General features: G+C 70.9%; 104 protein-coding genes, 3 rRNA genes and 2 pseudogenes (2 of these 109 cut by a window edge). 71 read left to right on the forward strand and 38 right to left on the reverse strand.

Going from position 1 to position 113904, the window contains the following annotated elements; translation table 11 throughout:
- The 3 genes from J8N05_RS17510 to J8N05_RS17520 all read left to right on the forward strand — a co-directional run.
- A protein-coding gene (locus tag J8N05_RS17510) for a class II aldolase/adducin family protein (RefSeq protein ID WP_210883854.1) crosses the window boundary here: on the forward strand, window positions 1-682 show its 3' portion. It extends 26 nt beyond the left edge of the window; only the last 682 of its 708 coding nucleotides appear in the window; its start codon lies beyond the left edge, outside the window; it ends in the stop codon at window positions 680-682.
- Window positions 683-764: 82 nt separating this feature from the next.
- Entirely contained in the window at window positions 765-1901 is a 1137-nt protein-coding gene (locus J8N05_RS17515) for an alpha/beta hydrolase (RefSeq protein WP_210883855.1), read from the forward strand.
- 157 nt (window positions 1902-2058) lie between these two features.
- On the forward strand, window positions 2059-3504 hold the full coding sequence (locus tag J8N05_RS17520; RefSeq protein WP_210883856.1) for a hypothetical protein: 1446 nt from the start codon (window positions 2059-2061) through the stop codon (window positions 3502-3504).
- A 96-nt stretch (window positions 3505-3600) separates the two neighbouring features.
- Here the strand turns inward: J8N05_RS17520 and J8N05_RS17525 are convergent, their stop codons facing one another.
- Window positions 3601-4014, reverse strand: coding sequence for a VOC family protein (locus tag J8N05_RS17525; RefSeq protein WP_210883857.1), 414 nt, complete (start codon window positions 4012-4014; stop codon window positions 3601-3603).
- 144 nt (window positions 4015-4158) lie between these two features.
- Window positions 4159-5049 carry a KPN_02809 family neutral zinc metallopeptidase gene (gene ypfJ / locus J8N05_RS17530; RefSeq protein WP_210883858.1) on the reverse strand — a complete coding sequence of 297 codons (891 nt, stop codon included), beginning with the start codon at window positions 5047-5049 and terminating at the stop codon, window positions 4159-4161.
- Window positions 5050-5311: 262 nt separating this feature from the next.
- Between ypfJ and J8N05_RS17535 the strand changes: the two genes are divergently transcribed.
- The 3 genes from J8N05_RS17535 (at window position 5312) to J8N05_RS17545 (ending at window position 8422) form a co-directional block, all read left to right on the forward strand.
- A complete protein-coding gene (locus J8N05_RS17535) occupies window positions 5312-6910 on the forward strand; it encodes an ABC-F family ATP-binding cassette domain-containing protein (RefSeq protein WP_210883859.1) in 1599 nt (532 codons plus the stop codon).
- Between the two features lie 365 nt (window positions 6911-7275).
- A complete protein-coding gene (locus J8N05_RS17540) occupies window positions 7276-7497 on the forward strand; it encodes a helix-turn-helix domain-containing protein (protein WP_006143370.1) in 222 nt (73 codons plus the stop codon).
- 133 nt (window positions 7498-7630) lie between these two features.
- Window positions 7631-8422 (forward strand): enoyl-CoA hydratase/isomerase family protein, encoded by a 792-nt coding sequence (locus tag J8N05_RS17545; RefSeq protein WP_210883860.1) that lies wholly within the window; start codon window positions 7631-7633, stop codon window positions 8420-8422.
- Window positions 8423-8580: 158 nt separating this feature from the next.
- Here the strand turns inward: J8N05_RS17545 and J8N05_RS17550 are convergent, their stop codons facing one another.
- Entirely contained in the window at window positions 8581-9300 is a 720-nt protein-coding gene (locus J8N05_RS17550) for a nucleopolyhedrovirus P10 family protein (protein WP_210883861.1), read from the reverse strand.
- Between the two features lie 87 nt (window positions 9301-9387).
- Between J8N05_RS17550 and J8N05_RS17555 the strand changes: the two genes are divergently transcribed.
- The 5 genes from J8N05_RS17555 to amaP are packed head-to-tail and all read left to right on the forward strand — an operon-like array spanning window position 9388 to window position 11722.
- Window positions 9388-9882 carry an Asp23/Gls24 family envelope stress response protein gene (locus J8N05_RS17555; RefSeq protein ID WP_210883863.1) on the forward strand — a complete coding sequence of 165 codons (495 nt, stop codon included), beginning with the start codon at window positions 9388-9390 and terminating at the stop codon, window positions 9880-9882.
- Between the two features lie 22 nt (window positions 9883-9904).
- Complete coding sequence (locus J8N05_RS17560; protein WP_107017754.1) at window positions 9905-10099, forward strand: hypothetical protein; 195 nt, start codon at window positions 9905-9907, stop codon at window positions 10097-10099.
- Between the two features lie 5 nt (window positions 10100-10104).
- Window positions 10105-10449 carry an Asp23/Gls24 family envelope stress response protein gene (locus J8N05_RS17565; protein ID WP_210883864.1) on the forward strand — a complete coding sequence of 115 codons (345 nt, stop codon included), beginning with the start codon at window positions 10105-10107 and terminating at the stop codon, window positions 10447-10449.
- Window positions 10446-11138, forward strand: coding sequence for a DUF6286 domain-containing protein (locus J8N05_RS17570; RefSeq protein ID WP_210883865.1), 693 nt, complete (start codon window positions 10446-10448; stop codon window positions 11136-11138). Before J8N05_RS17565 ends, J8N05_RS17570 begins: the two co-directional genes overlap by 4 nt.
- A gap of 5 nt (window positions 11139-11143) precedes the next feature.
- Window positions 11144-11722 carry an alkaline shock response membrane anchor protein AmaP gene (gene amaP, locus J8N05_RS17575; RefSeq protein WP_210883866.1) on the forward strand — a complete coding sequence of 193 codons (579 nt, stop codon included), beginning with the start codon at window positions 11144-11146 and terminating at the stop codon, window positions 11720-11722.
- Between the two features lie 192 nt (window positions 11723-11914).
- Here the strand turns inward: amaP and J8N05_RS17580 are convergent, their stop codons facing one another.
- From J8N05_RS17580 to J8N05_RS17600, 5 genes are all read right to left on the reverse strand, one after another.
- A complete protein-coding gene (locus tag J8N05_RS17580; protein WP_210883867.1) occupies window positions 11915-12670 on the reverse strand; it encodes an SDR family oxidoreductase in 756 nt (251 codons plus the stop codon).
- A 5-nt stretch (window positions 12671-12675) separates the two neighbouring features.
- The gene (locus J8N05_RS17585; RefSeq protein WP_210883868.1) at window positions 12676-14547 is read right to left on the reverse strand and encodes a glycoside hydrolase family 15 protein; all 1872 of its coding nucleotides are present in this window, start codon (window positions 14545-14547) and stop codon (window positions 12676-12678) included.
- Between the two features lie 274 nt (window positions 14548-14821).
- Window positions 14822-15616 (reverse strand): SURF1 family cytochrome oxidase biogenesis protein, encoded by a 795-nt coding sequence (locus J8N05_RS17590; protein ID WP_210883869.1) that lies wholly within the window; start codon window positions 15614-15616, stop codon window positions 14822-14824.
- Window positions 15617-15681: 65 nt separating this feature from the next.
- Window positions 15682-15915, reverse strand: coding sequence for a hypothetical protein (locus tag J8N05_RS17595; RefSeq protein WP_149512948.1), 234 nt, complete (start codon window positions 15913-15915; stop codon window positions 15682-15684).
- 103 nt (window positions 15916-16018) lie between these two features.
- The gene (locus J8N05_RS17600; protein WP_210883870.1) at window positions 16019-17029 is read right to left on the reverse strand and encodes a DEDDh family exonuclease; all 1011 of its coding nucleotides are present in this window, start codon (window positions 17027-17029) and stop codon (window positions 16019-16021) included.
- Window positions 17030-17298: 269 nt separating this feature from the next.
- Here J8N05_RS17600 and J8N05_RS17605 point away from each other — a divergent pair, with 269 nt between their 5' ends.
- The 8 genes from J8N05_RS17605 (at window position 17299) to J8N05_RS17640 (ending at window position 25301) form a co-directional block, all read left to right on the forward strand.
- On the forward strand, window positions 17299-18108 hold the full coding sequence (locus J8N05_RS17605; RefSeq protein WP_210883872.1) for an acetoacetate decarboxylase family protein: 810 nt from the start codon (window positions 17299-17301) through the stop codon (window positions 18106-18108).
- Window positions 18108-18992 (forward strand): SDR family NAD(P)-dependent oxidoreductase, encoded by an 885-nt coding sequence (locus J8N05_RS17610; protein ID WP_210883874.1) that lies wholly within the window; start codon window positions 18108-18110, stop codon window positions 18990-18992. The genes J8N05_RS17605 and J8N05_RS17610 overlap by 1 nt, the downstream gene beginning before the upstream one ends.
- A 21-nt stretch (window positions 18993-19013) precedes the next feature.
- Window positions 19014-20300 (forward strand): amidohydrolase family protein, encoded by a 1287-nt coding sequence (locus J8N05_RS17615; RefSeq protein ID WP_210883876.1) that lies wholly within the window; start codon window positions 19014-19016, stop codon window positions 20298-20300.
- Entirely contained in the window at window positions 20297-21544 is a 1248-nt protein-coding gene (locus J8N05_RS17620) for an amidohydrolase family protein (protein WP_210883877.1), read from the forward strand. Before J8N05_RS17615 ends, J8N05_RS17620 begins: the two co-directional genes overlap by 4 nt.
- Before the next feature lie 66 nt (window positions 21545-21610).
- Window positions 21611-22357 carry a VIT1/CCC1 transporter family protein gene (locus tag J8N05_RS17625; protein WP_210883879.1) on the forward strand — a complete coding sequence of 249 codons (747 nt, stop codon included), beginning with the start codon at window positions 21611-21613 and terminating at the stop codon, window positions 22355-22357.
- Between the two features lie 148 nt (window positions 22358-22505).
- The gene (locus tag J8N05_RS17630; RefSeq protein WP_210883880.1) at window positions 22506-23459 is read left to right on the forward strand and encodes a sterol desaturase family protein; all 954 of its coding nucleotides are present in this window, start codon (window positions 22506-22508) and stop codon (window positions 23457-23459) included.
- A complete protein-coding gene (locus tag J8N05_RS17635; RefSeq protein WP_210883884.1) occupies window positions 23456-24160 on the forward strand; it encodes a lysoplasmalogenase in 705 nt (234 codons plus the stop codon). The genes J8N05_RS17630 and J8N05_RS17635 overlap by 4 nt, the downstream gene beginning before the upstream one ends.
- A gap of 97 nt (window positions 24161-24257) precedes the next feature.
- A complete protein-coding gene (locus J8N05_RS17640; RefSeq protein WP_210883886.1) occupies window positions 24258-25301 on the forward strand; it encodes a zinc-dependent alcohol dehydrogenase family protein in 1044 nt (347 codons plus the stop codon).
- A 35-nt stretch (window positions 25302-25336) separates the two neighbouring features.
- On the opposite strand, the gene J8N05_RS17645 is transcribed toward J8N05_RS17640, so the two are convergent.
- From J8N05_RS17645 to J8N05_RS17655, 3 genes are all read right to left on the reverse strand, one after another.
- Window positions 25337-26359 carry a CopD family protein gene (locus J8N05_RS17645; protein WP_407699913.1) on the reverse strand — a complete coding sequence of 341 codons (1023 nt, stop codon included), beginning with the start codon at window positions 26357-26359 and terminating at the stop codon, window positions 25337-25339.
- Between the two features lie 267 nt (window positions 26360-26626).
- Window positions 26627-28180, reverse strand: coding sequence for a S8 family peptidase (locus tag J8N05_RS17650; RefSeq protein WP_210883887.1), 1554 nt, complete (start codon window positions 28178-28180; stop codon window positions 26627-26629).
- 133 nt (window positions 28181-28313) lie between these two features.
- Window positions 28314-29840, reverse strand: coding sequence for a S8 family peptidase (locus J8N05_RS17655; protein WP_210883890.1), 1527 nt, complete (start codon window positions 29838-29840; stop codon window positions 28314-28316).
- Between the two features lie 418 nt (window positions 29841-30258).
- On the opposite strand from J8N05_RS17655, the gene J8N05_RS17660 reads away from it, so the two are divergent.
- The 3 genes from J8N05_RS17660 to moaA all read left to right on the forward strand — a co-directional run bounded on the left by J8N05_RS17660 (window position 30259) and on the right by moaA (window position 33454).
- A complete protein-coding gene (locus J8N05_RS17660; RefSeq protein ID WP_210883892.1) occupies window positions 30259-30615 on the forward strand; it encodes a DUF485 domain-containing protein in 357 nt (118 codons plus the stop codon).
- Window positions 30612-32255, forward strand: coding sequence for a solute symporter family protein (locus tag J8N05_RS17665; protein WP_210883894.1), 1644 nt, complete (start codon window positions 30612-30614; stop codon window positions 32253-32255). The genes J8N05_RS17660 and J8N05_RS17665 overlap by 4 nt, the downstream gene beginning before the upstream one ends.
- 209 nt (window positions 32256-32464) lie before the next feature.
- Window positions 32465-33454, forward strand: a complete 990-nt coding sequence (moaA, locus tag J8N05_RS17670; protein ID WP_247706308.1) for a GTP 3',8-cyclase MoaA — start codon at window positions 32465-32467, stop codon at window positions 33452-33454.
- A 16-nt stretch (window positions 33455-33470) separates the two neighbouring features.
- Here the strand turns inward: moaA and J8N05_RS17675 are convergent, their stop codons facing one another.
- Window positions 33471-33728, reverse strand: coding sequence for a hypothetical protein (locus J8N05_RS17675; RefSeq protein ID WP_210883895.1), 258 nt, complete (start codon window positions 33726-33728; stop codon window positions 33471-33473).
- A gap of 244 nt (window positions 33729-33972) precedes the next feature.
- On the reverse strand, window positions 33973-34359 hold the full coding sequence (locus tag J8N05_RS17680; RefSeq protein ID WP_210883896.1) for a DUF3099 domain-containing protein: 387 nt from the start codon (window positions 34357-34359) through the stop codon (window positions 33973-33975).
- 212 nt (window positions 34360-34571) lie between these two features.
- Between J8N05_RS17680 and J8N05_RS17685 the strand changes: the two genes are divergently transcribed.
- Window positions 34572-34847 (forward strand): GlsB/YeaQ/YmgE family stress response membrane protein, encoded by a 276-nt coding sequence (locus J8N05_RS17685; RefSeq protein ID WP_210883898.1) that lies wholly within the window; start codon window positions 34572-34574, stop codon window positions 34845-34847.
- 138 nt (window positions 34848-34985) lie between these two features.
- On the opposite strand, the gene tyrS is transcribed toward J8N05_RS17685, so the two are convergent.
- The 3 genes from tyrS to J8N05_RS17700 form a co-directional block, all read right to left on the reverse strand.
- On the reverse strand, window positions 34986-36251 hold the full coding sequence (gene tyrS / locus J8N05_RS17690; protein WP_210883900.1) for a tyrosine--tRNA ligase: 1266 nt from the start codon (window positions 36249-36251) through the stop codon (window positions 34986-34988).
- Between the two features lie 78 nt (window positions 36252-36329).
- The gene (locus tag J8N05_RS17695; protein ID WP_210883902.1) at window positions 36330-37724 is read right to left on the reverse strand and encodes a metallopeptidase TldD-related protein; all 1395 of its coding nucleotides are present in this window, start codon (window positions 37722-37724) and stop codon (window positions 36330-36332) included.
- Window positions 37721-39244 carry a TldD/PmbA family protein gene (locus J8N05_RS17700; protein WP_210883904.1) on the reverse strand — a complete coding sequence of 508 codons (1524 nt, stop codon included), beginning with the start codon at window positions 39242-39244 and terminating at the stop codon, window positions 37721-37723. Before J8N05_RS17700 ends, J8N05_RS17695 begins: the two co-directional genes overlap by 4 nt.
- Window positions 39245-39428: 184 nt before the next feature.
- On the opposite strand from J8N05_RS17700, the gene fabG reads away from it, so the two are divergent.
- The 3 genes from fabG to J8N05_RS17715 all read left to right on the forward strand — a co-directional run bounded on the left by fabG (window position 39429) and on the right by J8N05_RS17715 (window position 41569).
- Complete coding sequence (gene fabG / locus J8N05_RS17705) at window positions 39429-40148, forward strand: 3-oxoacyl-[acyl-carrier-protein] reductase (protein ID WP_210883907.1); 720 nt, start codon at window positions 39429-39431, stop codon at window positions 40146-40148.
- 5 nt (window positions 40149-40153) lie between these two features.
- A complete protein-coding gene (fabI, locus tag J8N05_RS17710) occupies window positions 40154-40924 on the forward strand; it encodes an enoyl-ACP reductase FabI (RefSeq protein ID WP_210883908.1) in 771 nt (256 codons plus the stop codon).
- 309 nt (window positions 40925-41233) lie between these two features.
- Window positions 41234-41569, forward strand: a complete 336-nt coding sequence (locus tag J8N05_RS17715) for a hypothetical protein (protein ID WP_383947467.1) — start codon at window positions 41234-41236, stop codon at window positions 41567-41569.
- On the opposite strand, the gene J8N05_RS17720 is transcribed toward J8N05_RS17715, so the two are convergent.
- Window positions 41553-42278: a FadR/GntR family transcriptional regulator gene (locus tag J8N05_RS17720; RefSeq protein WP_210883909.1), complete on the reverse strand. Its 726-nt coding sequence runs from the start codon at window positions 42276-42278 to the stop codon at window positions 41553-41555. The genes J8N05_RS17715 and J8N05_RS17720 overlap by 17 nt on opposite strands.
- Window positions 42279-42339: 61 nt before the next feature.
- Here J8N05_RS17720 and J8N05_RS17725 point away from each other — a divergent pair, with 61 nt between their 5' ends.
- The 4 genes from J8N05_RS17725 (at window position 42340) to J8N05_RS17735 (ending at window position 45045) form a co-directional block, all read left to right on the forward strand.
- Window positions 42340-43677, forward strand: coding sequence for a CynX/NimT family MFS transporter (locus J8N05_RS17725; RefSeq protein ID WP_407699914.1), 1338 nt, complete (start codon window positions 42340-42342; stop codon window positions 43675-43677).
- Between the two features lie 214 nt (window positions 43678-43891).
- Entirely contained in the window at window positions 43892-44008 is a 117-nt protein-coding gene (locus tag J8N05_RS47895) for an SGM_5486 family transporter-associated protein (RefSeq protein WP_107017780.1), read from the forward strand.
- Window positions 44009-44189: 181 nt separating this feature from the next.
- Entirely contained in the window at window positions 44190-44405 is a 216-nt protein-coding gene (locus tag J8N05_RS17730; protein WP_210883915.1) for a hypothetical protein, read from the forward strand.
- A gap of 124 nt (window positions 44406-44529) precedes the next feature.
- On the forward strand, window positions 44530-45045 hold the full coding sequence (locus J8N05_RS17735; RefSeq protein WP_210883916.1) for a SixA phosphatase family protein: 516 nt from the start codon (window positions 44530-44532) through the stop codon (window positions 45043-45045).
- A gap of 103 nt (window positions 45046-45148) precedes the next feature.
- Here J8N05_RS17735 and serB read toward each other — a convergent pair whose 3' ends face one another.
- Window positions 45149-46366, reverse strand: a complete 1218-nt coding sequence (serB, locus tag J8N05_RS17740; protein WP_210883917.1) for a phosphoserine phosphatase SerB — start codon at window positions 46364-46366, stop codon at window positions 45149-45151.
- Between the two features lie 130 nt (window positions 46367-46496).
- On the reverse strand, window positions 46497-48452 hold the full coding sequence (locus J8N05_RS17745) for a streptophobe family protein (RefSeq protein WP_210883918.1): 1956 nt from the start codon (window positions 48450-48452) through the stop codon (window positions 46497-46499).
- A gap of 242 nt (window positions 48453-48694) precedes the next feature.
- Here J8N05_RS17745 and J8N05_RS17750 point away from each other — a divergent pair, with 242 nt between their 5' ends.
- The gene (locus J8N05_RS17750) at window positions 48695-51202 is read left to right on the forward strand and encodes an ABC transporter ATP-binding protein/permease (RefSeq protein ID WP_210883921.1); all 2508 of its coding nucleotides are present in this window, start codon (window positions 48695-48697) and stop codon (window positions 51200-51202) included.
- A gap of 85 nt (window positions 51203-51287) precedes the next feature.
- On the opposite strand, the gene J8N05_RS17755 is transcribed toward J8N05_RS17750, so the two are convergent.
- From J8N05_RS17755 to J8N05_RS17765, 3 genes are all read right to left on the reverse strand, one after another.
- Window positions 51288-51995: a transglycosylase SLT domain-containing protein gene (locus J8N05_RS17755; RefSeq protein ID WP_210883927.1), complete on the reverse strand. Its 708-nt coding sequence runs from the start codon at window positions 51993-51995 to the stop codon at window positions 51288-51290.
- A 300-nt stretch (window positions 51996-52295) separates the two neighbouring features.
- Entirely contained in the window at window positions 52296-53444 is a 1149-nt protein-coding gene (locus tag J8N05_RS17760) for an S-adenosylmethionine:tRNA ribosyltransferase-isomerase (RefSeq protein ID WP_210883928.1), read from the reverse strand.
- Window positions 53441-54139, reverse strand: coding sequence for an SDR family NAD(P)-dependent oxidoreductase (locus tag J8N05_RS17765; protein WP_210883929.1), 699 nt, complete (start codon window positions 54137-54139; stop codon window positions 53441-53443). Before J8N05_RS17765 ends, J8N05_RS17760 begins: the two co-directional genes overlap by 4 nt.
- A gap of 184 nt (window positions 54140-54323) precedes the next feature.
- Here J8N05_RS17765 and J8N05_RS17770 point away from each other — a divergent pair, with 184 nt between their 5' ends.
- The 4 genes from J8N05_RS17770 to J8N05_RS17785 all read left to right on the forward strand — a co-directional run bounded on the left by J8N05_RS17770 (window position 54324) and on the right by J8N05_RS17785 (window position 56976).
- On the forward strand, window positions 54324-55469 hold the full coding sequence (locus J8N05_RS17770) for a GAF domain-containing sensor histidine kinase (protein ID WP_210883930.1): 1146 nt from the start codon (window positions 54324-54326) through the stop codon (window positions 55467-55469).
- The gene (locus J8N05_RS17775) at window positions 55462-56103 is read left to right on the forward strand and encodes a response regulator (RefSeq protein ID WP_107017789.1); all 642 of its coding nucleotides are present in this window, start codon (window positions 55462-55464) and stop codon (window positions 56101-56103) included. The genes J8N05_RS17770 and J8N05_RS17775 overlap by 8 nt, the downstream gene beginning before the upstream one ends.
- A gap of 194 nt (window positions 56104-56297) precedes the next feature.
- A complete protein-coding gene (chpE, locus tag J8N05_RS17780; protein ID WP_107017790.1) occupies window positions 56298-56543 on the forward strand; it encodes a chaplin ChpE in 246 nt (81 codons plus the stop codon).
- Window positions 56544-56736: 193 nt separating this feature from the next.
- A complete protein-coding gene (locus J8N05_RS17785) occupies window positions 56737-56976 on the forward strand; it encodes a chaplin (RefSeq protein ID WP_189770468.1) in 240 nt (79 codons plus the stop codon).
- Window positions 56977-57110: 134 nt separating this feature from the next.
- On the opposite strand, the gene J8N05_RS17790 is transcribed toward J8N05_RS17785, so the two are convergent.
- On the reverse strand, window positions 57111-57899 hold the full coding sequence (locus J8N05_RS17790; protein ID WP_210883931.1) for a hypothetical protein: 789 nt from the start codon (window positions 57897-57899) through the stop codon (window positions 57111-57113).
- A gap of 134 nt (window positions 57900-58033) precedes the next feature.
- Between J8N05_RS17790 and J8N05_RS17795 the strand changes: the two genes are divergently transcribed.
- From J8N05_RS17795 to J8N05_RS17805, 3 genes are all read left to right on the forward strand, one after another.
- A complete protein-coding gene (locus J8N05_RS17795; protein WP_210883933.1) occupies window positions 58034-58825 on the forward strand; it encodes an ABC transporter ATP-binding protein in 792 nt (263 codons plus the stop codon).
- 95 nt (window positions 58826-58920) lie between these two features.
- On the forward strand, window positions 58921-59352 hold the full coding sequence (locus J8N05_RS17800) for an NfeD family protein (RefSeq protein ID WP_210883942.1): 432 nt from the start codon (window positions 58921-58923) through the stop codon (window positions 59350-59352).
- Between the two features lie 168 nt (window positions 59353-59520).
- Window positions 59521-60465, forward strand: a complete 945-nt coding sequence (locus J8N05_RS17805; protein WP_210883944.1) for an SPFH domain-containing protein — start codon at window positions 59521-59523, stop codon at window positions 60463-60465.
- 234 nt (window positions 60466-60699) lie between these two features.
- Here J8N05_RS17805 and J8N05_RS17810 read toward each other — a convergent pair whose 3' ends face one another.
- From J8N05_RS17810 to J8N05_RS17820, 3 genes are all read right to left on the reverse strand, one after another.
- Window positions 60700-61203, reverse strand: a complete 504-nt coding sequence (locus J8N05_RS17810) for an HNH endonuclease (protein ID WP_210883946.1) — start codon at window positions 61201-61203, stop codon at window positions 60700-60702.
- Window positions 61204-61347: 144 nt separating this feature from the next.
- A complete protein-coding gene (locus J8N05_RS17815) occupies window positions 61348-61887 on the reverse strand; it encodes a YbhB/YbcL family Raf kinase inhibitor-like protein (RefSeq protein WP_210883948.1) in 540 nt (179 codons plus the stop codon).
- 75 nt (window positions 61888-61962) lie between these two features.
- Window positions 61963-62748, reverse strand: a complete 786-nt coding sequence (locus J8N05_RS17820) for a sporulation protein (protein ID WP_210883950.1) — start codon at window positions 62746-62748, stop codon at window positions 61963-61965.
- Window positions 62749-62917: 169 nt separating this feature from the next.
- Between J8N05_RS17820 and J8N05_RS17825 the strand changes: the two genes are divergently transcribed.
- From J8N05_RS17825 to J8N05_RS17850, 6 genes and pseudogenes are all read left to right on the forward strand, one after another.
- Entirely contained in the window at window positions 62918-63568 is a 651-nt protein-coding gene (locus J8N05_RS17825; RefSeq protein ID WP_210883952.1) for a DNA-3-methyladenine glycosylase, read from the forward strand.
- 650 nt (window positions 63569-64218) lie between these two features.
- Window positions 64219-65744: ribosomal RNA gene (locus tag J8N05_RS17830) — 16S ribosomal RNA — on the forward strand.
- Window positions 65745-66057: 313 nt separating this feature from the next.
- A 23S ribosomal RNA gene (locus J8N05_RS17835) occupies window positions 66058-69181 on the forward strand.
- A 136-nt stretch (window positions 69182-69317) separates the two neighbouring features.
- Window positions 69318-69434, forward strand: a 5S ribosomal RNA gene (gene rrf, locus J8N05_RS17840).
- The 16S, 23S and 5S rRNA genes sit together here, the layout of an rRNA operon.
- Before the next feature lie 484 nt (window positions 69435-69918).
- Window positions 69919-70527 (forward strand): annotated as a pseudogene (locus J8N05_RS48310) (tetratricopeptide repeat protein); the annotation flags it as partial.
- Window positions 70528-70956: 429 nt separating this feature from the next.
- Entirely contained in the window at window positions 70957-71754 is a 798-nt protein-coding gene (locus J8N05_RS17850; protein WP_247706724.1) for a tetratricopeptide repeat protein, read from the forward strand.
- A 75-nt stretch (window positions 71755-71829) separates the two neighbouring features.
- Here the strand turns inward: J8N05_RS17850 and J8N05_RS17855 are convergent, their stop codons facing one another.
- Window positions 71830-73113 carry a DUF1015 domain-containing protein gene (locus J8N05_RS17855; RefSeq protein ID WP_210883954.1) on the reverse strand — a complete coding sequence of 428 codons (1284 nt, stop codon included), beginning with the start codon at window positions 73111-73113 and terminating at the stop codon, window positions 71830-71832.
- A 72-nt stretch (window positions 73114-73185) separates the two neighbouring features.
- Between J8N05_RS17855 and J8N05_RS17860 the strand changes: the two genes are divergently transcribed.
- The 4 genes from J8N05_RS17860 (at window position 73186) to J8N05_RS17875 (ending at window position 77434) form a co-directional block, all read left to right on the forward strand.
- Window positions 73186-74214 carry an HAD hydrolase-like protein gene (locus J8N05_RS17860; protein WP_210883956.1) on the forward strand — a complete coding sequence of 343 codons (1029 nt, stop codon included), beginning with the start codon at window positions 73186-73188 and terminating at the stop codon, window positions 74212-74214.
- 81 nt (window positions 74215-74295) lie between these two features.
- Window positions 74296-75339, forward strand: a complete 1044-nt coding sequence (locus tag J8N05_RS17865) for a FecCD family ABC transporter permease (RefSeq protein WP_210883957.1) — start codon at window positions 74296-74298, stop codon at window positions 75337-75339.
- Between the two features lie 83 nt (window positions 75340-75422).
- Window positions 75423-76424: a FecCD family ABC transporter permease gene (locus tag J8N05_RS17870; protein WP_247706725.1), complete on the forward strand. Its 1002-nt coding sequence runs from the start codon at window positions 75423-75425 to the stop codon at window positions 76422-76424.
- 86 nt (window positions 76425-76510) lie between these two features.
- Window positions 76511-77434 (forward strand): ABC transporter ATP-binding protein, encoded by a 924-nt coding sequence (locus J8N05_RS17875; protein ID WP_247706309.1) that lies wholly within the window; start codon window positions 76511-76513, stop codon window positions 77432-77434.
- A 21-nt stretch (window positions 77435-77455) separates the two neighbouring features.
- Here the strand turns inward: J8N05_RS17875 and J8N05_RS17880 are convergent, their stop codons facing one another.
- Window positions 77456-77803: a sterol-binding protein gene (locus tag J8N05_RS17880; RefSeq protein WP_210883964.1), complete on the reverse strand. Its 348-nt coding sequence runs from the start codon at window positions 77801-77803 to the stop codon at window positions 77456-77458.
- 54 nt (window positions 77804-77857) lie between these two features.
- Here J8N05_RS17880 and J8N05_RS47320 point away from each other — a divergent pair, with 54 nt between their 5' ends.
- The 5 genes from J8N05_RS47320 to J8N05_RS17905 all read left to right on the forward strand — a co-directional run bounded on the left by J8N05_RS47320 (window position 77858) and on the right by J8N05_RS17905 (window position 83365).
- The gene (locus J8N05_RS47320) at window positions 77858-78292 is read left to right on the forward strand and encodes a hypothetical protein (RefSeq protein ID WP_407699971.1); all 435 of its coding nucleotides are present in this window, start codon (window positions 77858-77860) and stop codon (window positions 78290-78292) included.
- 7 nt (window positions 78293-78299) lie between these two features.
- Entirely contained in the window at window positions 78300-79115 is an 816-nt protein-coding gene (locus J8N05_RS17890) for a TlyA family RNA methyltransferase (protein WP_210883966.1), read from the forward strand.
- Window positions 79112-80017, forward strand: coding sequence for an NAD kinase (locus J8N05_RS17895; protein ID WP_210883968.1), 906 nt, complete (start codon window positions 79112-79114; stop codon window positions 80015-80017). Before J8N05_RS17890 ends, J8N05_RS17895 begins: the two co-directional genes overlap by 4 nt.
- Before the next feature lie 180 nt (window positions 80018-80197).
- Window positions 80198-81940, forward strand: a complete 1743-nt coding sequence (gene recN, locus J8N05_RS17900; protein WP_210883969.1) for a DNA repair protein RecN — start codon at window positions 80198-80200, stop codon at window positions 81938-81940.
- Between the two features lie 285 nt (window positions 81941-82225).
- Window positions 82226-83365 (forward strand): glycosyltransferase family 4 protein, encoded by a 1140-nt coding sequence (locus J8N05_RS17905; RefSeq protein WP_210883970.1) that lies wholly within the window; start codon window positions 82226-82228, stop codon window positions 83363-83365.
- A 52-nt stretch (window positions 83366-83417) separates the two neighbouring features.
- Here the strand turns inward: J8N05_RS17905 and J8N05_RS17910 are convergent, their stop codons facing one another.
- Window positions 83418-85094 carry a PucR family transcriptional regulator gene (locus tag J8N05_RS17910; RefSeq protein ID WP_210883971.1) on the reverse strand — a complete coding sequence of 559 codons (1677 nt, stop codon included), beginning with the start codon at window positions 85092-85094 and terminating at the stop codon, window positions 83418-83420.
- Between the two features lie 62 nt (window positions 85095-85156).
- A complete protein-coding gene (locus J8N05_RS17915) occupies window positions 85157-86983 on the reverse strand; it encodes a glycoside hydrolase family 15 protein (RefSeq protein ID WP_247706311.1) in 1827 nt (608 codons plus the stop codon).
- Window positions 86984-87452: 469 nt separating this feature from the next.
- Between J8N05_RS17915 and J8N05_RS17920 the strand changes: the two genes are divergently transcribed.
- From J8N05_RS17920 to J8N05_RS17970, 11 genes are all read left to right on the forward strand, one after another.
- A complete protein-coding gene (locus J8N05_RS17920; protein ID WP_210883972.1) occupies window positions 87453-89120 on the forward strand; it encodes a CTP synthase in 1668 nt (555 codons plus the stop codon).
- Window positions 89121-89252: 132 nt separating this feature from the next.
- The gene (locus tag J8N05_RS17925) at window positions 89253-89879 is read left to right on the forward strand and encodes an NUDIX domain-containing protein (protein ID WP_210883973.1); all 627 of its coding nucleotides are present in this window, start codon (window positions 89253-89255) and stop codon (window positions 89877-89879) included.
- Window positions 89880-90051: 172 nt separating this feature from the next.
- Window positions 90052-92133, forward strand: a complete 2082-nt coding sequence (locus tag J8N05_RS17930) for a tetratricopeptide repeat protein (RefSeq protein WP_210883979.1) — start codon at window positions 90052-90054, stop codon at window positions 92131-92133.
- Window positions 92134-92299: 166 nt separating this feature from the next.
- Entirely contained in the window at window positions 92300-93424 is a 1125-nt protein-coding gene (gene ald / locus J8N05_RS17935) for an alanine dehydrogenase (protein ID WP_210883981.1), read from the forward strand.
- Between the two features lie 447 nt (window positions 93425-93871).
- Window positions 93872-94999 (forward strand): ParA family protein, encoded by a 1128-nt coding sequence (locus J8N05_RS17940; RefSeq protein WP_210883983.1) that lies wholly within the window; start codon window positions 93872-93874, stop codon window positions 94997-94999.
- The gene (locus tag J8N05_RS17945; protein WP_210883985.1) at window positions 94984-95559 is read left to right on the forward strand and encodes a hypothetical protein; all 576 of its coding nucleotides are present in this window, start codon (window positions 94984-94986) and stop codon (window positions 95557-95559) included. Before J8N05_RS17940 ends, J8N05_RS17945 begins: the two co-directional genes overlap by 16 nt.
- A gap of 18 nt (window positions 95560-95577) precedes the next feature.
- On the forward strand, window positions 95578-96615 hold the full coding sequence (locus J8N05_RS17950; RefSeq protein ID WP_210883990.1) for a segregation and condensation protein A: 1038 nt from the start codon (window positions 95578-95580) through the stop codon (window positions 96613-96615).
- 4 nt (window positions 96616-96619) lie between these two features.
- The gene (scpB, locus tag J8N05_RS17955) at window positions 96620-97276 is read left to right on the forward strand and encodes an SMC-Scp complex subunit ScpB (RefSeq protein WP_210883995.1); all 657 of its coding nucleotides are present in this window, start codon (window positions 96620-96622) and stop codon (window positions 97274-97276) included.
- Entirely contained in the window at window positions 97276-98502 is a 1227-nt protein-coding gene (locus J8N05_RS17960) for a pseudouridine synthase (protein ID WP_210883996.1), read from the forward strand. Before scpB ends, J8N05_RS17960 begins: the two co-directional genes overlap by 1 nt.
- A gap of 261 nt (window positions 98503-98763) precedes the next feature.
- Window positions 98764-99573 (forward strand): NUDIX hydrolase, encoded by an 810-nt coding sequence (locus J8N05_RS17965; protein ID WP_210883997.1) that lies wholly within the window; start codon window positions 98764-98766, stop codon window positions 99571-99573.
- Window positions 99570-100589: an ADP-ribosylglycohydrolase family protein gene (locus J8N05_RS17970; RefSeq protein ID WP_210883998.1), complete on the forward strand. Its 1020-nt coding sequence runs from the start codon at window positions 99570-99572 to the stop codon at window positions 100587-100589. Before J8N05_RS17965 ends, J8N05_RS17970 begins: the two co-directional genes overlap by 4 nt.
- Before the next feature lie 70 nt (window positions 100590-100659).
- On the opposite strand, the gene J8N05_RS17975 is transcribed toward J8N05_RS17970, so the two are convergent.
- The 3 genes from J8N05_RS17975 to J8N05_RS17985 form a co-directional block, all read right to left on the reverse strand.
- A complete protein-coding gene (locus J8N05_RS17975; protein WP_210884000.1) occupies window positions 100660-101106 on the reverse strand; it encodes a Rieske (2Fe-2S) protein in 447 nt (148 codons plus the stop codon).
- A complete protein-coding gene (locus tag J8N05_RS17980; RefSeq protein ID WP_210884002.1) occupies window positions 101103-101687 on the reverse strand; it encodes a DUF6529 family protein in 585 nt (194 codons plus the stop codon). The genes J8N05_RS17975 and J8N05_RS17980 overlap by 4 nt, the downstream gene beginning before the upstream one ends.
- A 120-nt stretch (window positions 101688-101807) precedes the next feature.
- Window positions 101808-102500, reverse strand: coding sequence for a hypothetical protein (locus J8N05_RS17985; RefSeq protein ID WP_210884004.1), 693 nt, complete (start codon window positions 102498-102500; stop codon window positions 101808-101810).
- Between the two features lie 219 nt (window positions 102501-102719).
- On the opposite strand from J8N05_RS17985, the gene aroH reads away from it, so the two are divergent.
- The 5 genes from aroH to der all read left to right on the forward strand — a co-directional run bounded on the left by aroH (window position 102720) and on the right by der (window position 107278).
- Complete coding sequence (aroH, locus tag J8N05_RS17990; protein WP_107021188.1) at window positions 102720-103082, forward strand: chorismate mutase; 363 nt, start codon at window positions 102720-102722, stop codon at window positions 103080-103082.
- Entirely contained in the window at window positions 103079-104164 is a 1086-nt protein-coding gene (locus J8N05_RS17995; RefSeq protein ID WP_210884005.1) for a prephenate dehydrogenase, read from the forward strand. Before aroH ends, J8N05_RS17995 begins: the two co-directional genes overlap by 4 nt.
- Window positions 104165-104351: 187 nt before the next feature.
- Window positions 104352-105047, forward strand: a complete 696-nt coding sequence (cmk, locus tag J8N05_RS18000; protein ID WP_210884007.1) for a (d)CMP kinase — start codon at window positions 104352-104354, stop codon at window positions 105045-105047.
- Window positions 105005-105727 (forward strand): lysophospholipid acyltransferase family protein, encoded by a 723-nt coding sequence (locus J8N05_RS18005; protein ID WP_210884009.1) that lies wholly within the window; start codon window positions 105005-105007, stop codon window positions 105725-105727. Before cmk ends, J8N05_RS18005 begins: the two co-directional genes overlap by 43 nt.
- Before the next feature lie 81 nt (window positions 105728-105808).
- Window positions 105809-107278 (forward strand): ribosome biogenesis GTPase Der, encoded by a 1470-nt coding sequence (gene der / locus J8N05_RS18010; protein ID WP_210884011.1) that lies wholly within the window; start codon window positions 105809-105811, stop codon window positions 107276-107278.
- An 86-nt stretch (window positions 107279-107364) separates the two neighbouring features.
- Here the strand turns inward: der and J8N05_RS18015 are convergent, their stop codons facing one another.
- Together J8N05_RS18015 and J8N05_RS18020 are read right to left on the reverse strand one after the other, a co-directional pair.
- A complete protein-coding gene (locus J8N05_RS18015) occupies window positions 107365-107706 on the reverse strand; it encodes a hypothetical protein (protein WP_308286803.1) in 342 nt (113 codons plus the stop codon).
- Between the two features lie 203 nt (window positions 107707-107909).
- Window positions 107910-108686 (reverse strand): hypothetical protein, encoded by a 777-nt coding sequence (locus J8N05_RS18020; RefSeq protein ID WP_107021177.1) that lies wholly within the window; start codon window positions 108684-108686, stop codon window positions 107910-107912.
- 553 nt (window positions 108687-109239) lie between these two features.
- Here J8N05_RS18020 and J8N05_RS18025 point away from each other — a divergent pair.
- Window positions 109240-109884, forward strand: coding sequence for a LysM peptidoglycan-binding domain-containing protein (locus tag J8N05_RS18025; protein ID WP_210884015.1), 645 nt, complete (start codon window positions 109240-109242; stop codon window positions 109882-109884).
- Between the two features lie 236 nt (window positions 109885-110120).
- The gene (locus J8N05_RS47325) at window positions 110121-110933 is read left to right on the forward strand and encodes a transglycosylase family protein (RefSeq protein ID WP_210884017.1); all 813 of its coding nucleotides are present in this window, start codon (window positions 110121-110123) and stop codon (window positions 110931-110933) included.
- Here J8N05_RS47325 and J8N05_RS18035 read toward each other — a convergent pair.
- From J8N05_RS18035 to J8N05_RS18045, 3 genes and pseudogenes are all read right to left on the reverse strand, one after another.
- Complete coding sequence (locus J8N05_RS18035; RefSeq protein ID WP_210884019.1) at window positions 110857-111558, reverse strand: ATP-binding cassette domain-containing protein; 702 nt, start codon at window positions 111556-111558, stop codon at window positions 110857-110859. The genes J8N05_RS47325 and J8N05_RS18035 overlap by 77 nt on opposite strands.
- On the reverse strand, window positions 111555-112388 hold the full coding sequence (locus J8N05_RS18040; RefSeq protein WP_210884020.1) for an ABC transporter ATP-binding protein: 834 nt from the start codon (window positions 112386-112388) through the stop codon (window positions 111555-111557). The genes J8N05_RS18035 and J8N05_RS18040 overlap by 4 nt, the downstream gene beginning before the upstream one ends.
- 563 nt (window positions 112389-112951) lie before the next feature.
- A pseudogene (locus J8N05_RS18045) lies at window positions 112952-113904 on the reverse strand (branched-chain amino acid ABC transporter permease); its annotated part runs 895 nt beyond the window's last position; the annotation flags it as partial.

The following is a 113904-nucleotide window of genomic DNA, read 5'->3' on the forward strand; positions in this document are numbered from 1 at the left end:
AGACGGACGAGACGCGGGGGAGACGGGCGCGTCCCGGCCCGGGGAGGCGCTGGAGCGGGCGTGGGGCGACCTCGTGGCCACGGCCCGCCGAACGGTGTCCGACGGCCTGGTCGTCGGCACCTCGGGCAACGTGTCCGTGCGCGTGGGCGACACCGTCCTGGTCACGCCGACCGGGGTGCCGTACGACCGGCTGACGCCCGAGGACGTCTGCGGGGTGACGCTGGACGGCCGGCGCGTGCTCGGTTCACTCGTTCCGACCAGCGAACTGCCCATGCATCTCGCCGTCTACCGCTCCACCCACGCGCGTGCCGTCGTCCACACCCACGCCGTGCACGCCACGGCCGTCTCCACCCTCGTCACCGAGCTGCCGCTCGTCCACTACATGTCCGCCGCCCTCGGCGGGCCCGTCCGCGTCGCGCCGTACGCCACCTACGGCACGGAGAAGTTGGCCGAGAACATGCTCGGGGCCCTGCGGGACCGCACCGCCTGCCTCCTGCAGAACCACGGCACCCTCGCCCACGGCGCCACCCTCGACCAGGCCTACGACCGCACCGCCCAGCTCGAATGGATGTGCCGCGTCTGGCTCACCGCGTCCTCCGTCCCGGGCCTCACCCCCACCCTGCTGACCGAGGACCAGGTGGCCCGGGCGGGCGAGCGTCTGAAGGGGTACGGCCAGCCCTGACGTGCCCCGCCCCGCCGATACGGGACTCACCCGTGTCGCCCGTCCACTGGCCGACAACGGGCTCGATCAGGAGACTGGACCCGTGCGCACCGTGAAGCCGACGACGGCAGCCCTGACCACCGCCCTCACCGTGGCCGTGGCCGGCGCGGCCGGTATCGCCGCCGGCCGCTTCGCCAGCGACGCCGCCCTGAAGGCGGCGCCGGGCCGCCCACTGCCCACCGAACCCCGGCTGACCGTGCACGCCACGGCCGCGGGCCAGATCGCCCTGACCCGCGCGCTGGCCTCCCGGCGCCCGGGCGTGTACGGCCTGACCGGCCACGACAGCCACGCCGTCGTCGGCCCGCTCCTGACCGGGGCCGCGCACACCGCCGACACGGTGGTACGCCGTCTGGAGCGCGTCACCCACGGCACGCTGGAACCCGGCGACAAGGTGCGGTTCACCCCCGGCGTGCACGTCGGCGACCCGGGCACCGCCCTCGGCCTGCCCTTCACCGACGTGGACGTCCCCGGCGAGCTGGGCACCCTGCCCGCCTGGTTCGTGCCCGCCGCCCGTGACACCTGGGTGATCACCGTGCACGGCCTCGGCGCCACCCGCGAACACCCCATGAACGTCATGGATTTCCTGCACCGCCAGCAGTTTCCCGTCCTCGGCCTCGCCTACCGCGGGGACGCCGGCGCACCGCGGCCCCCGGACGGCCTGAACCACCTCGGCGAGACCGAGTGGCGCGACCTCGACGCCGCCATCCGCTTCGCCGTGCGCTACGGCGCCGAACGGGTCGTCCTGCACGGCTGGTCGACCGGCGCCACCATGGCGCTGCGCGCCGCCGAGCACTCCGCGCTGCGCGAGCGGATCTCCGGGCTCGTCCTGGACTCGCCGGTCCTCGACTGGGAGGCCACCCTGCGCGCCCTCGCCACGGCCCGCCGCACCCCCGGCGCCCTGCTGCCGCTGGCCGTCCGCGCCGCCCAGGGCCGCACGGGCCTGGGCAGCGGCCGCGTCGAGAGCGCCGCCGACCCCGTACTGCTCAAGGTGCCCGCCCTCGTCCTGCACGGCCCCGACGACACCGTCGCCCCCTGGGGGCTCTCGCGCCGCCTCGCCGACCGCCGCCCCGACCTCGTCACCCTCCACACGGTCCACGACGCCCCGCACGGCGCCATGTGGAACGCCGACCCGGCCGGTTACGAAGAGGCCCTCCGCCGCTTCCTCACCCCCCTGATGTAGCCGCCCCCCGGCCCCGGCCGTGAAGCTTCCGTTTAACCGTCTACCAGTGGCCGAAATCCGCTCGCACCCCCTGCCGGGACCGGTGCGGGGACCGCCTCTGTGGCCTCCTGTGGCATTCCGTTTGGGTTTTCGGACCGTCAACCGGAAGACTGCCCCCGTGACGTCCCGTATCCCGCGCGACTCCAGGCTCCGACTCGTCCGCCCGCGAACCCTGGCCGCCGCCCCCCGAGCGATGACCCAGAGGCCCGCCCGCCGACCGGCCCCCCGCCCACCGGAGGGCACACCGGCACCGGCGGAACTCGCCCGCATGGCGCGCGCCGTGCTCGCCGGCGCGGCCCGGGTCGCCCACTGGGCCGACGCCACCCTGGGCCCCGCCCCCGGCCCCCGCCGGGACCGCGACGGCACGGCCTCCGACAGCGGCTCCGCGCAGAACGGCGGTTCCGGAGGGAAAGGCACACTCTCCGACGCGATCGCGCAACAAGCCGCCACCAGTCTGTCCCTGACCCCCGATCAAGTACGGGCCGACTGGGACATCGCACGGCTCGCCGGCCTGATCGAGGTGCACGGCGACACCGCGCGCCCCGGCTGGCGCCTGCGCGCCTGGAACCGCGACGACAGCGCCGTACTGCGCGGCTGGGTCGCCTTCTTCGACGCCTGGTCGATCGCCCACCCCGGCCCCGACGGACACGAGCCCTCCACCGTCGCCGAGGTCGTCTCCGCGATGCCCCAGGTCCTCTCCTTCCTCCAGCTGTCCGCCGGCCCCGTCCCCGTCCCGCAACTCCTCGACCTGCTGGAGCAGCGCGTCACGGAACTGCGCACGGAACGCTGCGAGATCCCCTACGGCCCGCAGCCCGAGCCCATGGAGAGCCCGGCCGAGGACATCCCGCTCGCCCCCTTTCTCGACTGGGCGCTGCACGCCCTCGCCGCCGTCGGCGCCCTCACCTGCGCCGACGGCCAGGCCACGCTCACCCCGCTCGGCAGCTGGGCCGTGTGGGTCAAGCTGGAGCAGATCTGCGTGGCCGCGCAGAGCCCCGCCGGGAACATCGAGCAGGGCGCCGAGGACATGCTCCGCGGCTGCGCCCAGCTCAGACCCAACGCGGCCCGCGCCGAGTACCGCGCCTGGCTCGCCGCCCGTCCCGTCGGCAGCGCCGTCACCGAACTCCTCGCCGCCGCCCGCGGTGAGGACGCCCTGTCGCGCGGGCTGGCCTTCGAGGCCCTGCGCGTGGTCGGCGCCCCCGCCGAGCCGGACGTCCGCGCGGTGGCGGACGAGACCCCTCTGCGTCCGTACGCCCTGCTGTGGCTCGCCGAGCACGACGGACACGACCCCGAGGACGCCCACCTGGTGCTCACCCGCGAGGAGGCCACCTGGCTGTGGGTCGACACCGCCGCGGCCGTCGCCGACCACGGCGAGGCCCCGCTCCTCGTACGGCACCTGGAGTCCGCGGTGCAGCCGACGGTGCCGGCGCTCCTTGCCGAGGTGCGCGCCGTCGGGCATCCCCGCACCGTGCAGGTGCTGGTCGCGCTCGCGGCCGCGCACCCTGACCCCGCGCTGGCGAAGGCCGTGCGCCGTGCGGCCTTCCAGGTGCACACCGGGGAGCACTAGGCGCCCCGCTGGGGGCGGTTAGTTGTCTGCGGGTGAGTGGGGGCCGGGCGCGCAGTTCCCCGCGCCCCTGCAGGGCGCAGGGCGCCGGGGGCCGGGTCAGACCCTGGTCTCCGGGGCGTACGTGCCGAAGCTCCAGATGTTGCCCTCGACGTCCCGGGCCATGTAGTCCCGTGAGCCGTAGTCCTGGTCCGTCGGGGGCATCAGGATCTCCGCCCCGTGGTCCACGGCCCGCTGGTGGTGAGCGTCCACGTCGTCCACGACGACGTACACCCCGGTGGGGCCCGCGCTCTTCATGGCCTCGTCGAAGCGGCTGCCGGTGCCCTTGGAGCCCAGCATCACCGCGCCGTTGCCCTGCACCAGCTCGGCGTGCACCACCTTGCCCTCCTCGTCCTCGTACACCGAAGCCTCGGTGAAGCCGAAGGCCTCCGAGAGCTGCCTGATCGCGGACTTCGCGTCCGCGTACAGCAGCGTCGGGTAGATGCTCGGGCGTCCGCTGTCCGTACCGGCCATGCCGATCACTCCTTCCGGTCCCCGCTGTCCTGCCCCACCGCTGGGACAGCACCTGAATGTGACCTGCCCCACAGTCTGGCACCCGGCACTGACAACGCCCCGCGAACGCTCGGCGAACGTCCGGGAACGCTCCCCCCGGAGCGCTCAGCGGAAGGTGTCGCAGCGGCCCATGTCCCCGGTGCGGTAGCCCTGGCGGAACCACTGCTGCCGCTGAGCGGCCGACCCGTGCGTCCAGGACTCCGGTGTCACCCGGCCCTGGAACCGCTCCTGGATCCGGTCGTCGCCCACGGCCGCCGCCGCGTCCAGCCCGTCGCGGATGTCGGCCTCCGTGACGCTGGTGATCAGCGGCCGGCCCGTCGACTCGTCCTTCGTGGTCGTCGCGTGATGCGCCCACACCCCCGCGTAGCAGTCGGCCTGCAGCTCGACCCGTACCGCGTTGCTGTTCGCGCCGGTCCGCCCGTCCTGGGAGCGGCCCAGGGTCCCCATCAGGTCCTGCACATGGTGCCCGTACTCGTGCGCCACCACGTACGCCTGCGCGAACGGACCGCCGCTGGAGCCGAACTTGGTCCGCAGCTCGTCGAAGAAGCCCAGGTCCAGATAGACCTTCCGGTCACCCGGGCAGTAGAAGGGCCCGACCGCCGACGTCGCCGACCCGCAGGCCGTACCGACCCGGTCGCTGAAGAAGACGGTCGGCGACCGTGTGTACGTACCGCCGCGGCGCTCGAACTCCTGGGCCCAGAAGTCCTGCACGCTGTTGACCACCGCCACGATGCGGCAGTCGTCCTTGGCGTTCGCGTCCCGCCCGGTACGGCAGGTCTGCTGCACCTGGGCCAGGGACGAGGCGCTCGCCCCGGGTTCCTCGTCCCCGGAGGAGAGGCCCAGCTGGTCGGGCCCGACACCGAGGAAGAGAGCCAGCAGGAGGGCGATCAGACCGGCGACGCCACCGCCCACCGTGGCCTTCCCGCCGGGGATCCGACTGCCGCGCACATCCTGCACCTCCGAGGTGTCCAGGCCGGCGTCGTCGTCGAACTGCATGGGCGCTCCACCCTCCGCGGATGTCGTCCCCCTGGCGCCATCCTCGCCCGCTCCCCGGAGCGCGGCGCCGGGCGGCGGGCCGAACGGGGGACGAACGGCCCGCCACGGGGCAACGAGCGTCACACCCCCGAACACCCGCACACAGAAAAAGTGGTTGCATCGCCCCGTTAGACTTGGCCCATGGCCATTCTCCTCGTGCATTAGACGGCGTGAACGCCCTCAGCCGCCCGCCCCGTCAACCACCCTGCCCAGGAGTCTGTCCGTGATTTCCGCTTCCGGTATCGAACTGCGTGCCGGCGCCCGCATGCTCATCGAGTCCGCCACCTTCCGCATCACCAAGGGCGACCGCATCGGCCTGGTCGGCCGCAACGGCGCGGGCAAGACGACGCTCACCAAGGTCCTCGCAGGTGAGGGCACCCCCGCCGCGGGCACCGTCGCCCGCTCCGGAGAGGTCGGCTACCTCCCGCAGGACCCGCGCACCGGCGACCTCGACATGCTGGCCGGCGACCGCGTCCTGTCCGCGCGCGGCCTGGACACCCTGATCCGCAAGATGCGCGAGAACGAACAGCGCATCGCGAACGGCTCGGGCGCCACCCGCGAGAAGGCCATGCGGCAGTACGAGCGCCAGGAGACGGAGTTCCTCACCAAGGGCGGGTACGCCGCCGAGGCGGAGGCCGCCACCATCGCCGCCGCGCTCAACCTCCCCGACCGGGTGCTCGGCCAGCCCCTCCATACGCTCTCCGGCGGTCAGCGCCGCCGTATCGAGCTGGCCCGCATCCTCTTCTCGGACGCGGACACCCTGCTCCTCGACGAGCCCACGAACCACCTCGACGCCGACTCCATCGTCTGGCTGCGCGACTACCTGAAGACGTACCGCGGCGGCTTCATCGTGATCTCCCACGACGTCGACCTGGTCGAGACGGTCGTCAACAAGGTCTTCTACCTGGACGCCAACCGCGCCCAGATCGACGTCTACAACATGGGCTGGAAGCTCTACCAGCAGCAGCGCGAGGCCGACGAGAAGCGCCGCAAGCGCGAGCGGCAGAACGCCGAGAAGAAGGCCACCGCCCTGCACTCGCAGGCCGACAAGATGCGCGCCAAGGCCACCAAGACCGTCGCCGCGCAGAACATGGCCAAGCGGGCCGACAAGCTCCTCGCGGGCCTGGAGGCCGAGCGGAAGTCCGACAAGGTCGCCAAGCTGCGCTTCCCCGACCCGTCGCCCTGCGGCAAGACCCCGCTGATGGCGGAGGGCCTGTCCAAGTCGTACGGCTCCCTGGAGATCTTCACCGACGTCAACCTCGCCATCGACAAGGGCTCCCGCGTCGTCATCCTCGGCCTGAACGGCGCGGGCAAGACGACCCTGCTGCGCCTCCTCGGCGGCGCGGAGAAGCCCGACACCGGCGAGATCATCGAGGGACACGGCCTCAAGCTCGGCTACTACGCGCAGGAGCACGAGACCCTCGACCCGCAGCGCACGGTCCTGGAGAACATGCGCTCCGCGGCCCCCGACCTCGACCTCGTCCAGGTCCGCAAGACGCTCGGCTCGTTCCTGTTCTCCGGGGACGACGTCGACAAGCCGGCCTCCGTCCTCTCCGGCGGCGAGAAGACCCGTCTCGCGCTCGCCACCCTCGTGGTGTCGTCCGCGAACGTCCTGCTCCTCGACGAGCCGACGAACAACCTCGACCCGGCCAGCCGCGAGGAGATCCTCGGCGCGCTGCGCACCTACAAGGGCGCCGTCGTCCTCGTCACCCACGACGAGGGAGCCGTCCAGGCGCTCCAGCCGGAGCGGATCATCCTGCTGCCCGACGGCGTCGAGGACCTGTGGGGTGCCGATTACGCGGACCTGGTGGCCCTCGCCTGAGCGGTCCGAGGTATTTGATCGTTTGACTGATCCACTCGCTGATCCACTTCGTATGGATCATTCGGCCGAGCCGTGATCCATCATCTGAGTGAGATCTCCTCGTACCGAGGTGTGTCCTACACGCATTTCCCGGCCGGGCCCTTCCTTCCCGAAGGCCCGGCCGTCGCGCGTCGCTGACCTGGACCTTCGTCCGTGAATTCATTCGGCGGCCCGGACGGGAAGTCGATGGAATGCGGAATTCCGCTCATGGTGACGGGCTTCCACGGCGCAAGCTCGTCCCATCGACCTTGCCGAATGGGTGGCCAGGACGCTCATGAGGGGTGATCATGAGAAGTCCAGAGCGCACTTCCGCTGAGGAGGCACGGGTGGCCGAGACTCTGAAGAAGGGCAGCCGGGTAACCGGCGCCGCGCGCGACAAGCTCGCGGCAGACCTGAAGAAGAAGTACGACTCCGGTGCGAGCATTCGGGCACTGGCCGAGGAGACCGGCCGCTCGTATGGCTTCGTGCACCGGATGCTCAGTGAGTCGGGCGTCACGCTCCGTGGGCGTGGCGGAGCGACGCGAGGCAAGAAGTCCGCGTCGGCCTGACGCCGGACGGCTCCTCGTTCTCCGATGGTGGCCACCCGGTCGGTCCCATGACCGCCCGGGTGGTTACTGTGCAGTCACTTAAGGGTGTGCCCGTACGGCATCCCCGCTGACCGCACTCATCGGAGGCGCCCTCATGGCTTCGTTCGACTCGCTGCTCGACAAGGACGGCGTACGGCTCACCGTCGACGACGCGATCGCCACGGTGACGCTGACCAACCCGGCCAAGCGCAACGCGCAGAGCCCCGCTCTGTGGCGGGCACTGGCCGAGGCCGGTCGGCTGCTGCCGGGCACCGTCCGGGTCGTCGTGCTGCGCGGCGAAGGCAAGTCCTTCTCCGCGGGGCTCGACCGGCAGGCGTTCACGCCCGAGGGCTTCGACGGCGAGCCGTCCTTCATCGATCTCGCACGCGGTTCCGACGCCGAACTCGACGCGGCCATCGCCGAGTACCAGGAAGGTTTCACCTGGTGGCGGCGGAGCGACATCGTGTCCATCGCGGCCGTGCAGGGACACGCCATCGGCGCGGGCTTCCAGCTCGCGCTCGCCTGTGATCTGCGCGTCGTCGCCGACGACGTGCAGTTCGCCATGCGCGAGACCGGTCTCGGCCTCGTCCCCGACCTCACGGGTACGCATCCGCTGGTGGGGCTCGTCGGCTACGCCCGTGCGCTGGAGATCTGTGCGACGGGGCGGTTCGTGCAGGCGGAGGAGGCGCAGCGGACCGGGCTCGCGAACATCGCCGTGCCCGTCGATCGGCTCGACGCCGCGGTGGGTGAGCTGGCCGCCGCGCTGTTGGCTGCGCCGCGGGATGCCCTTGTCGAGACCAAGACGCTCCTTCAGGGGGCGGCTGGGCGTACGTATGAGGAGCAGCGGGTTGCCGAGCGGGGGGCTCAGGGGCGGCGGCTGCGGGATCTTGCCGGTCTTGGCGACTGACGTCGCTGGCTGTTCGAGTGCGGGTGCGTGGGGGCTTGTCGCGCCGTTCCCCGCGCCCCTTAAGGGGCTGGGGCCGCGGGTTGGGGGCGTGTGCGGGTTCGGTGGGGGCCGGTCGCGCAGTTCCCCGCGCCCCTTACGGGGCCCTCAGGGGGCCGGGGTCACTGGGGCACCGGGGTCACCGCTGTCACCAGTACCGCTGTCGTCGGGTGGTCCGGGAGTGCGTCGGTGACAGTCGCTCGGACCGCTCTGGCCGTGTCCAGGGTGCGCGCGGTCGTGTCCACCGCGATCTCCAGCTGGACGTGGCGGCGGGGGAGCGCCGTGTCGCTGTGGAGCTCCGTGATGCGTGCCTTGCTCGGCAGGGCCGTCACCGCCGGGACGGCGAGAGCGGCGGTGGCCACCCGGGACTCGTCCGTACCGGGCGAGGGGTGCGGCCCGGCGCTGGGCGCGGGAGCGGAGCCGGCGGGCTCCGGCGGGCCCCCGCCCTCCTCCAGCAGGCCCGTCACCCGCAGGTCCACCTCCGTGACCGTCAGGCCGAGCGCGTCCACCGCCGTCGCGGTGAGGGCCGCGCGCAGCCGGGACGCGGCCGCCGGCAGCGGCTCGGACGGCGTGGCCGCGAACTCCGCGTCGATACGCAGCGGCCCCGGTGGCAGCGCGCTCGGCGGCGGGAGCACGGCCGGTTCGGACGCGCTGTCCGCGTCGACGAGGGCGAGCCGCAGGGAACCGAGGCGTACGCCCGGCACCGGGCGCACCGCCCGGCGCAGTACGGCGACGGCCGCCGCCTCCGTGATCCACACGCCGTCACCCGGGCCGCCCAACGGCAGCAGCCTGCCCAGGCCGAGCTGTTGCCGTACTGCTTGCGTCCATCGGTCCGCAGTCATGGTTCCAGCGTGCCGTATCTCTGGCGCGCGACCCGGCAACCCGTCTTAATGTGGGCGAAGAGGCCCACCGAAAGGGGATGCACGGCGATGAGCGACACGACTCAGCGCAATCGGCCGGAGAGCCCGGAGGCCGAACAGCCGGACCAGCAGCAGTTCAGGAAGACCGCTGTGACCAAGCGTGGCGGCGGTGACCCGGCGACCCGGGGACGTACCACCATCGCCGACGGGGTCGTCGAGAAGATCGCCGGACTCGCCGCCCGGGACGTCCTCGGCGTGCACGCCATGGGCAGCGGGATCTCGCGGACCTTCGGAGCCGTACGCGACCGGGTGCCCGGCGGAAGCGCGAAGTCCGTCACACGCGGTGTGAAGGCCGAGGTCGGCGAGGTGCAGACCGCCCTCGACCTGGAGATCGTCGTCGACTACGGCGTGTCCATCGCCGATGTCGCCCGTGATGTACGGGAGAACGTAATCGCGGCCGTCGAGCGCATGACGGGGCTTGAGGTCGTCGAGGTCAACATCGCGGTCAGCGACGTCAAGCTGCCGGAGGACGAGGACGAGGAACCGGAGAACCGGCTCCAGTGACCGATCTGCTGAGGAGCGCTTCATGAGCATGGCCGTGATCGGCATGATCGCCGGAATGGCGCTGGGATTCGCCGGGTACTTCGGCGGGTTCGGCGCGTTCCTCCTGGTGGCCGCACTGGGCGCCATCGGCTTTGTCGTGGGCCGCTTCCTGGAGGGGGACCTGGACCCTGGTGACTTCTTCCGGTCCCGCGGCACCCGCGACGACCGCCGGCGGTGACGCGCGTGTCCGAAACCGTCGCGCCGGGCGAGCGGGGCGCCACGAAGATCGCCGACCGGGTCGTCGCGAAGATCGCCGCGCAGGCGGCCCGGGAGGCGCTCGACGTGCTGCCTCCCGGCGCGGTGCCCCCGCACGCCGCGGTCGTCGTCCACCAGGACGTCGCCCGCGTCAGTGTCAGCCTCGAACTCGGCTACCCCTGTGACATCGGCGGCCGGTGCGGTGCCGTGCGTCGTCGAGTGACGCAGCGGGTAGAGGCGTTGGCGGGAATGAAAGTTCCCGAGGTCGCCGTCCAGGTGGAGCGACTGCACTCCGCGCAGACGCGTGGCGCGGTACAGGGGAGGACGCAATGAGCGAGCCCCAGGGCTCCGAGAGCACCCGACAGCTGCCCGTCATCGAGAAGACCGCCGAGAACGAGAAGACCGCCGGGAACGAACTGGGCCAGTCCGCCTCCGCCGCCGAGTACACACCGCTGCCGACCCTCGACGACGGCGAGGACGGAAACGGCCGGTTCTGGTCGGCCCGCCGCATCCCGGCGGCCGTCCTCGCGCTACTGGTCCTGGCCGCCGCGGGGCTGCTGCTGTACGACGTCGTCGCCGTCCGCGCCGACCGGCCGGCCATGCACTGGCGCAGGTCCCTGGCCCGCGAACTCGCCGAGAGGCCCCTGGACGACACCTGGGTGCTCGTCGGCGCCGGGGTCGCGACGGCGCTGGGCCTGTGGCTGTTCGTCCTCGCCACGACCCCGGGACTGCGCGACATCCTGACGATGCGGCGCGCCCACTCCGACGTACGGGCCGGACTGCACCGCAACGCCGCCGCGACGGTGCTGCGCGACCGGGCCATGGAGGTGTCCGGCGTGCAGTCGGTCCGGGTCCGTATGAAGCGGCGGAAGGCCGACGTCCGCGCGGTCTCGCACTTCCGTGAACTCGACGACGTACGCGCCGACCTGGACGCCACGCTCGCCGACGGCGTCAGGGGGCTCGGCCTCGTCCGGCGGCCCGCGCTGTCGGTGCGTGTCGCCCGGCCGGGCCGGAAGGGGTGAACGGCATGCAGAGGATCGCGAACCGGGTCCTGCTGGGCCTCGCGGGTCTGCTCCTGGTCGTGCTCGGCGGCTCCGTGCTCGCCATCGGCCTCGGCGTGGAGCCGCCCTCGTGGTGGATCCACGACGGCCGGCACGACGTACTGCTGAGCGACGCCGACCGGGCGCGGTGGCGGGCCGACGGCTGGTGGTGGCCGGCCGTCATCGCCGCGCTGGCGGTGGCCGTGCTGCTCGCCCTGTGGTGGCTGACGGCCGTCCTGCGCCGCCGCCGACTGGCCGAGGTGCTGGTCGACACCGGCGACGGAGAGGGCGCGCTGCTGCGGGGCCGGGCCCTGGAGGGCGTACTGACCGCCGAGGCGGGCGCGTTGGACGGGGTACGGGGTGCGCAGGCGTCGCTCATCGGCCGCCGCAGCACCCCCGAGGCGCGGGTCCGCCTCCTCCTGGAACCGCACGCGGCCCCCGCCGAGACCCTGACCGGCCTGACGGCGGAAGCACTGGCCCACGCCAAGGACTCAGCCGGCCTCACCTCACTCCCGGCGGAGGTACACCTACGCGCCGCAAAACACGCAGCAGAACGAGTCAACTGACCCGCTTTTGTCCTTGAGGGGCGCGGGGAACGGCGCGACGAGCCCCCACGCTCCCGCAGCCGTACGACTTACCCGCAGCGGTGTCTTTCAGGGGCGCGGGGAACGGCGCAATCGGTCAGGGCCACCCCCACCGGGCCCGCAGCGACGACACACCCCGCCGCCGCAGGCGTACCGCCGGGTTCGGAACAAGGTTCAGAACCCGCTCCGCGCCCCACCATCCACCGGCACCATGATCCCCGTCAGATAAGACGCCGCAGGCGACAGAAGAAACGCGGCGGTCCGCCCGAACTCCTCCGGCCTCCCGTACCGCCGCAACGGAATCCGCGCCTCATGGGCGGCCCGAGTGGCCTCGGGATCAGCCGAGTACCCGTCCAGCTCGCGCACGCGATCCGTGTCGATCCGCGCAGGCAGCACCCCCACCACCCGGATCCCCCGCGGCCCCAGCTCGTCGGAGAGGGACTTGGCGAACCCGGCGAGCCCGGGCCGCAGCCCGTTGGAGATGGTCAGCCCCGCGATCGGCTCGTGCACCGACCCGGACAGCACGAACCCGATGACCCCGCCCTCGCCCAGCTCGGCGGCGGCCGCCCGCGCCAGCCGCACCGCCCCGAGGAAGACGGACTCGAACCCCGCCTGCCACTGCTCGTCCGTGTTGTCGGCGACGAAGCCGGGCGGCGGCCCGCCGACGCTGATCAGGATGCCGTCGAAGCCGCCGAACCGCTCACGGGCGGCCGCGATCAGGGCCGACGGCGCGGAGGGATCGGCGTTGTCCACGGCCACCCCGTGGGCGTTCGGCCCGAGCGCCGTCGCCGCCTCGGCCACCGTCTTCCCGTCGCGCCCGCTGACGACCACCTTCGCGCCGTCGGCGACGAGTTCGCGCGCGGAGGCGTGACCCAGGCCGCGCGTTGCTCCGGTGACGACGTAGACACGGTCCTTCAGTCCAAGATCCATGGCTCCTATCCTGCCTCGTCCGCTCCTGTCCCGTCCCCCTCGGGCACCCCCGTCTTCCCCTCGTCGTCGAACAGCGCGAGGGCGGTGCCCACCAGACCGATGTGGCTGAACGCCTGCGGAAAGTTGCCGAGCTGGTGTCCGGCCACGGGGTCGTACTCCTCCGCCAGCAGCCCCACGTCGTTGCGGAGCGCGATCAGCCGCTCGAACAGGTCGTGGGCCTCCTTCGTACGCCCCGTCAGATGCAGCGCGTCCGCCAGCCAGAACGAGCAGACGAGGAACGAACCCTCGCCGCCGGGCAGCCCGTCGACATCCTTGAGGTCCGACCCGGACGGCTCCGAGCCGTGCGGGCCGGAGCCGTCGAGGGACGCGTCGTAGCGGTGCACGAAGCCGTCGCGGGCGAGTTCCGAGCGCACCGCGTCGACCGTGCCGACCACCCGCGGATCGTCCGGCGGCAGGAAGCCGAGGCGGGGGATGAGCAGCAGCGCGGCGTCCAGTTCACGCGAGCCGTAGGACTGCGTGAACGTGTTCCGCTCGGGGTCGAAGCCCCGCTCGCACACCTCCCGGTGCACCTCGTCCCGCATCGCGCGCCATTTGTCGGCGTCGCCGTCCAGCCCGGGGTTCTCCTCCAGAGTGCGTACCGTGCGGTCGGCGGCGACCCACGCCATCACCTTCGAGTGCACGAAGTGGCGGCGCGGCCCGCGCACCTCCCACAGCCCCTCGTCGGGCTTGCGCCACGCCGTGTGCAGGAACTCCATCAGGGCCTGGTGCAGCCGCCACATGTCGGGTTCGGCGGGCAGCCCCGCGTGCTGCGCCAGCGTGAGGGAGTCGATCACCTCCCCGTACACGTCGAGCTGCAGCTGCCGTACGGCGTCGTTGCCGATGCGCACCGGCGCCGAGCCGTGGAATCCGGGCAGCCACGCCAGTTCGTACTCGGGGATCCGCCGCTCGCCCGCCAGCCCGTACATGATCTGCAGGTCCGCCGGATCGCCCGCGACCGCGCGCAGCAGCCAGTTGCGCCACGCCTCCGCCTCCTCCTGGTAGCCGCACGCGAGGAGCGCGCCCAGGGTGAGCGTGGAGTCCCGCAGCCAGCAGTAGCGGTAGTCCCAGTTGCGGACGCCGCCGATCTCCTCGGGCAGCGAGGTCGTGGGCGCCGCGACGATGCCGCCGCTCGGCGCGTACGTGAGGGCCTTGAGGGTGATCAGGGAGCGGACGACCGCGTCGCGGTGCGGTCCGTCGTAGCGGCAGCGGGCCGCCCAGGCCCGCCAGTCGTCGACGCTGTGCTCCAGCGCCTCGAACGGGTCGACCAGGTCGGGGCGCGGCTCGTGCGAGGGGTGCCAGGTCAGGACGAAGGCGACCTTCTCGCCCTCGGCGACCGTGAACTCCGAGTGCGTACCGAAGTCCTCGCCCCAGGTGTGCACCTCGGGTTCGCTGCGCAGCCACACCGAGTCCGGGCCGGCCACGGCGACCCGGTGGCCGTCGGACCTGCGGACCCAGGGGACGACCGAGCCGTAGTCGAAGCGCAGGCGCAGGGTGCTGCGTACGGTGACGCGGCCCTTGAGGCCCTCGACGATCCGTACGACGTCGGGGGCGCGGTCGCGCTGCGGCATCAGGTCCGTGACGCGTACCGAGCCGTCCTCGGTGTCCCACTCGGTGTCGAGCACGAGGGTGTCGGGCCGGTAGGCCCGCCTCGTGCAGGTGTCCGCCCCCTTCGGCGCGAGCCGCCAGTGGCCGTTGTCGTCGTCGCCGAGCAGTTTCGCGAAGCAGGCGGCCGAGTCGAACCGGGGGAGGCAGAGCCAGTCGACGGAGCCGTCCCGGGCTACCAGGGCGGCGGTCTGGTGGTCGCCGATGAGCGCGTAGTCCTCGATGGAAGGGTGCACGTTGTGCGGGTTCCCTGGGGATCCCGCGATCAACCTCGGCGGTTGGCCTGCCGGGTCCCCGTGCCGGGGGTGCGTTGTCGTCTGCGGGCCCGGTGGGGGCTGGCCGCGCAGTTCCCCGCGCCCCTGAAGGCGCGCGAGTGCCCCGGCGTTTTCAGGGGCGCGGGGAACGGCGCAGTCTTTTCGCCTGAAGGCGGGCGGTGCCGGGCGTCTTTAGGGGCGCGGGGAACTGCGCAGTCTTTTCGCCTTGAGTGGGGCCGACCGCGTGCCGCGGTGGTCAGACGGTGGCCGGCTCCGTCGCCGGGGAGGACTCCGCCTCGGCCGCCGCCTCCTCGCGGTCGCGGCGCTCACGGCGGACCAGGACCACGAAGCCCACCGGAACCCCCGCGGCGAAGAGCCACCACTGGACCGCGTACGCCATGTGGGGTCCGATGTCGCTGTGGTTCGGGGCCCCGATCAGTTCGGGGACGTCACCCTTCGGCTCGGGCGCGGTCAGGTCGATGTACCCGCCGAGGACCTGCTTGCCGAGCGCCTTCGCCTGCTGCTCGCTGTTGATCAGCATGACCATGCGGTCGGGCAGTCCGCTGACGTCCTTGATGCCGCTGCCGCCGGACGTCTCGTCGGCCATCAGCCGGCCGGTGACCGTGGTCTCGCCCCGCGCCGGCGCGGGCACCTTCGGGAACTCGGTCTGCGCGCCGTCCGCGGGGATCCAGCCGCGGTTGACCATGAGGACCCGGCCGTCGTCCAGGACGAACGGTGTCAGTACGTGGAAGCCGACCTCTTCGTCCGAGTTGGTGCGGCGCCGGACCACGACCTCGTCGGCGGTGTCGAACGTGCCCTTCGCCGTCACCCGGCGGTACAGGTCGTCGCGCTCGACCGCCTGCCCCGGCGCGGTCAGCGACTCGGCGGGGACCGGCTTCGCGGACAGCGAGTCCGAGATCACCTGGTTCAGCGCGACCTTGTGCTCGTGCCGGTGCAGTTGCCAGAATCCCAGCTCGATCATCGTCGGGATGAGCGCGAGCATGATGAGGGTGAGGATCACCCACTGCCGGGACAACAGGAAGCGGTACACCCCACGACCGTACAACCGGGTCGTGGGGCGCGTTCGGTCGGGTACCGGGTCGCCCGCGTATCCGGTCACACCCTGTCGACGATCCCCACCTTTCCCTCCGCGCGGGCGCAGTGGGCACCGCAGTACCAGTGGCCCTCGACCTCGACGCCCTGCCCGATGATCTGGACCCGGCAGTGCTCGCACACGGGTGCCATGCGGTGGATCGCGCAGGAGAAGCAGTCGAAGACGTGCACCGCTCCCTGTGCGTGGACCTCGAAGGTCATTCCGTAGCTGTTGCCGCAAACCTCACATGTCGCCATGCGCCACAGGGTGGGCCGTTCCCACGGTCCGGGCGAGCGGTCCGTGGGCGAGTCGCACGGCAATCACCCGTCCGTACGGTCACGTCCGCGCTCACGCCTGCGCTCACTTCTGCGCCGCTGGTCCCTCAGCCGGTTCCACGTTCCCGAGGAGCTGGCCGAACGCCGCCTCGTCGACGACCGGGGTGCCGAACTGGCGCGCCTTGACCACCTTGGACGTACCGGACTCCGGGTCGTTCGTGACGAGCAGGCTGGTCAGCCGGGACAGGCTCGTCGCGACATGCAGTCCGGCCTCGACGGCACGGTCCTCCAGGAGGTCGCGCTCGACCGAGGTGTCCCCGGAGAACGCGATCCGCATGCCCTGTTTGAGCTGCTTGCCCGGTTCGTACCGGCCCGGGTTCGGATACGGGCAGGCGGGCCGCTTGCGCGAGGGACGCCAACTCGCGGGCGGCCCCGACGAGTAGCCCCCGGAGCTCCCGGACTGCCGTCCGATGAGCGGGGCCGCCCGGTCCGTCCACTCCGTCAGCGGCCGGCACTCCAGGAGCGGCAGCCGTACGCCGTCGCGCGCCGCGGTGTGCAGACTCGGCCGGAACGCCTCGGCCAGCACGCGCGCGTCGTCCAGCGCGTGGTGCGCGCGCTGCTGCACGACGCCGAAGTGCGCGGCCAGCGACTCCAGCTTGTGGTTGGCCAGCGGCAGCCGCAGTTCCTTGGACAGCGCGATGGTGCACAGGCGCTGACGGACCGGCGCCTCGCGCTCGGCGCGCGCGTACTCCCGGGCGATCATCGACCAGTCGAAGACCGCGTTGTGCGCGACGAGCACCCTGCCCTCAAGGCGGGTCGCGAACTCCTCGGCGATCTCCGGGAACAGGGGCGCCCCTTCGAGGACCTCGCTGGTCAGGCCGTGGATCCACACCGGGCCGGGGTCGCGCTCCGGGTTGACCAGCGTGTACCAGTGGTCCTCGACCTCGCCGCGCGCGTCCAGCCGGTAGACCGCGGCCGACACTATGCGGTCGTCGCGGGCCAGCCCTGTGGTCTCGACGTCGACGACCGCGTACCCCTGGGGATACGCGGCCGGCCACGGGGTGGCGGACGGTGCGGTCTGACGGTCTTCGAGCATGGTCACTGAGGATAAGGGGCGCGACTGACACTCCTGCCCCCGGAGTCCGAACCCGGGGCGGATTCAGCCCTCTTCGACGACATTCCGGCGATTTCCCGCGGGCTCGTGCCTGCACGGCTATGGACCATTGCCGCGCCCGGTGCGACCGTGCTGCGCGCCTGGACCGAACGGGTGGCACGCGCGAGCGGAACGCACGGGTGACCCGGACGAGCGGAATGCGCCACTGACACGCACGAGCGGAACGCATACGACGCGAAGGGCGGTACGGCATGGCACGCGTACGGTACGGCGCGCGGACCGGGGCGGAGATCGCCGCCGCGCGCACCGCGGGTTCCCGGCTCCCCGACATCTGGTCCACCGGGGTGGTGGCCGTCTGGGAGAGCGACCCGGACGCGGTCGCGGCGGTCCTGCCGCCTCCGCTGAAACCCACCGCACGACCCCTCGTGAGGGTGAACATCAGCAAGGTGGACCTGCCCGGATACCCGCTGGGCGCCGGTTCGTTCGCGGTCGCCGCCGCGCACGACGGCGTCGAGGGCTGGTATCCGCTCGTCATGCCGATGACCCACGAACGGGCCCTGATCGGCGGCCGTGAGGTCTTCGGCGAACCCAAGAAACTGGGCGAGGTGACGGTCGAACGCGAGGGCCTCGTCGTACGCGCCGCCCTCGCCCGGCACGGCATCGAGTTCGTGGAGGTGCGCGGCGCCGTGAGCGGGCCGCTGCCCCTGCCGGAACCGACCCGGAAGACCGACTTCTACTTCAAGTTCCTGCCCGCGGTGGACGGTTCGGGCGACGGTTCCGGTTTCGACGCCGGTCCCGTCCTCGTGCACTGCGTACGCAACGAGAAGGTGCGGAAGCTCGAACGGATCTCCGGCGACGTCGTCCTGCGGGAGTCGATGTACGACCCCGTGGCCGATCTCCCGGTCCGCGAACTCGTCGGGATCACCGTCGGCGAGAAGACCACGGACCAGAAGGGCACGGTCGTCGAACGCGTCGACGCGCAGGCGCTGTTGCCGTACATCCACCAGCGGTACGACGACCCGCAGCAGATCCTCGACGGGCCGCCCCCGGGGAGTGCCTGATGGAACTGGCCGAGGGGCAGGTGGCCGTCGTCACGGGCGCGGCGAGCGGGGTCGGACTGGCCCTGGCACGGCGGTTCGCGGCGGACGGGCTGAAGGTCGTCCTCGCGGACGTGGAGGAGGGCGCCCTGGAGAAGGCCGCCGCCGCGCTGCGCGAGGACGGAGCCGTGGTGCACGCGCGCGTGGTGGACGTCGGCGAGCGCGAGGAGGTCGTCGCGCTCGCCGAGGAGACGTACGACAGGTTCGGTGCCGTGCACGTCCTGTGCAACAACGCGGGTGTCGGCTCGGGCGCCGAGGGCCGGATGTGGGAGCACGACCCGAACGACTGGAAATGGGCGTTCGCGGTCAACGTGTGGGGTGTCTTCCACGGCATCCAGGCCTTCGTCCCGAGGATGCTGGCCGGCGGCGAACCGGGCCACGTCGTCAACACCTCGTCCGGCGACGGCGGCATCGCGCCGCTGCCCACCGCGTCGGTGTACGCCGTCACCAAGTCCGCCGTCGTGACGATGACCGAGTCCCTGTACGCGCACCTGCGAGCGGAGCACGCGCGCGTGGGGGCCTCCGTGCTCTTCCCCGGGCCCCACATGCTCCGTACGGGCCTGTGGGAGTCGCACCGCAACCGGCCGGCCCGGTACGCCAAGCAGCGGCCCCGCAGGACCCCGTACCGCAGCCTCGGCCAGTGGGAGGCCGCGATGAAGGAGGCGGGCAAGGAGGTGCGGTTCACGCCGGTCGAGGAGGTCGCCGACTTCGTGGCGGACGGCATCCGCGCGGACCGCTTCTGGCTGCTGCCCGAGAGCGAACACAGCGACGCGCAGATCCGCGCGCGGTCGCGCTCGATGCTCGACCGCGCCGATCCGGCGTACCTGGAGAACTTCATCCTGGACTGAGAGCCGAACCGAGGAGCCGTCATGTCCTCTGCACCGGAGCCCTATCTGATCATCTCCTCCGACTGCCACGCCGGACTGCCCACAGAGGAGTACCGGCCCTACCTGGAGGCCCGCTTCCACCGGGACTTCGACGAGTTCCTCGCGGGGCAGGGCCGCCGCCGCGAGGAGATGACACGGCTGGGCATCCGCAACGAGTCCTTCGCCGACAAGTGGTTCCACGACAACGAGGAGGGCCTGCGCGGCGGCTGGGACTCCGCACAGCGCCTCAAGGAGCTGGACGGCGACGGGGTGGCGGGCGAGGTGGTCTTCCCGGACGCCGACGCCGTGGACAGCCGTACGGCCGCGCCCTTCGGCGTGGGCCTCGGCCTCTCCGGGGACCACGACCCGGACCTCGGCATGGCGGGCGCGCGGGCCCACAACAGGTGGCTGGCCGAGTTCGTCGGCGAGCACCCCGAACGGCACTGCGGAGTCGCCCTGTTGCCCGTCACGGCCCCCACCGGACAGGTCGTCGCCGAGATCCACCGCGCCAGGGAGTCGGGACTCGGCGCGCTGATGATCCCCTCCATGTGGGTCGACAAGGAGCCCTACCACGACCGCCGTTACGACCCCGTGTGGGCGGCGGCGGCCGAGTGCGGGATGCCGGTGATGACCCACTCCGGAGCGGCGCCGCGCCACGAGTACGGCGACCACCTCGGCATCTATGTGAGCGAGGTGACCTGGTGGCCCGCGCGCCCCCTGTGGTTCCTGCTCTGGTCCGGTGTCTTCGAACGCCATCCCGGGCTGAGGTTCGGTGTGGCCGAGTCCGGCTGCTGGTGGCTGCCGAACCTGCTGTGGTTCATGGACCGGCTCTACCTGGGCGCGCACGGCGGCAAGAAGCTGTCCCCCTTCGCGGAACTGCGGCGTCCGCCGCACGAGTACCTCGACCGCCAGGTCTTCATCTGCGCGACCAACACCAAACGCCGTGAACTGGCCCAGCGGTACGAGATCGGCGTCGACAACATCCTCTGGGGCAGCGACTTCCCGCACCCGGAGGGCACCTGGCCCGACACGCGCGCGTGGCTGTCGCGGACCTTCCACGACATCCCGGTGGCGGAGACCCGCCGCATGCTGGGCCTCGCGGCGGCGGAGGTCTTCGGCTTCGACACCGAACGGCTCGCCCCGCTCGCGCGCCGCATCGGCCCGACCCCTTCCGACCTCGGCCAGTCCGAGGACCAGCCGGCGGTGGAGGCGTCCTGGGCGCGCTCGCGCGAGGTGGGCCGCCACTGGCTGACGGACCACGACTTCCCCGTCCTGGGGGTGACCCCGTGAGCACGGAACGTACGAGCGGCTCGGACCGCTACACGGTCGTCTCGGCGGACTGCCACGCCGGGGCCGACCTGCTGGACTACCGGCCGTACCTGGCGAAGGCGTACCACGACGAGTTCGACGCCTGGGCGGCCACGTACGTCAATCCGTACGAGGACCTGATGGCCGACACGGCCGACAAGAACTGGAACTCGGAGCGCCGGCTCGCGGAGCTGGAACAGGACGGCATAGTCGCCGAGGTGGTGTTCCCGAACACCATCCCGCCGTTCTTCCCGTCCGGGTCGCTGATGGCGCCGGCGCCGACGGCGGAGGAGTTCGAACGGCGCTGGGCGGGCCTGCGCGCCCACAACCGCTGGCTGGCGGACTTCTGTTCGGCCGCCCCGGGCCGCCGGGCGGGCGTCTTCCAGATCCTCCTGAACGACGTGGAGGAGGCGGTGAAGGAGATCAGGTGGGCCGTCGGGGCGGGCCTCAAGGGCGGCCTCCTGCTGCCCGGCACCCCGCCGGGCTCCGGACTCCCCGAGCTGTACTCGTCGGCGTACGACCCCATCTGGACGGTGTGCGAGGAGCTGGACGTCCCCGTGAACCACCACGCGGGCTCGGCCTCGCCGCCGCTCGGGGAGGAGCCGGCGGCCCGGGCGGTCTTCATGGTGGAGACGACCTGGTTCTCGCACCGGGCGCTCTGGCACCTGATCTTCGGCGGCGCCTTCCGCCGCCACCCGGGCCTGAAGCTGGTGCTGACCGAGCAGGGTTCGGGCTGGATCCCCGGGGTGCTCGACATGCTGGACTACTACCACGGCCGCCTGGTGGCCGCGGCGACGAGGGCGGCCACCGCCGAGTCCAAGTTCGGCGCGGGACTGGCCGACTCGATGGGCAAGGGTCCTTCCCAGGTATGGCGCGACAACTGCTTCGTAGGAGCGAGTTTCATGCGCCCCCACGAGGTGCCGCTGCGGGACCGCATCGGCCTCGACAAGATCATGTGGGGCAGCGACTACCCGCACGACGAGGGCACCTACCCGTACAGCAGGGAGGGCCTGCGGATCGCGTACGCGGGCCTGCCGCGCGAGGAGGTCACGGCGATGGCGGGCGGGAACGCGGCCCGCGTGTACGGCTTCGACCTGACCCTCCTCGACCCCCTCGCGGCGAAGATCGGCCCGACGGTGGAGGAGATCGCCGAGCCGCTGGGCGACCCACCGCCGGACGCGACGAGCCCGGCGTTCGCCCGGGGAGGATCGGTACGGGTCTGGTGACGGCCGGGCCGCTCTCGTGACGGGTCGGTCCGGCCCGCGGGGCGCGCCCGGTGCGATCCTCGCCCTGTGACCGAACCGATCCCCGACGAGACGCGTGGCGAGACCCACGACGAGACCCACGACGAGGCGCACGGCGGTGCGCTGGCCTCGCGGCTGAACTGGCTGCGGGCCGCGGTACTGGGCGCCAACGACGGCATCGTGTCCACGGCGGGACTCGTGGTCGGCGTCGCCGGGGCCACGGACGACCGCTCCACACTGCTCACGGCCGGACTCGCCGGGCTCCTCTCCGGCTCGATGTCCATGGCGGCGGGGGAGTACGTCTCCGTCTCCACCCAGCGGGACTCCGAGAAGGCCGCCCTGGCCCTGGAACGCCGAGAACTGCGCGAACAGCCACAGGCCGAACTGGAGGAACTCACCGAACTGCTGGAGGAACGGGGGCTCTCGCGGGAGGTGGCCCGGGAGGCGGCGCAGCAGCTCACCGAACGGGACGCGCTGCGGGCCCACGCGCGCGTGGAGCTCGGCATCGACCCGGACGAGCTGACGAACCCGTGGCACGCGGCCTGGGCGAGCTTCTTCGCGTTCACGGTCGGGGCGCTGCTCCCGCTGCTGGCCATCGTCCTGCCGGCCGTCGCCTGGCGACTCCCGGTCACCGTGGTCTCGGTCCTCGCGGCCCTGGTCGCCACCGGCTGGGGCAGCGCCCGCCTGGGAGCGGCGCGCCCGGCCCCGGCGGTACTGCGCAACGTGGCGGGCGGGGCACTCGCGATGGCGGTGACCTATGGGGCGGGGGTGTTGCTGGGGGCGGTGGGGGTGTGACGGTCGGGGACGGCGACCTGCGGTCGAGGTTGCGGACGGCGGCCTGCGGTCATTGGCGGAGATCACCAAGAAACAAGCGCGTACCGTCGGTAATACTTGTGGGTAACAACGTCTAGCCGCGGCCGACCGGCCGTCCTACGGTGCAGTAATGCCGAACCTGCCCGATGTCGTGCTGTGGTCGATACCCGCCTTCGTGCTGCTCACCGTGGTGGAGATGGTGAGTGTCCGCATCCATCCGGACGAGGACGCCGCGGGCTACGAGACGAAGGACGCCGCCACCAGTGTCGGCATGGGCCTGGGGAGCCTGGCCTTCGACTTCCTGTGGAAGATCCCGATCCTCGCCGTCTACACCGCCATATATGAGCTGACACCACTACGCGTGCCCGTCCTGTGGTGGACCGTGCCACTGCTTCTGCTGGCGCAGGACTTCTTCTACTACTGGTCCCACCGCGGGCACCATGTGATCCGCATCCTGTGGGCCTGCCACGTGGTGCATCACAGCAGCGAGAAGTTCAACCTCACCACCGCGCTGCGGCAGCCCTGGACGAGCTGGACGGTGTGGCCGTTCTACGTGCCGCTCATCGCCCTCGGCGTCCATCCGGCCGCGCTCGCGTTCTGCTCGTCCGCGAACCTCGTGTACCAGTTCTGGATCCACACCGAGCGCATCGACAAGCTGCCCCGGGCCTTCGAGTTCGTCTTCAACACGCCCTCCCACCACCGGGTCCACCACGCCTCCCAGGGCGGCTATCTGGACCGCAACTTCGGCGGGATCCTGATCGTCTGGGACCGGCTCTTCGGGTCGTTCGTCCCGGAGACGGACCGGCCGGTGTACGGGCTGACCAAGAACATCCACACCTACAACCCGATCCGGGTCGCCACGCACGAGTACGCCGCCATCGCCAGGGACCTGCGGACGGCGGGGAGCTGGCGCGAGCGGGCCGGGCGGGTGTTCGGCGGGCCGGGCTGGCAGCCCCGCCCGTCGGAGCCCGCGCCCGTCTCGGAGCCCGCGCCCGCCTCGGCATCCGCGCCCGTCTCGTCCTCCGCCTCCTCTCCGGTGCGGGCCGCCTCCACGGAGACCCCCGTCCCGGAATCCGCCGCGTGAGTCCGCGCCGCGCGCGCGTGCCGCTCGTCGCCCTCGGCGTCTCCTTCGCCCTGGTGAGCGCCGCGGACCTCGTCTCCCTGGCCGTCGGCCTCGACACCGGTCACGCCGTGGCCAAGCCGCTACTGATGCCCCTGCTCGCCGCCTGGGCGCATCTGCGCGGCGGACCCCGGCTCCTCGTCGCCGCCCTGATGTTCGGGTGGGGAGGCGACGTCCTGCTCCTCCTCGACGCCGAACCGGCGTTCCTCGCCGGGATGGCCTCCTTCGCGGCGGGCCATGTCTGCTACCTGCTGCTCTTCGCGAAGTTCGGCGGATCGGCCGCCCGGGGCACACGATCGGGCCGCCTCACGGCAGCCGCGTACGCCCTCGCCCTCCTCGCCACCGTCACCCTCCTGTGGCCGGGCCTTCCCGCCGACCTCCGGGTGCCCGTCGCCGGCTACAGCCTGCTGCTGACCGCGATGGCGTACGGCGCCACACGGCTCGGACCCCTCGCGGCGGCCGGGGGCGCCCTGTTCATGCTGTCGGACACCCTCATCGCGACCGGCGTCGCCGAATGGCCGCAGCCGCCACGGCCCGACCTGTGGATCATGCTGACCTATATCGCGGCGCAGTACCTGCTGGTCAGCGGCGTACTCGGGGCTCCCGGCGCGCGCCCCGGACCCTCTGCGACGTACCGTGGGAACCGGACCGTCACCACCTCATGACCGTCCACCTCACGACCGTCCGACCGAAGACGGTCACCACCTGAAGACGGTCACCACCTGAGCACCGTCACCACCTGAGCCGGAAGCAGGACCCCGCATGCGCGCCACCACCATCCACGCCCCGTTCGACCTGCGCGTGGAGGACGTCCCCGACCCGGTGGTGCGGCAGCCGGGCGACGCCGTCGTACGGGTCCTGCGCTCCTGCGTCTGCGGCAGCGACCTGTGGGCGTACCGGGGCGAGTCCGCGCGGACACCCGGGCAGCGCATCGGGCACGAGTTCCTCGGGATCGTCGAGGAGACCGGCGCGGAGGTGGGCTCCGTCCGCAGGGGCGATCTCGTCGTCGCGCCCTTCATGTGGTCCGACGGTGTGTGCGACTACTGCCGCGAAGGGCTCACCACCTCCTGCGAACACGGCGGATTCTGGGGTTCCGTGGGGTCCGACGGCGGACAGGGCGAGGCCGTGCGCGTCCCGTACGCCGACGGCACGCTCGTCGCGCTGCCCGCCGAGGCCGCCTCCGACGACCGTCTGCTGGCCGCCCTGCTCACCCTCTCCGACGTCCTGGGGACCGGCCATCACGCCGCCCTCGGCGCGGGCGCCCGCCCCGGCGCCACGGTCGCCGTCGTCGGCGACGGAGCGGTCGGCCTGTGCGCCGTGCTCGCCGCCAGGCATCTCGGCGCCGAGCGGATCATCGCGCTGGGCCGCCATGAGACGCGTACGGACCTCGCACGCCGTTTCGGAGCCACCGACGTCGTCGCCGAACGCGGGGACGCGGCCGTCGAGGCGGTCCGTGCGCTCACCCGCGGCCAGGGCGCCCACGCCGTCGTCGAGGCCGTCGGCACCGAGCAGTCGATGAGCACGGCCGTGAACATCACCCGCGACGGCGGCGCCATCGGCTTCGTCGGCGTGCCGCACGGCAGCGGCACCGGCCTCGACCTGAGCGTCATGTTCGACCGGAACATCGCCCTGCGGGGCGGGGTCGCGCCCGTCCGCGCGTACATCCCGGAGCTGCTGCCCGACGTGCTGGACGGGACCGTCGACCCGTCGCCCGTCTTCGACCTGACGGTTCCTCTGGAGGGCGTACCGGACGGTTACAAGGCGATGGACGGGCGCACCGCGCTCAAGGTGATGGTCACCTACTGACCCGGGTCGCCTACTGACTCCGGCGGGCCGGACCGTCACCAGCGGATCGGCACCGGCACCGCCGTCAGCAGGGCCGAGACCGCCACCACCAGACCCAGCACCACGACCTCCGCGCGCGCGGGGGAGTAGGCGGTGAGCGGATCGGCCGCCCGGCGCAGCCGGCGCCGGGCCCACAGCGCGAGGACGGCGACGACGACCACGAGGAGCACCTTCGCGAGCAGCGTGCGCCCGTACGCCGTCGTCGTCAGCTGGTCCAGTACCGTGCCGGGCGGCATCCGGCGCAGCGTGCTGCACACGCCCGTCGCGGTGATCGCGGCGAGCAGGACGGCCGCCACGCGCGCGTAGAGGCCCAACAACGCGGCGCCCTCCCCGGGGGCGCTGCTGCGCCACCGGAGCAGCGTGCGCAGGACGTACAGCAGCCCGCCCGCCCACAGGGCCGCACAGGTCACGTGAACGAGCGTCAGGCCCGAACCGATCAGCGGGCTCTGTTCGGTCGTCGGATGGGCGCGCAGGGCCTCCGCGACGGCCACCGCGGCCAGCGGCCACACCTGGGTGCCCGGACGGCGCGACAGGGCGCACAGGCCCAGTACGACGAACGCGTTGACCTCCAGGAGCGCGAGCGCCCCGTCCCGCGACTGGTAGAGCCCGCCGATGTCCATGTCGGAGAGCCGGCGCGGCACCAGGTTCCCCGTGGCCACCACCGACGCGAGACCGAGCGCGGCGACGAAACCGGCGGCGGCCGACACCGGGGCCCAACTGCGCGGGGTGTCCTGCCACGGGGCGCCGGGCACCCGACGCGCCAGCCGGGTGACGAACAGCTCGCCGGCCGGCACGCACACCGCCGCGAACAGGACCGTCCGCAGGAACGCGATCCCGCCCACCCCGGGCGCGGCGGCCTCGCCCGTGCCGTCCAGCGCGAGGGACGGCCCGAGCAGGGGGATCAGCGCGGCCAGCGCCACCAGGGCGAGGACGGTCACGGAACGCTGGAGGGAGGCCGCGCTCACCCGGGGAGCGCCCGCCTCGCCCCCGGCGTCGGCAGTCGGTCGTATCGAACTCACCCCAAGATCTTCACCAGTCGTCCCAGACCGGGGCAAGTCCTGGAAAACAACTGGCGGAACGGCATTCCACCCGCCCCACGGGCATTCCGCCCATTCATACGCGCCCGGCGGTCCCGCGACTCAGCCGGGGACGCAGGGAATCCGCACCCGTCGACAGCGTGCCTGCGAACACGAAGGGGCCGGACAGCACACGGCTGCCCGGCCCCTCACCCACCCGATGACCTCGGACCGCGCGGGCCCTGCTCGGTCACCGCTGCTCGGTCACGGCTACTTGGTCACCGCGTCCAGCGCGTCCGCGGTGCCCCAGCCGTAGAAGCTGTTGCGGTTCTTCGAGCCCTCGCAGACCGCGTCGACCTTGCCGTCGCCGTCGATGTCGTACGGGTCCGTGCACGGCGTGGCGTCGGCCTCCGCGTACAGCAGGGCCTTGACCAGGGCGGCCGAGGCGTGCGGGTGCGTCGACTTGATCAGGGCCGCGACGCCCGCGACGTGCGGGGACGCCATCGACGTACCGGCCATGTAGCCCCACGAGCCGCCCGGCAGCGGGCCGAGGATCAGGCCGCTGGTGGCGGGCGGGGCGGGGGTCTGGTAGCGCGTCGAGTCGCCGCCGGGGGCCGCGATGTCGATGACGCCCAGGCCGTGGTTGGAGAAGGACGACTTGATGCCCTTGGCGCCGGTCGACGCGACCGTGACGACACCCGGCAGCTGGGTCGGGATGTCGAGGCACTCGGACGGGTCGATGACGCGGTCCGAGGGGGTCGAGTCGTTCGGCGAGGTCGGGTCGGTGATCTCGTCGGCGGCGAGGTCGTAGTTCTCGTTGCCGGCCGCCGCGACGTTGACCGTGCCCTTCTTCTCCGCGTACTTCGTGGCCCGGGTGAGGGCCTCGACGAGCGCCTTCTGGTCCGGGTCGTTCTTGCAGTTGAAGTACCACGGGTCGGTGTAATAGCTGTTGTTCGTGACGTCCACGCCGTGCTCGGCCGCCCACATGAAGCCGCAGACGACGGCCTCCGTGTAGAAGAAGCCGGCCGTGGTGGAGACCTTGATGCCGGAGACCTTCACGCCGGGCGCGACACCGGTGACGCCGACGCCGTTCTTGGCGGCGGCGATCTCGCCGGCCACGTGCGTGCCGTGCGGGCTCTCGGCGGCGCTCGGCCGCCAGGCGCCGTCGGTCGTGTCCGGCTTGCCCGACACGCAGTTGACCGACGCCTCGCGGTCGAAGTTCGGCGCGATGTCGGGGTGCGTGTCGTCGACGCCGGTGTCGATCACGGCGACGGTGACCTTCTTGCTGCCGAGCGTCTTCTCGTGCGCCTTGTCCGCCTTGATGGCGGGCAGGTCCCACTGCAGGGGCTCCAGCGGGTCCTGTCCGGCGGCGGCGTCGACGTCGGCGATCTCCTCCGCGGTGAGGGCCTTCGGGGTGCCGACGTCGGTCGTGGACTGCGCGGGCAGCGGGGCCGTACGCGTCGAGCCCGCCGACTCGACTCCGCGCACCTTGCGGATCGTCTTGGCGAAGTCGGCGTTCGACGAGTGGACGACGATCACACCGATCCGGTCGTACGACGTCACGACGGTGCCGCCGGCCTTGGCGATGGCCTTCTTCACGTGCGACGAAGTGCCGTGCCCGGAACGGACGTTGACGACGTAGCTCAGCGGGGTGGCCTCCGCGGAGATCTTCCCGGCCACGTCGGCCGCCGTGGTCGCCCCGGCCGTGCCGGCCGCCGGAGCGGCGGACGCGTTGACGTTCGGCAGGAAGGCGAGAGCCGTGGCCATGGCCATTCCCAGCGGGATGGCTATGAAGCGACGCGAGCGCGTAGTAGGCGCGGTCATGCTGTCTCCAGTTCGTTTTCGCGAGTTCGAGCGGGCCGTGCGGGTGGTACGGGAAGTGCCGGTCGTGCGGGCGGGTGCGGGCCGTGCGGGAAGTCCTCTGGCGGAAACCGGCCCGAACCGGCGGAGTGCAGGCCTACTTGACAGCCTTCAGCGCGTTGACGATGCCGAAGCCGTAGAAGCCGTTCACGCGCCTGCCGCCCTCACAGGTGGCGTCCTGCGTGCCGTTGCCGTCCTGGTCGTACGAGTCCGGGCAGCCCGGGTTGTCCGCCTGGGCCTTCAGCAGCGCCTGCAGCTGGGCGGGACTCGCCCACGGGTGCTCGGACTTCAGCAGCGCGGCGACCCCCGCGGCGTGCGGCGACGCCATCGACGTCCCCTGGAGGAAGCCGTACTGGTTGTTCGGCATCGTGGAGAGGATGCGGCCGTTCTTCGACGGGGTGTCCGGGATCTGGTAGAGCCGGTCACCACCGGGAGCGGCGATGTCGATGACACCCTTGCCGTACGTCGAGTAGTACGACTTGAGGTTCTGAACGCCGGTCGCGCTCACCGTCACGACACCCGGCAGCTGGGTCGGTACGTCGAAGCACTCGTGCGGGTCGATCGTGCGGGTGACCGGCGTCGAGTCGTCGGGGCTCGACTCGTCCACGATGGCGTCCGAGGCCAGGTCGTGGTTGGAGTTTCCGGCCGACGCGAGGTGCAGGGTGCCCTTCTTCGTGGCGTACTGCTGGGCCCGGTTGACCGCGTCGACGATCGCCTTCTGGTCCGGGTCGTCCATGCAGTTGTAGAGCCACGGGTCCACGTAGTAGCTGTTGTTCGTGATCTCCACGCCGTGGTCGGCGGCGAACACGAAGGCGCAGACGACGCTCTCCGGGTAGAAGAGTCCGTTGTCCGGGTCGCTGACCTTGATGCCGGAGACCTTCACACCGGGCGCGACACCGGCGACGCCGATGCCGTTGCGGGCGGCGGCGATCTCACCGGCGACATGCGTGCCGTGGTAGTCGTCGGCGGTGTACGGACGCCAGGCGCCCGCGCTCGTGTCGGCGACGCCGCCCACGCAGTTGGCGGACTGCTGGGCGGAGAAGTTGGGGGCCAGGTCCGGGTGCGTGTCGTCGACACCCGTGTCGATCACGGCGACCGTGACCTTCCTGCTGCCCGGGTTGATCTTCGCGGCCTTGTCGGCGCCTATCGCGCGCAGGTCCCACTGGTCGGCCTCAAGGGGCTCGCTCTCCGGGGTGGCCGCGGCCTTCACCTTGGCGGCCTCGGCGGCCGACAGATAGTCGGCGGCGCCCTCGTCCGTCGTACCCGCGGCGGTCAGCGGGGTCGTACGCGTGGCACCGGCGGACTGGACGCCGCGCACCGCGCGGATCTGCGATCCGAACTCGGGACTGGCCGAGTGGGCGACTATGACGCCGATCTTCTCGTACGTGACGACGACGGTGCCGCCGGCCTCGACGATCGCCTTCTTCACCGACGTGAGCGTGCGGTGGTCGGTCTTCGTGTTGACCACGTACGCGAGGTTCGGTCCGTCGGCCGCGGTGGCGACGGGAGCGGACCGCTGCGGCGCGGCCGAAGCGGCACCCGGCAGGAAACCGAGCGTGGCGGTGAGCGACAGCACGACGGGCACGGCGAGAGCGAGGCGGCGTCTGGAGCGCAGATGAGCCATGGGGTCTCCACATCATCCGGAAAAGGAACCGGCCCGAACACAGGTGGTGCTCGGGCAGGTACATGACTGGGTGGTGCAGGGCGAAGCTATCTCCCGGCATCCCTGGCCAGCAATGACTTACGGGGATGTCTTGTGGGACGCCGGAACCGAGTTCCGAAAGAAGTGCCCGGTGTTGAACCGCTCCCCGTGCCGCGCCGTGACGTTGAGCAGGGAGCACGAGCACCGTCGAGCCCCCTGTTGGATCACGCCCGGGGGACCTAGCATCGCCACCCGGCCCACGTGATCCACGTCACCGTGAGGTCAGAGATCAGCCATGCCCGAAGCCAGCCCGCCCGCCGATCCGGACAGACCCCCGTCCGGTACCGGACCCGCACCCGACCCCGCCTCAGAACCCGCACCCGCAACGCGAGGAGACTCCGTGGCCACCGACGCACCACCCCCCTCGAAAGCCGAACCTCATCTCCCGACCACAGCGGAGTTCGTCGAGGTGCAGGAGAGCGCCGAGTTCGGTGAGCTGCGCCGCGCCCACCGCTCCTTCGCCTTCCCGCTGACCATCGGCTTCATCAGCTGGTACCTGCTGTACGTCCTGCTGTCGATCTACGCGGACGACTTCATGGGCACCAAGCTGTTCGGCAACTTCAACGTCGCCTTCGTGCTGGGCCTCGCCCAGTTCCTCACCACGTTCCTCATCGCCTGGTGGTACGAGCGTCACTCCTCGTCCAAGCTCGACCCCAAGGCCGAGGCGATCAAGTCCCGGATGGAGGGCGGCGCATGAGCCCCGCGATCGGTCAGGTACAGCTCGCACAGGCGCAGCTCGCGGCGGGGGAGGCCAGCGAGCACCGGCCGCTGATCATCTCCCTGTTCGCGGTCTTCGTCGTCGCGACCCTCGTCATCACCGTCTGGGCGGGCCGGCAGACCAAGGACGCCTCCGACTTCTACGCCGGCGGCCGTTCCTTCAGCGCCTTCCAGAACGGGCTCGCCGTCTCCGGCGACTACATGTCCGCGGCCTCGTTCCTCGGCATCGCGGGCGCCATCGCCCTCTTCGGCTACGACGGCTTCCTGTACTCCATCGGCTTCCTCGTCGCCTGGCTGGTGGCACTGCTCCTGGTCGCCGAACCGCTGCGCAACTCCGGCCGCTACACGATGGGCGACGTGCTCGCCTACCGCATGCGCCAGCGCCCGGTCCGTACCGCCGCGGGCACCTCCACGATCGTCGTCTCGATCTTCTATCTGCTCGCGCAGATGGCGGGCGCGGGCGTCCTCGTCTCGCTGCTCCTCGGCATCACCAGCGACGCGGGCAAGGTCGGCATCGTCGCCCTGGTCGGCGTCCTGATGATCGTGTACGTCACCATCGGCGGCATGAAGGGCACCACCTGGGTCCAGATGGTCAAGGCCGTGCTGCTCATCGGCGGCACCCTGCTCATCACCTTCCTGGTGCTGCTCAAGTTCGACTTCAACGTCTCGGAGCTGCTGGGCAAGGCCGCCTCGAACAGCGGCGGCGGCGCGGCGTTCCTGGAGCCCGGCCTGAAGTACGGGCTCACGACCACCTCCAGCATCGACTTCATCTCGCTGGGCATCGCCCTGGTGCTGGGCACCGCCGGTCTGCCGCACATCCTGATCCGCTTCTACACCGTGCCCAACGCCAAGGCCGCGCGTAAGTCCGTGAACTGGGCGATCGGCATCATCGGCGGCTTCTACCTGATGACCATCGCGCTCGGCTTCGGCGCGGCGGCCCTCATCTCGAAGGAGGAGATCGTCGAGTCGAACCCGGCGGGCAACACGGCGGCCCCTCTGCTCGCCCTGCATCTGGGCGGCGTCGACTCGGCCTGGGGCGCGATCCTGCTCGCCACGATCTCCGCGGTGGCCTTCGCCACGATCCTCGCGGTGGTCGCCGGTCTGACCCTCGCGTCGTCCTCGTCGTTCGCCCACGACATCTACGCGAACGTCATCAGGAAGGGCAAGGCCACCGAGAAGGAGGAGCTCAACGCGGCCCGTTACGCCACCATCGGCATCGGTGTCGTCTCCATCGGCCTCGGCGCCCTGGCCCGTGACCTCAACGTCGCCGGCCTGGTGGCCCTCGCCTTCGCGGTCGCCGCCTCCGCCAACCTCCCGACGATCCTCTACAGCCTCTTCTGGAAGCGGTTCACCACCCAGGGCGCGCTGTGGTCGATCTACGGAGGACTCGCCACGGCGGTCGGCCTGGTGCTCTTCTCGCCGGTCGTCTCCGGCAAGGCCACCTCGATGTTCCCGGACGTCGACTTCCACTGGTTCCCGCTGGAGAACCCGGGCATCATCTCGATCCCCGTCGGCTTCCTGCTGGGCTTCCTCGGCACCCTCCTGTCCAAGGAGAAGGCGGACGCTGGCAAGTACGCCGAGCTGGAGGTCCGCTCCCTCACCGGAACCGGAGCGCACTGACCTCCGGCCACCGACCGTCAGGTACTGCGTCAGGTACCGCGTCAGGTACTGACTGTCACGCACCGCGGCCGCGTCGTAGATCCCTACGACGCGGCCGCGGTGCGTCTCGTGGGATCGGGCCACCCGTGTTGTCGGTCCCGTCACGTAGGCTCGTTGATATCGGATCGACTGATCGTTCGAAGCCCGCAGTACCGAGGGAGGGGGCCCACGTGCTCATCGACACCTACGGCCGGGTGGCCACCGACCTGCGCGTCTCACTGACCGACCGGTGCAACCTCAGATGTACGTACTGCATGCCCGAGGAGGGCCTGCAGTGGCTGGCCAAGCCGGACCTGCTCACGGACGACGAGATCGTCCGCCTCATCGACCTGGCGGTGACCCGGCTCGGCATCACCGAGGTCCGCTTCACCGGCGGCGAGCCCCTGCTGCGCCCCGGTCTGGTCGGCATTGTGGAGCGTGTGGCGGCCCTCGAACCCCGCCCCCAGATGTCCCTGACGACGAACGGCATCGGCCTCAAGCGCACCGCGACCGCCCTCAAGGCGGCGGGCCTCGACCGGGTCAACGTCTCGCTGGACACCCTGCGCCCGGACGTCTTCAAGACTCTCACCCGCCGTGACCGCCACAAGGACGTCATCGAGGGCCTCGAAGCGGCCCGCGCCGCGGGACTGACGCCGGTCAAGGTCAATTCCGTACTGATGCCCGGACTGAACGAGAACGAGGCGCCGGACCTGCTCGCCTGGGCCGTGGAGAACGACTACGAACTGCGGTTCATCGAGCAGATGCCGCTGGACGCGCAGCACGGCTGGAAGCGCGACGGCATGGTCACCGCCGGTGACATCCTCGCCTCGCTGCGCACGCGCTTCGAGCTGACGGAGGAGGGGGCCGACGAGCGTGGCTCGGCACCCGCCGAGCGCTGGGTGGTGGACGGCGGCCCGCACCGGGTCGGCGTGATCGCCTCGGTCACCCGCCCGTTCTGCTCGGCCTGCGACCGTACGCGGCTCACCGCGGACGGGCAGGTCCGCACCTGCCTCTTCGCCCGGGAGGAGACCGATCTGCGGGCGGCGCTCCGCTCGGACGCGCCGGACGAGGAGATCGCCCGGATCTGGCGGCTGTCGATGTGGGGGAAGAAGGCCGGGGCAGGACTGGACGACCCCACGTTCGTCCAGCCGGACCGCCCGATGTCGGCGATCGGCGGCTGACCGCCCGGCTCGCCCCTCACTGGCCGGGCTGCTGCTCCGCGGGTTCCCATTCCGCCAGGAGGACCACGTCCTTCAGGAACCCGCGGACGCCCAGGAACTTCGACAGATGGTCGCGGTGCTCCTCGCACGCGAGCCACGTCTTGCGGCGCTCCGGCGTGTGCAGTTTCGGGTTGTTCCAGGCGAGCACCCACACGGCGTCGGCCCGGCAGGCCTTGGCGGAGCAGATGGGGGAGGACGGGGAGGACGGCTCGGAACCGGGAACGTTCAGGATCACGTCCTCGACAGTAGTCGAGTCCCGACGGGTTCCCACGGGTGCCGGCGGGTCCGGAAAAGGCGACGCCGAGCAGCCACGGGGGGAGCTGCCCGGCGTCGGTCTGTCACTCCGACGGGGGATGCGGAGTGCGTACCAAGTATGTCACGGCTAACCCATCGCCCGGCAACGGAACAACATGATTGATCTGAGCTTTTCTTGAGCTTGGCAGAGGTTTCGGATTCCGCTTTTTCCGGATCCCCGGTGCTCAGGCCCGTTCGTGCGGCTCGTCCCGCAGCCGTGTGCCGGGGTCGGCCGTCAGGTCTTCCGCGACGGGTTCCGCGGCCCCGCCGGCGCTCGGACCCGCAAGCATCGGACGGGTCGGGGCGGTCACGAAAGTGGACGGCAGCGAGGGCGCGTTCTCGCGTCCCGCGTTGGCGATCACGACGGAGATGTAGGGGAGCAGCACGCCGAGCACCAGCGCAACGACGGCGACATGGCGCTCCACGTTCCAGAGCGTGGCCGCGAGGACGACGGAAACGGTACGGACGGACATCGAGATGATGTAGCGGCGCTGCCTGCCCCGTACGTCGTCGGCGAGCCCCTGCCTGGCCCCGGTGATCCGGAAGACCTCGGTCTCGCTCTGCTTCCGCATCACGTTCCACCACCCCGCCTGCGTCGGACGCTCCCTGGCCCGTACGGGCAACAACGTTACGCCGCGGCCGTGCCGCCCACGAGGCCGGGTCGGCTCCGGCGTGGCTGGGGACGTCTGCGCCGTACCGCGTATGGCCGTGCCCGACATGCGCCGTACGGCACCCGGGCCGACACTGGGCGTAATGCTCGCGTAGAGCCGTATAGGAGGCAGCCATGGGCTGGTTGTGGGCGATCATCGTGGGATTCGTACTGGGCTTGCTGGCCAAGGCGATCATTCCTGGCAAGCAGCACAGTCCGCTCTGGCTCACCACGATCTTCGGAATCATCGGCGCGATCGTGGGCAACGCGATCGCCCGCGGTATCGGCATCGGCGAGACCAGCGGCATCGACTGGGGCCGTCACGCCCTCCAACTGGTGGCCGCGGTCGTCATCGTCTTCCTGGGAGACATGCTCTACACGGCAATGAGGGGCAACAAACAAAGAGCCTGAGCGAAGGCGAAAAGATTGCGCAGTTCCCCGCGCCCCTGGAAAGGGGCGCGGGGAACTGCGCAATCTTTTCGCCTTTAGGGGCGCGGGGAACGGCGCGACCAGCCACAGCGCACCCGCACCCGCACCCGAAGAACGCTCCTAACCCCCGACCTCCACGGCCGCAAGCGACTTCTTCCCCCGCCGCAGCACCAGCCACCGCCCGTGCAACAGATCGTCCGCGGAGACAACCGCGTCCTCGGACGCGACCTTCACATTGTTCACGTACGCGCCCCCCTCCTTCACGGCCCGCCGCGCAGCGGACTTGCTGGGCACGAGCCCGACCTCGGCGAACAGGTCGACCACGGACCCCGGCTCGGCCACCCGCACCCGGGGCAGCTCGGACAGCGCGGCACTGAGCGTCGCCGCGTCGAGCTCGGCCAGCTCCCCCTGTCCGAACAGCGCCCGCGAGGCGGCGATCACGGCGGCGGTCTGCCCGGCCCCGTGCACCAGCGTCGTCAGCTCCTCGGCCAGCGCACGCTGCGCCGCGCGGGCCTGCGGACGCTCCTCGGTCAGCTTCTCCAACTCCTCCAGCTCCGCCTGGGACTTGAAGGACAGGATCCGCATGTACGTCGAGACGTCACGATCGTCCACGTTCAGCCAGAACTGGTAGAACGCGTACGGCGTCGTCATCTCCGGGTCGAGCCAGACGGCCCCGCCCTCGGTCTTGCCGAACTTGGTGCCGTCCGCCTTGACCATCAGCGGTGTCGCGATGCAGTGCGCCTGGGCGTCCGGCTCCAGGCGGTGGATCAGGTCCAGGCCCGCCGTGAGGTTGCCCCACTGGTCGCTGCCGCCCTGCTGGAGGGTGCAGCCGTACCTCCGGTACAGCTCAAGGAAGTCCATGCCCTGGAGCAGCTGGTAGCTGAACTCCGTGTAGCTGATGCCCTCCTGGGACTCCAGGCGCCGGGCGACCGAGTCCTTGGTGAGCATCTTGTTGACGCGGAAGTGCTTGCCGATGTCCCGCAGGAACTCGATGGCCGACAGGCCGGCCGTCCAGTCCAGGTTGTTCACCATCACCGCGGCGTTCTCGCCCTCGAAGGACAGGAACGGCTCGATCTGGGAGCGCAGCCGGCCGACCCAGGCCGCGACCGTCTCCGGGTCGTTCAGCGTGCGCTCCGCCGTCGGGCGCGGGTCGCCGATCTGGCCGGTCGCCCCGCCCACCAGGGCCAGCGGACGCAGGCCCGCCTGCTGGAGCCGGCGCATGGTGAGGACCTGCACCAGGTGTCCGACGTGCAGGGAGGCCGCGGTGGGGTCGAAGCCGCAATAGAACGTGACGGGACCGTCCGCGAGCGCCTTGCGCAATGCGTTCTCGTCGGTGGACAGGGCGAACAGCCCGCGCCACTTCAGCTCGTCGACGATGTCCGTCACGGTTCTCGTGTCTCCTTGCATGATCTTCGTGCAGCCGGAAGGACAGCCCTGGGGCAGCCGACTGCGAGGCTACCGAGGTTATACGCCCTGACTGACAGAGCTCATATTGAAATCCGGCACCCGCAGCGCCGGCATCGCGGCCCTGGTGAACCAGTCGCTCCACTCGCGCGGCAGCGTCTTCTCCGTCCGCCCCGCCTCGGTCGCCCGCCCCAGCAGGCCCACCGGGGACTCGTTGAACCGGAAGTTGTTCACCTCGCCGGTGACCTCCCCGTTCTCCACGAGGTAGACGCCGTCCCGGGTCAGCCCGGTCAGCAGCAGCGTCGCCGGGTCGACCTCGCGGATGTACCAGAGGCAGGTCAGCAGCAGTCCGCGTCCGGTCGCGGCGACCATCTCCTCCAGCGAGGTGTCGTCGCCGCCGTCGAGGACGAGGTTGCCGATGCCCGGAGCCACCGGCAGTCCCGTCAGGGCCGCGCTGTGCCGGGTGCTCGTCAGACGCTTCAGCTCGCCCTCACGGATCCACTCCGTGGCCTTGAGGGGCAGTCCGTTGTCGAAGACGGAGGCGTCGTCGCCGGAGGAGTGGGTGAGGACGAAGGGGGCGCTTTCGAGCCCGGCCTCGTTCGGGTCGCTGCGCAGGGTGAGCGGCAGCCCGGTGAGCCGGTCGCCGACGCGTGTGCCGCCGCCCGGCTTGCTGAACACCGTCCGGCCCTCGGCCGCGTCCCGGGCCGCCGCCGACCACAGCTGGTAGATCAGCAGGTCCGCGACGGCGGTCGGCGGCAGCAGCGTCTCGTACCGCCCGGCGGGCAGGTCGATCCGCCGCTCGGCCCAGCCCAGCCGGACGGCCAGCTCGGCGTCGAGCGCCGCCGGGTCGACGTCCTTGAAGTCCCGCGTGGAGCGGCCGGCCCACGCCGAGCGCGTACGGTCCGGGGACTTGGCGTTCAGCTCCAGCGTCCCGTTCGGCTGGTCGTGACGCAGGCGCAGCCCCGTGGACGTCCCCAGGTAGCTCGTGACGAGCTCGTGGTTGGCGAAGCCGTACAGCTCCCGGCCGCCCGCACGCGCGCGTGCGAACGATTCACCGAGCGCCGGGGCGAAGTCGGTGAACACCGCCGACGAGGTCTCGGCGGGCGCGTCCGTGAAGTCGGGGGAGGCGGGTACGCCCTCCACGAGCGGCTGGGCGTCCTCGGCGGGGCCCGCCCCGCGCGCCGCGGCCTCGGCGGCCCGTACCAGCGGCTCCAGCTCGTCGGCGGTCACCGCGGAGCGCGAGACGACCCCGGAGGCGGTGCCCTCGCGGCCGTCGACCGTGGCGACGACGGTCAGGGTGCGCCCGCGCGTGACACCGTTGGTGGTCAGCGCGTTGCCCGCCCAGCGCAGGTTCGCGGTCGACTGCTCGTCGGCGATGACGACACACCCGTCCGCCCGGGACAGGGCGAGGGCCCGCTCGACGATCTCGTGCGGCTTGTTCGTACGAGGACTCATCGCCCGGCCTCCTGCGTGGTGTTCAGAATGTTGACGCCCTTGAAGAGGGCGGAGGGGCAGCCGTGCGAGACCGCCGCGACCTGGCCCGGCTGGGCCTTGCCGCAGTTGAAGGCGCCGCCCAGGACATATGTCTGCGGGCCGCCGACGGCCGCCATCGAGCCCCAGAAGTCCGTGGTCGTCGCCTGGTAGGCGACATCCCGCAGCTGGCCCGTGATCTGCCCGTTCTCGATCTTGAAGAACCGCTGGCCGGTGAACTGGAAGTTGTAGCGCTGCATGTCGATCGACCAGGACCGGTCGCCGACGACATAGATCCCGCGGTCGACGCTGCCGATGAGGTCGTCCGTGGACATCCCCGCCGGATCGGGCTGCAGCGACACGTTCGCCATGCGCTGTACGGGCACATGGCCGGGCGAGTCGGCGTACGCGCAGCCGTTGGACCGCTCGAAGCCGGTCAGCTTCGCGATCCTGCGGTCCAGCTGGTAGCCGACGAGCGTGCCGTCCTTCACAAGGTCCCAGGACTGCCCGGCCACGCCCTCGTCGTCGTACCCGATGGTCGCGAGGCCGTGCTCGGCGGTGCGGTCGCCCGTCACGTTCATCAGCTCGGAGCCGTACCGCAACTTGCCCAGCTGGTCGAAGGTGGCGAACGAGGTCCCCGCGTACGCGGCCTCGTAGCCGAGCGCGCGGTCCAGCTCGGTCGCGTGGCCGATGGACTCGTGGATGGTCAGCCACAGGTTGGACGGGTCCACGACCAGGTCGTACACCCCGGCCGTGACGCTCGGCGCCCGCATCTTCTCCGCCAGCAGCTCCGGGATCCGCCCCAGCTCCGCCTCCCAGTCCCAGCCGGTGCCGGTGAGGTACTCCCAGCCGCGTCCGACGGGCGGCGCGATCGTGCGCATCGAGTCGAACTCGCCGCTCGACTCGTCGACGGCCACGGCGGTCAGCTGCGGGTGCAGCCGGACCCGCTGCTGGGTGGTCACCGTGCCCGCGGTGTCCGCGTAGAACTTGTTCTCGTGCACGGTCATCAGCGAGGCGTCGACATGGCTGACACCGGCCGCCCCGAGCAGCCGCGCACTCCACTCCGCCAGCAGCCCGGACTTCTCCTCGTCCGGTACGGAGAAGGGGTCGATCTCGTACGAGGAGATCCACGTCCGCTCGGCGTGCACGGGCTCGTCGGCCAGCTCCACCCGCTCGTCCGAGCCCGCCGCCTTGATCACCTTCGCCGACAGCTTGGCCATGGCCACGGCCTGCGACGCCACCTTCGCGGCGGCGTCCATCGTCAGATCGACCCCGGAGGCGAACCCCCAGGTACCGCCGTGCACGACCCGTACCGCGTACCCGAGGTCGGTCGTGTCCGACGATCCCGCCGGCTTCGCGTCCCGCAGCCGCCAGGACGCGCTGCGCACCCGCTCGAACCGGAAGTCCGCATGGTCGGCGCCCAGCGCCCGGGCCCGCGCGAGCGCCGCGTCGGCCAGGGCCCGTAGCGGCAGTGCCGTGAAGGCTTCGTCGATGGAATGGGGCACGGAGGTCTCCCTTGTTGTCGCCTGTCGGTCCGATCATGTCGCGCGGGCGGGCCCGACGGCCAGGCTTTTCTGTAGGGACCCGACAGCGAGTCCCCCGAGCCACTGTCGGTGCCCGATTCTCCGCGGGGCCGACCGTACCGATAGGTTTTCGAGGTACCAGACCGGCTATCGAAAGGGTGATCCGTTGAGCCGCTCGGTTCTCGTCACCGGAGGAAACCGGGGCATCGGCCTCGCCATCGCCCGCACGTTCGCCGACGCGGGCGACAAGGTCGCGATCACATACCGTTCGGGCGAGCCCCCGGCCGCCCTCACCGAACTGGGCTGCCTCGCGGTCAAGTGCGACATCACCGACACCGAGCAGGTGGAGCAGGCCTACAAGGAGATCGAGGCCGCGCACGGCCCGGTCGAGGTGCTCGTCGCCAACGCCGGTGTCACCAAGGACCAGTTGCTGATGCGGATGTCCGAGGAGGACTTCACGTCCGTCCTGGACACCAACCTGACGGGCACCTTCCGGGTCGTGAAGCGCGCCAACCGCGGCATGCTGCGCGCCAGGAAGGGCCGCGTCGTCCTCCTCTCCTCGGTGGTCGGCCTCCTCGGCTCGGCGGGCCAGGCGAACTACGCGGCCTCCAAGGCCGGCCTGGTCGGGTTCGCGCGGTCGCTCGCCCGTGAGCTGGGCTCGCGCAACCTCACCTTCAACGTCGTCGCACCCGGCTTCGTGGACACGGACATGACCAAGGCGCTCACCGACGAGCAGCGCGAGGCCATCGTGAAGCAGGTGCCGCTCGGCCGTTACGCGCAGCCCGAGGAGATCGCCGCAACGGTGCGGTTCCTCGCCTCGGAAGAGGCCTCGTACATCACTGGAGCCGTCATCCCCGTAGACGGCGGACTGGGAATGGGTCACTGATCACCATGAGTGGAATTCTTGAGGGCAAGCGGGTCCTGATCACCGGTGTGCTGATGGAGTCGTCCATCGCCTTCCACACCGCGAAGCTGGCCCAGGAGCAGGGCGCCGAGATCATCCTGACCGCGTTCCCGCGGCCCACGCTGACCGAGCGCATCGCCAAGAAGCTCCCCAAGCCCACCAAGGTCATCGAGCTCGACGTGACCAACGACGAGCACCTCGGGCGGCTCGCCGAGGTCGTGGGCGCGGAGCTGGGCAGCCTCGACGGCGTCGTGCACTCCATCGGCTTCGCCCCGCAGGACGCCCTCGGCGGCAACTTCCTGAACACGCCGTTCGAGTCGGTCGCCACGGCCATGCACGTCTCCGCCTTCTCCCTGAAGTCGCTGACCATGGCCTGCCTGCCGCTGATGCAGAACGGCGGCGGCTCGGTCGTCGGCCTCACCTTCGACGCCCAGTACGCGTGGCCGCAGTACGACTGGATGGGCCCGGCCAAGGCCGCCCTGGAGGCCACCAACCGCTACCTCGCCCGCGACCTGGGCAAGCAGAACGTGCGCTCCAACCTCATCTCGGCCGGTCCGATCGGCTCGATGGCCGCCAAGTCCATCCCGGGCTTCGGCGAGCTGGCCGCCGTCTGGGACGACCGCGCGCCCCTGGAGTGGGACCTCAAGGACCCCGAGCCGGCCGGCCGCGGTGTCGTCGCCCTGCTCAGCGACTGGTTCCCGAAGACCACCGGCGAGATCATCCACGTCGACGGCGGGCTGCACGCGATCGGCGCGTAGTCGCTGCCGCGCAGGTACGTCCACGGTGTCGGCGCCCCGTTCCCCGCAGTGCGCGGGGAGCGGGGCGTCACCCGTTCGGCCCCACCGGCCGGGCGGCCACGAGGGGTAACGGCCCACTCTGGAGTAGGAGTTCTTCCTGAAGTCTTCGAGGTCTTCGAGGTCTTCGAGGTCTTCGGAGTCTTCGAAGCAGGAGTACTTCTCCCGAGACGCCCTCCAGAGCCCGGCCGAGGAGGTCCCCTTGTGCGCCTGTCCCAGGCCCGATGCACGCATCGGCTCCCCAGGAACGCTTTCGCGGCGGCCCCCGCCGCGCTGTTCGCCGCACTGACCCTGCTGCTCGCGGCGCCTTCCGACGCCGCCTCGCACTCCGCGTACACCGCGGGAACGACGCCCCACGCGCGCGTGCCCGCCGAGAAACGACCCTTCGGAGCGGCGTGCCGGACGGTCGTCGAGGGTTCACATGTGACGGCGTACTGCCGCAACCCGTATCCGGAGTCCGACCATGTCGGCCTGCACATAGAGTGCGACCGCTGGTGGGACATCGACGCCGACGGGGCGAGGGTCGAGGCGGGCCCCGCGCAGAACGTCCGGCTGACCGGCCGCTGCTGGAAGGAAGTCCGCTCGGCGTGGGTCAGCCACGAGAAGTGACGTTCCCCGGCTGTCCCGCAGGGCCCGCGGGCCCTGGCCGCCCCGGGCGGCACAGGAGGAACGGATAGCCGGCCGCCTCCGAGGCCGCCGTCTGCGCGTCGCCCGCACGGATCGCGTCCACCAGGCGGGTGTGGTCCATGTGCGTCTCGGGCGTCAGCTCCTCGCCGACGTCCTCGCGCAGCCAGTCGCGCACGACCTCGCCCAGGTCCGCGTACATCGCCGTCATGACGTCGTTGTGGGACGCGGCGACCACGGCCAGGTGGAAGGTCGTGTCGGCGGTCACGAAGGCCTCCGTGTCGCCCGACTCCCAGGCCTCCTCCCTGCGTACGAGGAGGGCGTCCAGCTGTTTGAGATCGCGCTCGGTGCGGCGCTCGGCGGCCAGCCTCGCCGCGCTCGACTCCAGCGTCGAGCGCAGCTCGGCGATGTGCCGCGGGTCGGCGTCCGCGAACCGGCGGTGCATCACACCGGCCAGCTCGCTGGTCGCCAGCACATAGGTGCCCGAGCCCTGCCGGATGTCGAGCAGGCCGTTGTGCGCGAGGGCCCGCACGGCCTCCCGGACCGTGTTGCGGGCCACCCCCAGTTGCTCGACCAGCTCGGGCTCGGTGGGGATGCGGGAGCCCACCGGCCACTCGCCCGAGGCGATCTCGTTCCGCAGCGCGGCGATGACCTGCTCGGACAGGGCCGAACGACGAGGGTGACTCAGGGGCATGACGGTCCTTCGCGCCAGGGGGTTGGACAACCAATCATCCCATGATTCTATGATGGGGTTCATGACAGGCGAGGAAACCAGGACGACCGTGTCCCCATCGATACCGACCCAGACACCGATACGCAGCTCCGCACACGACGTGGATCTGGACACGCCGCCCACGCGCGCGTGGATGACGCGTCTGGTGATCGCCGGCATCGTCCTGACCGCCCTCAACCTGCGCCCCGCCATCACCAGCCTGGGCGCCCTCCTGGAAGAGGTGCGCGACGGCCTCGGCATGAGCGGCAGCGTCGCCGGGCTCCTCACCTCAGTACCGCCGCTGTGCTTCGCCGTCTTCGGTGTCATGGCACCGCGCCTCGCCCGGCGCTTCGGACCCGCCGCGGTGGTCTGCGCGGGCATGCTGGCGATCGGCACGGGCCTGGTGCTGCGGCCCTTCGTCGGGGGCACGGCCGGTTTCCTCGTCGCCAGCGCCCTCGCGCTCATGGGCATCGCCGTCAGCAACGTCCTCATGCCGGTGATCGTCAAGCGCTGGTTCCCGGACCGGGTCGGCACCATGACCGGCCTCTACTCCATGGCCCTCGCCCTCGGCACCGCCGTCGCGGCCGCCGTCACGGTGCCCATGACCCGGGCCCTGGGCGGGAACTGGCAGTCGGGCCTCGCCGTCTGGGCCCTGCTCGCCGCCGTCGCCGTCCTGCCCTGGATCCCGCTCGTACGGGCCAAGGGCACGCCCCTGTCCGCCGACGCGGCTCCTGGGGGCGCCGCCCCGGTCACGGCCCCGAGCCCGTCCTCCGGAGCGCGTCAGGAGGCCGCCCCGCTGCGGATCACCCGCAGCCGTACCGCCTGGGCGCTCGCGGTCTTCTTCGGGCTGCAGGCCACCGCCGCCTACATCACGATGGGCTGGATGGCGCAGATCTTCCGGGACGCCGGTGTCCCGGCGGGCACCGCCGGGCTGCTGCTCGCGGTCACGATGGTGATGGGCGTGCCCCTGGCCTTCGTCATACCGCGGCTGGCCACCCGGCTGCCCCACCAGGGGCCCATCGTGGTCGCCCTCGGCCTCTGCGGGTTCGCCGGCTACGCGGGGCTCTATCTCGCCCCGGCCACCGGCGCCTGGGCGTGGGCCCTGCTGCTCGGTATCGCCAACTGCGCGTTCCCGCTGGCCCTCACCATGGTCGGCATGCGGGCCAGGACCGGCGCGGGGGTCGTGCAGCTCTCGGCCTTCGCGCAGAGCACCGGCTACCTCATCTCGATCCCCGGCCCGCTGCTGGTGGGCGTGCTCTACCAGCACAGCGGCGGCTGGGGGCTGCCGATCACGCTCATGGCGGGCCTGATGGTCCCGCAGATCGTGGTGGGCGTCCTCGCGGGCCGCGACCGCACGGTGGAGGACGAGGCCGCGCGCTGACGGCCGTCCCTGGACCACGTGCTGACCGCCGCTCCCTGACCGTGCGGCGCCCGCCTGCTTCCGGAGCGCGCGGCGACTGCCCGCTCGCGTCCCGTACGGCGACCACCCGCCCCCGTCCTGCGCGGCGCCCGGCTCCTCCCACCCCGCGCGTCGACCGCCCCCCGACGCCGACCCCACCCGTGAGGAGCCGGGCGAAGAGTGCGAGACTGGGCGTATGCCCGTGCTCGATCCGAATCCCAAGAACGGCCAGAAGAAGATGCTCCTCGTCTTCGGCGCGTTCCTCCTCATCTTCGTGGTCATCGGCGTCATCGCATCCATCGCCTCACCCTGACCACGCTCCGCCGGGCCCCCGGGGGAGCGGATGGTGGGGTTATCCCCCCGTCCCCTAGGGGGTGAGTGTCAGGGTCAAGTGGGTGGATCACCGGATGGGTTGAGGGTTCCCGAGTCCGTACCTTCGAGATGTGACCGCGAGGACGCGGACCACGGACCACTCGGAGCCCCACGGAGGCGGCATGTCGGCCCCAACGCACACCCCGCCCCACCCGGCGACCGGGCGCGGCGTCGATACGCGACTGCCCTGGTGGGCGGTCCTTCTCCCCGCGCTCGCCTTCGCGGCGCTCCTGCTGCTGATACTGAACCCCGCGGACGCCCACGCGGCGGGCACCGATCCGGCGGTCGGCAGCCTCTTCGAGCGGATCCAGCAGCTGGTACTGCACCAGGGTTCGTGAGCCGCCCGCGCCCCGGCTCCCGGGATCGTGCCGGGCCAGGGCTCGTGAGCTCCCCGTGCCCCGTGGTGGGGCAGCGCATCAACTCCCTGCGCCCCGTGGCGTGTTTCATGCGAAGCTGGGACCCATGAGCGTCGCAGAACCCCGCAGGATTGTCCTTTTCCGGCATGCGAAGGCCGACTGGCCCGAGGTGCCCGACCACGAGCGTCCGCTGGCCGAGCGGGGCCGCAAGGACGCCGCCGTCGCCGGACGCAAGCTGGCCGACACCGGCATCCCCTTCGATCTGGCCCTCTGCTCCACCGCGACCCGGACCCGCGAGACCTGGAAGCTCGCCGTCCAGGAACTGCCGCACCGGCCGAAAACGGTCTACGAGGAGCGGCTCTACGAAGCCTCCCCGGGCGAGCTGATCGCCGTACTGAACGAAACCCCGGACGACGCGCAGAACGCCCTCCTGATCGGGCACAACCCCGGAGTGCAGGGCCTCGCCGACATCCTGGCCGGGCGGTCCGCGGCCGACGCGCAGGAAGGGGTGAGCCGCGAGTTCCACCCCGCCGCGTTCGCCGTTCTCTCCTTCACCGGCTCATGGAAGAGCCTGGAGCCCGGCGCGGCCACCCTGCTCGACTACTGGGACCCGTCCGAGTGACCACACCGTGAGCACGGACGGGGCCCGGCACCGATCGCGGTGCCGGGCCCCGTCCCTGTCGCGGGAGACCCGAGGTGTTCGCGGAAGCGCACACCCAGGGATGTCAGTCCACGTGCATGTCCGCCGCCTCGACCTCTTCGCGCGTGACGCCCAGCAGGTAGAGGACCGTGTCCAGGAAGGGGAAGTTCACCGCGGTGTGCGCCGCCTGGCGCACCACCGGCTTGGCGTTGAACGCGACCCCGAGACCGGCCGCGTTCAGCATGTCCAGGTCGTTGGCCCCGTCACCGATCGCCACCGTCTGGGAGATCGGAACGCCCGCCTCCGCGGCGAACCGGCGCAGCAGCCGCGCCTTGCCCGCCCGGTCCACGATCTCGCCGATGACCCGGCCCGTCAGCTTCCCGTCGACGATCTCCAGCGTGTTGGCCTGCGCGAAGTCCAGCCCGAGCCGCTCCCGCAGATCGTCCGTCACCTGGGTGAACCCGCCGGAGACGACACCGACCTGGAAGCCGAGCCGCTTCAGCGTGCGGATGAGCGTGCGCGCCCCCGGCGTCAGCCGCACCTCGCTGCGCACCTTGTCCACGACGGAGCCGTCGAGCCCCTTGAGGAGCTGCACGCGCGCGTGCAGGGACTGCTCGAAGTCCAGCTCGCCGCGCATCGCGGCCGCCGTCACCTCGGCGACCTCTGCCTCGCAGCCGGCGTGCGCCGCGAACAGCTCGATGACCTCGTCCTGGATGAGCGTGGAGTCCACGTCCATCACGACCAGGCGCTGGGCCCGCCGGTGCAGCCCGGCCGCGACCACCGCGATGTCGACGCCGAGCGCGGCGGCCTCGGTCACCAGCGCGGTCCGCAGCGCCTCGGGCTCCGTACCGGACACCGCGAACTCGACCGCGGTCACGGGGTACTTGGCCAGCCGGAAGATACGGTCGATGTTGCCGCCGGCCCCGGTGATCCGGGCGGCGATGGCGGCCGTGGACTCCGCGGTGAGCGGATGGCCGAGAACCGTCACATGCGACCTGCCGTGCCCGCGGGGCCGGTTGTCGCCGTGACCGGAGATGATCTCGGTCTGCAGCCGCATCGAGTCCGCCCAGCTGTGCACGGTGGCGCGCAGATCGCCCTCCAGACCGGCCGGCGGATGCGTCACGAGCGCGCACAGCACGATCCGGCCACGGGTGACGACCTGCTCGATGTCGACCACGTCGACCGAGTAGGCGGCGAGGGTGTCGAAGAGCCCGGCGGTGATACCTGGACGGTCCTTGCCGAAGATCTTGACGAGGAGAGTCGGGACATCAGTGGGAACATCAGGGGTGTGTGATGCGCTCATGGTGCTCACACGGTATCCGGCACTCCGTGCCGAATGCCCCCGAGGTCCGCCTGACGGACAGGGAACAGTACATGTCGCCCGGGTGTCCCCGGCCTTCACGGGCCGTGTCGGACCCGCGCCCGCTCTCCGGTCAGCGGCGTCCGCCCGGCTTGCGGGGCGGCGGCGGGGGAGGCAGCTCGTCCGGCGGGGTGGGCGGCCCGTCCTGCGACGAACGGGACCGGCGCCGGGGTCCGGACCCCGGCTGCCCCGGACGGGGCGTCGGCGGGAAGGGGCCGATCATCGTCTGCGCCCCGTACACGTCGTCCGGCACGTCGTCCGGCGGACGCGCACCGGGCGGCGGCTGCCCACCACCGCCGGGAGGCTGTCCACCGGGCCCTGAGGGCCCACCAGGGGGCCGCGGCCGGCCGCCGGGAGGCTGCGGTTGCCCACCGGGGGGCCGTGGCTGAGCGCCGGGAGGCCCTGCTTGTCCGCCTGGGTCGCGCCGCTGCCCGCCGGGGGGCCGGGAGCCGCCGGGGGACCGGGGGCCGGAGCGCCGACCGGGCCCTGACTCCCGTAACTCGTCGGGGATCCGCAGATAGGGGTTCGTCTCCGGGTTCGTCGGCCGGAACGGCGTACCGGGGCGGTAGGGACCGGCCTCCCCGGCCGGCTGCCCCGCCGTTCGTCCGGCCACCTCCGCGTACGAGGCGACGGCTTCCGGCGAGGACCCGTCCACCTCACCCCGTGCCAGCGGCGCCGCCTGCCGGCCGGCCGCACCCGACGCGCACGCGAGCAGCGCGCCCACCGCGCCCGCGACCGCGCCCCACAGCGCACCGAGCAGCAGCGCCATGCCGAGCTGCCCGCGCAACTCGATCCCGGAGTCGAACGCGTCGATGCCGAGCACGGACAGCGAGGCGTCCACGGACACCTCCGTCAGCCAGACCAGCAGCGGCAGCACCAGCGCCGTCACGATCGCCAGCCGCAGCGCGCAGCGAGCCGCGAAACCGAGGACGCCCCGCTCCCGTACGAACGGGGTGCGGGCCGCGGTCAGGACGCCCGCGAACAGCATCATCAGGGCCGCCGCGACGCCCAGCAGCCAGACCCGGCCGTCCAGTTCGGCCAGCCTGGCCAGGGTCACGGGGTCGTCGGAGAACTTCAGGAGGTCGTCCATGGGGTCCGGCAGGAACTGCAGGAACGGACCCTTGGCCGTCCCGTCCCACGGCACGAGGAGCCCGATCGGGATGCCGAGCCACACGCCGTTGGGCGCCCCGAGCAGGGCGGCGCCGGCGATCCGTTTCGGGTTGTCGTCGCCGATCGCCGCGTACGCCGCCGCCGCGAAGCCCGCCAGGACCGCCACCAGCAACACCGTGACCAGCGCGGACACCGCGGGCCGCACCACGCGGTGCACGGCCGTCCAGCCGCCCGGCAGCGGGGTCCTGCGCGAGGCCAGCAGCGCGATCAGCAGGACGCCGAGGACCCAGCCGAGGCCCCCGAGGAGCGTCGGCACGGTGTCGACGGTGAAGCCCACCTTGGCGTTCGCGTCCGCGAGGTCCCCGAGCCGGTCCGGCAGCAGCCCGCCGATGTTGCCGAGCCCGGGCACCTCCACGTCGTCGGGGACCCCGCCGCCCGGCAGCTTGTCGAGCCCGAGCGCACCGCCGTCGATCGTGATGATGTCGTGTCCCGCCCAGGCCAGACCCCCCAGCAGCGCCACGAAGAGAGCGGCCACCGTGCCCGCCCGCGCCACCAGTTCGGCGGGCGAGATCACCGCGCCCGCCCCGCGCAGCGAGCGCAGGAAGAACCAGGACAGCAGCAGCGCGCCCACCAGGCTCACCCCCAGTGGCGTGATCTGGAGGGCGGTGTCCGCCTGGGCGCCTTCCAGCCCGAACGCCGACATATCGCCCGAGGGCGTCACCGAACCACCCGCCCCGAGCGCCACGAGCGCCGCGGTCATCGGCCCGAGCGAGGCCGTCTCGTCGGCATCGAGCAGATGCAGCCCCAGCGCGGCCACCCCCACCATGCCGATCAACGCCCAGCTCACGGCGGCGATCGAGGACAGCAGCACATCGCCCACCGGTACGCGCCTGCCGTGCCCCACGGACCCGTCGCTCATCGTCAGCCCCCCGACTCCGCACCCGCGACACCTCCGCCGCGGTGTCCCCCTCGCGTGGGATTACCACTCTCCGGTCCGGTTTCAACCCCGTCAACGGAAACGGACAAGACGCCCGTACTCGGTCTTCGCGAGGCCCGACTTTCGGTCAGGGGCCTCCTACTGAAATAGTTCCCCACGATGTTCGACATCCCTAGACTCCCTGTGTTGGGGGTACATCGGGGGACAACACAGTGGGGCATGGAGTGCCGGAACTCGTACTGGAATTGAACGGACGGACCTGGACGCTCGAAGCGTCCAGGCCATACACCCTCGGACGCGATCCGCAGGGGGACATCGTGCTCGACGACGCCAGGGTGTCCTGGCGTCACGCCACGATCAGCTGGGGCGGCCGCAGTTGGGTCATCGAGGACCACGGCAGCACCAACGGCACATTCGTGCAGGGGCAGCGGATCCATCAGATGGAGATCGGCCCCGGCTCGGCCGTGCACCTCGGCAACGCGACCGACGGACCACGCCTGAGCATGACGGGCGCCGCGGCCGCGACACCGCAGGCACAGCCCCAGCAGCAGCCGTACGCCGCTCAGGGCGCCCCGGCGGCCGGCTGGGCCCAGCAGACGCCGCAGGCGCCCGAGCAGAGCTGGCAGCAGTCGCAGCAGCAGGGTCAGCAGGGCGGGCACATCCCGCAGCAGCAGGGCTCCGGCGGCGCCGCGGGGGCGCCGCCGGTCTACGGCGACCGCAGCCCGACCACGTTCCACCAGATGTCGCTGGGCCGCGTGATGCGGATCGGCCGTGCGCTGGAGAACGAGCTGGTCGTCTCCGACCTGCAGGTCTCGCGGAACCACGCCGAGTTCCACGCGACGCCCGACGGGCGTTACGAGATCCGTGACCTCGGCTCGCACAACGGCACGTTCGTCAACGGTATGCCGATCGCCAAGGGCGGCTCCGCGCTGCTCGGCGCGAACGACATCGTCGGCGTCGGCCACTCGACGTTCCGCCTGGTGGGCGACCGCCTCGAAGAGTTCGTCGACACCGGTGAGGTCTCGTTCTCGGCCCGCCATCTGACCGTCACGGTCGACGGCGGCAAGCAGATCCTCAAGGACGTCTCCTTCGGTGTGCCGGAGAAGTCGCTCATCGCGGTCATCGGCCCCTCCGGTTCCGGCAAGTCGACGCTCCTCAAGGCGCTCACGGGCTACCGCCCCGCCAACGAGGGCGACGTCCTCTACGACAACCGAAACCTCTACAAGCAGTTCGCCGAGCTGCGTCAGCGCATCGGTCTGGTCCCGCAGGACGACATCCTGCACAAGGAGCTGACCGTCAAGAAGGCCCTCAAGTACGCGGCCAAGCTGCGCTTCCCCGCGGACACCACGACCCAGGAGCGCGACTCCCGGATCGACGAGGTGCTGCGCGAGCTCAAGCTCGACATCCACAAGGAGAAGAAGGTCACCTCCCTCTCCGGTGGCCAGCGCAAGCGCGTCTCGGTGGCCCTGGAGCTGCTGACCAAGCCGTCGCTGATCTTCCTGGACGAGCCGACCTCCGGTCTCGACCCGGGCATGGACCGCGATGTCATGCAGCTGCTGCGCGGCCTCGCCGACGACGGCCGCACGGTCCTCGTCGTCACGCACTCCGTGGCGGAACTGGCCATCTGCGACAAACTTCTGGTCATGGCGCCCGGCGGTTCCGTGGCCTATTTCGGTCCGCCCGAGGAGGCACTGAACTTCTTCGGCTACGACACCTGGGCCGATGTCTTCTCCGCCTTCGAGAACTACCGCGACTACGACTGGGCGGGCCGCTGGAAGGGCTCGCAGCACTACCAGATGTACGCCGCGGACATCGACGCGGTCGCCCCGCAGTCCGTACACATGCCGCCGCCGCAGGCGATGCGCCCGCCGAAGCCGCAGGGCTGGATGTCCCAGCTGGCCACCCTGGTCCGGCGGTACGTCTCGGTCATCGCGTCCGACAAGGGCTTCCTGGCGCTGACGGTGATCCTGCCGGCGGTCCTCGGCGCGGTCAGCCTGCTCATCGAGCCGGACAAGACGCTGCTGGTGAACACGAAACTGCAGCCCAACGGTCTGCCCATCCCGAACAGCACGGCCGCGACGGTGCTGCTGATCCTCGCGGTGGGCGCCTGTTTCGCGGGCGCCGCGAACTCGGTCCGTGAGCTGATCAAGGAACGGGTCATCTACGAGCGCGAACGCGCGACCGGCCTGTCACGCTCCGCGTATCTGATGTCCAAGGTGATCGTCCTCGGCGTCATCACGATGTTCCAGGGCGCGCTGGTCGGCGCGATCGGTTTCATGAGCCGGACCATCCCCGACGAGGGACTGATCCTCGGCGGCGCGGTCGCGCTGGAACTCTCCCTGCCGATCATGGCGCTGGGCTTCACCTCGATGATGTTCGGCCTGGTCATCTCCTCGCTGGTGAAGACCGCCGAGAAGACCATGCCGCTGCTGGTGATGTTCGCGATCATCCAGGTCGTCTTCACCGGCTGCCTGTTCCCGCTGAACGGCGCCGTGGGCGTCAACCAGATCTCGTATCTGATGCCGTCGCGCTGGGCGGTCGGCGCCTCCGGGGCCACGCTCGACTTCAACAAGATCAACCCGCACAACACGGCCGAGACCGATCCCCTGTGGGATCACACGGCGCTGACCTGGGTCCTCGACATGACGGCCCTGTTCGCCCTCGCCGCGGTCTGCGCCTTCCTGGTGGCCCGCTTCCTGCGCCGCCACGAGCCGGAGGTCATGCGCAAGTAGGACGCCGCGAGCGGCACGCGCGAAGGGCGGCACCCCGATCGGGGTGCCGCCCTTTCCGGCGTACGGGCAGAGGTCCGCGCAGACCTCAGTACGCGCTGTTGACGTTGTCGATCGAGCCGTACCGGTCCGCCGCGTAGTTGGCGGCGGCGGTGATGTTGGCGACCGGGTTGTACTGGCTCCAGGCGGTGCCGGCGACGTGGTACGCGTCGAAGGTCGGCTTGATGACCTGCAGCAGACCGATGGACGGGACGCCGTTGATGGCGTTGATGTCCCAGCCGTTGATCGCGTTCGGGTTGCCCGAGGACTCCCGGATGATGTTGCGGTGCAGCCCGTCGTACGTGCCCGGGATGCCGTGCTTCTTCATGATGTCCAGCGACTGGCGTATCCAGCCGTCCAGGTTGTTCGCGTAGGTCTTCGCGGCGACCGGCTTGACCGCGGCGCGCTGGGCGGACCGGCTCGCGGCCTCCTTGGCCTTGCGGGCGTCCGCGGCCTTCTTCGCCGCGGCGGCCTCTGCGGCCTTCTTCGCGGCGGCGGCGTCGGCCGCCTTCTTCTTCGCGGCGGCGGCCTGGGCGTCGGCCAGCTGGCCGCTGAGGCCGACGGTCTTGACCTTCAGCTGCTGCGACGAGAGCGCGACCGGGGCGGCGGAGACCGAGTCGGCGCTCGCCTTCGTGTCGGCGGGGGCCAGCGAGAACGCGAGGGCGGCGGCGCCGAGCGTGGCGACACCGGCGAACGAGAGCTTGTGGGCCTTGGTCATGGCGGGGATGCGACCAGGAATGCTGTGCTGCTTGGGCATGGCTGGAGGACCTCTTCGAATAGCGCGGAGGCCGCTCTCGATCCGATGGGGACAAAGGGTGTTTCCGGATCTGACGCCGTGGGTAAGCACCTGCGGCATCGAGCGACGGGAGCCATTGTTAGCGGCCCGAATTTTCGATGGCAAAGGTGTGACGTACGACCTCGGGTAGTGGACCCCCAAAGGGCAAATCGGGACAGACCAATACGTCTGCCCCGCTCACCAGGAGTCCAGTTGTCTCCTATGCCCGTTCGTACGTGATGTGCGCCCTATGTGAGGGCTCACATCGGATACGGCTCGGACTCACCGGCAGTTGCTGTGGCAATCCTCTGTGTGAGGGTTCTCCACCGAGAGGGCCGCCGGGGACTCCTCCGGGAGGATGAGGTGCACGTCGCCGAACTCGTGCCACAGGTAGCGCCCGCGCAGCGCCTGCTCGTACCCGCGGTCGACGGCCTTCCCGCCCGCGATCGCCTCCAGCATCAGCAGATGCGAGGCCTGCGGCTCGTGCAGCCCGGTGAGCAGCCCGTCGACGACCCGCACCCCGCGCTCCGGGGTCACCACCAGACCGGTCCAGCCCCGCGCGGCACGCACCACCCCGTCGGGACCGGCCGCCGACTCCACGGCGCGTACGGCGGTGGTGCCGACCCCGATCACCCTGCCGTCACCGGCCCTCGCCGCGTTGATCAGCCGCGCCGAGGTCTCCGGCACCGTGAAGCGCTCCGGGTACGGCGGCTCGTGCGCCTCCGCCGAGGCGACCCCCGTGTGCAGGGTGACGGGCGCGAACTGCACACCCCGGCTCACCAGCTCCGCCACCAGCCGCGCGGTGAAGGGCCGCGCCGCGCTCGGCATCTCCGCACTCCCCGCCCCGTCGGCGGACGGCAGCGCGAACACGGTCTGGTACGCGGACAGCGGCTGGTCCCGGTCCGTGTAGGAGTAGCGGATGGGCCTCCCGTGCCGCCGCAGCAGCCCCGGCACGTCGGCGTCGGAGACCCGCCCCCACCACAGCCGCGCACTCCGGTCGGCGAGCGGCTCCTCCAGGACCAGCCGTACGTCCCCCGGCAGCCCTACCTCCGTCCCCGCCGGCCCGCCCCCGCGTGCGCGCGTGGTGCCCCTTCCGTCGGGCTCGCGCAGCTCCACCGCCCACCGCCCGTCGTCGCCCCGGGTGGAGAAATGCACCACCACGCGCGCGTGCCCCACTCTCCCGTCCACCGCGGCCGCCAGCGTCATGGACGTGTTCACGACGAGCAGGTCCCCGGCCCGCAGCAGGCCCGGCAGCTCCACGAACGCGTGGTGCGACACCCGGGTCCCCCGGGAGACGAGCAGACGGACGGCGTCGCGGTCGAGCCCGGTGCCCCGCTGTTCGGCAGGCACCCGCGCCGACAGCTCCTCGGGGAGCGTCCACCTGCCCGCCCGGCCGCCGTCGAGCGGGGGCACCCCCATGGCCGTCGTCATCGCTGCTCCAGCAGGGCGGGCGCCCCGTAGCGCCCGCTCGCCGGACGCCCGTCGAGCAGCCTCAGGAAGGCCGGCACGACACTCGCCGGGTCGGGCCGCGGATCGTCGTCGTCCGGAACGGCCGCCGCGTACAGGTCCGTGCCCATGTCCCCCGGGTCGACCGCCCAGACCCGCAGCCTGGGCTCCTCCTCGCCGAGCACCGCGGAGAGCTGGTCGAGCGCCGCCTTCGAGGCCCCGTAACCGCCCCAGGTCTCGTACGCCTCCGCCGCCGCGTCCGAGCTGACGTCGATCACCGCGCCCGCCGGCGACTCCCGCAGCAGCGGCAGCGCCTCCTGGACCAGCCCCAGCGCCGCGACCACATTGACCTCCAGCGCCCGCCGGAGCCCGTCCAGGGCCAGCGATTCGAGCCGTACGAGCGGTTCGGCGCCCAGCGCGCTCGCGTTGTTCACCAGGAGATCGACGCCGCCGAGCTCCCGGGCCGCCGCCACCAGCCGGGAGCGGTGCGCCCCGTCCGTGACGTCCCCGGGCAGCGCCCGTACCTGCGTCCCGTACTTACCGAGGACGGCCACCGCCGTCTCCTGGAGGGGCCGCGCGGTTCTGGCGTCGAGCACCAGATCCCAGCCGCGCTCCGCCAGCGCCTCGGCGAGCGCGCGCCCCAGCCCCTTGGAAGCCCCCGTGATGATCGCTACCGGCATGATCCGTCCCCTCGTCCTCGACCGCCGCTCCGGGCGGCTGCCCTCAACGTAGGAACCCGAGGTCCCGCGCCGCCTCAGGCGGGGGCCGCACGTGCGGGGGCCCTTCGCCCTAGGTCCAGCGGACCGGGACGGGGCCGCCACAGGTCGGATACGCGCTGTCACACCCCGCCGGTACCGTGAGGTCATGAGCCATGGACCCCGGTCGGGCCTGCTCGCGGTGAGCACCGCGCTGCTGGCCATGAGCAGGCACCTGGAGGTGCGCGACGTCCTCAAGACGATCGTCGCCTCCGCCCGCGAACTGCTCGACGCGCAGTACGCGGCTCTCGGGGTCCCCGACGACCACGGGGGCTTCGCCCAGTTCGTCGTCGACGGGGTCAGCGACGCCCAGTGGAAGGCCATCGGCCCGCTCCCGCGCCAGCACGGCATCCTCGCCGCGATGCTGCACCAGGCCCGCCCGGAGCGCCTCGCCGACGTCCGCGAGGACCCGCGCTTCGAGGGCTGGCCCGCCGCCCACCCCGACATGTCCGACTTCCTGGGCCTGCCCATCCGCGACGGCGACGAGATCATCGGCGCCCTCTTCCTCGCCAACAAGAACTGCGTGAAACCGCAGGGCGGTTGCGGCTTCACCGAGGACGACGAGGAACTGCTCGGGATCCTCGCGCAGCACGCCGCGATCGCCCTCACGAACGCCCGCCTGTACGAGCGCAGCCGTGAGCTGACCATCGCCGAGGAGCGCTCCCGCCTCGCCCACGAACTGCACGACGCCGTCAGCCAGAAGCTGTTCTCCCTGCGCCTGACCGCCCAGGCCGCCGCCGCCCTGGTGGACCGCGACCCGGACCGCGCCAAGGGCGAACTCCAGCAGGTGGCCGCCCTCGCCGCCGAGGCCGCCGACGAACTGCGCGCCGCCGTCGTCGAGTTGCGCCCCGCCGCCCTCGACGAGGACGGCCTGGTCGCCACGTTGCGCACCCAGATCCAGGTCCTCGACCGGGCCCACTCCGCACGCGTGACCTTCGACAGCTGCGGCGTCCGCGCGCTGCCCGCCGCCCAGGAGGAGGCCATGCTGCGGGTCGCCCAGGAGGCGCTGCACAACGCGCTGCGGCACTCGGGCGCGGCCCGCGTCGACGTCACCGTGGAGAAGCGCGGCCCGGGCGCCGTCCTGCGCGTCACGGACGACGGCAGCGGCTTCGAACCCCGGGCGACCCGCCGCGCGGGACGCCACCTCGGCCTGGTCTCCATGCGCGACCGGACCAACGGCGTCGGCGGCGAGCTCACCGTCGAATCGGCGCCCGGCAAGGGCACCACGATCGAGATGGAGGTCCCTGGTGGCTGACGCAATCAAGGTGCTGCTCGTCGACGACCACCAGGTCGTCCGCCGGGGGCTGCGCACCTTCCTGGAGGTGCAGGACGACATCGAGGTCGTGGGGGAGGCGTCCGACGGCGCCGAAGGAGTCGCCCGCGCCGAGGAGTTGAAGCCCGACGTCGTCCTCATGGACCTCAAGATGCCGGGCATGGACGGCGTGGAGGCCCTGCGCAGGCTCCGCGAACTGGACAACCCCGCGCGCGTGCTCATCGTGACCAGTTTCACCGAGCAGCGCACGGTGATCCCGGCCCTGCGCGCGGGCGCCGCCGGCTACGTCTACAAGGACGTGGACCCGGACGCCCTCGCCGGAGCCATCCGCTCGGTCCACGCCGGGCACATCCTGCTGCAGCCCGAGGTGGCCGGCGCACTGCTGTCCCAGGAGGGCACCAACTACGGCCAGGGGAGAGGCGGTTCGCTCACGGAGCGGGAGCGCGAGGTGCTCGGCCTGATCGCCGACGGCCGCTCCAACCGCGAGATAGCCCGCGCCCTCGTCCTCTCCGAGAAGACCGTCAAGACGCACGTCTCGAACATCCTGATGAAGCTCGACCTCTCCGACCGCACCCAGGCCGCGCTGTGGGCCGTACGCCACGGTGTGACGGGCTGATGACCTGCTGATGACCTGCTGGTCCGCGCAACGGCCGGTCTTCCGGACGGCAATTCGGAGCGTCGCCCTCCGGGCTGAGATTCATACCGTCGTGGGAATGTCCCCCGGATGGCGCATCCTTCTGCGATCTCCGCCGTTCTTCAGTGCGTGCTGCGGCGCTTTGCCGCAGTGGTTCGCAAGGAGAGGGCTCAGAAGTGAAGAACCTGAAGAAGGCCGCTGCCGTCACGATGGTGGCCGGTGGCCTCGTTGCCGCCGGTGCCGGTTTCGCCTCCGCCACCGACGGTGCGCACGCGGCCGGTCAGGCCGTGGGCTCGCCGGGTGTCGCCTCGGGCAACCTCGTCCAGGTCCCGGTCGCCATCCCCGTGAACGCGGTCGGCAACACCGTGAACGTCATCGGCATCCTGAACCCGGCGTTCGGCAACGACGGCTTCAACGGCTGACGTACGCCCCGGGTCACATGACCACCGGCCTCCCAGGTCCACCTGGGAGGCCGGTCCGTTTTTCGGCTCGTCGGACCACTGGCCCGAACGGGCAGAACGCGCTCCTCCGCCGTGCCGTCCACGCTCCTCGGGCGTTGCTCAGGCTACGGCCCGCGGCAGGGCCGGATACGCAATCGCAGGAGGAACGCTTTTCATGAACATCGCCAAGAAGGCCGCCCTGGCCGTCACCGTCGCCGGTATCGCAGCGGGCGCCTCGGCCGGTGCGGCTGTCGCCGACTCGGACGCCGACGCCGCTGCCGTGAAGTCCCCGGGCGTCGCCTCGGGCAACGCGGTCCAGGCGCCGATCCACGTCCCCGTCAACGTCGTCGGTGACAGCATCAACGTGATCGGGCTCCTGAACCCGACCTTCGGCAACGAGGCCGTCAACGACTGACGTCCCGCCCGGCCGAGGGCCCCGCGGACCACACGGTCCGCGGGGCCCTCGTGCGTGCCGGGCCCTCGGCGACCGCCGCGTCAGCCCTGGGCGACGGCCGCGTCCGCCCTGGCCTCCGGCGACCGCCGCGCTCTTCAGCGCACCCCGCGCTCCCGCTCCTCCACGAACGCGTTGTACGCCGCCACCTGAGCCCTCCTGGCCGTCCGTTCGACCGGGCGCAGCGCCTCGGAGCGCGCGGCCATCTCCGACGCGCTCACGGCCCCGCCGGGCCCGTTGCCGTACGCCACCGAGACCAGCAGCCCGACCCGCCGGGACAGCGCCAACACCCGCACCGCCCTGGGCGGATAGCCGGGAGCGAGCACCTCGCCGTCCCGCTCGGCCCGTGCCCGGTACGCGTCGATCGCCGCCTCGGCGGCCGGTCCCGAGCCCGCCACATCGAGCCGCGACAGCACCTCGGTCGCGTCACGCAACGCCTCCGCGAGCTCCCGTTCCGCCTCCCCGAGGGACGGCACGTCGGCGGGCGGCGCCTCGCGCACCGGCAGACAGTGCCAGACGACCTCCACATGCACATCGCCGGCGGGCCCGGCCTCGTACACCTCGGGTACGAGGCCGAGACCGACCCCGTGACAGACGACGGCCTCCTCGGCCTCCAGGGCGCGCGCGTTGAAATCCGGCGGGCCGCTCAGCCCGAGCGGATGCCCGGGCGCGGGCAGCGCGACCCGCAGACCGGTCGCCCCGAGCGTGCGCAGCCGCCCCAGCGCGAGCGAGAGCCCGACCGGCCCCGTCTCACCGGGCAGCCCCGTGACCCGGTGCACGGCGTCCTCACCGACGATGGCGACGACCGCGTCATCCGGTGAGACAAATCCGGCCAACAGTGCGTTTCCCCATGCCGCCAACCGTCCTGAACGTGGTTCCGAAAGCATGCCTCCCACTTTAAGGAACCGCTTAAGGACCGGCCGATGGATTGGACGGGTCGACCGGTGGCGTAGGTTTTCCCTGGGGGCTGCGTCCACAGACGTCAGCGACGGCCGAGACTGCAATGGGAGACAGCGCGCTCATGAGCGATGTTCTGGAGCTTGAGGACGTATCCGTGGTCCGAGAGGGCCGGGCTCTGGTGGACCAGGTCTCCTGGTCGGTCAAGGAAGGCGAGCGCTGGGTCATCCTCGGACCCAACGGCGCCGGGAAGACGACCCTCCTCAACCTCGCCTCCAGCTACCTCTTCCCCAGCCAGGGCACCGCCACCATCCTCGGCGAGACCCTCGGCAAGGTCGACGTCTTCGAGCTGCGCCCGCGGATCGGCGTGGCCGGTATCGCCATGGCCGAGAAGCTCCCCAAGCGCCAGACCGTCCTGCAGACGGTGCTGACCGCCGCGTACGGCATGACGGCCGGCTGGCACGAGGACTACGAGGACGTCGACGAGCAGCGCGCCCGCGCCTTCCTCGACCGCCTCGGCATGACCGAGTTCGTGGACCGCAGGTTCGGCACCCTCTCCGAGGGCGAGCGCAAGCGCACCCTCATCGCCCGCGCGCTGATGACCGACCCCGAGCTGCTGCTCCTCGACGAGCCCGCCGCCGGTCTCGACCTCGGCGGCCGCGAGGACCTGGTACGCCGTCTCGGCCGCCTGGCCCGTGACCCGATCGCCCCCTCCATGATCATGGTCACGCACCATGTGGAGGAGATCGCCCCGGGCTTCACCCACGTCCTGATGATCCGCCAGGGCAAGGTCCTCGCGGCCGGGCCCCTGGAACTGGAACTCACCTCGCGCAACCTCTCGTTGTGCTTCGGCCTCCCGCTCGTCGTCAGCCAGGCCGGCGACCGCTGGACCGCCCAGGGCCTCCCGCTGTCCTGACCGACCCGTCCGACCTGTCCTGACAACCGGGAACACTCGCCCCAACCGGAAGTGCGCCCTGTCGGGGACGGGACCTGCGGACCTACCATGACCATGTGAACGACATCGACGCATGGGTGTGGTGGCTGATCGGCGCGGCCGGGCTCGGAATCCCGTTGGTCGTGACCGCGATGCCGGAATTCGGAATGCTCGCCGTCGGCGCCGTCGCGGGCGCCGTGACCGCGGGGCTCGGAGGAGGTGTCGTCCTCCAGGTCGTCGTCTTCGCCGCCGTCTCGGTCGCGCTCATCGCGGTGGTACGGCCCGTCGCGGCCCGACATCGCGCCCAACGGCCCCAACTGGCCACGGGCATCGACGCGTTGAAGGGCAAACAGGCCGTCGTCCTGGAGAGAGTGGACGGTTCGGGAGGCCGGATCAAGCTCGCGGGCGAGATCTGGTCCGCACGATCGCTCGACGCCTCACTCACCTACGAGGTGGGCCGAGAGGTGGATGTGGTCGAGATCGAGGGAGCCACGGCGATCGTCGTGTGACCTCTCGGAGCGTCCAGTGAACGGAACGTCGCACGTGGCGAGTTGTGGTCTGACACACTCGTCCAGCAAGATCTTCGACAGCTGCGAGTACCTCGGCGGTCACGAGACTCACGGCGGTCACGAGATTTTCCGGAAGCACCGAGGCGGAGAAGGGTACGGGGAGCCACGATGGAACCGATCATCATCGTCCTGATCATTCTGGTGGTGTTGGTCTTCATCGCGTTGATCAAGACCATCCAAGTCATTCCCCAGGCGAGCGCCGCCATCGTCGAGCGCTTCGGCCGCTACACGCGGACGCTGAACGCGGGCCTGAACATCGTGGTCCCGTTCATCGACTCGATCCGCAACCGCATCGACCTCCGCGAGCAGGTCGTGCCGTTCCCGCCCCAGCCGGTGATCACCCAGGACAACCTGGTCGTGAACATCGACACCGTCATCTACTACCAGGTGACCGACGCCCGCGCCGCGACCTACGAGGTCGCCAGCTACATCCAGGCGATCGAGCAGCTCACCGTCACCACGCTCCGCAACATCATCGGCGGCATGGACCTGGAGCGGACCCTGACCTCCCGCGAGGAGATCAACGCGGCCCTGCGCGGCGTCCTCGACGAGGCCACCGGCAAGTGGGGCATCCGCGTCAACCGCGTCGAGCTGAAGGCGATCGAGCCGCCCACCTCCATCCAGGACTCGATGGAGAAGCAGATGCGCGCGGACCGTGACAAGCGCGCCGCGATCCTCACCGCGGAAGGTATCCGCCAGTCGCAGATCCTCACCGCCGAGGGTGAGAAGCAGTCGGCCATCCTCCGCGCCGAGGGTGAGGCCCGCGCCGCCGCGCTGCGCGCCGAGGGTGAGGCCCAGGCGATCCGTACGGTCTTCGAGTCCATCCACGCCGGTGACGCGGACCAGAAGCTGCTCGCCTACCAGTACCTCCAGATGCTGCCGAAGATCGCCGAGGGCGACGCGAACAAGCTCTGGATCGTGCCCAGCGAGATCGGTGACGCCCTCAAGGGGCTGAGCGGCGCTATGGGCAACTTCGGGCCGATGGGTGGCGTGGGCGGCGGGAACCAGGGTGGCGGCGGCACGGAACGCCGGGAAAAGCCGTCAGTGGACTGACCTCACCTCGGGTAGGGGCGGCGGGGCGGAATTCTCGCCCCCGCCGCCCCTACCCGTTCCCGTCACCGTCTCAGGGGCTCCGCCCCCGAACCCCCGCTCCTCAAACGACGGAGGGGCTGGAAAGCCCCCTAGGGGCGCGGGGAACGGCGCAATCTTTTGCCTTTAGGGGCGCGGGGAACTGCGCGATCAGCCACAGCGCACCCGCACCCGACAACGCATCCCCCAGCGGAGCGACTACGCCGGCTGCGCAAGCCACTCCGGCAGAGCCTCAAGATCGTCCCGCCCCAGCGCCAGCAACATCGCATCCGCCGGCGTCGGCTCGAACGGCCGCCGCAGCAACGGCATCCCCGCCTGATCAGGCGTCCGAGCGGCCTTGCGGTGATTGTCCTCCGCACACGAGGCCACCGTGTTCAGCCACGAGTCCTGACCCCCCTGAGCCCGTGGCACCACGTGATCCACCGTGGTCGCCCGCCGACCGCAGTACGCGCACCTGTGCCGGTCGCGGACCAGCACACCCCGCCGCGACCACGGTGCTTGTCTTCGGAAGGGCACCCGTACATAGCGGCAGAGCCTGATCACCCGGGGCGCGGGTATGTCCAGCGCGGCTCCGCGCATACGCAGTTCGGGGTGGGCCTGCTCGACGACAGCCTTGTCCTGCAGCACCAGAACGACGGCTCGGTTCAACGTCACCGTCGACAGCGGCTCGAAGCTCGCGTTCAGCACCAGCGTGTCCCGCATCCAGCCCACCTCCCATGTGCACCGGCCCACCACCTGGCGGGCGTGGATCAACTCTGGCCGGGCACGCCGAGATGGACAACGCAATAAAAATGCCCGCCCCTGATCAATTCCAAGACCAGAGGCGGGCAAACACTCGGTGAAAGGTCAGCTCTCCGCGGGAGCCGCGTACTCGGCGACGAGTTGCGCCCTCGCGAGCGTGTGGAACCGGAGATTGAAGCCCACCACGGCCGGTGAGACGTCCGAGTCCGGACCGAGTTTCTCCTGGTCCACCGCGTACACGGTGAACACGTACCGGTGCGCCGGATCACCCGCCGGAGGAGCGGCGCCCCCGAAGTCCTTCGACCCGTAGTCGTTGCGCACCTGGACCGCACCCTCGGGCAGCCCTTCGAACTTCCCCGTGCCCGCGCCCGCCGGCAATTCCGTCGCCGAGACCGGAATGTCGAACACGACCCAGTGCCAGAAGCCGCTCCCCGTGGGGGCGTCCGGGTCGAAACACGTCACGGCGAAACTCTTGGTCTCCGCCGGGAAACCCTCCCAGCGAACCTGCGGCGAGGTGTTCCCGGCCGCGTGGACCTGAGCGTCCTTCAGCGTCCCACCCGCCTCGACGTCCTCACTCGTGACAGTGAAGGACGGCACGACGGGATGGAAGTCATGGGGAAGCGGCGGCCTCGTGGACTCCGTCACCTCGGCACCTCCTGATCGGTTCATGCTCCGGAAAAGTCTCGCCCCGAGCTTAGGACCGGCCAGGTCCCAAAAGCCCTAGAACCAGTTGCGGCGGCTGCCCACCTCGGACAGCCACTGGTTGAGGTACGCGGTCCAGTCCGTGCCCTGGAAGTCGTTGAGTCCGACCTGGAAGGAGCGGAAGGAGTCGCTGCCCTCGCTGAACAGGCCCGGCTTCTTGTCCATCTCCAGGACGACGTCCATCTCACGGTCGTCCGCGATGAAGGTCAGCTCGACCTGGTTGAGGCCGCGATACTGCTGCGGCGGGAAGAACTCGATCTCCTGATAGAACGGCAGCTTCTGGCGCGTACCCCGGATGTGCCCCTTCTCCAGGTCCGCGCTCTTGAAGCGGAAGCCCAGCTGGATGAAGGCGTCCAGCAGTGCCTGCTGCGCCGGCAGCGGGTGCACGTTGATCGGGTCCAGGTCACCGGAGTCCACCGCGCGCGCGATGGCCAGCTCCGTGGTCACACCGATGTTCATCCCGCGCAGCGACTGACCGGCGATGTTCGTGATCGGCGTCTCCCACGGGATCTCCAGACCGAACGGCACCGCGTGCACGCCGTTGGCCTGGAGCTCGAAGGCACCGCCGAGCTGGAGCTTCGTGAACTCGATGTTCTGCTTGTACTCCTGGTCGTCGTGGCCCTCGACCTCGACCTTGGCCTGCAGCCCGACCGACAGTCCCTCGATCGCCTGGTTCACGGATCCGCCCTGGATCCGCACCTCACCCTGGACGACACCACCGGGAACGACGTTGACCTCGGTCAGCTCCGTCTCGACCGAAGCCCCACCGGCACCCAGGCTCGCAAGCAGCCGCTTGAACCCCATCGTCTTCTCCTCTTTCGGGCAACGCCCCGTAGTTGTTCGGTCCGGATCGGATCCTTGATCCATACATACGCGATCCAGCCGGGTCCGGTTCCGCGCCTTCACCCTGGCAAGACGGGCGCTCCCTGACCACCCCGCACGCACTCGGACGTGTGAAGTACGCTCGGAAGCCATGATCGCGGCCTCTGACCGTACGCCCCTCGCCCGGGACTTCTTCGACCGACCTGTACTTGAGGTCGCCCCGGATCTGCTGGGGCGCGTGCTCGTGCGCAGGGACCCGGACGGTTCGGCCGACCCGATCGAGCTGCGCATCACGGAGGTCGAGGCCTACGACGGCCCGAACGATCCCGGCTCCCACGCTTTCCGCGGCCCCACGGCCCGTAACGCGGTGATGTTCGGTCCGCCCGGTCACGTGTACGTCTACTTCACGTACGGCATGTGGCACTGCATGAACCTGGTCTGTGGCCCGGAGGGCAGGGCGAGCGCGGTCCTGCTCCGCGCGGGAGAGATCACCGAAGGCGTCGAAGTGGCGCGCAAACGTCGACTTTCGGCCCGACGCGACCGAGAACTGGCCAAAGGCCCGGCCCGTCTGGCCACGGCACTGGGGGTCGACAGATCCCTCGACGGTACGGACGCATGCGCCTCGAAGAGTTCACCGCTGAGCCTCCTGCACGGCACCCCGGTGACCTCCGACCAGGTACTCAGCGGGCCGCGCACCGGAGTGTCCGGCGACGGAGGCGTCCACCCGTGGCGCTACTGGATCACCAACGACCCGACGGTGAGCCCCTATCGGGCCCACACCCCTCGCCGCCGCCGAACTTGACTCTCTCTTGGGCGATACGTAACGTAGCCCGAGCCGCTTGACCCGGGTACTGCGTTCAGCCAGCAGCCGGAAGTGGCCAACCCACTACCTACGACTTCCTCTCAGCGAGGGTCCATTCAGCATGTCCGCATGCCTGAATTCGAACTCGCGGAACTCGATTATGAGTTGCCGAGGGGATCGGCTAACGTAGTGAATGTCGAAAGGCCGCAAGGCCAAAAGGCAAATCCCACCGACTGGGAATCGGGCCTGAAAGGGTCTGGTAGGGTCGGACTCGCAGGAAAGGGAAACGCGAAAGCGAAAACCTGGAAAGCACCGAGGAAATCGGAACCAAAAACGGTCTGATAGAGTCGGAAACGCAAAACAGCGAGACAAGAACACAGCAAGACCGAAGGGAAGCGCCCGGAGGAAAGCCCGAGAGGGTGAGTACAAAGGAAGCGTCCGTTCCTTGAGAACTCAACAGCGTGCCAAAAATCAACGCCAGATATGTTGATACCCCGTCCATCACCGCATGGTGGTGGGTGGAGGTTCCTTTGAAAAAGTCCTGCCGGGGTCATACCTGGTAGGCGCATCAGCGAGGACGCTGTGAACGGCCTTCCTTATTCCGGTTGGTCGTTCCGCTCTCATGATGTGGTCCCGATTACGGGAAAACATTCACGGAGAGTTTGATCCTGGCTCAGGACGAACGCTGGCGGCGTGCTTAACACATGCAAGTCGAACGATGAACCACTTCGGTGGGGATTAGTGGCGAACGGGTGAGTAACACGTGGGCAATCTGCCCTTCACTCTGGGACAAGCCCTGGAAACGGGGTCTAATACCGGATGACACTCCTACTCGCATGGGTGGGGGTTGAAAGCTCCGGCGGTGAAGGATGAGCCCGCGGCCTATCAGCTTGTTGGTGAGGTAGTGGCTCACCAAGGCGACGACGGGTAGCCGGCCTGAGAGGGCGACCGGCCACACTGGGACTGAGACACGGCCCAGACTCCTACGGGAGGCAGCAGTGGGGAATATTGCACAATGGGCGAAAGCCTGATGCAGCGACGCCGCGTGAGGGATGACGGCCTTCGGGTTGTAAACCTCTTTCAGCAGGGAAGAAGCGAAAGTGACGGTACCTGCAGAAGAAGCGCCGGCTAACTACGTGCCAGCAGCCGCGGTAATACGTAGGGCGCAAGCGTTGTCCGGAATTATTGGGCGTAAAGAGCTCGTAGGCGGTCTGTCGCGTCGGATGTGAAAGCCCGGGGCTTAACCCCGGGTCTGCATTCGATACGGGCAGACTAGAGTGTGGTAGGGGAGATCGGAATTCCTGGTGTAGCGGTGAAATGCGCAGATATCAGGAGGAACACCGGTGGCGAAGGCGGATCTCTGGGCCATTACTGACGCTGAGGAGCGAAAGCGTGGGGAGCGAACAGGATTAGATACCCTGGTAGTCCACGCCGTAAACGGTGGGAACTAGGTGTTGGCGACATTCCACGTCGTCGGTGCCGCAGCTAACGCATTAAGTTCCCCGCCTGGGGAGTACGGCCGCAAGGCTAAAACTCAAAGGAATTGACGGGGGCCCGCACAAGCAGCGGAGCATGTGGCTTAATTCGACGCAACGCGAAGAACCTTACCAAGGCTTGACATCGCCCGGAAAGCATCAGAGATGGTGCCCCCCTTGTGGTCGGGTGACAGGTGGTGCATGGCTGTCGTCAGCTCGTGTCGTGAGATGTTGGGTTAAGTCCCGCAACGAGCGCAACCCTTGTTCTGTGTTGCCAGCATGCCCTTCGGGGTGATGGGGACTCACAGGAGACTGCCGGGGTCAACTCGGAGGAAGGTGGGGACGACGTCAAGTCATCATGCCCCTTATGTCTTGGGCTGCACACGTGCTACAATGGCAGGTACAATGAGCTGCGATACCGCAAGGTGGAGCGAATCTCAAAAAGCCTGTCTCAGTTCGGATTGGGGTCTGCAACTCGACCCCATGAAGTCGGAGTTGCTAGTAATCGCAGATCAGCATTGCTGCGGTGAATACGTTCCCGGGCCTTGTACACACCGCCCGTCACGTCACGAAAGTCGGTAACACCCGAAGCCGGTGGCCCAACCCCTTGTGGGAGGGAGCTGTCGAAGGTGGGACTGGCGATTGGGACGAAGTCGTAACAAGGTAGCCGTACCGGAAGGTGCGGCTGGATCACCTCCTTTCTAAGGAGCATCTAGGCCGCCAAGCTTGCTTGGTGGTCCAGGGCCATTACGTCGGCACACGTTCGACGGTGGTTGCTCAAGGGTGGAACGTTGATTATTCGGCACACTCGGCCTTCTACAGGCTGCAAGTACTGTCCTTCGGGGCGTGGAAAGCAGACCTTAGGGGCGAGGGTGTCGGGCACGCTGTTGGGTGTCTGAGGGTACGGCCGTCAAGGTCGCCTTCAGTGCCGGCCCCGGTGAAGCATCGCGTGAGTGGTGTGTGACGGGTGGTTGGTCGTTGTTTGAGAACTGCACAGTGGACGCGAGCATCTGTGGCCAAGTTTTTAAGGGCGCACGGTGGATGCCTTGGTACCAGGAACCGATGAAGGACGTGGGAGGCCACGATAGTCCCCGGGGAGCCGTCAACCAGGCTTTGATCCGGGGGTTTCCGAATGGGGAAACCCGGCAGTCGTCATGGGCTGTCACCCACATCTGAACACATAGGGTGTGTGGAGGGAACGCGGGGAAGTGAAACATCTCAGTACCCGCAGGAAGAGAAAACAACCGTGATTCCGGGAGTAGTGGCGAGCGAAACCGGATGAGGCCAAACCGTATGTGTGTGAGACCCGGCAGGGGTTGCGCATGCGGGGTTGTGGGATCTCTCTTTCACAGTCTGCCGGCTGTGAGACGAGTCAGAAACCGTTGGTGTAGGCGAAGGACATGCGAAAGGTCCGGCGTAGAGGGTAAGACCCCCGTAGTCGAAACATCAACGGCTCGTTTGAGAGACACCCAAGTAGCACGGGGCCCGAGAAATCCCGTGTGAATCTGGCGGGACCACCCGCTAAGCCTAAATATTCCCTGGTGACCGATAGCGGATAGTACCGTGAGGGAATGGTGAAAAGTACCGCGGGAGCGGAGTGAAATAGTACCTGAAACCGTGTGCCTACAAGCCGTGGGAGCGTCGCTGTATGTGCTTGCACATACAGTCGTGACTGCGTGCCTTTTGAAGAATGAGCCTGCGAGTTTGCGGTGTGTTGCGAGGTTAACCCGTGTGGGGAAGCCGTAGCGAAAGCGAGTCCGAATAGGGCGGTATAGTAGCGCGCTCAAGACCCGAAGCGGAGTGATCTAGCCATGGGCAGGTTGAAGCGGCTGTAAGAGGTCGTGGAGGACCGAACCCACCAGGGTTGAAAACCTGGGGGATGACCTGTGGTTAGGGGTGAAAGGCCAATCAAACTCCGTGATAGCTGGTTCTCCCCGAAATGCATTTAGGTGCAGCGTCGTGTGTTTCTTGCCGGAGGTAGAGCACTGGATAGGCGATGGGCCCTACCGGGTTACTGACCTTAGCCAAACTCCGAATGCCGGTAAGTGAGAGCGCGGCAGTGAGACTGTGGGGGATAAGCTCCATGGTCGAGAGGGAAACAGCCCAGAGCATCGACTAAGGCCCCTAAGCGTACGCTAAGTGGGAAAGGATGTGGAGTCGCACAGACAACCAGGAGGTTGGCTTAGAAGCAGCCACCCTTGAAAGAGTGCGTAATAGCTCACTGGTCTAGTGATTCCGCGCCGACAATGTAGCGGGGCTCAAGCGTACCGCCGAAGTCGTGTCATTCCAGCATGTACCCCCAACGGGGGCTGGGATGGGTAGGGGAGCGTCGTGTGCCGGGTGAAGCCGCGCCGGAAGGCAGTGGTGGACGGTTCACGAGTGAGAATGCAGGCATGAGTAGCGATACACACGTGAGAAACGTGTGCGCCGATTGACTAAGGGTTCCTGGGTCAAGCTGATCTGCCCAGGGTAAGTCGGGACCTAAGGCGAGGCCGACAGGCGTAGTCGATGGATAACCGGTTGATATTCCGGTACCCGCTGTGAAGCGTCAAACATCGAACCAGGCGATGCTAAGTCCGTGAAGCCGTTCCGGACCCTTCGGGGAATGGAAAGTGGTGGAGCCGACGGACCAGACCTGTAGTAGGTGAGTGATGGGGTGACGCAGGAAGGTAGTCCAGCCCGGGCGGTGGTTGTCCCGGGGTAAGGGTGTAGCCCGTTGTGTAGGTAAATCCGCACAACATTAAGGGTGAGACCTGATGCCGAGCCGATTGTGGTGAAGTGGATGATCCTATGCTGTCGAGAAAAGCCTCTAGCGAGTTTCATGGCGGCCCGTACCCTAAACCGACTCAGGTGGTCAGGTAGAGAATACCGAGGCGTTCGGGTGAACTATGGTTAAGGAACTCGGCAAAATGCCCCCGTAACTTCGGGAGAAGGGGGGCCATCACCGGTGATAGCACTTGCTGCTTGAGCTGGGGGTGGCCGCAGAGACCAGCGAGAAGCGACTGTTTACTAAAAACACAGGTCCGTGCGAAGCCGTAAGGCGATGTATACGGACTGACGCCTGCCCGGTGCTGGAACGTTAAGGGGACCGGTTAGTCAGATTTCGGTCTGGCGAAGCTGAGAACTTAAGCGCCAGTAAACGGCGGTGGTAACTATAACCATCCTAAGGTAGCGAAATTCCTTGTCGGGTAAGTTCCGACCTGCACGAATGGCGTAACGACTTCTCGACTGTCTCAACCATAGGCCCGGTGAAATTGCACTACGAGTAAAGATGCTCGTTTCGCGCAGCAGGACGGAAAGACCCCGGGACCTTTACTATAGTTTGATATTGGTGTTCGGTTCGGCTTGTGTAGGATAGCTGGGAGACTGTGAAGCTTGAGCGCCAGCTCGGGTGGAGTCGTCGTTGAAATACCAGTCTGGTCGTGCTGGATGTCTAACCTGGGTCCGTGATCCGGATCAGGGACAGTGTCTGATGGGTAGTTTAACTGGGGCGGTTGCCTCCTAAAGAGTAACGGAGGCGCCCAAAGGTTCCCTCAGCCTGGTTGGCAATCAGGTGTTGAGTGTAAGTGCACAAGGGAGCTTGACTGTGAGACCGACGGGTCGAGCAGGGACGAAAGTCGGGACTAGTGATCCGGCGGTGGCTTGTGGAAGCGCCGTCGCTCAACGGATAAAAGGTACCCCGGGGATAACAGGCTGATCTTCCCCAAGAGTCCATATCGACGGGATGGTTTGGCACCTCGATGTCGGCTCGTCGCATCCTGGGGCTGGAGTCGGTCCCAAGGGTTGGGCTGTTCGCCCATTAAAGCGGTACGCGAGCTGGGTTTAGAACGTCGTGAGACAGTTCGGTCCCTATCCGCTGTGCGCGTAGGAGTCTTGAGAAGGGCTGTCCCTAGTACGAGAGGACCGGGACGGACGAACCTCTGGTGTGCCAGTTGTCCTGCCAAGGGCATGGCTGGTTGGCTACGTTCGGGAGGGATAACCGCTGAAAGCATCTAAGCGGGAAGCCTGCTTCGAGATGAGGACTCCCACCAACTTGATTGGTTAAGGCTCCCAGTAGACGACTGGGTTGATAGGCCGGATGTGGAAGCCCTGTAAGGGGTGGAGCTGACCGGTACTAATAGGCCGAGGGCTTGTCCTCAGTTGCTCGCGTCCACTGTGTAGTTCCCAGACAACGAACGGTTGTGCTGGCTGAACAGTTCCACTAGTCAATTAAATAGTGTGCTTGTTCGCTGCCCGTTCACAGCTCTGCCCTATGGCGGAGTGTCTGAAAGGGTTTCGGTGGTCATAGCGTGAGGGAAACGCCCGGTTACATTCCGAACCCGGAAGCTAAGCCTTACAGCGCCGATGGTACTGCAGGGGGGACCCTGTGGGAGAGTAGGACGCCGCCGAACAATCTTTGAGGACCTTTGGTCCCAGCGACTCGCTGGGACCAAAGGTCCTTTTTTGTTTTCCCGAAGCGCGCCGGGTACCCGGCTGCGCGAGAATGACTTGCGGTACCGATGACAGGAGTCACCCATGTCCACCAACTCTCCCGACGAGCGACCGGAGCGCGATCAGCGACGCCGGGACAGTGGTGACCGCGGCGGCTACCGCGGAGGTCCGAGCCGCGACAGCGATCGCGGTGGGGCCGGCAGGCGTGACGACAACCGCGGCGGCTCCCGTCCGCCGTTCCGTCGTGACGACGAGCGTGGTGCCCCGCGCCGTGACAACGACCGTCCGCCCTTCCGTCGCGACGACCGCCGTGACGACAACCGCGGTGGCGGTGACCGTGGGGGATTCCGCCGCGATGACCGTCGTGACGACAACCGTGGCGGTGGCGACCGTGGTGGTTTCCGGCGTGACGACAACCGCGGCGGCGGGAGCCGTCCGCCGTTCCGGCGTGACGACCGGCCCAGTGGGCCCGGCCGTGACGACCGTGACCGTGGTGCCCCGCGCCGTGACAACGACCGTCCGGCTTTCCGCCGCGATGACCGTCGTGACGACAACCGTGGCGGTGGCGACCGTGGCGGCTTCCGCCGTGATGACAACCGTGGTGGCGGCGACCGTCCCCCGTTCCGTCGTGACGACCGTCGTGATGACAACCGCGGTGGCGGTGACCGTGGTGGCTTCCGTCGCGACGACAACCGTGGCGGTGGCGACCGCGGTGGGTTCCGTGGGCGCGACGACCGAGGCGGGCGCGACGACCGCGGCGGTTTCCGGCGTGACGACAACCGCGGGGCTCCGCGGCGCGACAACGACCGTCCGGCCTTCCGCCGTGATGACAACCGCGGTGGCGGCGACCGTGGCGGCTTCCGCCGTGATGACAACCGTGGTGGCGGCGAGCGTCCGCCGTTCCGCCGCGATTACCGTCGTGATGACAACCGCGGTGGCGGTGACCGTGGCGGTTTCCGCCGCGACGACAACCGTGGCGGCGACCGTCCGTCCTTCCGCCGTGACGACGACCGTGGCGGATTCCGTGGGCGCGACGACCGCCGTGACGACCGTGATCGTGGTGCCCCGGGCCGTGACAACGACCGCCCGGCCTTCCGCCGCGATGACCGCCGCGATGACCGCCGCGATGACCGTCGTGACGACAACCGTGGCGGTGGCGACCGTGGCGGTTTCCGCCGCGATGACAACCGTGGTGGCGGTGACCGTCCGTCCTTCCGTCGTGACGACGACCGTGGCGGATTCCGTGGGCGCGACGACCGTGGCGGACGCGACGACCGTGGCCGTGGCGGACCCCGCCGCGACGACAGCCGTGGCCGCCCCGGCGGTGGCTTCCGTGGACGCGACGACCGTGGCGGCGACCGCAACGGTGGCGGTGGCCGCTTCCGCGACGAGCGGGACCGCGACCGCGAGCCGATCAAGCGGCTGCCGATCCCGGACGACGTCACGGGCGAGGAGATCGACAAGGACGTACGCCAGGAGCTCATGAGCCTGCCGAAGGGACTTGCCGAGGACGTCTCCAGGAACCTGGTCATGGTGGCCCGGCTCATCGACGAGGACCCCGAGGGCGCGTACGGCTACTCCAGGGTCGCGCTGCGGCTCGCCTCGCGCGTCGCAGCCGTGCGGGAGGCGGCCGGCTTCGCCGCGTACGCGAACCAGAAGTACAGCGAAGCGCTCGCCGAGTTCCGGGCCGCGCGGCGTATGACCGGCAACGTCGACCTGTGGCCCGTCATGGCGGACTGCGAGCGTGGCCTGGGACGCCCCGAGAAGGCGCTCGACATGGCCGGCGCCCCCGAGGTGCAGAAGCTCGACAAGGCCGGCCAGGTCGAGATGCGGCTCGTGGCGGCCGGTGCGCGACGGGACATGGACCAGCTCGAAGCGGCCATCGTCACGCTGCAGAGCCCCGAGCTGGCCTCCAACTCCGTCCAGCCCTGGACCGCGCGGCTGCGTTACGCGTACGCCGACGCGCTCCTCGCCGCCGGACGTGAGGGCGAGGCCCGTGAATGGTTCGCCAAGGCCGTCGAGTCCGACAAGGACGGCAGCACGGACGCCTCGGACCGTCTCGCGGAACTCGACGGCGTCGAGTTCGTGGACGCACTCGCCGACGACGACAACGACGCAGAGACCGCAGTCGCAGTCGAAGACGCGGAAGCGCAGGAGCCCGACAGCGACGGTGACATCGACGGTGACAGCGATGACGATGACGCTCCGGAGGTCGTGATCTCCGACGTCGACGACACCCCGGACGCGGGCGCCAAGGTCAAGGGCGACCAGCAGGACTGAGGTCGGCGCGTACTGACACGAACGGGCGGGATTCCCTCAGGGGAGTCCCGCCCGTTCGTGTTTTCGCAAGTCGTGTCAGAGCAGTGCGCGCAGTACCAGGCCCGACGCCGGCTTCGGGCCGAAGGACGTCGACTTGCGGGGCATCGTGACGCCCTGGCTCGCCAGATCGCGTACGACCTCCTCGCGGACCGGGTGCATCAGGACCGCCGTGCCGCCGTCGCGTTCCGCCTTGGCGACCGTGGTGGCCGTGTCGTGGATGTACGCGATGTGCTCCGGGACGTCCGGGATCCGCCAGACATGGTCGAGGAGCGTGGCGTGCAGGACCGTCGCGTCGAGGGTGCGCCAGGCCTCCGGGGGGTCCGGCGGGATCGTACGGGCCAGGAGGTCGGGGGAGGGGCGGTCGACCAGGTGGAAGGTGCCGTCGCCCGCAAGGAGGAAGGCGTTTCCCTCGGCGGTCGCTACGGAGAGGGCCGACAGCGCCTCGGAGAGGGGGCCGTCGACCTGGCGTACGCGGAAGGAGCCGTCCAGGGCCGCCAGGGCTTCCGGCACCGGGAGGCGGTGCAGGAGACGGTGGATCGCGCGGACGCGCAAGGGATGGCGGGCGGTGTCCACCAGCAGTACGAGGCCGTAGTCCCAGGGACTGGGGGAAGGGTGTTCCCCGCGGACCCGCAGGTAGGTCGCCCAGCGGTGGTGGCCGTCCGCGATGAGTGCCTGGCGGTGGGCCAGGTCCGCGCGGATCTCGGCGAGGTCGGCCGGATCGGTGACGGCCCACAGGCGATGGCTGAAGCCGTCCTCCGTGGTGGTGGACAGCAGGGGCGGATGTTTCGCGGTGCGTTCGATGACGGCCGTCGTACCGGACGTACCGTCGCCCCGGTAGGTCAGCAGCAGGGGTTCGAGGTTCGCGGAGGTGGCCCGCATGAGGGCCGCGCGGTCCGCGACCACGTGCGGCATGACGTCCTCGTGCGGCAGCACCACGCCCTCCGACGGTTCCGACAGCCGCAGGGCGCCGATGACGCCCCGCTGGAACATGCCCTCGTCGTCCCGCTGCTCGTAGACGTACAGGCCCGGGCGGGCGTCGGCTCTCAGGACGCCCTCGGACACCCACCGGTGCAGGGTGTCGGCCGCCTGTTCGTTGCGGATGCCGGGCGTGGGGGCCTGCGGCAGGATCAGACGGACGATGTTGTGCGGGTCCGCCGACTCCAGATGGTGCAGGCCGTCGGGCCGTACGACCACGTCGTACGGCGGGGATGTGACGGCGGACAGGCTGCCGACCCGGTCGGGGTCGTAGCGCAGGCCCCGGAACGGGGTGAGGTCAAGGCCCATGCGTGCCGGTACGTCCGCAGTACCTGCCGTGTTCATTGATGCATCGTAAGTGTGTCAGTGCCATGAGCGATGATCGGGGGAAAGAGACCGAACGAGGAGCGATGCGTAATGAGCCAGACCGCGAGGACGCGGCCCGAGGGCAGTGACACGGCCCTGAGCGAGGCGTACGACACGGCGCTGCTCGACCTGGACGGCGTGGTGTACGCGGGCGGCAACGCCATCGCGCACGCGGTCGAGTCGCTCGGCACGGCCCACACGGGCGGGATGCGCCTCGCGTACGTCACGAACAACGCGCTGCGCACGCCCGACTCCGTCGCGGAGCACCTCACGGAGCTGGGGATAGCGACCGAGGCGTCGGACGTCATCACCTCGGCGCAGGCCGTGGCCCGGCTGATCAGCGAGCAGCTGCCCCAGGGCGCGCGCGTGCTGGTGATCGGCGGGGAGGGCCTGCGGGTTGCGCTGCGCGAGCGCGGGCTTGAGCCGGTCGAGTCGGCCGACGACGACCCGGCGGCCGTCGTGCAGGGGTTCGGCGGTCCCGACCTGCCGTGGGGGCGCTTCGCGGAGGCCTGTTACGCCATCGCGCGGGGGGTGCCGTGGTTCGCGTCCAACACCGATCTGACGATCCCCGGCGCGCGGGGCATCGCTCCGGGCAACGGGGCGGCCGTGGAGGTCGTACGGATCGCCACGGGCGCCGAGCCGCAGGTGGCGGGCAAGCCGCTGCCCCCGATGCACCGCGAGACGATCCTGCGGACCGGGGCCAAGCGGCCGCTGGTCGTCGGGGACCGGCTCGACACGGACATCGAGGGCGCGTTCAACGGCGAGGTGGACTCGTTGCTCGTACTCACCGGAGTGACCGACGGCGCGCAGCTCCTCGCCGCGCCGCCGCAGCACCGGCCGACCTATGTCGACGCCGATCTGCGGGGGATGCTGACCGGTCAGCCCGAGGTGGTCGAGGCGGGTGACGGCTTCCGGTGCGGGGGTTACACGGCGACGGCCGGCGGCGAGAGGCTGGAACTGGACGGTGACGGCGAGCCCATGGACGGGCTGAGGGCGCTGTGCGCCGCCGCCTGGACGGCGGGCGGCGACGCGGCCTGCGAGCTGGACGCCGGCAAGGCGCTGGCCCGGCTGGGGCTCTGAGGGCGGCTCAAGGCCCTCAACGGGCCCGGTCACCGGGGACACCGATCGAAGCACTGTGCAAGTTAGGCTAACCTAACTGCCGTGTTGGTCGACAGTCCCCCCGAACAGAGCGCGCAGACCGCCCCCGCGCCCCCCAGGCGCCGGGCGGTCCGGGCCGCAGGGCTCCTCCTGTCCCTCGCCGTGCTGGTGCTCGTAGCCCTGGCGAGCATCGCCATCGGCGCGAAAGAGCTGTCCCTGGAGCAGGTCTGGCACGGCCTGTTCCAGGACTCCGGCACGTACGGCGACGTCGTGGTGGCGGAGCGGCTGTCGCGTACGGTCCTCGGGCTGCTCGTCGGCGCCGCGCTCGGCCTCGCCGGGGCCGTGCTCCAGGCGCTCACCCGCAACCCGCTCGCCGATCCCGGGCTGCTCGGCATCAACGCGGGCGCGTCCGCCGCGGTCGTCACGGCGATCACCTTCTTCGGCGTCACCTCGCTGAACGGCTATGTGTGGTTCGCCTTCGCGGGCGCGGCCGTGGTCGGGGTGCTCGTGTTCATCCTCGGCGGCAGCCGGGGCGCCACGCCGGTGCGGCTCGCCCTCGCCGGCACCGCGATCAGTGCCGCGCTCTACGGCTATCTCCAGGCCGTGATGATCACGGACGAGGCGGCGCTCGGCAAGATGCGCTTCTGGACGGTCGGTTCGCTGGCCTCGGCCACCGACGACATCATCTGGCAGGTGCTGCCGTTCCTCGCCGCCGGTACGGTCCTCGCGCTGGCCCTCGCCCGGCCGCTGAACGCCATGGCCATGGGCGACGACACAGCCCGTGCGCTGGGCGCGCACCTGAACCGCACCCGGGCGCTGTCCATGCTCGCGGCCACCGTGCTGTGCGGGGCCGCGACCGCCGCCTGCGGGCCGATCGTCTTCGTGGGGCTGATGGTCCCGCACGTCGTACGGTCCTTCACCGGGCCCGACCTGCGCTGGATCCTGCCGTACGCCACCGTGCTGTCGCCGGTGCTGCTGCTCGGCGCCGACGTGATCGGCCGGATCGTGGCGCGGCCCGCGGAACTCCAGGTCGGCATCGTCACCGCGATCCTCGGCGGCCCGGTCTTCATCTTTCTCGTACGACGGCGGAGGACGGCACAGCTGTGAAGGCCCCACGCAACCAGGCCGAAGCCCCGCAGGCGGCGCCCGCCCGGGTTTCCCGCGGCCGTACGGTCCGTACCGTCGGCGGGCTGTCGGTCCGGGTCGACGTCCGCGCGTTCACGGTCGTCGCCCTGCTGCTGGTGGCGGCGCTCACCGCGAGCGTCGTGCTCATCGGCACCGGCGACTTCCCGATATCCCCCGGCGACGTCGTCCGCACGCTGCTCGGCGACGGGAACGCGGGCCAGGAGTTCATCGTCAACGACCTGCGGCTGCCGCGGGTCCTGGTGGGGCTCCTGGTCGGCGCCTCGCTCGGACTCGGCGGCGCGCTCTTCCAGGCCATCTCCCGCAATCCGCTGGGCAGTCCTGACGTGCTCGGCCTCGGGCAGGGCTCGACGGCCGGCGCGCTCGTGATGATCGTGCTGTTCTCCGGTACCGCCAGGCAGGTCACCCTCGGGGCGCTGATCGGCGGGCTGGTGACCGGCCTCGCCATCTATCTGCTCGCCTGGAAGCGGGGCGTGCACGGATACCGGCTGGTCCTGGTCGGTATCGGCGTCTCCGCGATCGTCACGGCCGTCAACGGCTATCTGATCACCAAGGCCGACCTCGTCGACGCGACCCGCGCGGTCGTCTGGATGACCGGCTCCCTCAACGGCCGCGACTGGGAGCAGGTCTGGCCCCTGCTCGCCCTGTGGGCCGTACTCGTACCGCTGGTCCTCGGCAACGCGCGCGCCCTGCGGATGCTGGAGATGGGCGACGACGTGGCGTACGCGCTCGGTGTGCGCGTGGAGCGGACGCGGCTGCTGCTGATGGTCGCCGCCGTGCTGCTCACCGCGTCGGCCACCGCCGCCGCGGGCCCGGTCGGCTTCGTCGCGCTCACCGCGCCGCAGCTCGCCCGGCGTCTGACCCGCTCGCCGGGACCCAATCTGGTGCCGGCGATGTGCATGGGCGCCACCCTCCTGGTGGTCGCCGACTGGTCCTCGCAGCGGGTCTTCGGCGCCGACCAGCTGCCCGTCGGCGTCGTGACCGGGATCCTCGGCGGCGTCTATCTGCTGTGGCTCCTGGTCACCGAGCGCAAGGCGGGCCGCATATGAACAGGCCGCGTACGAACAGGCCGCGTACGAACAGGCCGCGTACGAACAGGCCGCGTACGAACAGGCCGCGTACGAACGGTCCGCATATGGACGGGCCGCATTCGGACCCCGGTCCCGCCTCCCACCCCGACGGCCCCGCCCACGCCGACAGCCACCCCCGAAGGAGCACCGTGAACCGCCTGTCCGCCGAGGACGTCACCCTCGCCTATGACCAGCGCGTCATCGCCGAGCGGTTGTCGGTCGAGATACCGGACAACTCGTTCACCGTGATCGTCGGCCCCAACGCCTGCGGCAAGTCCACCCTGCTGCGCGCCCTGTCCCGCATGCTGAAGCCGCGCCAGGGCCGGGTCCTCCTCGACGGCCACGCCATCCAGTCGATGCCCGCGAAGAAGGTGGCGAGGACGCTCGGACTGCTGCCCCAGTCGTCGATCGCGCCGGACGGGATCACCGTCGGCGACCTCGTGGGGCGCGGCCGCTACCCGCACCAGGGGCTGCTGCGCCAGTGGTCCACCGACGACGAGCGGATCGTACGGGAGTCCATGGACTCCACCGGGGTCGCCGAACTGGCCGACCGGTATGTCGACGAGCTCTCCGGAGGGCAGCGCCAGCGCGTGTGGATCGCCATGGCGCTCGCCCAGCAGACCCCGCTGCTGCTGCTCGACGAGCCGACCACCTTCCTCGACATCCAGCACCAGATCGACGTGCTCGACCTGTGCGCCGAGCTCCACGAGGAGCAGGGCCGCACCCTGGTGGCCGTACTGCACGACCTCAATCACGCCGCCCGCTACGCCACCCATCTGATCGCCCTGCGCGACGGCGCGGTGATCGCGGAGGGCGCCCCGGCGGACATCGTCACGGCCGAGCTGGTCGAGGAGGTCTTCGGGCTGCGCTGCCAGGTCATCGACGACCCGGAGACCGGCACGCCCCTGGTGGTGCCAGCGGCGCGCAAGGCCCGTACGGCCGCCGTCAAGTCCGTCGCCGTCCCGTCCGCCGGCGTCGGCAAGGGCTGAGCAGGGCCGGCCGGGTGGAGGTCAGAGCAGCTTTCTGAGCCGGATCAGGTCGCGCAGGCCCGCTTCGAGCTTGACGCGGCCCGAGCCCCAGGCCTTCGCGAAATGGAGCTCGCCGTCGACCATCGCGACCAGGTCGTCGCCGGTCATCGCGAGCCGGATCTCGGCCTTTTCGGGCGGCGGGCCCTCGACCGTGTCGAGCACCACGATCCGGCTGTCCCGCAGACGGCCCACGAAGGTGATGTCCAGGTCGGTGATCCGGCAGCTCAGGGAGCGGTCCAACGCGACCGCGCTCCGTACGTCACCGTTCGCGCCGGCCATGTTGTCCGAGAGTTTGTCGAGTGCGCTGCGGCACTCCTCGATCGTCGCCATCGTGATCGACGGTACCTCAGCGCTTCGCGGTAGCGTCGGGGCATGAGCGAGTCCATGACCGGCCCGGAGACCGAGAGCTCCGGTACGGATCCCTTCGGTACGGGTCCTTCGGATACGGATCCTTCGGGTACGGGTCCTTCGGGTTCGGAGCCCTTCGGTACGGAACCGGAGCCGGAGCCGCGCGCCGAGTCCGGGTCGGACGGCGGTCCCGACGCCCGGCCCGAGTACGACCCCGCCGCCCCCGCCCCGCTGTACGTGCCGCGCACACCGACCGGTGACGCCGAGGTCGACGCCCTGCTCGACCGGCTGGCCGACGCGGACCACCTCGACACGGACGGCCACGTGGAGGTGTACGAGGATGTGCACCGGGGGCTGCGCGACGCGCTCACCGCGCTCGACGCCCGCCCGGGACCCCCGGCGCCCCCGGCGCCGAACGGCAACAGTACGTACAGCGCTGGCAACAGCTACAGCAACAGCAACAGGAGCTGAACCGAACGTGGCAGGAGTGGCACGACGCCGCCTCGACGCCGAGCTGGTCCGACGCAAGCTCGCCCGCTCGCGCGAGCACGCCGGACAGCTGATCGCCGCCGGACGCGTCACCGTCGGCAAGAACCTCGCGACCAAACCCGCCACCCAGGTGGAGACCGCGGCCCCCATCCTGGTCAGCCAGGACGACGACGACCCGGACTACGTCTCGCGCGGCGGCCACAAGCTCGCCGGGGCCCTGGAGGCCTTCGTACCGCTGGGCCTGGAGGTCGCGGGCAGGCGGGCGCTGGACGCCGGAGCCTCGACCGGCGGGTTCACCGATGTGCTGCTGCGCGCGGGCGTCTCGCACGTCCTCGCCGTGGACGTCGGCTACGGGCAGTTGGCGTGGTCTCTCCGAAGTGATGAACGCGTCACCGTCAAGGACCGTACGAACGTACGCGAGTTGACGTTGGAGGCGATCGATGGGGAGCCGGTGGATCTTGTAGTCGGTGATTTGTCCTTCATCCCGCTCGGCCTGGTGCTGCCCGCCCTTGTGCGGTGCGCGGCGCCCGATGCCGACCTGGTGATGATGGTCAAGCCGCAGTTCGAGGTGGGCAGGGAACGGCTCGGGAGCGGCGGCGTCGTCCGCAGCCCCGAGCTGCGGGCGGACGCCGTGCGCGGTGTGGCCCGCCAGGCGGGGGAACTGGGACTCGGGGTGAAGGGTGTGACGGCCAGTCCGCTGCCCGGACCCTCGGGGAATGTCGAGTACTTTCTGTGGCTGCGTGCCGGGGCACCCGCACTGGACCCGGCCGACGTTGACCGTGCAGTGGCGGAGGGGCCGCGTTGACCGACACCCGATCTCGTACCGTTTTCCTGCTCGCCCACACCGGACGGCCCGCGGCCATCCGCAGTGCCGAGCTCGTCGTCGAGGGGCTGCTGCGCTCCGGACTCGGCGTACGCGTCCTGGAGGCGGAGGCGGCCGATCTGCCGCTGCCGCCGACCGTGGAGCTCGTCAAGGAGGCGACTCCGGAGTGCCTCGACGGATGCGAGCTGCTGATCGTCCTCGGGGGTGACGGCACACTGCTGCGCGGCGCCGAGTTCGCCCGCGCGTCCGGCGTGCCGATGCTCGGCGTCAACCTGGGGCGCGTCGGCTTCCTCGCGGAGGCCGAGCGCGACGACCTCGACAAGGTCGTCGACCGGGTGGTGACGAAGGCGTACGAGGTCGAGGAGCGGATGACCGTCGACGTCGTCGTGCACAGCAACGGCGACGTCGTGCACACGGACTGGGCGCTCAACGAGGCCGCCGTGCAGAAGGCGGGCGCCGAGAAGCTGCTCGAAGTGGTCCTGGAGATCGACGGGCGGCCGGTGACCGGCTTCGGCTGCGACGGGATCGTCCTGTCGACGCCGACGGGGTCCACGGCGTACGCGTTCTCCGCGGGCGGGCCCGTGGTGTGGCCGGAGGTCGAGGCGCTGCTCATGGTGCCGATCAGCGCGCACGCGCTGTTCGCGAAGCCGCTGGTGACCTCGCCGAACTCGGTGCTCGCCGTGGAGATCCTGCCGCACATTCCGCCGGGGGTGCTGTGGTGCGACGGGCGGCGGACGATCGAGCTGCCGCCGGGGGCTCGTGTGGAGGTTCGGCGTGGGGCCGTTCCGGTGCGGCTGGCTCGGTTGCACCATGCGTCGTTCACGGACCGGCTGGTGGCCAAGTTCGCGTTGCCCGTCGCGGGTTGGCGGGGCGCGCCTCACTAGGCGCCCCACTGGGCGCTCCGCTGCCGGGAGGGTGATGGACCCGCGGGTGCGTGGGGGCTGGTCGCGCAGTTCCCCGCGCCCCTCAAAAGCGGGGCTGCGCCCCAGCTTTTGCCCCTTGGCCAGACCTGGACGTTTGTGCAGGGAATGGGGCGGCGTCGCGCCGGGTGGGGGAAACCTCGTATGGTCATGTCCGTGTTGGAGGAGATGCGGATACGGTCGCTCGGAGTCATCGACGACGCGGTGGTCGAGCTGTCGCCCGGCTTCACCGCGGTCACCGGTGAGACCGGCGCGGGCAAGACGATGGTGGTCACCAGCCTGGGCCTGCTGATGGGCGGACGCGCCGACGCCGCCCTGGTGCGGATCGGGGCCAAGAGCGCGGTCGTGGAGGGGCGGATCACCGTCCCCGACGGCGCCTCTGCGGTCGTACGGGCCGAGGAGGCCGGCGCGGAACTCGACGACGGCACGTTGCTCATCAGCCGTACCGTTTCCGCCGAGGGCCGCTCACGCGCGCATCTCGGCGGGCGTTCGGTGCCGGTGGGGCTGCTCGCCGAACTCGCCGACGACCTGGTGGCCGTGCACGGGCAGACCGATCAGCAGGGGCTGCTCAAGCTGTCCCGGCAGCGGCAGGCCCTCGACCGGTACGCGGGCGACGCGGTCGCCGTACCGCTCGACAAGTACACGGGCGCCTACCGGCGGCTGCGTGCCATCACCACCGAACTGGACCAGATCACCACGCGCGCCCGTGAACGCGCCCAGGAAGCCGACATGCTGCGCTTCGGGCTCGACGAGATCGCCGGGGTGGAACCCAGGGCGGGCGAGGACGTGGAGCTCGCCGCCGAGGCCGAGCGGCTCGGGCACGCGGAGGCGCTCGCGTCGGCCGCCGCGGTCGCGCACGCCGCCCTCGCGGGCAATCCGGAGGACCCGGAGGGCATCGACGCCACGACGCTCGTCGCGGGCGCCCACCGGGCCTTGGAGGCCGTACGGTCCCACGACGCGGCCCTGGGCGCCCTCGCGGGCCGGATCGGCGAGATCGGCATCCTGCTGGGCGACGTGGCGGGGGAGCTGGCGGGCTACGCCGACGACCTCGACGCGGATCCGCTGCGGCTCGCGGCGGTCGAGGAGCGGCGCGCCGCGCTCACCGCGCTGACCCGCAAGTACGGCGAGGACGTGGACGCCGTGCTGACCTACGCCGAGCGGAGCGCCGCGCGGCTGCTGGAGCTGGACGGCGACGACGACCGGATCGGTGAGCTGACCGCCGAGCGGGACGCGCTGCGGGCCGAGCTGGGCGGACTGGCGCAGGCCCTCACCGACGCCCGCACGGAGGCCGCGGAGCGCTTCGCCGCCGCCGTGACCGCCGAACTGGCCTCGCTCGCCATGCCGCACGCGCGCGTGTCGTTCGAGATCCGGCAGACCGAGGACCCGGAGGGCGTGGAGGTCGGCGGACGTCCCGTCGCGTACGGGCCCGCCGGGTGCGACGAGGTCGAACTGCTCCTCGCCCCGCACCCGGGGGCGCCGCCGCGGCCCATCGCCAAGGGCGCGTCCGGCGGTGAACTGTCGCGCGTCATGCTCGCGGTCGAGGTCGTCTTCGCGGGTACGGACCCGGTGCCCACGTATCTCTTCGACGAGGTCGACGCCGGTGTCGGCGGCAAGGCGGCCGTCGAGATCGGCAGGCGCCTCGCGAAGCTCGCCAGGAGCGCGCAGGTCGTCGTCGTCACCCACCTTCCGCAGGTGGCCGCGTTCGCCGACCGGCAGCTGCTGGTCGAGAAGACCAACGACGGCTCGGTGACCCGCTCCGGCGTGAAGGTCCTGGAGGGCGAGGAGCGCATCCGTGAGCTCTCCCGGATGCTGGCGGGCCAGGAGGACTCGGAGACGGCACGGGCCCACGCGGAGGAACTGCTGGCGACGGCCCGGGCGGACGGATAGGGGCACCGGCAGGGGCGCGAAGGGGGTGTGAACCGGGGCTCGTCAGGGGCGACGTCCGCCCCTGACTGTCTTCGGACATCGCCCGGCGCTCACTCGTGTGAGTGAGCGCCCGCGTCCCGGCCACACCCCCTGCCCCGCACCGGCCGTGCGGCGGCCGTGCGGTGGTCGGCAACTCGCCCCCGTCCTGGCATCCTTAGGAGCAGGACGAGCGGTACACCCCCGTCGCCCGTTCCTTCGGTACTTTTCTTCGTGACCGCCCGACGCCGAACCAGGAGCCACGGCCACGTGACCCACGTGAGCAGCCACTCACCGCACGGACAGTCGCCGCTGCGTACCGTCCAGGTGCTCGGCGGCGGCAGCGCGGGCAGCTGTGCCCATGTGCGGTCGCTGACCTCGGGACTCGTCGCACGGGGCGTGCGGGTGACCGTGTGCGCCCCGGCCGAGGCGGATCACACGTACGACTTCACCGGCGTCGGCGCCGATCACGTCCCGGTGGCCAGGCGCAACGACCCGGCCTCCGTGGCCGCGCTGCGGACGGTCTGCGGGGACGCCGACCTGGTCCACGCGCACGGGCTGCACGCCGCGCTGCGGGCCGCCCTCGCGCTCAGCGGCCGGCGCGTCCCGCTCGTCGTCACCTGGCACACCCGCCCGTACGCCGAGGGCGCGCGGGCGCATCTGCTGCGCGCCCTGGAGCGGCGGGTGGCGAAGGCCGCGTCGGTGGTCCTCGGATCGTCGTCCGACCTGGTGGACCGCGCCCGCAGCAGGGGCGCCCGGGACGCCCGGCTCGCCGCGGTCGCGCTGCCGGCCGCGCGTCGGCCCCGGCCCGCGCAGGAGGAGACCGAGGGACTGCGGCCCAAGGCGCGCGCGGAACTCGGTACGACCGACCGGCCGTTGCTGATGGCCGTCGGTTCCCTCGACCGGCACCAGGGGTACGACACGCTGCTGGACGCCACGCGCGCGTGGCGACGGCTCGACCCCGTGCCGCTGCTCGTGATCGCCGGCGAGGGTCCGCTGCGCGGCGCACTCCAGCGGCGCGTCGAGAACGAAGGGCTCCCCGTACGTCTCATCGGCCGGCGCGACGACATCGGGGAGTTGCTCGCCGCCGCCGACCTCGCCCTGCTGCCCGGCTGCCCCGAGGCGCGCTCCCTGCTCGCCCAAGAGGCCCTGCACGCGCGCGTGCCCCTGGTCGCGGCAGCCACCGCGGGCATGCCCGAACTCGTCGGAGACGCGGCCGAACTCGTCCCGCACGGCGACCCGCGGGCGCTCTCCGAGGCCGTCGTCGCACTGCTCGCCGACCCCGACCGGTGCGAGTGGCTGAAGGACCGGGGCACGCTCCAGGCGGCCACCTGGCCGACCGAGGACGAGACGGTGGCGCAGGTCCTCAGCGTGTACGACGAGCTGACCCGGCCGCTGCCGCTGCCCTAGAGCCTTCTCCGAGGCCCCGGACGGAATTCCGGGGCGGGGTGGCGGCCCGCGATCACGGCACGAGTCTGCGGGCCCGCAGCGCCAGGCTCAGGGCCAGGACCGTCTGCGGGTCGTCGAGGTCCGTCCCGAGCAACTCCCCGATCCGCGCCAGCCGGTTGTAGAGCGTCTGCCGGTTGAGGTGCAGTTCGCGCGCGGTCTCCGCCTTGCGGCCCGCGTGCGCGAGATACGTCTCCAGGGTGGGCAGCAGCGGCGGCTTCGAGCGGTGGTCGTGGTCGCGCAGGGGACCGATCGCGCGGTCCACGAAGGCCGCCAGGTCCCGGTGGTCCCGCAGCCGCCACAGCAGCAGGTCGATGTCCAGGCGCCGGGCGTCGTACCAGGGCCGGTCGGACAGCCCCTGGGCGGCCGTGGCCGTCTCGGCCGCGTGCCGCAGCCCCGCAGACGCGGCCGCCCAGCCGCCCGCCACGCCGACCACCACGACCGGCGGCTGCGCCCCGGGCCGCTGCGTCCCCGCCCGCTCCACACCCGCCCGCAGCGCCGCGGCGACCCGGTCCGCGACCGCCGGCCGCTCGGACTCGGCGCGCAGTCCCACAAGCAGCGGTACGCGGCCCTCCACGGGCCGCACGCCCAGCAGGACCGGGACGCCCACCGAGGCCAGCTCCTCGGCGACGGCCCGCGCCAGCACGGCCCAGCCGCCGCCGGGGGACAGCCCGTCGGCGAGACGCATGACGACCGGGAGCAGCGGGCTCGTACCGGGCTTGAAACCGAGGACCCGGGCCTGCGCGGGCGCGTCCTCGGCCGCGATCCGGCCCTCGGCGAGGTCGGTGAGGAAGTCGCCGCGTCCGCGGGCCGCCAGCTCCTCCTCCTGGCGGGCCTGCATCAGGACCACGGCGAGGACGCCCGCCGCCCGCTCCGTCGCGATCCGGTGCACGGGCGCGAGCGGGCTGTTGACGGGCAGCAGGACCAGCCGGGCCCGGAGGGACCCGGGGCCACCGCCCTGTCCGCCGCCGGGCACGTCCACGAGGACCGTACCGGCGGGCGGCCCGGCCCTGTGCTGCCCCGAGCCGTGCTGATCGGCCTTGTGCGGGCCGCGCAGCCCCTCCCACACCTGGAGCGGGTCGGCGTTCGCGGGGCCGGCCCCGGCGGCGTACAGGAGCTGTCCGTCGGGGGTCTCCAGGAAGACCGGGTTGCCGGCGAAGTCGGCGAGGATGCCGAGGACCTGCGGGATGCCGCCCCCGCCGAGCAGGGCCTCGGTGCAGCGCCGGTGAACCTCCTCGGCGCGCTGGAGCAGGGCGTAGTGGCCGTTGACGATCTCGGTGTGGATCTCCTCCGTGACCGTCACGAACGGCACCTCACGGTGCAGTTGCACCAGGGGGAGACCGGCCGTGCGCGCCGTCTCCACGAGCGCGGCGGGCAGTCTCGTGAAGCGCGGCCCCAGCTCGACGACCAGGGCCGCGATGCCGCGCTCGGCCAGCGTACGGACGAACGCCCGTTGGTCGGCGGGGCGGGTGCCGAGCCCGTAACCGGTGGTCAGGAGGAGTTCGCCGCCCTTGAGGAGCGAGGCGATGTTCGGTACCTCGCCCGCGTGCACCCAGCGCACGGTGCGGCCCAGCCGGTCGGCGCCCGCCAGGATCTCCGGCAGGCCACCGCGCAGTCCGGGCAGCTCCAGGGCGCGCCGCACGGTGATCCCGCCACCGTGCTGCGTGTCCGGCGTGTCGATGCGGCTGTCCATGACCGGACGCTACCCCGTCCGCCACCTGCCGTGACGCGCCGGACGGGGCTCACCTAGGCTGTTCAGCCGCCGTACGCCCCGGAGGCCGTCAGACGCAGGGCCGTGTCGATCAGCGGGACATGGCTGAACGCCTGCGGGAAGTTGCCCACCTGGCGCTGCAGACGCGGGTCCCACTCCTCCGCGAGGAGACCCAGGTCGTTGCGCAGGGCCAGCAGCTTCTCGAAGAGCTTGCGGGCCTCGTCCACGCGGCCGATCATCGCGAGGTCGTCCGCCATCCAGAACGAGCAGGCCAGGAACGCGCCCTCGTCGCCCTCCAGGCCGTCCACGCCCGCGTCGTCGCCGGAGGTGGGGTAGCGCAGGATGAAGCCGTCGGAGGTGGACAGCTCGCGCTGGATGGCCTCGATCGTGCCGATCACGCGCTTGTCGTCCGGGGGCAGGAAGCCCATCTGCGGGATCAGCAGCAGGGAGGCGTCCAGCTCCTTGGAGCCGTACGACTGCGTGAACGTGTTGCGTTCCTTGTCGTAGCCCTTCTCGCACACGTCCCGGTGGATGTCGTCGCGCAGCTCGCGCCACTTCTCCAGCGGACCGTCCGCGTCCCCGGACTCGATCAGCTTGATGGTGCGGTCCACGGCGACCCAGGCCATCACCTTCGAGTGCACGAAGTGGCGGCGCGGCCCGCGGACCTCCCAGATGCCCTCGTCGGGCTCGTCCCAGTGGTCCTCCAGGTAGCGGATCAGCTTGAGCTGGAGGAGCGAGGCGTAGTCGTTGCGGGCCAGGCCGGTCATGTGGGCCAGGTGCAGGGCTTCGGTCACCTCGCCGTAGACGTCCAGCTGGAGTTGGTGCGCGGCGCCGTTCCCGACCCGTACGGGACCGGAGTTCTCGTATCCCGGCAGCCAGTCCAGCTCCGCCTCGCCCAGCTCGCGCTCGCCCGCGATGCCGTACATGATCTGCAGGTTCTCGGGGTCGCCCGCCACCGCGCGCAGCAGCCACTCGCGCCAGGCGCGTGCCTCCTCGCGGTAGCCGGTGCGCAGCAGCGAGGACAGGGTGATCGCCGCGTCGCGCAGCCAGGTGTAGCGGTAGTCCCAGTTGCGGACCCCGCCGATCTCCTCGGGGAGGGAGGTCGTGGGGGCGGCGACGATGCCGCCCGTCGGCGCGTAAGTCAGCGCCTTCAGCGTGATCAGCGAGCGGACCACGGCCTCGCGGTAGGGCCCGTGGTACGTGCACTGGGCCACCCAGTCGCGCCAGAACTCCTCGGTGGCCTCCAGGGACTGCTCCGGCTCGGGCAGCGCGGGCGGCTGCTTGTGCGAGGGCTCCCAGGAGATGGTGAACGCGATCCGGTCACCCGGCGCGACCGTGAAGTCCGAGTACGTCGTCAGCGCCTTGCCGTACGTCTCGCACTCCGTGTCGAACCACACGGAGTCGGGTCCGGCGACGGCCACCGTGCGCCCCTCGTGCTTGTGCACCCACGGCACCACACGCCCGTACGAGAAGCGCATCCGCAGGGCGGAGCGCATCGGGACGCGGCCCGTGACGCCCTCGACGATGCGGATCAGCTGCGGGGCGCCGTCACGCGGGGGCATGAAATCGGTCACCCGGACCGTGCCGCGTGAGGTGTCCCACTCGGATTCGAGGATCAGCGAGTCGCCGCGGTAGTGGCGGCGGACCGCTCTCGGCGGTTCGGCGTCGGCGGCGTGCGCGGGGCCCAGCCGCCAGAAGCCGTGCTCCTCCGTGCCGAGCAGTCCGGCGAAGACGGCGTGGGAGTCGAAGCGGGGGAGGCACAGCCAGTCCACCGTGCCGTCCCTGCAGACCAGCGCGGCCGTCTGCATGTCTCCGATAAGTGCGTAGTCTTCGATGCGCCCGGCCACGTGCAACTCCAGTCGAACGGCCACGTCGCCCCGATGGGGCGGTGTTCTTGCGGTCAGAGGATCATTGGTAAAGCGTCGTTGCGGAACGTCAGTTGTCGCGTGTCACGCATGTCAATGGTTGCAGCGATTGTCTTCGCGAGGCGAACCGACGAGCTCTTGGCCCAGGAATACCGGCGGGGTTGTGCCGTTTGCCGGCCTGGCTCGGCAGCGAGTGTCCGAGCAGGATACGACGCACGATGATGTTCCGCGCGCCCCTCCCGACAACCCGCCTGGTCCGAACGAGTGAGCACGAGTATGGCGCGTGTCGGGCCGTGCGCGGAGCGTGGCCGGAAGCGACCTCCCCGCGTCGCTGATACCCTGGTAGCCCGTGGACCGGTGGACGCCCGAGCAGGAAAAGGGACCCCCGAACCGCAGCGACGGCACCGCCGGAAACCTCCGGGCCGGGCAGCCGTACCGCAACCGAAACCGCGACCACGGGAGCCCCCTCTTGGCCATGCCGCCCGCTGCTTTCCGAAGCAGCACAGCCACGACGACCAAGCACATCTTCGTCACCGGGGGTGTCGCCTCCTCCCTCGGCAAGGGCCTGACCGCCTCCAGCCTGGGCGCGCTGCTCAAGGCACGGGGTCTGCGGGTCACCATGCAGAAGCTCGACCCGTATCTGAACGTCGACCCCGGCACGATGAACCCGTTCCAGCACGGTGAGGTGTTCGTCACCAACGACGGGGCCGAGACCGACCTCGACATCGGGCACTACGAGCGCTTCCTCGACGTCGACCTGGACGGCTCCGCCAACGTCACCACCGGGCAGGTGTACTCCACGGTCATCGCCAAGGAGCGGCGCGGCGAGTACCTCGGCGACACCGTGCAGGTCATCCCGCACATCACCAACGAGATCAAGCACCGCATCCGCCGGATGGCCACCGACGACGTCGACGTCGTCATCACCGAGGTCGGCGGCACGGTCGGCGACATCGAGTCGCTGCCCTTCCTGGAGACGGTCCGTCAGGTCCGCCACGAGGTCGGCCGCGACAACGTGTTCGTCGTGCACATCTCGCTCCTCCCGTACATCGGCCCCTCCGGGGAGCTGAAGACGAAGCCGACCCAGCACTCGGTTGCGGCCCTGCGCAACATCGGTATCCAGCCGGACGCGATCGTCCTGCGCGCCGACCGCGAGGTGCCCACCGCGATCAAGCGGAAGATCTCGCTGATGTGCGACGTCGACGAGGCGGCCGTCGTCGCCTGTCCCGACGCCCGCTCGATCTACGACATCCCGAAGGTCCTGCACACCGAGGGCCTGGACGCGTACGTCGTGCGCAAGCTGGACCTGCCCTTCCGTGACGTGGACTGGTCGACCTGGGGCGACCTGCTCGACCGCGTCCACAACCCGCTGCACGAGATCCATATGGCGCTCGTCGGCAAGTACATCGACCTGCCCGACGCCTACCTCTCGGTCACCGAGGCGCTGCGCGCGGGCGGCTTCGCCAACAAGGCCCGGGTGAAGATCAAGTGGGTCGCCTCGGACGACTGCAAGACCCCGGCCGGCGCCGCCAAGCAGCTCGGTGACGTCGACGCGATCTGCATCCCCGGCGGCTTCGGCGACCGAGGCGTGGCCGGCAAGGTCGGCGCGATCCAGTACGCCCGCGAGAACAAGATCCCGCTGCTGGGCCTCTGCCTCGGCCTGCAGTGCATCGTGATCGAGGCCGCGCGCAACCTCGCCGGCATCGCGGACGCCAACTCCACCGAGTTCGACTCCGCCACCGGCCACCCGGTCATCTCCACCATGGCCGAGCAGCTGGACATCGTCGCGGGCGACGGCGACATGGGCGGCACCATGCGCCTGGGCATGTACCCCGCCAAGCTCGCCGAGGGCTCCCTCGTCCGCGAGGTCTACGACGGCAAGGAGTACGTCGAGGAGCGGCACCGCCACCGCTACGAGGTGAACAACTCCTACCGTGCCGAGCTGGAGAAGAAGTCCGGTCTGCAGTTCTCCGGCACCTCCCCGGACGGCAAGCTGGTGGAGTTCCTGGAGTACCCGCGCGAGATCCACCCCTACCTGGTCGCGACCCAGGCGCACCCCGAGCTGCGCTCGCGTCCGACCCGGCCGCACCCGCTGTTCGCGGGCCTGGTCAAGGCCGCGGTGGAGCGCAAGACGGCCAAGTAGGCCGAGGGTTGTACGGTTGCCGGGACACGCGTCTTTTGGGGCGCGTGCCCCGGTTTTCGCCGTGTGCGCATCTTTGGTGCGGCACAGGTTTCGTGTGGCACAGGTTTCGTGCGTGTGGGAGGGCAAGTCGACATGACCATCAAGGACACCGCCGAGGAGTGGGAGGTCAGGGCGACCGAGACCCCGTTCACGGGCAAGAAGACCTCCGTGCGCACCGACGACGTGGTCATGCCCGACGGATCGGTCGCCCGGCGCGACTACCAGGTGCACCCCGGTTCGGTGGCCGTCCTCGCCCTCGACGACCAGGGCCGCGCCCTGGTCATCCGCCAGTACCGGCACCCCGTGCGGCACAAGCTCTGGGAGATCCCGGCCGGCCTGCTCGACGTCCCGGGCGAGAACCCCCTGCACGCCGCGCAGCGCGAGCTGTACGAGGAGGCGCACGTCAAGGCCGAGGACTGGCGGGTGCTCACCGACGTGTACACCACGCCCGGCGGCTGCGACGAGGCCGTACGGATCTTCCTGGCCCGTGATCTCTCCGAGGCCGAGGGGCGGCGCTTCGAGGTCGAGGACGAGGAGGCCGACATGGAGCTCTCCCGGGTCCCGGTCGACGAGCTGGTACGCGGTGTCCTCGCCGGTGAGCTGCACAACAACTGTCTCGTCGTGGGCGTGCTCGCGCTGACCGCCGCCCTGGCCGGCGAGGGTCTGGACGCGCTGCGCCCCGCCGAGGCCCCGTGGCCCGCACGCCCGTTCGAGGCGTGATCCACTTCGGTGCGCGCAATCGGCCCACCGATGTGACGATCGCCTGATCCGATCGGGGGATCCGCCCGCCGCGCTCCGCACGGATCGTCGCAGAGCGTGAACTAGGCTCTCAAAAACGCCCCGTCCGGAGTCCCGGCGGGCTTGCGCGCGCAGTGGGACGGGAGTGTGGCCCGTGACGGATCAGGCGGTGGATGCCGACGGCACGAAGGTGTCGGAGAAGGGGCGGCGCCCGGCTGCCGCGTCCCCCCTCACGAGGAGTCAGTTCCTCGGCCGTACAAGAGAGTTGAAGGAACTCCGGGCGGACATCGACCGCGCGGGGCTCGACACCCTCGCCGGCCGCAAGGCGCCCCGCGCGCGCGTGCTGCTCATCGCCGGAAAGCCGGGATCCGGCCGCACCGCGCTTGCCGAGGAACTCGTGCGGCAGGTCGCGGACAGTTACCCGGACGGTGTCCTCAGAGCCCGGCTCACCGAGCCCGACGGCACCCCCGTACCGACCGAACGAACCGCCCGTGACCTGCTCACCGCGCTCGAACTGCACGCCCCGGCCGGAGAGGGCGAGGACGACCTCTCCGAGCGGCTGCGCGAGGCGCTCGCGACCCGCAGGACCGTGCTCCTGCTCGACGACGCGGCCGACGCGCAGCAGGTCGACGCGCTCCTCCCGGAGACCCCCGACTGCCTCGTCGTCGCCGTCTCCGGCGGCCCCCTGACCGGGATCTCGGACGTCCGCCCCTGCACCCTCGGCGGCATGGACACCAAGTCCGCCCTCGAACTCCTGGACCGGTTCACCGGCTCCGTACGCATCACCGTGGACCCGCGCGCCGCCGAAGGACTCGTGGAGATCTGCGGGGCCCAGCCCGCCGCGCTCGTCCTCGCCGGGGCCTGGCTCGCCCACCGGCCCAAGTCGGCCGTCGCCGATCTGGCCAAGCAACTGCACACCGACGGTGACGACGGCCCGGTCCTCGAACGGGTCTTCCGGCTCACCTACGCGGCCCTGCCGTCGGCCGCCGCGCGGATACTGCGCCTCCTCTCGCTCGCCCCCGCCGGTCTCGTCGACCCGCACACCGCGTCCGCGCTCGCCGGCTGCTCGGTCGGCGCCGCCCGCACCACCCTGGACGACTTCACCGAACTCGGCCTGGTGCGGGCCGTCGAGTCGCCGCTGCCCCAGTACGAGGTGCCCGGCTGCCTGCTGCCGCTGCTGCGCTCGCTCACCGAGACCGAGGACCGCGCGGCCGAGCTGCAGCTGGCCCGCGCCCGCATGCTGGAGCGGACCGTACGGCTCCTGGTGTCTTGCCGGGCGATCACCGAGACCGACAGCTCGCCCGCCCGCGAGAAGCTCGCCGGGATGCCCCGCGCGCTGCGCTTCCCCAACCCCCGCGCGGCCGCCGACTGGCTGCGCATCCGGCAGCCCGCGCTGCTCGCCGCCGCCCGCCTCGCGGTCCGTGACGGCGAGCTGGACACCCTGGCCCGCCGGCTGATGGCCGCCCTGGTCAGAGCGCTGGTCGCGCATGTCGGTACGCAGGCCGCGGCGTCCGAGCTGTACGGCATCCACCGGCTCGTCCTGGACGTCGCCGAACGCCGGAACCTGCCCCGCGAGAAGGCCGCGGCGCTGCTGAACCTCGCCGACCTGGACGCCCGGACGGGCCGTACGGCGGACGCGCTGGCCCGCTACCGGGCCGCTCTGGACGCCGGACGCGAGGCGAACGACCCCTACGCGACCGGCCGCGCGATGGAATCCGTAGGCGGCGCCCACCAGGAGCTCGGCGACTACGACCGGGCCGCCGACTGGTACGGGCGGGCGCTCGCCCAGCGGCTCGCCCGCGACGAACGCGCCGACGCGGCCAGACTGCACGGCCGGCTGGCCACCGTGCACACCTACGCGGGCCGCTACGGCGAGGCGCTGCGCAACTGGCGCTCCGCGGTCACCGGACACCGCAGGACCGGCGATGTGGCGGGCCAGGCACGGGCGTTGAGCGAGATGGCGCGGGTGCAGGAGTACGCGGGCCGGCCCGAGGAATCCCTCGTCACCTGCCAGGAGGCGGCCGAGTGGGCGCGCCGCGCCGACGACGTCCGGCTGCAGGCCGCGCTGCAGCTTCGGCTGGCGGACACGCTCGACCGGCTGGGCGACCCCACGGCCGCCCGGCTGCACCGGACCGCCGCCGAACGAATGCTGGGCGATGAGCTCCCGGAGAGCGCATCAACCAGGGAACAAGACCGCAACGCCTACGAAATCCGTAGCGCAGCCGAAGAAGATTGATGCATTGAAAGGCTAGACAGAGAGAATCCCTTCATTAGACTGGCTCCGCCGCGTCCTTTCGTGGTGTTCCCCGGTGTGCTCCCGTGCATCCGGGTATGTCAGGCATCGTCATGTCTTGCGCTGCCTGGCCCAGATCCCTGCTGCATCCCTTCTGAGCCAAGGAACCGTGATCGACGTGAAGGTCGGCATCCCCCGCGAGGTCAAGAACAACGAGTTCCGGGTGGCCATCACCCCCGCCGGTGTGCACGAGCTGGTGCGCCACGGCCACCAGGTCCTGATCGAGCGGAACGCCGGTGTCGGCTCCTCGATCACGGACGACGAGTTCGTCGCCGCCGGCGCGCGGATCGTCGCCACTGCCGACGAGGTCTGGACGGCCGCCGACCTGCTGCTGAAGGTCAAGGAGCCCATCGCCGAGGAGTACCACCGCCTCCGCAAGGACCAGACGCTCTTCACCTACCTGCACCTGGCCGCGTCCAAGGAGTGCACGGACGCGCTCCTGGAGTCCGGCACCACGGCGATCGCATACGAAACGGTCGAGCTGCCCAGCCGCGCGCTGCCGCTGCTCGCCCCGATGTCCGAGGTCGCGGGCCGCCTCGCCCCGCAGGTCGGCGCCTACCACCTGATGCGCGCCAACGGCGGCCGCGGTGTCCTGCCCGGCGGTGTCCCGGGCGTGCTGGCCGCCCGCGCCGTGGTCATCGGCGGCGGCGTCTCCGGCTGGAACGCCGCGCAGATCGCCATCGGCATGGGCTTCCACGTGACCCTGCTCGACCGCGACATCAACAAGCTCAAGGAAGCCGACAAAGTCTTCGGCACGAAGATCCAGACCGTCGTCTCGAACGCCTTCGAGCTGGAGAAGGCCTGCCTCGAAGCGGACCTCGTCATCGGCGCCGTGCTCATCCCCGGCGCGAAGGCCCCGAAGCTGGTCACCAACGAGCTGGTGTCCCGGATGAAGCCCGGAAGTGTCCTTGTCGACATCGCCATCGACCAGGGCGGTTGCTTCGAGGACTCGCGTCCGACCACCCACGCCGAGCCGACCTTCCCGGTCCACGACTCGGTCTTCTACTGCGTCGCCAACATGCCGGGCGCGGTGCCCAACACCTCGACGTACGCGCTCACCAACGCCACGCTTCCGTACATCGTGGAACTCGCGAACCGGGGCTGGGTCGAGGCGCTGCGCCGTGATCCCGCGCTCGCCCGGGGGCTCAACATGCATGACGGCAAGGTCGTCTACCGCGAGGTCGCGGAGGCCCACGGCCTGGAGCACGCCGAGTTGGAGAGCCTGCTCGGCTGACCTTCCGACCGTCCTCGCGGGCTGACCTTCCGGGTGGATTCGTCCCGGTTCCGCGCCGACTTCTCCCTCGGCAAAAGGCGATTCGTCAACAGAGGTCGTCAACCTCGCACGTACGGCCGGACCTTGTTCCACAGGGCCCGGCCGGATGTGTGTCGGGTCACTTTGCGAGACTCGTTCAACTCGCCTCGAACGTAACCCTTGAACCGTTTCGCACACCCCTGGAACCTGCCGTGCGACGCCCTTACGCCCTTGACAGAGGGATGTTCCGTTGCCGACACATCGGGCCGGGTCCGGCGGATTGTGTTGCTGCGGAGCGGTGACACGCCATAGAGTCGCCAACCGTCGGCATGGTGCCACGCTGACCTATCGAGAAGTTTCCTGGTCACCAAGGAGGTAAGACGACTTGTGAATGAGTCGACATTTACTCCCGGGGGTGGTCAACCAGGAATGCCTGCGCAGGGCTCAAGGCCAACGGGGCTCGAAGCTGTCGGCTCCGTTGCGGTGCGCACCTTCGCAGCCCACCAGAGTCCGAAGACGACTCAGACAGCACACCAGAGCATGGATGGCCATCACGTGAACGCCATGGCCGGCAACGGAAGTGGCGAGAACCGCACCCACTTCGCCGACTACGACGACCTGCCCGAGGGGCATTTCTACGACCCCGATGCCGAGTACGAGCCCGATCCGGAGTACGCGGCCACGCTCGCGCCCGACGCGGCGCGCCAGCGGCGCGAGCGCATCGGTCCGACCGGTCGCCCGCTGCCGTACTTCCCGATCCCGGGCCCGCTGACCGACCACGGCCCCGCGAAGATCATCGCGATGTGCAACCAGAAGGGCGGCGTGGGCAAGACGACGTCGACCATCAACCTGGGTGCCGCCCTCGCGGAGTACGGACGCCGGGTCCTGCTCGTCGACTTCGACCCGCAGGGCGCACTGTCCGTGGGGCTCGGAGTCAACCCGATGGAGCTCGACCTCACGGTCTACAACCTGCTCATGGAGCGGGGCATGGCGGCCGACGAGGTGCTCCTGAAGACCGCGGTTCCGAACATGGACCTGCTGCCCAGCAACATCGACCTGTCCGCCGCCGAGGTCCAGCTGGTGAGCGAGGTCGCCCGCGAGTCCACGCTGCAGCGCGCCCTGAAGCCGCTGATGGCCGACTACGACTACATCGTGATCGACTGTCAGCCCTCGCTGGGCCTGCTCACCGTGAACGCGCTGACGGCCGCCCACAAGGTGATAGTGCCTCTGGAGTGCGAGTTCTTCGCGTTGCGCGGGGTCGCGCTGCTCACCGAGACCATCGAGAAGGTCCAGGAGCGGCTCAACCCCGAGCTGGAGCTCGACGGCATCCTCGCCACGATGTACGACTCGCGGACCGTGCACAGCCGTGAGGTGCTCGCGCGCGTGGTCGAGGCGTTCGACGATCACGTCTACCACACGGTGATCGGCCGGACCGTCCGCTTCCCGGAGACCACGGTCGCCGGTGAGCCGATCACGACGTACGCCTCCAACTCCGTCGGTGCCGCCGCCTACCGCCAGCTCGCCAGGGAGGTGCTCGCCCGGTGTCACGCCGAGTGAGTCTGCCGGGGGCCGACGAACTGTTCCGTACGACCGGGGGGATGGCGCTTCAGTCCTCCAGCCCGCGGCGTCCGGCCAACGGCGAGGCGCGGGTGCCCGGTCCGGCGGGCGAGAGCGACGCCGCGGCCGGGGAGGACGGACCGCAGTCGGTACCCGTGCGGGGCGGTGACGGCGAGGGCGACGAACATGTCGCGGCCGACGCCGACTCCGCCGACGGGGAGTCCCGGAGCCGGGGCGCCGCCACGGCGGACCGTTCCGGGCGGCGTCCGGCGCCACCGGAAGGCGCCGCCGGGGTTCAGCCGCAGTCCCAGCCCCGCAAGCGCGGGCGGGGCTCCGGACGGCGGCCCAGCGGGCGCGAGCGGCACGACGAGAAGATCACCGTGTACGTGTCCGCCGAGGAGCTCATGGACCTCGAACACGCCCGGCTGGTGCTCCGCGGGGAGCACGGGCTCGCGGTCGACCGCGGGCGGATCGTGCGGGAGGCTGTCGCGGTGGTCCTCGCGGATCTCGAATCGCGTGGCGACGCGAGCATTCTCGTACGACGGTTGCGTGGGCGGTAGCGGTAGCCTGCGACGGCTATGACCTCGAACGACGGCCGCGCGTCGACCTCAGCATCCGCCTCCGGCGGGGGTGGGCGGCGGCGTGCGTTGGGGCGGGGGCCTGGGGGTGGGGCCCCTGCGGCGGACGGCCCGTCTGTGGCTCAGGAGGGCACTCCGGCTGCGGACCGTGGGGCGTTGTGCCCACCCGTTCCGCCCTGCGGAACGCCTGCCCACAACGCAGGCGAGGACGAAGCCCCTGACGGGGTCTTCAAGGTTCGGTTGGTCAACTTCGAAGGGCCCTTCGATCTGCTGCTTCAGTTGATCTCCAAGCACAAGATGGATGTCACCGAAGTCGCGTTGTCCAAGGTCACCGATGAGTTCATGGCGCACATCCGGGCCATGGGGCCGGACTGGGACCTCGACCAGACCACCGAGTTCCTGGTCGTCGCGGCGACCCTGCTCGATCTGAAGGCCGCCCGGCTGCTGCCCTCCGCCGAGGTCGAGGACGAGGGCGACCTGGCCCTGCTGGAAGCCCGCGACCTGCTCTTCGCCCGGCTGCTGCAGTACCGCGCGTACAAAGAGATCGCCGACATCTTCAACCGCCGCCTCGACGAGGAGGCACGCCGCTACCCCCGTACCGTCGGGCTTGAGGCGCACCACGCCGAGCTGCTGCCCGAAGTGGTCATCAGCATCGGGGCGGAAGGATTCGCCAGGCTCGCCGTGAAGGCGATGCAGCCCCGCGCCAAGCCCCAGGTGTACGTCGACCACATCCACGCGCCGCTCGTCAGCGTGCAGGAGCAGGCCACGATCGTGGTGGCACGGCTGCGAGAGCTCGGCGAGGCCAGTTTCCGCTCGCTCGTCGAGGACGTCGACGACACCCTCACCGTCGTGGCGCGTTTCCTGGCCCTTCTGGAGCTCTATCGGGAGAAGGCGGTCTCCCTGGACCAGGAGGAGGCTCTGGGGGACCTGGTGGTGCGCTGGACGGGCGGGGAGGGGGATGCGCAGCCGACGGTGACGGACGAGTTCGACCGGCCACCGGATCCTGTCCCGGATCCGGTCAGGGAGAAGAAGGTGTGAAGGTGTGAGCGAGGACACCACCGGAGCCCCCGAGGGGGCTCGCAGCGTCGCGGATCTCGACCTCCGGCCCGCGCTGGAGGCCGTCCTCATGGTCGTGGACGAGCCCGCCACCGAGGAGCACCTCGCGAAGATCCTGGAGCGGCCCAGGCGGCAGGTCGCGGACGCGCTGCGCGCGCTGGCCGACGAGTACAGCCTCCAGCGGCGCGGCTTCGAACTGCGGATCGTCGCCGGCGGCTGGCGGTTCTACAGCCGCCCGGAGTACGCGGCGGCCGTCGAGCGCTTCGTCCTGGACGGGCAGCACGCCCGGCTCACCCAGGCGGCGCTGGAGACCCTCGCCGTGGTCGCGTACCGGCAGCCGGTGAGCCGATCGAGGGTCTCGGCGGTCCGCGGAGTGAACTGTGACGGCGTGATGCGCACCCTCCTGCAGAGGGGTCTGGTCCAGGAGGCGGGCGCGGAACCCGAAACAGGTGCGATCCTGTACAGGACGACGAACTACTTCCTGGAGCGAATGGGCCTGCGCGGCCTGTACGAGCTCCCGGAGCTCGCGCCCTTCCTTCCAGAGGCGGACGCGATCGAAGCAGAGACGCTGGAAGGGGTCCCGTCGTTCGATCCGGATGCGCCGGACGCAGATGCAGACGACACGACGACGACGGAACTTTGATGCGAAGCAGTGGCAGTGGCAGCGGCAGGAACAGCGGCGGGCGCGGCAACCCCCGCGGGACCGGCGGGAGCGGCAATCCCCGTGGGTCCGGTGGCGGAGGCGGTGCCCCCCGCGGGTCCGGTGGCGGAGGCTCCCGTGGCTCCGGCGGCGGTGGCCCGCGCGGCTCCGGCAGCGGATTCAGCTCTCGGGGGCCCGCGGGCGGCGGCTCCCAGCAGGGTGGCGCGGGAGGCTCGGACGACCGGCCGAAGCGTCCCAGCAAGCCCCGCCCCGAGGAGCGCCGCTACGACGTGGGCCCCGGCGCCACCCGCGACGGTGCCAAGTCGGGGCGCGGCAACGCGGCCCGCGGCGGCGCCAAGGGCGGCCCCAGGCAGGGCCAGCAGCGCGGCGGCCGTACGGAGAACGCGCGCTCCCGTGAGTACGAGACGCGTACCGAGGAGCGCAACAGGGACCGGTACGCGGGCCGGCCCGAGGTCCGGACGCCCAAGACCTTCCCGGGCGCCGAGCAGGAGGGTGAGCGCCTGCAGAAGGTGCTCGCGCGCGCGGGCTACGGTTCGCGCCGTTCCTGCGAGGAGCTGGTCGAGCAGGCCCGTGTCGAGGTCAACGGCGAGATCGTCCTTGAGCAGGGCCTGCGCGTCGACCCCGAGCACGACGAGATCAAGGTCGACGGGCTGACGGTCGCCACGCAGTCGTACCAGTTCTTCGTGCTCAACAAGCCCGCCGGTGTCGTGTCCACCATGGAGGACAACGAGGGCCGGCAGTGCCTCGGCGACTACGTGACGAACCGCGAGACGCGGCTCTTCCACGTGGGGCGGCTCGACACCGAGACCGAGGGCCTCATCCTGCTCACCAACCACGGTGAGCTGGCGCACCGCCTGACCCACCCCAAGTACGGCGTGAAGAAGGTCTACCTCGCGCACATCGTGGGCCCCATCCCGCGCGACCTGGGCAAGCAGCTCAAGGACGGCATCCAGCTGGAGGACGGGTACGCGAAGGCGGACCACTTCCGGGTCGTCGAGCAGACCGGCAAGAACTACATGGTCGAGGTCACGCTGCACGAGGGCCGCAAGCACATCGTGCGGCGCATGCTCGCCGAGGCCGGCTTCCCGGTCGACAAGCTGGTGCGCGTGTCCTTCGGACCGATCGCCCTCGGCGACCAGAAGTCGGGCTGGCTGCGACGGCTGTCCAACACCGAGGTCGGGATGCTGATGCAGGAAGTCGGCCTCTAGGCACCTCTGTTCACTTCGTTTCTCGCTTTTCGCCGCTTTCGCGGTGCGGCATCGGCCGGTTCCGGGTTCTCCCGGGGCCGGCCGTTCTGCGTCCGGGGGGTTGTGGGTGGGCGGTCCGCGATTTATAGTCGTGCTGACCATTAAGGAAACGCCCTTGCCGGGCGCGGCCGGTGGAGCAGGGCCCACGGGGGTGGTCCCGGTCCACCGGCCGCCGCCCGGCAAGGTGCACCAACGGCCGCCGAGGCCATACGAGGAGGGGGCATGGAGGGCTACGACAAGCACGCCTTCGAGCCCTTCGCCGTCACCGTCGATCTCGCGGTGTTCACGGTCCGGGCGGGCGCGCTCCAGGTGCTGCTGATCGAGCGCGGACAGGAGCCGTACGCGGGGTGCCGGGCGCTGCCCGGGGGATTCGTACTGCCGAAGGAGTCCGCCGGGACGGCCGCCCGGCGCGAACTCGCCGAGGAGACCGGTCTGACGGACGTCTCCGGGCTGCACCTGGAGCAGCTGCGCACGTACAGCGAGCCGGACCGCGATCCGCGGATGCGGGTGGTCTCGGTGGCGTACGCCGCGCTGCTGCCGGACGCTCCCGAGCCGCGCGGCGGCGGCGACGCGGCCAGCGCGCACTGGCTGCCGTACGACGGACTCGGGCCGCTCGCCTTCGACCACGACCGGATCCTCGCCGACGCCCGGGAACGGATCGGCGCGAAGCTGGAGTACACCTGCCTCGCCACCGCGTTCTGCCCGCCCGAGTTCACCCTGGGGGAGCTGCAGCAGATCTACGAGACGGTGTGGGGGGCCGCGCTCGACCGCCCGAACTTCCGGCGCAAGGTCCTCGCCACGCCCGGGTTCGTCGAACCGGTGCCGGGGGCGGCGCGGCTGACCGGGGGGCGGGGGAAGCCTGCCGCGCTGTATCGGGCGGGGGGTGCGACGGCGTTGCATCCGCCGTTGTTGCGGGCGGCGGCCGGGTCGGCCCCGTCGTCCCCATCGCCCTCGTCGTCGCCGCCGTCACCGCCGTCCACTTCTGTCTCGCCTTCGGCTTCGTCCGCGCCTTCGGAAGGATCGTCCTCATGACCACGACCGTCAGGAAGCAGGCCGCCACCGGGGCGTTGGTGGGGCTCGCCCTCGGGGACGCGCTCGGCTACCCGACCGAGTTCAAGGACGTGCCGTCGATCCTTGCCGCGTACGGGCCCTGGCGGGAGCTGGAGTTGCCGGATCCCGCGTGGATCACCGATGACACGCAGATGACGCTGGCGGTGGCGCGGGCGCTGCGCGCCGCGATGGACAGAGGGCTGCTCGGTCCACGGGAGCTGGCTGAGTCGGTGCGCAAGGAGTTCATCGCCTGGAACCGCTCACCGGAGAACAACCGCGCACCGGGCAACACCTGCCTCACGGCCTGCGAACTGCTGGAGCGCGAAGGCCGGCCCTGGCAGGACGCCAGCCAAGTGGGGTCCAAGGGCTGCGGCGCCAACATGCGCGTGGCGCCCATCGGTCTCGCCCCCGGCCTCAGTGACGAACAGCGGGCGGGCGCGGCCCAGTTGCAGGCCGCCCTCACGCACGGCCATCCGACGGCGCTGGCCGCCGCCGACCTCACCGCGCACGCGATACGGCTGCTCGCGCAGGGCGTCGAACCGACCGGCCTGGTCGGGCAGCTCCGCTCGTACGCGTACGAGAACCGGACGCGCTATCACGAGCGCTGGCTCGGCGATCTGTGGACCCGCGCCCAGGATCCGACGCCCACGCACTTCATCGCGCGGGGCTGGGACGAGTGCCTGGAGGCCCTGGAGCGGCTTCGGCAGGCCCTGCGGTCGCCGTCGCCCGAGACGGACCCGTGCCTGGCCACCGGCGCCGGGTGGGTCGCGGAGGAGGCCCTCGCGACCGGCCTGCTGAGTTTTCTGCTCTTCGTGGACGAGCCGGTGACGGCCCTGCGCCGGGCCGCCTGCACCTCGGGGGACTCGGACTCCATCGCGTGTCTGGCCGGTGCCTTCGCGGGGGCGTACCTCGGTGCCGACGCCTGGCCGACAGAGTGGGCCGACCGGATCGAGCACCAGGGCGACCTGGTGGCGCTGGGCGCGCTCTGGGACGCCTGAGCCCTCTCTTTCGCGCCCGCCGGTCACCCGTGCGGACAGGCCTGCTGACCCGTGCGGACAGGCCCGCTGATCAGGCGAGGCTGATCGAGTCCCCCTCGACCGTGATCCGCCTCGCCGGCAGCGGCTTCGGGGCCGGGCCGCCGGCCACCGAGCCGTCGGCGACCCGGAACTTGCTGCCGTGGCACGTGCAGTTGATCGTGCCGTCCGAGACGTTGGCGACGACACAGCCCTGGTGGGTGCAGACCGCCGAGAAGGCCTTGAAGCCGCCCTTCTCCGGCTGGGTGACGACGACCTTCTCGTCCTTGAAGATCTTTCCGCCGCCCACCGGGACGTCGGCGGTTCTGGTGAGTTCCTTGCCGCCGGGCGCCGCACCGCCGGCGGTGCCCGAGGGGGCCGCGGAGGGTGCTTCCTCCGTGTCGCCCCCGCCGTTCTCGTCCCCGTACTTGCTGCAGCCCAGGAGCAGCGCGCTCGCCGCGCCCGTCGCGAGCATCGTGCGCCGCGTCGCGGGATGGGTCATGTCGTCACTCCGAAGGTGCGGAAGAACCAGAGGGCGGAGGTCAGCCAGATGACGGTGAGGGCGGAGAAGACGAGCCCGCCGACGACGGGCAGCAGCCAGCCGGGCAGTCGCTCGGTGCGCAGCAGCAGCATCTTGGCGCTGAAGGCGCCGAAGAAGAAGCAACCGAGGAGCGAGTGCCACAGGACGCGCGGCTCGTACGTCTGATAGCCCAACGCGTACAGACAGTGCACCGCCACGGGTACCGCGACCAGGAACGCGATCCGGCCCGACCAGCGGTGCAGTACGCTTGACCAGCTCGGGCCCGGCAGTCGCCCGTACAGCATGAGTGCCGAGACGAGCTGGACGACCGCGAAGCCCACCGCGACCGTGGCCAGCCAGGACTTCACCGCGCTCGTGCTGCTGAAGCCCGCGAGGTTGAAGGCGGTGCCCTCCGGGTCGTGCATGTTCCCGTAGACACCGAGGCCGACCGCGACGGCGCCCGCGACCAGGGCGGGTACGAGATAGCGGGCGGCTCCCGGGCCCCGGCTGGACGGGTCGGGTGCGGGGAAACCCTGGGTCGGGGCGTTCGGGTCCACTGTCATGGTCTGCTCCCAGCGGTCACGCGATCTCGCGGTCATGGGGCGGAGCGGTGGGTGGAACGAGGAGGAGCGGAGGGCAGGAGCCCGGGGATCAAAGGGTCACGGGGTGACGGGGCCACGGGCTCAAGGGGTCACGGGGCGGGCGGTGATCTGTTCTCCGTCGACCGTCACCGTGCCGGTCTCCGGGTCGATACGGGGCGCGGGGCTCGCCTTGCCGTCCCGCTTGAGGATGCCGACCTGGCTGTCGTCCTGGAGCAGGACCCAGCCGCCGTCGATCTTGGTGTCGGCCACGGTGTCGGTCGCGCGGTACAGCGCGTTCGGCTTCAGGGACTTGTCGGCCGTGAAGCCGTACGTCCGCCGTCCCATGTCGACCGTTCCCGTGATCCGCTTGCCCGCCAGCTTGCCGGTGAGGACCTGGGCCTTGTTCTTCCGGTTCGTGAGGCGCATGCTGCCGTCGGCCTCGACGTCACCCTTGAGCCACGACTCCTGGTCCCGGCCGTCGCAGAAGTACGCGACCGCCTTGCCGTCGCGCAGGGTCACCGCGACCGCGGACGAGTCGTCGTCGGTGCGGCCCGCGTAGTCGGCGTTCGGCACGGTGGACGTGGGCTCGGGCTTCGACGGGCCGGGCGACGGCGACCGCTTGCCCGGCGAGACCGTGGCCGTCACCGCGGGTGCCGGGCTCGCCGACACGGCGTCGGCCGGCGCGTCGCTCCCCGTCGTCCTGCTGCGCGTCCCTGTCGTCGCGTTGAGCGACAGCATGAACAGGGCGAGCAGCAGTCCCGCGAGGAGCGTGAAAAGTGGTCCGGAACGCTTCATCGTGCCTCCCCCGAGGCGTGGCGCGGACAGCCTCACCATGCAAGCGGACCGTGGCTCCCGCGTCCAGAGGCGCACAGGAGCCACTTGGCGGAGATTGGGAGAGCGAGAAGCGGGACAGGGGCGGCCGTCTCGGCAGACGGGCGCCGCGCATCGGGCCGCCGAGGGCTGACTAGGCTGGATGCGGAAGAGCCGATCCGTACATGAACGAGGAGTGTCACCGTGGCGGTACGAGCGGTCCGGGGTGCCGTCCAGCTGGAGCGGGACGAAGCCGGTCACATGGATGAGCAGGTCAGCGAGCTGCTCACCGCCATCCTGGAGCGGAACGGGCTGACCGCCGACGAGCTGATCAGCATCTGGTTCACGGCGACCCCCGACCTGCACAGCGACTTCCCGGCGGCCGCGGCGCGCAAGCTCGGCATCGTCGACGTGCCGCTGATCTGCGCGCAGGAGCTGGACATCGAAGGGGCGATGCCCCGGGTCGTACGGGTCCTCGCGCACATCGAGTCCGACCTGCCGCGCGCCGAGATCGCGCATGTCTACCTGGGCTCCGCGGGCGCGCTGCGCAAGGACATCGCCCAGTGAGAACCGCACTCGTCATCGGCACCGGCCTCATCGGGACGTCGGCCGCGCTGGCCCTGACCGGGCGGGGCGTCGTCGTGCACCTCGCCGACCACGACCCGGGGCAGGCCCGTACCGCGGCGGCGCTCGGCGCCGGCACGGACGAGGAGCCCGCGGGGCCCGTCGACCTCGCGATCATCGCGGCGCCGCCCGCGCACGTGGCCGGCGCGCTCGCCGACGCGATGCGGAGCGGGGTCGCGCGCGCCTACCTCGACGTGGCCAGCGTCAAGGGCGGGCCGCGCCGCGAGCTGGAGGCGCTGGGGCTCGACCTGTCCGCGTACATCGGCTCGCACCCCATGTCGGGCCGGGAGAAGTCGGGCCCGCTGGCCGCCACCGCCGACCTCTTCGAGGGGCGGCCCTGGGTGCTGACGCCGACCCGGGACACCGACACCGAGGTGCTCAACCTCGCGCTGGAGCTCGTCTCGTTCTGCCGGGCCGTTCCGGTGGTGATGGACGCGGACGCCCACGACCGGGCGGTCGCGCTCGTCTCCCACATGCCCCACCTGGTGTCGAGCATGGTCGCCGCACGGCTGGAGAACGCCGAGGAGGCCGCCGTACGCCTCTGCGGCCAGGGCATCCGTGACGTGACCCGGATCGCCGCGTCCGACCCGCGGATGTGGATCGACATCCTCTCCGCGAATCCCGGACCGGTCGCCGACCTCCTCGCGGACGTCTCCGCCGACCTGGACGAGACCGTGCAGGCCCTGCGCGCCCTCCAGTCGTCCGACGAGGCCAAGCGCCGCGCCGGCACCGACGGCATCCAGGACGTCCTGCGCCGCGGCAACGCCGGCCAGATCCGCGTCCCCGGCAAGCACGGCACGGCTCCCGCCACGTACGAGAGCGTCGTCGTCCTCATCGACGACCAGCCGGGCCAGCTGGCCCGCATCTTCGCCGACGCGGGCCGCGCGGGCGTCAACATCGAGGATGTCCGCATCGAGCACGCGACCGGTCAGCAGGTGGGCCTGATCGAGTTGTCGGTGCAGCCGGCGGCGGCGGCGGTGTTGACCGCGGCGCTGCGGGAGCGGGGCTGGGCGATCCGGCAGTAGGGGCGCGTCGTGTGCGACGACACCCCGCCGACCGCGACGCAGCGGGGGCGGGGGCGGGAAGAGGCCGGGGCGTGGGCCGGGGCGCCGCGGGGGCCGTAAGCCGGGGTCCGGGGAGCCAGTAACCTTGTTCGGGGCGCGCTCGTGCCCGAACCAGCCAGTACCCCGTACCAGGAAGGTGTCCGCACCCGTGGAATCCACCGACGCCCGGACCGCCCCGGCCGTGATTGTCGCCATCGACGGTCCCTCCGGCACCGGCAAGTCGAGCACCTCGAAGGCCGTCGCGGCACAGCTCGGCCTGAGCTACCTGGACACGGGCGCCCAGTACCGGGCGATCACCTGGTGGATGGTGAACAACGGCATCGACGTCGCCGACCCCTCCTCCGTCGCGGACGCGGCCGGCAAGCCCGACATCGTGTCCGGTACGGACCCCTCGGCGCCCGGCATCACGGTCGACGGCACCGATGTCGCGGGCCCGATCCGCACCCAGGAGGTCACCTCGAAGGTCAGCGCGGTCAGCGCCGTCCCCGAGGTCCGCGCCCGGATCACCGAGCTGCAGCGCTCGATCGCCTCGGCGGCCGGACAGGGCATCGTCGTCGAGGGCCGCGACATCGGTACGACCGTGCTGCCCGACGCCGACCTCAAGATCTTCCTCACCGCCTCGCCGGAGGCCCGCGCCGCCCGCCGCAGCGGTGAGCTGAAGGGCGCCGACGTCGCCGCCACCCGCGAGGCGCTCATCAAGCGGGACACCGCCGACTCCACCCGCAAGACCTCTCCGCTCGCGAAGGCGGCCGACGCGGTCGAGGTGGACACCTCCGACCTCACGCTCCAGCAGGTCATCGAGTGCGTCGTCACCCTCGTCGAGGAGAAGCGGGCCGCGAAGTGAGCCAAGCCCGGAACCCAGCGGCCACAGCCCCGACGTCCACAGCCCCGACGGCCCGGCGGGCCGACGTCGGCCGCCGGATCGGCGTCGGCCTGATGTACGGGCTGTGGAAGCCGCGCGTCCTGGGGGCCTGGCGGGTTCCGGCGACCGGTCCGGCGATCCTCGCCGTCAACCACTCCCACATGATCGACGGCCCGATGGTCATGGGTGTGGCACCCCGGCCCACGCACTTCCTGATCAAGAAAGAGGCGTTCGTCGGCCCGCTGGACCCCTTCCTCCTCGCCATCGGGCAGGTGAAGGTGGACCGCACGGTCGCCGACCGCACCGCGATCACCCGGGCGCTGGGCGTCCTGGAGGACGGCGGCGTCCTCGGGATCTTCCCCGAGGGCACCCGCGGCGAGGGGGACTTCGCCTCGCTGCGCGCCGGGCTCTCCTACTTCGCGGTCCGCAGCGGGGCCCCGATCGTGCCGGTCGCCGTCCTGGGGAGCACCGACCGGCGCGGACGGCTGATAAAGCAGCTGCCCCCGCTGCGCAGCCGGGTCGACGTCGTCTTCGGCGACCCCTTCGAGGCGGGCGACGGCAGCGGACGGCGTACGCGCAAGGCGCTCGACGAGGCGACCGTGCGCATCCAGAAGCAGCTCTCCGCGCACCTGGAAAACGCCAGGCGTCTCACGGGGCGCTGAGTAACACTTGAGTACTTGAGTAGTGGATCGTCCGATACGGGCGGTTCCACCGATCACCACGATGAACGAGGTACGGACTTCATGAACGACCAGATCCAGCCCGACGGCTCGGAGCACGAGCACGGGGCGCTTGGCGATGCCGAGTACGCGGAGTTCATGGAGCTCGCCGCGGAAGAGGGCTTCGACGCCGAGGACATCGAGGGCGCGATCGAGGCGGCCGGCCACGGCCCGCTCCCGGTCCTCGCCGTCGTCGGCCGCCCGAACGTCGGCAAGTCGACCCTGGTGAACCGCATCATCGGCCGTCGCGAGGCCGTCGTCGAGGACAAGCCGGGCGTCACCCGCGACCGCGTCACCTACGACGCGGAGTGGGCGGGCCGCCGCTTCAAGCTCGTCGACACCGGCGGCTGGGAGCAGGACGTCCTCGGCATCGACGCGTCCGTGGCCGCGCAGGCCGAGTTCGCCATCGAGGCGGCCGACGCGGTCGTCTTCGTCGTCGACGCCAAGGTCGGCGCCACCGACACCGACGAGGCCGTCGTGCGGCTGCTGCGCAAGGCAGGCAAGCCCGTCGTGCTGTGCGCCAACAAGGTCGACGGCCTGAGCGGCGAGGCCGACGCCTCGTACCTGTGGTCCCTGGGGCTCGGCGAGCCGCACCCCGTCTCGGCGCTGCACGGCCGCGGCACCGGCGACATGCTGGACGCCGTCCTGGAGGCGCTGCCCGAGGCGCCCGCGCAGACCTTCGGCATCGCGGTCGGCGGCCCCCGCCGCATCGCGCTCATCGGCCGCCCGAACGTCGGCAAGTCGTCGCTGCTGAACAAGGTGGCCGGCGAGGACCGCGTGGTCGTCAACGAGATCGCCGGCACCACCCGCGACCCGGTCGACGAGCTGATCGAGCTGGGCGGTGTCACCTGGAAGTTCGTCGACACGGCCGGTATCCGCAAGCGGGTCCACCTCCAGCAGGGCGCCGACTACTACGCCTCGCTGCGCACCGCCGCCGCCGTCGAGAAGGCGGAGGTCGCGGTCATCCTGCTGGACGCCAGCGAGAACATCAGCGTCCAGGACCAGCGCATCGTGACGATGGCCGTCGAGGCGGGCCGCGCGATCGTGCTGGCCTTCAACAAGTGGGACACCCTCGACGAGGAGCGCCGCTACTACCTGGAGCGGGAGATCGAGACCGAGCTCCTCCAGGTGGCGTGGGCGCCGCGGGTCAACGTCTCGGCGCGTACGGGCCGCCACATGGAGAAGCTGGTCCCGGCGATCGAGGCCGCGCTGGCGGGCTGGGAGGCGCGGGTCCCGACGGGCCGTCTGAACGCCTTCCTGGGCGAGCTGGTCGCCGCCCATCCGCACCCGATCCGGGGCGGCAAGCAGCCGCGCATCCTCTTCGGCACGCAGGCGGGCACCAAGCCGCCGCGGTTCGTGCTGTTCTCCTCGGGCTTCATCGAGCACGGCTACCGCCGGTTCGTGGAGCGCCGTCTGCGCGAGGAGTTCGGCTTCGAGGGCACGCCGATCCACATCTCGGTGCGGGTGCGCGAGAAGCGCGGCAAGAAGAAGTAGCAGCCGCCGCCGTACGAGCGGTGTGCGGACACGGGAGAGGGCCCCGGCGCGAAGCAGGGGCCCTCTCCCGTTCCGTTCAGCCCGCGTCAGCGTTCCCTGCGCGGACCGGGCGGCAGCGCCGCCGGCGTCAGACCCGTGGCGTGCTGCCGCAGGCCGTACACGGTCGGCGTGTACGCGCCCGAGCCGTACGAGCCACTGCTGAGCAGACCGGCGTTGTGCAGGCCCGATCCATGCAGCCCTGATCCGTGCAGCCCTGCCCCGTGCAGCCCCGGTGCGTGCGGGCCGGCCCCGAAAGCCGTGAAGCCCAGCTCCTCCTCGCCGACGCGGTCACCCGGCAGGGCCCGGAAGGTCCTGAGGTACTCCGCGTAGAGCGCGTCGTAGATCGGGGTGGCCGAGGAGCTGCCCGTGGCGTCCCGGACCGGCCGCATGGCCGGGATCGGTGACGAGTGGGGCAGGCGGCGGGGGGTGTCGTAGGTGTACACGTACGTGCCAACGACCCCGCCGCCCTTCGGATGCGGCCGACGGACCGATTTCGCAGGTCACAGCGCTGCCGGACGGGTGTGGATCCGGTGCGGGTCCAGTACGGATCGGGTACGGGCCCGGTGCGGATCCGGTACGGGCCCGCTGCCTGTCAGGTGCCGGCAAGGGGCATCGCGCTCGCCACCAGCCGGCCGCCCACCGCGGCCTTGTCGAGGGCGTCGCGCAGCAGGTCCTCGCGGGGCTGTCGGCCGATCGAGCCGACCGGGGCCGCGAACAGCAGCACCTGCTGGTGCTTGTTGGCGGCCGCCCGCCAGCTGTCGGTGACCTGGAGCGGCTGATGGGCCTGCCACCAGGCGACGGGCGAGCCACCACTGCTGCTGGGCTGCAGGACCGCGTGCAGCTGGCCCATCGCGAGCAGCACGGACCAGCCGTGCAGCACGGGCGGCACCTCGGTGAGCTGACTGACCGGCATGAAGCCCTGCTCGATGAGGAGCGGCAGGAAGTCGTCGCCGCCCCCTCCGGTGGTGCCCGGCCGGGCGATGCGCCCGGTCGGTTCGACGACGAGCGCGGGGTGCAGTTCGCCGCCCAGCAGGATGAGTCCGCTGGTGACGCCGAGGACGGCCTGCTCGGGCAGGGCCTCGGAGGGGCGCTCGTCCCCGGTGATGGACCGGACGGCGCCCTGCAGCTGCTCCTCGGTCACCTGGACGACCTGCGAGGGCAGGCAGGTGGCGTGGGCGAACGCGAGTACGGCCGTCTCGTCGCCGATGAACAGGACGGTGCTGGTGCGCTCCTGTTCGGAGTCGCCCTGGGTGCGGCAGGACGTGCAGTCGTAACTGCCCGGGGCGTTCTCTCCGGCGAGCAGCCGGTCGGCTTCTTCGTCGCCGATCTCGGCGCGTACGTCGTCGCTGACGTCGAGCATGCGCGGCACGGGGGGCTCCTCGGGTGCGGTGCGTGTTGTGGCCGGGGGCTCCCGGTCCGTGAACCGGATGGGTTCCCGGCTCATGAAGATGACAACGGAGGATCTGTGGCGGGGGTCACGCCCCAGAGCGAACGGAATCGAACCATCCTGCGCACAGGGTGAACCCGGCGGCGGAATCCGTCACTCCACGCCAACTCCCTTGATCAGCAGGGAAGTTGGTCCGGTGACCTGAGTCACAGATCGCCGGGGTCGATGGTCGACAAATCAGGAAATCCATGAATGAAGTGGGTGGCTCAAAATCGACGATACCTGAGGTAACGGCGAACTGGCCTGGAATGACAAGGAGTTGGTTGAAATCGGGCCCCTCCCTTCTCTACATTGCTCCGCCGTGTGCAGCGAGCACCGCTCGGGTACGTCCGCCACCCGCACCACCCGCACCACCCGCACCACCCGCAGCACTTCGCACCACGTACGGCGGACGGGGCGGGTCGGGGCGACCGCGTCGAGACGCGGCGGTCCCGTACCGCCTCGGGGGACCCCGGGTCCTTCGAGAGGGAAATACATGTCCGAATGTGCCGACAACACCCGTAAGGCTCGTACGACCGCGGTTCTCGCCGGGGCGGCGCTGCTCGCCCCGCTCGGACTGCTCGCCGCGAACGGCAACGCCGCCGCTGCGGACAGCGGGGTGTGGGACCGCATCGCCCAGTGCGAGAGCGGCGGCAACTGGCACATCAACACCGGGAACGGCTACTACGGAGGGCTCCAGTTTTCCGCCGGCTCCTGGCGCGCGTACGGCGGTACGGCCTACGCGTCCACGGCCGACAGGGCCTCCAAGGCGCAGCAGATCGCTGTCGCCACGAAGGTGCAGCGTGCGCAGGGGTGGGGCGCGTGGCCCACCTGCGCGGCGCGCGCGGGCGCGTCCGGGAGTGCCCCGGCGGGGGCCGCGTCCGGGGCCTCCGGCAAGGCGGCGCCGTCGAAGCAGTCGAAGCCGTCGAAGCCGTCGAAGTCTTCGAAGGCATCGGAGCGATCTACGGGGCACACCGGCCGTGGGGCGTCTCGTGGTGGCTACACCGTCCGCAGTGGTGACACGTTGAGCGGTATCGCGGCGCGGCACGGGACGTCGTGGCAGCGCGTCTATGCCGCGAACCGGGCCGTCATCGGCGGGGATCCCGATGTCATCGTGCCTGGGCAGCGGCTGAAGGTCTGAGGGTCTGAGTGTCTGAGGATCTGAGGGACTGAGTTCGGCTGCGGGTCCGGTGGGGGCGGGCCGCGCAGTTCCCCGCGCCCCTCAAAAACGGGGCTGCGCCCCTGCTTTTGCCCCTTCAGGGGCGCGGGGAACTGCGCGCTCAGCCCCCCCACCGGGCCGCAGCCGACCGGGTGGGCCCCCTTTAACCGCCCGCGCGGCTCGCGGAAGGGCGCCGTACCCCCACCTAGCGTGGCCCGATGTCGATCAAGCGCATGCGGTACGCGGCCGTCGTCGCCGCGGTTCTGGCCCTGCCGGTTCCCGCTGAGGCGGCGGCACCACCGACCCCGGCGTCCGGTCCCGCGACGGCGGACCGGGCGCCGTACGCCTGTGCGAAGGACCGCTGGCCGTGGGGCTGCGTCGCGAAGTGCGAGAGCTCCGGCCGCTGGAACGCGAACACCGGGAACGGCTTCTACGGAGGGCTGCAGTTCTGGCAGCCCACCTGGCGGACGTTCGGCGGCCTCGCCTACGCCCGGCGTGCCGACCTGGCCACGCGCGACGAGCAGATCAAGGTCGCCGAGGAAGTGCTGCGCGTCCAGGGCTGGAAGGCGTGGCCCGTCTGCTCCAAGAGGTACGGGCTCGCAGGCCGCGCGCATGTGGTGAGGCCGGGGGAGAGCCTTGCGTCGATCGCCCGGTCGTACCGTGTCAAAGGCGGGTGGAAGGCGCTCTACAAGCTCAACCGGCAGCTGGTCGGAGCGCGCCCGGACCGTCTGAACGTCGGCACGATGCTGCGGCTCCCGAAGGGGGCGGGCCCGGGACGGCGGCTCACTGCCCAGGCGGGGGGAGGGGGCAAGCCCACGCCTACCCCGAGCCGCCCGAGCCGCCCGAGCAGTCCGACTCCGTCGGTCCCCTGGACCCAGCCGGCTCAACCGACCCAGCCGACCCAGCCGGCTCAACCGGTCCTTCCGGTTGCCTCGGCCGGCCCCTCCGCGCCGGTCACATCGGCCTCGCCGGTCCTGGTGGACCCGTCCCTGTCCCTGTCCCCGTCCCCGTCTCGCTCGCCTCGCCGCTGAACACGACCGCGCCGCGCCGGAGTTCGTACACGATCGTCGTCGTGCCGGCGCACAGGGCGGGCGGCAGCCGCTGCTCGGCCACGACCACGCAGGCGTCGAGGCCGAGCAGCAGCTCGTACGTGCAGGCCGCGACCGTCGGGGACATGCCCTGTGCGGGTTCGTCGACGAGGACCACGCGCGCGCGTGCCAGCAGGGCGCGGGAGAGGGCGAGCATGCGCTGCTCACCGCCGGAGAGCGTGCCCGCTCTCCTCGGCAGCAGGGCGGCGAGCCGGGGGTAGGCGTCGAGGGCGGGGGAGAAGGGGCTTCCGGAGGCGGCCAGTTCGAGGTTTTCGCGGACCGTGAGCGAGGCGAACACCGCACGGCGGTCCGGGACCAGGCACAGGCCCCGGCGGGCCCGTTCGTAGGCGGGCAGGCGCGTGACGTCGGCGCCGTCCCAGACCACGGCGCCGTGGGACAGGGGCAGGGTGCCGGCCAGGGCGCGGAGCGCGGTCGTACGGCCCGAGCCGTTGCGGCCGAGCAGGACGGTGACGCCGGGGGCGGGCGCGTGGAGGGTGACACCGTGCAGGGCCTCCAGCGGGCCGTAGCGCACGCGCGCGTGGCGCAGCGAGACCCCGGCCGCGCTCATCCGCCGGACCTGCCTGACTCGTCGTACTCGGCCGGCCCTTCGAGTACGTGGTCGGCGGGGCCGGAGGCGACGACGCGGCCCGCGGTCATGACGTGCACGGTGTCGGCGAGGTCGGCCACCAGGTCGAGATCGTGCTCCACGACGAGCAGGGTCGTTCCGTCGGCGGCGAGCGCGCGCAGCACGCGGGCCAGCGCCGTCACCTCGCCCGTGTCGAGCCCGGCCGCGGGTTCGTCGAGCAGCAGGACGCGGGGGCCTCCTGCCAGGGCCCGGGCGAGTTCGACGCGGCGCAGGGTCCCGGTGGGCAGGTCCGCGGCCGGCAGCGTCCGTACGGCCCCGTCGAGCCCGAGCAGGCGCAGGGCCCGTTCCGCCGCCGCTCCCGTGTCCATGACGCGTCCCTGTTCGGCGCCCACGCGGACGTTCTCGGCCACGGTCAGGGTCGGGAAGACGGCCAGTTGCTGAAACGTGCGGGCGATGCCGAGCCGCGTCCGCGCGTGGGCGGGCAGCCGGGTGATGTCCCGTTCGCCGAGCACGACCCTGCCCGACACCGGTCGAACGGTTCCGGCGAGACAGTGGAACAGCGTGCTCTTCCCGGCCCCGTTGGGCCCGACCACCGCGGTGATCCGACCGGGCGGAAGATCGAGGTCGACCCCGTCCAGAACGGTGAACCCGCCGTAGGCGACGCGCAGTTCCCGGACCCGCAGAACGGGAAGACCGGGCACCACGAGTCCGCCCCGGCGGCGAAGGGACCCCGCCCCACGCGCACGGCCGCGCCTCCCCGAACTGGCCCCCGCGGTACCACCGGAGCCACCCGCGCCAGCCGAGGGCGCCATCGCGGGCGGCCCCGAGGCCGTGCGCGGCCCAGGGCCCGGCCGGGCCCGGCCCGTTCCGCCGTGCGGGCGGCGCGGGGAGCGGCCCCGGGGCGGGCTGGCCCCGGGGCGGGCTCGCCCGGGGCAGGGCCGGGGGCCTCACGGCCGCCGCGCCTGCCGGGGCGGGGTGTCCCCGGTGCCGCCGGGCTCGGGGCACCCGGGGTCGCCGGGGCGCACTCGCCCTGTGCCGGGTCGGGCGCCTCACGGCCGCCGGGACCGGCCCGTTCCGTCGTGCCGGACGGCCACCGGGCGCCGGATCCGTCCGTGCCGGATCCGTCCGTGCCGGATCCGTCCGTGCCGGATCCGTCCGTGCCGGATCCGTCCGCGCCGGATCCGTCCGCGTCCGGCCCGACCGGCGGTATCGGTCGCCGGACCAGCGGTCGCCCGGCCGTGCGAAAGCGCAGCGTGTCCGTGTCCGGGGCGGCGGACGTGCCCACCGCAGGCCAGGCACTCCCCGCCACGGGCGCTGACACGACAGGCGCCCCCGCTGAGGACGCCGGCCCCCGGGGCGTGCCCGAGTCCCGTGCCCGTACCGCTTGCCTCGCCCCGGCCCCCAGCGGGGTCAACCTCACCTGCCCGCCCGGGCGCAGGCGTTCGGCAGCAGTGCGCAGGGCGTCGTACGGGCCGCCGGGGAAGCGGCCGACCAGGACCGCGAGGAGGCCGATCACCGCCGCCGCCACCCCGCCCCGGGTGCCCGCGTCGAGGCCGACCAGGAGGGCCGCCGCGAGCAGGGCGCCCAGGACGCTGTCGGCGCCGAGCACCACGATCGCGGCGAACCACAGCAGCCCGCGGACGGGGTCGTACGCCGCCGGGTCGAAGGCGCGTACGCCCATGCCGAGCATGCCGCCGCCCAGCGCGGCCAGGGCCGCGCCCGCCACGAAGGCCGTCAGCTTTAGCGCCGGGACGCGGACGCCCGCCGCCGACGCGCCCGCCTCGTGGTCCCGCATCGCGGCCAGGGCCCGGCCGGTTCGGCCCCGGCGCAGCGCGTGGGCGGCCCACAACGCGCCCGCGAGCAGGGTGAGTTCCAGTGCGTAGTACGCGCGGTCGCTCTCGAAGGCCGCCGGGCGGTCCAGCGTGAGGCCTGAGGTCGCGTACGGCTGGGCGAAGACGAAGCGGCTGACGCCGACGCCCACCGCGAAGGTCGCCAGGGCGAGGGCCAGGCCGTGGCGGCGGATGGCGGGCCAGCCCGTCAGCAGCCCGAGCGGGGCCACCAGCAGCACCGCGGTCAGGAGCGCCGGCAGTTCCGGGAGCGCGGGCAGGCCCGGGAAGCGGCCCGCCGTCAGCAGCGCGGTGAAGAGGGCGCCCAGACCCGCGTACGCGGCCTGGCCGAGGGAGAGCTGGCCGCCGCGGCCCGTGACGACGACCAGGGAGAGCAGGATGACGCCCAGCGCCGGTACCTGGACCGCCGTGTGCAGGTCCGTTCCCGCGAAGCCCAGGGGGAGCAGGAACAGGACCACCGCGACGATCCACGCGCCCGGCG

The organism is Streptomyces liliiviolaceus (assembly GCF_018070025.1).
GTDB lineage: Bacteria > Actinomycetota > Actinomycetes > Streptomycetales > Streptomycetaceae > Streptomyces > Streptomyces liliiviolaceus.

What these genes read in the sequence shown, in the direction of transcription:
- J8N05_RS17730 (WP_210883915.1), top strand. Translation starts at nt 44,190, where the DNA reads ATGTCGGCCCCAACGCACACCCCGCCCCACCCGGCGACCGGGCGCGGC.
- amaP (WP_210883866.1), top strand. Translation starts at nt 11,144, where the DNA reads ATGCAGAGGATCGCGAACCGGGTCCTGCTGGGCCTCGCGGGTCTGCTC.
- J8N05_RS47320 (WP_407699971.1), top strand. Translation starts at nt 77,858, where the DNA reads ATGACCGGCCCGGAGACCGAGAGCTCCGGTACGGATCCCTTCGGTACG.
- J8N05_RS17650 (WP_210883887.1), bottom strand. Translation starts at nt 28,180, where the DNA reads ATGACCGCGCCTACTACGCGCTCGCGTCGCTTCATAGCCATCCCGCTG.
- J8N05_RS47325 (WP_210884017.1), top strand. Translation starts at nt 110,121, where the DNA reads ATGTCGATCAAGCGCATGCGGTACGCGGCCGTCGTCGCCGCGGTTCTG.
- J8N05_RS17630 (WP_210883880.1), top strand. Translation starts at nt 22,506, where the DNA reads ATGCCGAACCTGCCCGATGTCGTGCTGTGGTCGATACCCGCCTTCGTG.
- J8N05_RS17820 (WP_210883950.1), bottom strand. Translation starts at nt 62,748, where the DNA reads ATGGGGTTCAAGCGGCTGCTTGCGAGCCTGGGTGCCGGTGGGGCTTCG.
- recN (WP_210883969.1), top strand. Translation starts at nt 80,198, where the DNA reads ATGGTCATGTCCGTGTTGGAGGAGATGCGGATACGGTCGCTCGGAGTC.
- J8N05_RS17965 (WP_210883997.1), top strand. Translation starts at nt 98,764, where the DNA reads ATGGAGGGCTACGACAAGCACGCCTTCGAGCCCTTCGCCGTCACCGTC.
- serB (WP_210883917.1), bottom strand. Translation starts at nt 46,366, where the DNA reads ATGAGCGCATCACACACCCCTGATGTTCCCACTGATGTCCCGACTCTC.
- J8N05_RS17745 (WP_210883918.1), bottom strand. Translation starts at nt 48,452, where the DNA reads ATGAGCGACGGGTCCGTGGGGCACGGCAGGCGCGTACCGGTGGGCGAT.
- der (WP_210884011.1), top strand. Translation starts at nt 105,809, where the DNA reads ATGAACGACCAGATCCAGCCCGACGGCTCGGAGCACGAGCACGGGGCG.
- J8N05_RS17605 (WP_210883872.1), top strand. Translation starts at nt 17,299, where the DNA reads ATGGCACGCGTACGGTACGGCGCGCGGACCGGGGCGGAGATCGCCGCC.
- J8N05_RS17980 (WP_210884002.1), bottom strand. Translation starts at nt 101,687, where the DNA reads ATGACAGTGGACCCGAACGCCCCGACCCAGGGTTTCCCCGCACCCGAC.
- J8N05_RS17910 (WP_210883971.1), bottom strand. Translation starts at nt 85,094, where the DNA reads ATGGACAGCCGCATCGACACGCCGGACACGCAGCACGGTGGCGGGATC.
- J8N05_RS17805 (WP_210883944.1), top strand. Translation starts at nt 59,521, where the DNA reads ATGGAACCGATCATCATCGTCCTGATCATTCTGGTGGTGTTGGTCTTC.
- J8N05_RS17850 (WP_247706724.1), top strand. Translation starts at nt 70,957, where the DNA reads ATGAGCCTGCCGAAGGGACTTGCCGAGGACGTCTCCAGGAACCTGGTC.
- J8N05_RS17970 (WP_210883998.1), top strand. Translation starts at nt 99,570, where the DNA reads ATGACCACGACCGTCAGGAAGCAGGCCGCCACCGGGGCGTTGGTGGGG.
- J8N05_RS17665 (WP_210883894.1), top strand. Translation starts at nt 30,612, where the DNA reads ATGAGCCCCGCGATCGGTCAGGTACAGCTCGCACAGGCGCAGCTCGCG.
- J8N05_RS17720 (WP_210883909.1), bottom strand. Translation starts at nt 42,278, where the DNA reads ATGCCCCTGAGTCACCCTCGTCGTTCGGCCCTGTCCGAGCAGGTCATC.
- J8N05_RS17950 (WP_210883990.1), top strand. Translation starts at nt 95,578, where the DNA reads ATGACCTCGAACGACGGCCGCGCGTCGACCTCAGCATCCGCCTCCGGC.
- J8N05_RS17595 (WP_149512948.1), bottom strand. Translation starts at nt 15,915, where the DNA reads ATGGCGACATGTGAGGTTTGCGGCAACAGCTACGGAATGACCTTCGAG.
- J8N05_RS18015 (WP_308286803.1), bottom strand. Translation starts at nt 107,706, where the DNA reads ATGCGGCCGGTCCGGGACGCCACGGGCAGCTCCTCGGCCACCCCGATC.
- J8N05_RS17960 (WP_210883996.1), top strand. Translation starts at nt 97,276, where the DNA reads ATGCGAAGCAGTGGCAGTGGCAGCGGCAGGAACAGCGGCGGGCGCGGC.
- J8N05_RS17550 (WP_210883861.1), bottom strand. Translation starts at nt 9,300, where the DNA reads ATGACTGCGGACCGATGGACGCAAGCAGTACGGCAACAGCTCGGCCTG.
- fabI (WP_210883908.1), top strand. Translation starts at nt 40,154, where the DNA reads ATGAGTGGAATTCTTGAGGGCAAGCGGGTCCTGATCACCGGTGTGCTG.
- ypfJ (WP_210883858.1), bottom strand. Translation starts at nt 5,049, where the DNA reads ATGCAGTTCGACGACGACGCCGGCCTGGACACCTCGGAGGTGCAGGAT.
- J8N05_RS17725 (WP_407699914.1), top strand. Translation starts at nt 42,340, where the DNA reads ATGACAGGCGAGGAAACCAGGACGACCGTGTCCCCATCGATACCGACC.
- J8N05_RS17785 (WP_189770468.1), top strand. Translation starts at nt 56,737, where the DNA reads ATGAACATCGCCAAGAAGGCCGCCCTGGCCGTCACCGTCGCCGGTATC.
- J8N05_RS17770 (WP_210883930.1), top strand. Translation starts at nt 54,324, where the DNA reads ATGAGCCATGGACCCCGGTCGGGCCTGCTCGCGGTGAGCACCGCGCTG.
- J8N05_RS17810 (WP_210883946.1), bottom strand. Translation starts at nt 61,203, where the DNA reads ATGCGGGACACGCTGGTGCTGAACGCGAGCTTCGAGCCGCTGTCGACG.
- J8N05_RS17940 (WP_210883983.1), top strand. Translation starts at nt 93,872, where the DNA reads ATGCCTGCGCAGGGCTCAAGGCCAACGGGGCTCGAAGCTGTCGGCTCC.
- J8N05_RS17755 (WP_210883927.1), bottom strand. Translation starts at nt 51,995, where the DNA reads ATGCCCAAGCAGCACAGCATTCCTGGTCGCATCCCCGCCATGACCAAG.
- J8N05_RS17765 (WP_210883929.1), bottom strand. Translation starts at nt 54,139, where the DNA reads ATGCCGGTAGCGATCATCACGGGGGCTTCCAAGGGGCTGGGGCGCGCG.
- J8N05_RS17855 (WP_210883954.1), bottom strand. Translation starts at nt 73,113, where the DNA reads ATGAACACGGCAGGTACTGCGGACGTACCGGCACGCATGGGCCTTGAC.
- J8N05_RS17580 (WP_210883867.1), bottom strand. Translation starts at nt 12,670, where the DNA reads ATGGATCTTGGACTGAAGGACCGTGTCTACGTCGTCACCGGAGCAACG.
- J8N05_RS18035 (WP_210884019.1), bottom strand. Translation starts at nt 111,558, where the DNA reads ATGAGCGCGGCCGGGGTCTCGCTGCGCCACGCGCGCGTGCGCTACGGC.
- J8N05_RS17600 (WP_210883870.1), bottom strand. Translation starts at nt 17,029, where the DNA reads ATGCTCGAAGACCGTCAGACCGCACCGTCCGCCACCCCGTGGCCGGCC.
- J8N05_RS17525 (WP_210883857.1), bottom strand. Translation starts at nt 4,014, where the DNA reads ATGGCCGGTACGGACAGCGGACGCCCGAGCATCTACCCGACGCTGCTG.
- J8N05_RS17825 (WP_210883952.1), top strand. Translation starts at nt 62,918, where the DNA reads ATGATCGCGGCCTCTGACCGTACGCCCCTCGCCCGGGACTTCTTCGAC.
- J8N05_RS17795 (WP_210883933.1), top strand. Translation starts at nt 58,034, where the DNA reads ATGAGCGATGTTCTGGAGCTTGAGGACGTATCCGTGGTCCGAGAGGGC.
- J8N05_RS17790 (WP_210883931.1), bottom strand. Translation starts at nt 57,899, where the DNA reads ATGCTTTCGGAACCACGTTCAGGACGGTTGGCGGCATGGGGAAACGCA.
- J8N05_RS17920 (WP_210883972.1), top strand. Translation starts at nt 87,453, where the DNA reads ATGCCGCCCGCTGCTTTCCGAAGCAGCACAGCCACGACGACCAAGCAC.
- J8N05_RS17860 (WP_210883956.1), top strand. Translation starts at nt 73,186, where the DNA reads ATGAGCCAGACCGCGAGGACGCGGCCCGAGGGCAGTGACACGGCCCTG.
- J8N05_RS17545 (WP_210883860.1), top strand. Translation starts at nt 7,631, where the DNA reads ATGGCTTCGTTCGACTCGCTGCTCGACAAGGACGGCGTACGGCTCACC.
- J8N05_RS17975 (WP_210884000.1), bottom strand. Translation starts at nt 101,106, where the DNA reads ATGACCCATCCCGCGACGCGGCGCACGATGCTCGCGACGGGCGCGGCG.
- J8N05_RS47895 (WP_107017780.1), top strand. Translation starts at nt 43,892, where the DNA reads ATGCCCGTGCTCGATCCGAATCCCAAGAACGGCCAGAAGAAGATGCTC.
- J8N05_RS17985 (WP_210884004.1), bottom strand. Translation starts at nt 102,500, where the DNA reads ATGAAGCGTTCCGGACCACTTTTCACGCTCCTCGCGGGACTGCTGCTC.
- J8N05_RS17655 (WP_210883890.1), bottom strand. Translation starts at nt 29,840, where the DNA reads ATGGCTCATCTGCGCTCCAGACGCCGCCTCGCTCTCGCCGTGCCCGTC.
- J8N05_RS17680 (WP_210883896.1), bottom strand. Translation starts at nt 34,359, where the DNA reads ATGCGGAAGCAGAGCGAGACCGAGGTCTTCCGGATCACCGGGGCCAGG.
- J8N05_RS17570 (WP_210883865.1), top strand. Translation starts at nt 10,446, where the DNA reads ATGAGCGAGCCCCAGGGCTCCGAGAGCACCCGACAGCTGCCCGTCATC.
- J8N05_RS17685 (WP_210883898.1), top strand. Translation starts at nt 34,572, where the DNA reads ATGGGCTGGTTGTGGGCGATCATCGTGGGATTCGTACTGGGCTTGCTG.
- J8N05_RS17925 (WP_210883973.1), top strand. Translation starts at nt 89,253, where the DNA reads ATGACCATCAAGGACACCGCCGAGGAGTGGGAGGTCAGGGCGACCGAG.
- J8N05_RS17695 (WP_210883902.1), bottom strand. Translation starts at nt 37,724, where the DNA reads ATGAGTCCTCGTACGAACAAGCCGCACGAGATCGTCGAGCGGGCCCTC.
- J8N05_RS17875 (WP_247706309.1), top strand. Translation starts at nt 76,511, where the DNA reads ATGGACGGGCCGCATTCGGACCCCGGTCCCGCCTCCCACCCCGACGGC.
- J8N05_RS17610 (WP_210883874.1), top strand. Translation starts at nt 18,108, where the DNA reads ATGGAACTGGCCGAGGGGCAGGTGGCCGTCGTCACGGGCGCGGCGAGC.
- J8N05_RS17735 (WP_210883916.1), top strand. Translation starts at nt 44,530, where the DNA reads ATGAGCGTCGCAGAACCCCGCAGGATTGTCCTTTTCCGGCATGCGAAG.
- J8N05_RS18025 (WP_210884015.1), top strand. Translation starts at nt 109,240, where the DNA reads ATGTCCGAATGTGCCGACAACACCCGTAAGGCTCGTACGACCGCGGTT.
- J8N05_RS17760 (WP_210883928.1), bottom strand. Translation starts at nt 53,444, where the DNA reads ATGACGACGGCCATGGGGGTGCCCCCGCTCGACGGCGGCCGGGCGGGC.
- J8N05_RS17555 (WP_210883863.1), top strand. Translation starts at nt 9,388, where the DNA reads ATGAGCGACACGACTCAGCGCAATCGGCCGGAGAGCCCGGAGGCCGAA.
- J8N05_RS17560 (WP_107017754.1), top strand. Translation starts at nt 9,905, where the DNA reads ATGAGCATGGCCGTGATCGGCATGATCGCCGGAATGGCGCTGGGATTC.
- J8N05_RS17640 (WP_210883886.1), top strand. Translation starts at nt 24,258, where the DNA reads ATGCGCGCCACCACCATCCACGCCCCGTTCGACCTGCGCGTGGAGGAC.
- J8N05_RS17615 (WP_210883876.1), top strand. Translation starts at nt 19,014, where the DNA reads ATGTCCTCTGCACCGGAGCCCTATCTGATCATCTCCTCCGACTGCCAC.
- J8N05_RS18040 (WP_210884020.1), bottom strand. Translation starts at nt 112,388, where the DNA reads ATGGCGCCCTCGGCTGGCGCGGGTGGCTCCGGTGGTACCGCGGGGGCC.
- J8N05_RS17880 (WP_210883964.1), bottom strand. Translation starts at nt 77,803, where the DNA reads ATGGCGACGATCGAGGAGTGCCGCAGCGCACTCGACAAACTCTCGGAC.